General features: G+C 52.7%; 96 protein-coding genes and 3 pseudogenes. 42 read left to right on the plus strand and 57 right to left on the minus strand.

Going from position 1 to position 106,890, the window contains the following annotated elements:
* From BLQ17_RS11885 to BLQ17_RS11905, 6 genes and pseudogenes are all read right to left on the minus strand, one after another.
* Positions 1–1,040, minus strand: a 1,040-nt coding sequence (locus BLQ17_RS11885) for a sodium ion-translocating decarboxylase subunit beta (RefSeq protein WP_281180528.1), incomplete at its 3' end; no start/stop codon positions are given.
* A gap of 11 nt (positions 1,041–1,051) precedes the next feature.
* Positions 1,052–1,240: a hypothetical protein gene (locus BLQ17_RS11890; RefSeq protein ID WP_092223109.1), complete on the minus strand. Its 189-nt coding sequence runs from the start codon at positions 1,238–1,240 to the stop codon at positions 1,052–1,054.
* A gap of 57 nt (positions 1,241–1,297) precedes the next feature.
* On the minus strand, positions 1,298–2,455 hold the full coding sequence (locus tag BLQ17_RS11895; protein WP_092223110.1) for an acyl-CoA dehydrogenase family protein: 1,158 nt from the start codon (positions 2,453–2,455) through the stop codon (positions 1,298–1,300).
* A gap of 227 nt (positions 2,456–2,682) precedes the next feature.
* A pseudogene (locus BLQ17_RS22620) lies at positions 2,683–2,924 on the minus strand (enoyl-CoA hydratase); the annotation flags it as partial.
* A gap of 88 nt (positions 2,925–3,012) precedes the next feature.
* Positions 3,013–4,308 carry a thiamine pyrophosphate-dependent enzyme gene (locus tag BLQ17_RS11900; protein ID WP_092223112.1) on the minus strand — a complete coding sequence of 432 codons (1,296 nt, stop codon included), beginning with the start codon at positions 4,306–4,308 and terminating at the stop codon, positions 3,013–3,015.
* On the minus strand, positions 4,301–5,416 hold the full coding sequence (locus tag BLQ17_RS11905; RefSeq protein ID WP_092223114.1) for a transketolase C-terminal domain-containing protein: 1,116 nt from the start codon (positions 5,414–5,416) through the stop codon (positions 4,301–4,303). The genes BLQ17_RS11900 and BLQ17_RS11905 overlap by 8 nt, the downstream gene beginning before the upstream one ends.
* Before the next feature lie 213 nt (positions 5,417–5,629).
* Here BLQ17_RS11905 and BLQ17_RS11910 point away from each other — a divergent pair, with 213 nt between their 5' ends.
* Entirely contained in the window at positions 5,630–6,328 is a 699-nt protein-coding gene (locus tag BLQ17_RS11910) for a GntR family transcriptional regulator (RefSeq protein WP_092223116.1), read from the plus strand.
* Here BLQ17_RS11910 and BLQ17_RS11915 read toward each other — a convergent pair whose 3' ends face one another.
* The 14 genes from BLQ17_RS11915 to dctP all read right to left on the minus strand — a co-directional run bounded on the left by BLQ17_RS11915 (position 6,329) and on the right by dctP (position 21,471).
* Positions 6,329–7,756, minus strand: a complete 1,428-nt coding sequence (locus BLQ17_RS11915; RefSeq protein WP_092223118.1) for a trimethylamine methyltransferase family protein — start codon at positions 7,754–7,756, stop codon at positions 6,329–6,331. It abuts the gene before it with no gap.
* Between the two features lie 114 nt (positions 7,757–7,870).
* Positions 7,871–8,767 carry an FAD binding domain-containing protein gene (locus tag BLQ17_RS11920; protein ID WP_092223120.1) on the minus strand — a complete coding sequence of 299 codons (897 nt, stop codon included), beginning with the start codon at positions 8,765–8,767 and terminating at the stop codon, positions 7,871–7,873.
* A gap of 36 nt (positions 8,768–8,803) precedes the next feature.
* Positions 8,804–9,292: a (2Fe-2S)-binding protein gene (locus BLQ17_RS11925; protein ID WP_092223122.1), complete on the minus strand. Its 489-nt coding sequence runs from the start codon at positions 9,290–9,292 to the stop codon at positions 8,804–8,806.
* A gap of 1 nt (position 9,293) precedes the next feature.
* On the minus strand, positions 9,294–11,657 hold the full coding sequence (locus BLQ17_RS11930; RefSeq protein ID WP_092223124.1) for a xanthine dehydrogenase family protein molybdopterin-binding subunit: 2,364 nt from the start codon (positions 11,655–11,657) through the stop codon (positions 9,294–9,296).
* An 82-nt stretch (positions 11,658–11,739) separates the two neighbouring features.
* The gene (locus tag BLQ17_RS11935; RefSeq protein WP_092223126.1) at positions 11,740–13,317 is read right to left on the minus strand and encodes a BCCT family transporter; all 1,578 of its coding nucleotides are present in this window, start codon (positions 13,315–13,317) and stop codon (positions 11,740–11,742) included.
* A 115-nt stretch (positions 13,318–13,432) separates the two neighbouring features.
* Entirely contained in the window at positions 13,433–14,626 is a 1,194-nt protein-coding gene (locus tag BLQ17_RS11940; protein WP_092223128.1) for a 4Fe-4S dicluster-binding protein, read from the minus strand.
* 43 nt (positions 14,627–14,669) lie between these two features.
* Positions 14,670–15,458, minus strand: coding sequence for a carbon-nitrogen family hydrolase (locus BLQ17_RS11945; protein ID WP_092223130.1), 789 nt, complete (start codon positions 15,456–15,458; stop codon positions 14,670–14,672).
* A 38-nt stretch (positions 15,459–15,496) separates the two neighbouring features.
* Positions 15,497–16,192, minus strand: a complete 696-nt coding sequence (locus BLQ17_RS11950) for a DUF2848 family protein (RefSeq protein WP_092223132.1) — start codon at positions 16,190–16,192, stop codon at positions 15,497–15,499.
* A gap of 13 nt (positions 16,193–16,205) precedes the next feature.
* Positions 16,206–16,550 carry a cupin domain-containing protein gene (locus tag BLQ17_RS11955; RefSeq protein WP_092223134.1) on the minus strand — a complete coding sequence of 115 codons (345 nt, stop codon included), beginning with the start codon at positions 16,548–16,550 and terminating at the stop codon, positions 16,206–16,208.
* Positions 16,543–17,217: a GntR family transcriptional regulator gene (locus tag BLQ17_RS11960; RefSeq protein WP_092223136.1), complete on the minus strand. Its 675-nt coding sequence runs from the start codon at positions 17,215–17,217 to the stop codon at positions 16,543–16,545. Before BLQ17_RS11960 ends, BLQ17_RS11955 begins: the two co-directional genes overlap by 8 nt.
* A 312-nt stretch (positions 17,218–17,529) precedes the next feature.
* Positions 17,530–18,201, minus strand: a complete 672-nt coding sequence (locus BLQ17_RS11970) for a GntR family transcriptional regulator (protein WP_176761196.1) — start codon at positions 18,199–18,201, stop codon at positions 17,530–17,532.
* Positions 18,202–18,393: 192 nt separating this feature from the next.
* A complete protein-coding gene (locus BLQ17_RS11975) occupies positions 18,394–18,948 on the minus strand; it encodes a TRAP transporter small permease subunit (protein ID WP_092223141.1) in 555 nt (184 codons plus the stop codon).
* Between the two features lie 11 nt (positions 18,949–18,959).
* Positions 18,960–20,276 carry a TRAP transporter large permease gene (locus tag BLQ17_RS11980; RefSeq protein ID WP_092223143.1) on the minus strand — a complete coding sequence of 439 codons (1,317 nt, stop codon included), beginning with the start codon at positions 20,274–20,276 and terminating at the stop codon, positions 18,960–18,962.
* Between the two features lie 151 nt (positions 20,277–20,427).
* Positions 20,428–21,471: a TRAP transporter substrate-binding protein DctP gene (gene dctP / locus BLQ17_RS11985; protein ID WP_176761197.1), complete on the minus strand. Its 1,044-nt coding sequence runs from the start codon at positions 21,469–21,471 to the stop codon at positions 20,428–20,430.
* 387 nt (positions 21,472–21,858) lie between these two features.
* Here dctP and BLQ17_RS11990 point away from each other — a divergent pair, with 387 nt between their 5' ends.
* A complete protein-coding gene (locus BLQ17_RS11990; protein ID WP_092223147.1) occupies positions 21,859–22,317 on the plus strand; it encodes a molybdopterin-binding protein in 459 nt (152 codons plus the stop codon).
* A gap of 56 nt (positions 22,318–22,373) precedes the next feature.
* Here BLQ17_RS11990 and arsB read toward each other — a convergent pair whose 3' ends face one another.
* Entirely contained in the window at positions 22,374–23,558 is a 1,185-nt protein-coding gene (gene arsB / locus BLQ17_RS11995; protein ID WP_092223149.1) for an ACR3 family arsenite efflux transporter, read from the minus strand.
* Between the two features lie 395 nt (positions 23,559–23,953).
* Here arsB and BLQ17_RS12000 point away from each other — a divergent pair, with 395 nt between their 5' ends.
* Together BLQ17_RS12000 and BLQ17_RS12005 are read left to right on the plus strand one after the other, a co-directional pair.
* Positions 23,954–25,522: a BCCT family transporter gene (locus BLQ17_RS12000; RefSeq protein ID WP_092223151.1), complete on the plus strand. Its 1,569-nt coding sequence runs from the start codon at positions 23,954–23,956 to the stop codon at positions 25,520–25,522.
* 71 nt (positions 25,523–25,593) lie between these two features.
* Entirely contained in the window at positions 25,594–27,630 is a 2,037-nt protein-coding gene (locus BLQ17_RS12005; protein WP_092223152.1) for a CocE/NonD family hydrolase, read from the plus strand.
* Positions 27,631–27,734: 104 nt separating this feature from the next.
* Here BLQ17_RS12005 and BLQ17_RS12010 read toward each other — a convergent pair whose 3' ends face one another.
* Positions 27,735–28,637: a LysR substrate-binding domain-containing protein gene (locus tag BLQ17_RS12010; RefSeq protein ID WP_092223153.1), complete on the minus strand. Its 903-nt coding sequence runs from the start codon at positions 28,635–28,637 to the stop codon at positions 27,735–27,737.
* Positions 28,638–28,981: 344 nt separating this feature from the next.
* On the opposite strand from BLQ17_RS12010, the gene BLQ17_RS12015 reads away from it, so the two are divergent.
* Both BLQ17_RS12015 and BLQ17_RS12020 read left to right on the plus strand, forming a co-directional pair.
* Positions 28,982–29,305 carry a carboxymuconolactone decarboxylase family protein gene (locus BLQ17_RS12015; protein WP_092223155.1) on the plus strand — a complete coding sequence of 108 codons (324 nt, stop codon included), beginning with the start codon at positions 28,982–28,984 and terminating at the stop codon, positions 29,303–29,305.
* 75 nt (positions 29,306–29,380) lie between these two features.
* A complete protein-coding gene (locus BLQ17_RS12020; protein WP_092223157.1) occupies positions 29,381–29,788 on the plus strand; it encodes a hypothetical protein in 408 nt (135 codons plus the stop codon).
* 92 nt (positions 29,789–29,880) lie between these two features.
* Here the strand turns inward: BLQ17_RS12020 and BLQ17_RS12025 are convergent, their stop codons facing one another.
* Entirely contained in the window at positions 29,881–30,906 is a 1,026-nt protein-coding gene (locus tag BLQ17_RS12025) for a metallophosphoesterase family protein (protein WP_176761198.1), read from the minus strand.
* Between the two features lie 308 nt (positions 30,907–31,214).
* Here BLQ17_RS12025 and BLQ17_RS12030 point away from each other — a divergent pair, with 308 nt between their 5' ends.
* The 3 genes from BLQ17_RS12030 to BLQ17_RS12040 all read left to right on the plus strand — a co-directional run bounded on the left by BLQ17_RS12030 (position 31,215) and on the right by BLQ17_RS12040 (position 33,350).
* A complete protein-coding gene (locus BLQ17_RS12030) occupies positions 31,215–32,063 on the plus strand; it encodes a VanZ family protein (protein WP_092223161.1) in 849 nt (282 codons plus the stop codon).
* A complete protein-coding gene (locus BLQ17_RS12035; RefSeq protein ID WP_092223163.1) occupies positions 32,044–32,712 on the plus strand; it encodes a hypothetical protein in 669 nt (222 codons plus the stop codon). The genes BLQ17_RS12030 and BLQ17_RS12035 overlap by 20 nt, the downstream gene beginning before the upstream one ends.
* A gap of 62 nt (positions 32,713–32,774) precedes the next feature.
* Positions 32,775–33,350, plus strand: a complete 576-nt coding sequence (locus tag BLQ17_RS12040) for a hypothetical protein (protein ID WP_092223165.1) — start codon at positions 32,775–32,777, stop codon at positions 33,348–33,350.
* A gap of 104 nt (positions 33,351–33,454) precedes the next feature.
* Here BLQ17_RS12040 and BLQ17_RS12045 read toward each other — a convergent pair whose 3' ends face one another.
* The 3 genes from BLQ17_RS12045 to BLQ17_RS12055 all read right to left on the minus strand — a co-directional run bounded on the left by BLQ17_RS12045 (position 33,455) and on the right by BLQ17_RS12055 (position 36,918).
* Complete coding sequence (locus tag BLQ17_RS12045; RefSeq protein ID WP_092223167.1) at positions 33,455–34,030, minus strand: flavodoxin family protein; 576 nt, start codon at positions 34,028–34,030, stop codon at positions 33,455–33,457.
* 540 nt (positions 34,031–34,570) lie between these two features.
* Positions 34,571–35,767, minus strand: coding sequence for an amino acid aminotransferase (locus BLQ17_RS12050; protein ID WP_092223169.1), 1,197 nt, complete (start codon positions 35,765–35,767; stop codon positions 34,571–34,573).
* Between the two features lie 158 nt (positions 35,768–35,925).
* Positions 35,926–36,918 (minus strand): potassium channel family protein, encoded by a 993-nt coding sequence (locus BLQ17_RS12055; RefSeq protein ID WP_176761199.1) that lies wholly within the window; start codon positions 36,916–36,918, stop codon positions 35,926–35,928.
* Positions 36,919–37,408: 490 nt separating this feature from the next.
* On the opposite strand from BLQ17_RS12055, the gene BLQ17_RS12060 reads away from it, so the two are divergent.
* The gene (locus BLQ17_RS12060; protein ID WP_092223173.1) at positions 37,409–38,812 is read left to right on the plus strand and encodes an aspartate kinase; all 1,404 of its coding nucleotides are present in this window, start codon (positions 37,409–37,411) and stop codon (positions 38,810–38,812) included.
* A gap of 131 nt (positions 38,813–38,943) precedes the next feature.
* On the opposite strand, the gene BLQ17_RS12065 is transcribed toward BLQ17_RS12060, so the two are convergent.
* Entirely contained in the window at positions 38,944–39,447 is a 504-nt protein-coding gene (locus tag BLQ17_RS12065; RefSeq protein WP_092223174.1) for a glycine cleavage system transcriptional repressor, read from the minus strand.
* A 384-nt stretch (positions 39,448–39,831) separates the two neighbouring features.
* Here BLQ17_RS12065 and BLQ17_RS12070 point away from each other — a divergent pair, with 384 nt between their 5' ends.
* Genes BLQ17_RS12070 through BLQ17_RS12080 form a run of 3 tightly spaced genes read left to right on the plus strand, consistent with a single transcriptional unit; the run spans position 39,832 to position 41,722 of the window.
* Positions 39,832–40,599 carry a DUF1538 domain-containing protein gene (locus BLQ17_RS12070; RefSeq protein WP_092223177.1) on the plus strand — a complete coding sequence of 256 codons (768 nt, stop codon included), beginning with the start codon at positions 39,832–39,834 and terminating at the stop codon, positions 40,597–40,599.
* A gap of 12 nt (positions 40,600–40,611) precedes the next feature.
* On the plus strand, positions 40,612–41,409 hold the full coding sequence (locus tag BLQ17_RS12075) for a DUF1538 domain-containing protein (protein WP_092223179.1): 798 nt from the start codon (positions 40,612–40,614) through the stop codon (positions 41,407–41,409).
* Positions 41,399–41,722: a P-II family nitrogen regulator gene (locus tag BLQ17_RS12080; RefSeq protein ID WP_092223181.1), complete on the plus strand. Its 324-nt coding sequence runs from the start codon at positions 41,399–41,401 to the stop codon at positions 41,720–41,722. The genes BLQ17_RS12075 and BLQ17_RS12080 overlap by 11 nt, the downstream gene beginning before the upstream one ends.
* 7 nt (positions 41,723–41,729) lie before the next feature.
* Here the strand turns inward: BLQ17_RS12080 and BLQ17_RS12085 are convergent, their stop codons facing one another.
* Positions 41,730–42,695, minus strand: a complete 966-nt coding sequence (locus BLQ17_RS12085; RefSeq protein WP_092223183.1) for a thioredoxin domain-containing protein — start codon at positions 42,693–42,695, stop codon at positions 41,730–41,732.
* A 430-nt stretch (positions 42,696–43,125) separates the two neighbouring features.
* Here BLQ17_RS12085 and BLQ17_RS12090 point away from each other — a divergent pair, with 430 nt between their 5' ends.
* The 3 genes from BLQ17_RS12090 to BLQ17_RS12100 all read left to right on the plus strand — a co-directional run bounded on the left by BLQ17_RS12090 (position 43,126) and on the right by BLQ17_RS12100 (position 44,215).
* A complete protein-coding gene (locus BLQ17_RS12090) occupies positions 43,126–43,515 on the plus strand; it encodes a hypothetical protein (RefSeq protein ID WP_092223185.1) in 390 nt (129 codons plus the stop codon).
* Positions 43,516–43,665: 150 nt separating this feature from the next.
* Positions 43,666–43,824 (plus strand): rubredoxin, encoded by a 159-nt coding sequence (locus BLQ17_RS12095; protein ID WP_092223187.1) that lies wholly within the window; start codon positions 43,666–43,668, stop codon positions 43,822–43,824.
* Positions 43,825–43,885: 61 nt separating this feature from the next.
* Positions 43,886–44,215, plus strand: coding sequence for a hypothetical protein (locus BLQ17_RS12100; RefSeq protein WP_092223189.1), 330 nt, complete (start codon positions 43,886–43,888; stop codon positions 44,213–44,215).
* Between the two features lie 98 nt (positions 44,216–44,313).
* Here BLQ17_RS12100 and BLQ17_RS12105 read toward each other — a convergent pair whose 3' ends face one another.
* Both BLQ17_RS12105 and BLQ17_RS22255 read right to left on the minus strand, forming a co-directional pair.
* A complete protein-coding gene (locus tag BLQ17_RS12105; protein ID WP_092223191.1) occupies positions 44,314–44,715 on the minus strand; it encodes an acyl-CoA thioesterase in 402 nt (133 codons plus the stop codon).
* A gap of 75 nt (positions 44,716–44,790) precedes the next feature.
* On the minus strand, positions 44,791–45,129 hold the full coding sequence (locus tag BLQ17_RS22255) for a hypothetical protein (RefSeq protein WP_143005496.1): 339 nt from the start codon (positions 45,127–45,129) through the stop codon (positions 44,791–44,793).
* On the opposite strand from BLQ17_RS22255, the gene BLQ17_RS23420 reads away from it, so the two are divergent.
* Positions 45,080–45,469, plus strand: coding sequence for a rhodanese-related (seleno)protein (locus tag BLQ17_RS23420; RefSeq protein WP_263577268.1), 390 nt, complete (start codon positions 45,080–45,082; stop codon positions 45,467–45,469). The genes BLQ17_RS22255 and BLQ17_RS23420 overlap by 50 nt on opposite strands.
* A gap of 112 nt (positions 45,470–45,581) precedes the next feature.
* On the opposite strand, the gene BLQ17_RS12115 is transcribed toward BLQ17_RS23420, so the two are convergent.
* Together BLQ17_RS12115 and ilvC are read right to left on the minus strand one after the other, a co-directional pair.
* A complete protein-coding gene (locus tag BLQ17_RS12115; RefSeq protein WP_092223195.1) occupies positions 45,582–45,923 on the minus strand; it encodes a ComEA family DNA-binding protein in 342 nt (113 codons plus the stop codon).
* Between the two features lie 218 nt (positions 45,924–46,141).
* Entirely contained in the window at positions 46,142–47,617 is a 1,476-nt protein-coding gene (gene ilvC, locus BLQ17_RS12120; RefSeq protein WP_092223197.1) for a ketol-acid reductoisomerase, read from the minus strand.
* Between the two features lie 235 nt (positions 47,618–47,852).
* On the opposite strand from ilvC, the gene ilvY reads away from it, so the two are divergent.
* From ilvY to BLQ17_RS12135, 3 genes are read left to right on the plus strand one after another with little or no spacing between them, the layout of a single operon-like run.
* On the plus strand, positions 47,853–48,752 hold the full coding sequence (gene ilvY, locus BLQ17_RS12125) for an HTH-type transcriptional activator IlvY (RefSeq protein WP_092223283.1): 900 nt from the start codon (positions 47,853–47,855) through the stop codon (positions 48,750–48,752).
* Positions 48,749–49,498 carry a 5'/3'-nucleotidase SurE gene (gene surE, locus BLQ17_RS12130; RefSeq protein WP_092223199.1) on the plus strand — a complete coding sequence of 250 codons (750 nt, stop codon included), beginning with the start codon at positions 48,749–48,751 and terminating at the stop codon, positions 49,496–49,498. The genes ilvY and surE overlap by 4 nt, the downstream gene beginning before the upstream one ends.
* Before the next feature lie 4 nt (positions 49,499–49,502).
* Positions 49,503–50,453 carry a cation diffusion facilitator family transporter gene (locus BLQ17_RS12135; RefSeq protein ID WP_092223201.1) on the plus strand — a complete coding sequence of 317 codons (951 nt, stop codon included), beginning with the start codon at positions 49,503–49,505 and terminating at the stop codon, positions 50,451–50,453.
* A 91-nt stretch (positions 50,454–50,544) separates the two neighbouring features.
* Here the strand turns inward: BLQ17_RS12135 and BLQ17_RS12140 are convergent, their stop codons facing one another.
* The 15 genes from BLQ17_RS12140 to BLQ17_RS12210 form a co-directional block, all read right to left on the minus strand.
* Positions 50,545–51,084: a TSCPD domain-containing protein gene (locus BLQ17_RS12140; protein ID WP_092223203.1), complete on the minus strand. Its 540-nt coding sequence runs from the start codon at positions 51,082–51,084 to the stop codon at positions 50,545–50,547.
* A gap of 216 nt (positions 51,085–51,300) precedes the next feature.
* Positions 51,301–52,572, minus strand: a complete 1,272-nt coding sequence (eno, locus tag BLQ17_RS12145; RefSeq protein WP_092223205.1) for a phosphopyruvate hydratase — start codon at positions 52,570–52,572, stop codon at positions 51,301–51,303.
* Between the two features lie 202 nt (positions 52,573–52,774).
* Positions 52,775–53,956 carry an inorganic phosphate transporter gene (locus BLQ17_RS12150; RefSeq protein WP_176761200.1) on the minus strand — a complete coding sequence of 394 codons (1,182 nt, stop codon included), beginning with the start codon at positions 53,954–53,956 and terminating at the stop codon, positions 52,775–52,777.
* Between the two features lie 11 nt (positions 53,957–53,967).
* Positions 53,968–54,621 carry a DUF47 domain-containing protein gene (locus tag BLQ17_RS12155; RefSeq protein WP_092223209.1) on the minus strand — a complete coding sequence of 218 codons (654 nt, stop codon included), beginning with the start codon at positions 54,619–54,621 and terminating at the stop codon, positions 53,968–53,970.
* Positions 54,622–54,783: 162 nt separating this feature from the next.
* Positions 54,784–56,178: an MmgE/PrpD family protein gene (locus tag BLQ17_RS12160; protein WP_176761201.1), complete on the minus strand. Its 1,395-nt coding sequence runs from the start codon at positions 56,176–56,178 to the stop codon at positions 54,784–54,786.
* Positions 56,179–56,248: 70 nt separating this feature from the next.
* On the minus strand, positions 56,249–57,019 hold the full coding sequence (locus BLQ17_RS12165; RefSeq protein ID WP_092223213.1) for an ATP-binding cassette domain-containing protein: 771 nt from the start codon (positions 57,017–57,019) through the stop codon (positions 56,249–56,251).
* Positions 57,020–57,111: 92 nt separating this feature from the next.
* Positions 57,112–58,548: an amino acid ABC transporter permease gene (locus tag BLQ17_RS12170; protein WP_245695116.1), complete on the minus strand. Its 1,437-nt coding sequence runs from the start codon at positions 58,546–58,548 to the stop codon at positions 57,112–57,114.
* 9 nt (positions 58,549–58,557) lie between these two features.
* Positions 58,558–59,748, minus strand: a complete 1,191-nt coding sequence (locus tag BLQ17_RS12175; RefSeq protein ID WP_218121774.1) for an amino acid ABC transporter permease — start codon at positions 59,746–59,748, stop codon at positions 58,558–58,560.
* Between the two features lie 199 nt (positions 59,749–59,947).
* On the minus strand, positions 59,948–60,967 hold the full coding sequence (locus tag BLQ17_RS12180; RefSeq protein WP_092223215.1) for an amino acid ABC transporter substrate-binding protein: 1,020 nt from the start codon (positions 60,965–60,967) through the stop codon (positions 59,948–59,950).
* A gap of 146 nt (positions 60,968–61,113) precedes the next feature.
* The gene (locus BLQ17_RS12185) at positions 61,114–62,331 is read right to left on the minus strand and encodes an NAD(P)-dependent oxidoreductase (protein ID WP_092223217.1); all 1,218 of its coding nucleotides are present in this window, start codon (positions 62,329–62,331) and stop codon (positions 61,114–61,116) included.
* 538 nt (positions 62,332–62,869) lie between these two features.
* Entirely contained in the window at positions 62,870–63,613 is a 744-nt protein-coding gene (locus tag BLQ17_RS12190; protein WP_092223219.1) for an energy-coupling factor transporter transmembrane component T family protein, read from the minus strand.
* A complete protein-coding gene (locus tag BLQ17_RS12195; RefSeq protein ID WP_092223289.1) occupies positions 63,601–64,350 on the minus strand; it encodes an energy-coupling factor ABC transporter ATP-binding protein in 750 nt (249 codons plus the stop codon). Before BLQ17_RS12195 ends, BLQ17_RS12190 begins: the two co-directional genes overlap by 13 nt.
* Positions 64,351–64,354: 4 nt before the next feature.
* Positions 64,355–64,915, minus strand: coding sequence for a biotin transporter BioY (locus BLQ17_RS12200; protein WP_092223221.1), 561 nt, complete (start codon positions 64,913–64,915; stop codon positions 64,355–64,357).
* A gap of 18 nt (positions 64,916–64,933) precedes the next feature.
* A complete protein-coding gene (locus tag BLQ17_RS12205; protein ID WP_092223223.1) occupies positions 64,934–65,860 on the minus strand; it encodes a biotin--[acetyl-CoA-carboxylase] ligase in 927 nt (308 codons plus the stop codon).
* 145 nt (positions 65,861–66,005) lie between these two features.
* On the minus strand, positions 66,006–66,704 hold the full coding sequence (locus BLQ17_RS12210) for a cyclase family protein (protein WP_092223225.1): 699 nt from the start codon (positions 66,702–66,704) through the stop codon (positions 66,006–66,008).
* Between the two features lie 382 nt (positions 66,705–67,086).
* On the opposite strand from BLQ17_RS12210, the gene BLQ17_RS12215 reads away from it, so the two are divergent.
* The 9 genes from BLQ17_RS12215 (at position 67,087) to BLQ17_RS12260 (ending at position 77,365) form a co-directional block, all read left to right on the plus strand.
* The gene (locus BLQ17_RS12215) at positions 67,087–67,974 is read left to right on the plus strand and encodes an amino acid ABC transporter permease (protein ID WP_092223227.1); all 888 of its coding nucleotides are present in this window, start codon (positions 67,087–67,089) and stop codon (positions 67,972–67,974) included.
* Positions 67,971–68,744 (plus strand): amino acid ABC transporter ATP-binding protein, encoded by a 774-nt coding sequence (locus BLQ17_RS12220; RefSeq protein WP_342674185.1) that lies wholly within the window; start codon positions 67,971–67,973, stop codon positions 68,742–68,744. The genes BLQ17_RS12215 and BLQ17_RS12220 overlap by 4 nt, the downstream gene beginning before the upstream one ends.
* A 64-nt stretch (positions 68,745–68,808) precedes the next feature.
* Positions 68,809–69,675, plus strand: a complete 867-nt coding sequence (locus tag BLQ17_RS12225) for an ABC transporter substrate-binding protein (protein WP_092223293.1) — start codon at positions 68,809–68,811, stop codon at positions 69,673–69,675.
* A 57-nt stretch (positions 69,676–69,732) separates the two neighbouring features.
* The gene (locus tag BLQ17_RS12230) at positions 69,733–70,422 is read left to right on the plus strand and encodes an AroM family protein (RefSeq protein ID WP_092223229.1); all 690 of its coding nucleotides are present in this window, start codon (positions 69,733–69,735) and stop codon (positions 70,420–70,422) included.
* A complete protein-coding gene (gene hutI / locus BLQ17_RS12235; RefSeq protein ID WP_218121775.1) occupies positions 70,409–71,677 on the plus strand; it encodes an imidazolonepropionase in 1,269 nt (422 codons plus the stop codon). The genes BLQ17_RS12230 and hutI overlap by 14 nt, the downstream gene beginning before the upstream one ends.
* A 96-nt stretch (positions 71,678–71,773) precedes the next feature.
* Positions 71,774–72,433, plus strand: a complete 660-nt coding sequence (locus tag BLQ17_RS12240; protein WP_143005498.1) for a GntR family transcriptional regulator — start codon at positions 71,774–71,776, stop codon at positions 72,431–72,433.
* Between the two features lie 49 nt (positions 72,434–72,482).
* Positions 72,483–73,445: an EamA family transporter gene (locus BLQ17_RS12245; protein ID WP_143005499.1), complete on the plus strand. Its 963-nt coding sequence runs from the start codon at positions 72,483–72,485 to the stop codon at positions 73,443–73,445.
* A gap of 847 nt (positions 73,446–74,292) precedes the next feature.
* Complete coding sequence (locus BLQ17_RS12255) at positions 74,293–75,705, plus strand: sodium/glutamate symporter (RefSeq protein WP_092223238.1); 1,413 nt, start codon at positions 74,293–74,295, stop codon at positions 75,703–75,705.
* Between the two features lie 43 nt (positions 75,706–75,748).
* The gene (locus tag BLQ17_RS12260) at positions 75,749–77,365 is read left to right on the plus strand and encodes an amidohydrolase (protein ID WP_092223240.1); all 1,617 of its coding nucleotides are present in this window, start codon (positions 75,749–75,751) and stop codon (positions 77,363–77,365) included.
* Between the two features lie 163 nt (positions 77,366–77,528).
* Here BLQ17_RS12260 and BLQ17_RS12265 read toward each other — a convergent pair whose 3' ends face one another.
* A complete protein-coding gene (locus BLQ17_RS12265) occupies positions 77,529–79,079 on the minus strand; it encodes a sigma-54-dependent Fis family transcriptional regulator (RefSeq protein WP_092223242.1) in 1,551 nt (516 codons plus the stop codon).
* A gap of 322 nt (positions 79,080–79,401) precedes the next feature.
* On the opposite strand from BLQ17_RS12265, the gene BLQ17_RS12275 reads away from it, so the two are divergent.
* The 3 genes from BLQ17_RS12275 (at position 79,402) to BLQ17_RS12285 (ending at position 81,749) form a co-directional block, all read left to right on the plus strand.
* On the plus strand, positions 79,402–80,817 hold the full coding sequence (locus BLQ17_RS12275) for a reductive dehalogenase (protein ID WP_092223248.1): 1,416 nt from the start codon (positions 79,402–79,404) through the stop codon (positions 80,815–80,817).
* 68 nt (positions 80,818–80,885) lie between these two features.
* Entirely contained in the window at positions 80,886–81,125 is a 240-nt protein-coding gene (locus tag BLQ17_RS12280; RefSeq protein WP_143005500.1) for a hypothetical protein, read from the plus strand.
* A gap of 9 nt (positions 81,126–81,134) precedes the next feature.
* Positions 81,135–81,749: a 4Fe-4S dicluster domain-containing protein gene (locus BLQ17_RS12285; protein ID WP_092223250.1), complete on the plus strand. Its 615-nt coding sequence runs from the start codon at positions 81,135–81,137 to the stop codon at positions 81,747–81,749.
* Between the two features lie 10 nt (positions 81,750–81,759).
* Here the strand turns inward: BLQ17_RS12285 and BLQ17_RS22625 are convergent, their stop codons facing one another.
* A complete protein-coding gene (locus BLQ17_RS22625) occupies positions 81,760–81,912 on the minus strand; it encodes a hypothetical protein (protein WP_176761202.1) in 153 nt (50 codons plus the stop codon).
* Positions 81,913–81,982: 70 nt separating this feature from the next.
* Here BLQ17_RS22625 and BLQ17_RS12290 point away from each other — a divergent pair, with 70 nt between their 5' ends.
* On the plus strand, positions 81,983–82,669 hold the full coding sequence (locus tag BLQ17_RS12290) for a 4Fe-4S binding protein (RefSeq protein WP_176761203.1): 687 nt from the start codon (positions 81,983–81,985) through the stop codon (positions 82,667–82,669).
* 93 nt (positions 82,670–82,762) lie between these two features.
* Here the strand turns inward: BLQ17_RS12290 and BLQ17_RS12295 are convergent, their stop codons facing one another.
* The 6 genes and pseudogenes from BLQ17_RS12295 to BLQ17_RS12325 all read right to left on the minus strand — a co-directional run bounded on the left by BLQ17_RS12295 (position 82,763) and on the right by BLQ17_RS12325 (position 91,594).
* A complete protein-coding gene (locus tag BLQ17_RS12295; RefSeq protein ID WP_092223253.1) occupies positions 82,763–84,217 on the minus strand; it encodes a trimethylamine methyltransferase family protein in 1,455 nt (484 codons plus the stop codon).
* 4 nt (positions 84,218–84,221) lie between these two features.
* Positions 84,222–85,757 carry a BCCT family transporter gene (locus BLQ17_RS12300; protein ID WP_092223297.1) on the minus strand — a complete coding sequence of 512 codons (1,536 nt, stop codon included), beginning with the start codon at positions 85,755–85,757 and terminating at the stop codon, positions 84,222–84,224.
* Positions 85,758–85,849: 92 nt separating this feature from the next.
* A complete protein-coding gene (locus BLQ17_RS23205; RefSeq protein ID WP_245695117.1) occupies positions 85,850–86,800 on the minus strand; it encodes an electron transfer flavoprotein subunit alpha/FixB family protein in 951 nt (316 codons plus the stop codon).
* 9 nt (positions 86,801–86,809) lie between these two features.
* The gene (locus BLQ17_RS12310; protein ID WP_092223256.1) at positions 86,810–87,574 is read right to left on the minus strand and encodes an electron transfer flavoprotein subunit beta/FixA family protein; all 765 of its coding nucleotides are present in this window, start codon (positions 87,572–87,574) and stop codon (positions 86,810–86,812) included.
* A 36-nt stretch (positions 87,575–87,610) separates the two neighbouring features.
* A pseudogene (gene mttB / locus BLQ17_RS12320) lies at positions 87,611–89,104 on the minus strand ([trimethylamine--corrinoid protein] Co-methyltransferase).
* 39 nt (positions 89,105–89,143) lie between these two features.
* Entirely contained in the window at positions 89,144–91,594 is a 2,451-nt protein-coding gene (locus BLQ17_RS12325) for a GcvT family protein (RefSeq protein ID WP_092223262.1), read from the minus strand.
* A gap of 592 nt (positions 91,595–92,186) precedes the next feature.
* On the opposite strand from BLQ17_RS12325, the gene BLQ17_RS12330 reads away from it, so the two are divergent.
* The gene (locus BLQ17_RS12330) at positions 92,187–93,917 is read left to right on the plus strand and encodes a sigma-54 interaction domain-containing protein (protein ID WP_092223264.1); all 1,731 of its coding nucleotides are present in this window, start codon (positions 92,187–92,189) and stop codon (positions 93,915–93,917) included.
* Positions 93,918–93,963: 46 nt separating this feature from the next.
* Positions 93,964–95,160, plus strand: a complete 1,197-nt coding sequence (gene nhaA, locus BLQ17_RS12335; protein ID WP_092223266.1) for a Na+/H+ antiporter NhaA — start codon at positions 93,964–93,966, stop codon at positions 95,158–95,160.
* A gap of 30 nt (positions 95,161–95,190) precedes the next feature.
* Here nhaA and BLQ17_RS12340 read toward each other — a convergent pair whose 3' ends face one another.
* Positions 95,191–95,532 (minus strand): hypothetical protein, encoded by a 342-nt coding sequence (locus tag BLQ17_RS12340; RefSeq protein WP_143005501.1) that lies wholly within the window; start codon positions 95,530–95,532, stop codon positions 95,191–95,193.
* Positions 95,533–95,637: 105 nt separating this feature from the next.
* Positions 95,638–96,105: an AMP-binding enzyme gene (locus BLQ17_RS12345; protein ID WP_092223270.1), complete on the minus strand. Its 468-nt coding sequence runs from the start codon at positions 96,103–96,105 to the stop codon at positions 95,638–95,640.
* Between the two features lie 291 nt (positions 96,106–96,396).
* Here BLQ17_RS12345 and BLQ17_RS12350 point away from each other — a divergent pair, with 291 nt between their 5' ends.
* The 7 genes and pseudogenes from BLQ17_RS12350 to BLQ17_RS22875 form a co-directional block, all read left to right on the plus strand.
* Entirely contained in the window at positions 96,397–97,719 is a 1,323-nt protein-coding gene (locus BLQ17_RS12350; RefSeq protein ID WP_092223272.1) for an HD-GYP domain-containing protein, read from the plus strand.
* A gap of 306 nt (positions 97,720–98,025) precedes the next feature.
* Positions 98,026–100,173: an acetate--CoA ligase family protein gene (locus BLQ17_RS12355; protein WP_092223274.1), complete on the plus strand. Its 2,148-nt coding sequence runs from the start codon at positions 98,026–98,028 to the stop codon at positions 100,171–100,173.
* A 954-nt stretch (positions 100,174–101,127) separates the two neighbouring features.
* Positions 101,128–103,263, plus strand: coding sequence for a peptidase domain-containing ABC transporter (locus BLQ17_RS12360; protein ID WP_281180531.1), 2,136 nt, complete (start codon positions 101,128–101,130; stop codon positions 103,261–103,263).
* On the plus strand, positions 103,256–104,629 hold the full coding sequence (locus tag BLQ17_RS12365) for an HlyD family type I secretion periplasmic adaptor subunit (RefSeq protein WP_176761204.1): 1,374 nt from the start codon (positions 103,256–103,258) through the stop codon (positions 104,627–104,629). The genes BLQ17_RS12360 and BLQ17_RS12365 overlap by 8 nt, the downstream gene beginning before the upstream one ends.
* A gap of 2 nt (positions 104,630–104,631) precedes the next feature.
* A complete protein-coding gene (locus tag BLQ17_RS12370; protein ID WP_092223277.1) occupies positions 104,632–105,237 on the plus strand; it encodes a toxin-activating lysine-acyltransferase in 606 nt (201 codons plus the stop codon).
* A complete protein-coding gene (locus tag BLQ17_RS12375; RefSeq protein ID WP_176761205.1) occupies positions 105,191–106,567 on the plus strand; it encodes a TolC family protein in 1,377 nt (458 codons plus the stop codon). The genes BLQ17_RS12370 and BLQ17_RS12375 overlap by 47 nt, the downstream gene beginning before the upstream one ends.
* A gap of 101 nt (positions 106,568–106,668) precedes the next feature.
* Positions 106,669–106,890, plus strand: a pseudogene (locus BLQ17_RS22875) (IS21 family transposase); the annotation flags it as partial.

Below are 106,890 nucleotides of genomic sequence, written 5' to 3' on the forward strand. Positions count from 1 at the left end.
ATCAGCAGATAATTACGGCGGTTGGCCTCAGACCCTACCTTGTGCACGCAACGGGCCGCCATGGGAACGGCCGAAACGCCGGCTGCGCCTATCAGCGGATTTATCTTTTCCCGCAAAAACAGATTCATGATTTTGGCCATGACCAGCCCCGCCGCCGTACTGACGATAAAGGCAAACAGTCCCAGGAAGAATATGAACAGGACCTTGGGGTTTAAAAACGCCGCCGCATTCATGGTCGCTCCAACGGACAATCCAAGGAAGATGGTTACGATATTCATCAGCTCGTTTGACGACGCCTTGGTGAGACGTTCAACCACTCCCGATTCCTTGAAAAGATTGCCCAGCATGAGCATCGAGATCAGCGGTGCGGCTGACGGCACCACCAGCATGATGGTCATGGCGGTGGTCAGCGGAAAACAGATCCGCTGCAGCTTGCTCACCGGACGCAGCCTGCTCATGGTAATCTTGCGTTCCTTGTCCGTGGTCAGCATTTTCATCATCGGCGGCTGGATAATCGGCACCAGCGCCATGTATGCATAAGCGGACACCGCGGTGGCTCCCAGCAGATGGGGTGCCAGCTTGGATGTCAGGTAGATGGTGGTCGGCCCGTCGGCGCCTCCGATGATGGCGATTGATCCAGCCTCGGGGAGATCAAAGCCAAACAGAATCGCGACGAAAAAAGTTACATACAGCCCCGCCTGGGCTCCGGCACCCAGAAGAAGAGTCTTCGGGTTGGCGATCAGGGGACCGAAATCGATCATCGCTCCCAGCCCCAGGAACACCAGCGGCGGAATAATGTCAAGTTCGATCCCGTAACGATAGAAAAACCAGATCAGCCCATGTTCAGGCTCCATCAGGTACGTCAGGGGCAGGTTGACAACCAGGATGCCAAACGCAATCGGCAACAGCAACAGTGGTTCATACTGCTTTTTTATGGCAAGATAGAGCAGCACGAAAGCGATAAACCACATCACCACATTGCCGCCTGTCAGGCTTATTGCACCGCTGGAGAAAACGAGGTCATTCAATATCTGGTACACGACTCCCCCTTTCACCCTTTGGCAGGTGCAGATTGATTTTCAGGCTTTGGCTCTGCCGGTCCCGCTGCCCTGCGACGCTCGATTACATCGATCACCCAGGTCGACGCCTGGGTCAGAAGCTGCACAATGAGCATCACCACAAAAACCCCTACGATACCGCTGCCGAATACTTCCAGAACTTTTGACCAGTCGGTTGCCATCTTTCCCCCCTCAGATGGTTTTGCCGTAGCTTTTGACGGCTTGATCCTTTATTTCTCTTACCTGTTCGGCACATCGCCCAGGGAGATCCCGGCGACGATTGTCTTCTGGATGTTGCTCGTACCCTCGACCACCCGCAGGGAATGCGCGTCGCGGAGAAAACGCTCGGCCGGATACTCCGTTGAATAGCCGTAGCTGCCGAAGATCTTCATGGTCTCCGACGCGGCATGTACCGCCGCTTCCGACGCGAAAAGCTTGGCCATGGAAGTCTGGTGCTGATTGGGCAGCCCCTGGTCCTTGAGCCATGCCGCCCGGTAAACCAGCAGCCTCGCCGCTTCATGTTCCGCTACCATATCGGCGATCTGTCCCTGGACAAGCTGATACGATCCTATCTTTTTGCCGAACTGGGTCCGCTCGTTGGCGTAGTCGATCGCCGCGGCGATGGCTCCCCCGGCGATCCCCAGGGCGCCCGCCGAACAGCTGATACGGGTGTTATTGAGCTGGAACATGCACACCTGGAAACCTTGTCCCACTTCTCCGAGAACCGAGTCCTTGGGAATGACGGCATGGTCAAACGAGATCTCGCCGGTTGGCGCGCAGTGCAGCCCGAGCTTCGTTTCAATCGGCGCGGTGACGATCCCCTCGTTGTCCTTGAGGTTGACGATGAAACAGGTCATGCCCTTATATTTCTTCGCTTTATCGGTATAGGCGTAGACCAGGCCGTAATCGCCGATATGGGCGTTGGAGATCCACATTTTCTGGCCGGTAAGCTCCCAGTGGTCGCCGCAGTCGACGGCGACGGTTCCCATCCCTGCCACGTCGGAACCGGAATTGGGCTCGGTGATGGCAAAAAAACCGTAGGAATCGGCGTTGACCCAGTCCGGGATAAACCGCTTTTTCTGCTCCTCGGTTCCAAACTTGTTAACCGTTACCGCCGGACCGATGTTCTGCATGTTAAAAGGCAGCCGCCAGGAACCGCTCACCTTGGCAATCTGCTCGGCGCAAATTACCGATTCGAGAAAACCGAAGCCGTTGCCGCCGTACTCTTCAGGGATGGCGCAGCCGAAAAAACCCAGTTCAGCCATCTTCTTGACGATTTCAGGGCGAAACTTGTGCTCCGCCTCATCCTCCTTGAGGGTGGGAAGAATTTCCTTTTCCGCAAAGTCCTTGGCCATTTCCTGCATCATCCGCTGTTCATCTGTGAACATGAAGTCCATTGTAATTTCCTCTCAATCCTTGACTGTTTGAACTTGTTGTTTTTAAGTCGTACTTTTGTCTTCAACTCCAGCAATCGTCAGGGAGCATCGCCACATGACCCAAGGGGTATTTTGGTGACACGGGGTGCGATTTTATTCCGCTTATGCGGCTGTTGTCGCAGGGTCTGCTATTTTCCCTTGGAATCGGCTTTTCGGTTGGTAAAAAAATGCGCTCACCGCCTCCAGGTGAAAGCACCTGGCCGGTCGCGCATATCCGTTACGTTGCTACCCGAGGAAAAGGCCGATCCGGCCCCGGTTACGACCAGGACCGAGACCGCGGATGTTGTATTGTGATCCACCGGACGGTTTTTACAATATCGTCCACCAGCGCGGTCCCGGTCAGGGTATTGCGCACATCATCGCTGCGTAGGATCAGGGTTGCGACACGGTCTTCCACCGACAGGGTCGCAGTAGCTTGGCCATGGGCCATGTCCCTGGCCAGCCCCCTGAATTCGTGAAATCTAAAAACTGCCCGCTTTTTCCCGCCGCAATATCATATGCACCTTGGTCGCTGCTGCTCAATTGCCCATTAATTTTGCCACGGTTTCCAATGCCGAAGCTGACACCTTTTCGTTAAAACGCGACCTGATCGCAAATTGAAGCATCTCCGAGGTAAACAACTTTTCCTTGTCGGCCAGGAATCCAAGAGATGCGAGCGCCCAGTCAGGTTTGCTGATCTTGTAACTTTTAAAGTCAATTTCATGGACTTCAGCGCCGGTGTCCGGGATCTCCACACTCTTTTCCTTCAGAACAAAAGTAGACGGAGACAGTGTTTTGAAGATATTTTTTCGCCTCTGAACCCCCTCTTCGCTGAGTGCCAGCACCACGGTGGGCGCTTTAATGCCCGCATATCCTATTTTTTCAGGAGAAATCAGAATTTCACTGACCGACTGTCCGCGAAGAACCGTGATATTGTAATCATTTTTCATGGAGACGTTCATCCCCGCGGACAGTCCTGCATAGCAGACAATATCTCCCGCAGTGACGATTCTCATCCCGGCGCTGCCGAGAATAACCACCTCCTGGGGTTCGGGTTTTTCCAAAGAGAACCGTTTCTCAATGGTCACAGGTTCCGGGAAATGTGTTTTTTCTGCCGCAAATTTTCGGTATAGCTCGCCATACTCAGGTCTTGCGTTCTTTTCTACCAGGCCGTTTCTCACCGGAAGATCGGCAATCATCTGATCGAGGATTTTGGGAGTGAGCTTATTTCTCTTGGTGTAACGTCCGGTACATAACCCCAGGGTCTCAACGACGGAAAATCCCTTGTGTCTGACAGCTTTGACAATATGCTCCGCCAGATCACTATCTTGTCCGGAACAGCGGTCGATCCAGGTTGCCCCGGCACTTTCCGCCACCGCACAGATATCAAGGGGAATCTCAGCCCGGTTCAGAAACTCGGACCCCGTTATTGCGTCCGCCGGTGTAGTGACGGAGTATTGTCCCCCCGTCATCCCGAAATTGAAATTGTTAAGGACTATCAGAGTGATGTCGGGATTTTTTCTACAGGAAGCAAGAACATGGGCACCGCCGATGCCCAACCCGCCGTCGCCCATGGTCACGATGACGTTAAGCTCGGGGTTAGCCAGCTTTAAACCGAAAGCATAGGTCAGGGCCCGGCCATGCAGACCGTGGAGTGCATGGACATTGAAAAAAGTATCAAACAGACCGGAGCAGCCGATGTCGCTGACAATCACCGTTTTGTCGGGTCGCAGACCGAGTTGCACCAAGGCTTTGTCGAGCCCTTGGGTGATTTTTTCGTGGGTACAGCCCGGACAGAAAACAGGCGGCCGGTTTACATTTAAAAAGCTATTCATTGCCAATGACCTCCATTATCTTTGATGGGGTGATCAACACCCCGTCCATCTGACCGTAAAAATCTATATTCTTATCCCTCAGCACCCTCCTGATTTCACCCACATACTGGCCTTGATTCATTTCTATCACGACAATACGGTTGAAAGGTTCCGCCTTTTTCCTGAGCAATTTTTCCGGGACCGGCCACAGGGTTTTCAGGGTGAGGGTGGATACCGGCTTGCCTTCCCGTTCGAGTTTGATTGCGGCATCTTCAACCGCTCTTGAGGTAACGCCATAACTGATCACCAGGGTGTCGGTCCCTTCTTTCATGGTCTCCTCAAAGAGCGTGATCCTCTCCTCGGCCTGCTCAATTTTATCTGCGAGCCGCTGCTGGGTGTTGGCAATCACTTCCGGGTCAATGGTAATATACCCGTCCGGCCCGTGGGTGGACGAGGTCTGCCTGACAAGCGTTTTGCCGCCGATGGGCAAGAACGGCGGAGCCATATTGGAGTCGGCGCTAAAGGGCAAATAGTCGCCGCCACCAAACATTTTCCGTTCGACAACCTTTGGAAGCCTTGCGGCACCCAGGTCGACGCTTTCCTTGGTCATCCCTATCTCCTTGTTGGACGCAATGAAAACGGGGCATCGAAACTCTTCGGCATAATTGAATGCATGAACGGTGAGGACATAGCAGTCCTGGACATCTTTGGGAGCCAGGACAATGACGGGAATCCCCCCGGTATTGCCCCATCGTAAAAACTGAATATCGCTGTCCGCTCCGCGGGTTGCCGAGCCCGTGGAAGGTCCCAGTCTCTGGACATCGGCAATCACCAGAGGAATTTCCCCGCCGATGCCAAAAGAAATCTGCTCACTGTAGAGGCTTATTCCCGGCCCGGATGTCGCGGTCAGCACTTTTCTGCCCGCCATGGATGCCCCGATGCAATATCCGATGGAGGCGATCTCATCTTCCCCCTGGATGCAGATCCCCCCCCTGGGAGGCAACATTTTCAGCATACTGTTAAAAATCGTTGTAGCCGGGGTAATCGGATAGCCGGCAAAGAAGTCGCATCCGGCGGCAATTGCCCCCCTGGCAATCGCTTCGTTCCCTTCCATAAATGATAAAGCCATCTGTATCTCCTCAGGTTTTTAACCTTTTCTGCGATTTAATCATAAATCTGATCAGATTTTTAATTAGATATGTGATCTGATAACAGATTACGAACAACTCTGTCAAGAGCAAAACCCTATTGCTGTTTATTCATTATAATGATTTTCGAAGATTTGAAAAAACCGTCTGTTTTTAATTGATTTTCCCGGGGGTACGGGATAATTATCTTCGCCATGGAGCAAAAGAAAAAATATAAAAAAAAGAGCAAGGAAGACTTCACCCGGGAAGCCTATATGGGCATCCGGCGCATGTTTTTCCTCAACGAGATCACTCCCGGCCAGAAAATTTCATACGCTGATCTCGCAAAACGGCTCAACATGAGCACCACACCTGTCATCCAGGCCCTGAAAAGGCTTGAGTTCCAGGGACTTGTCCGCCATGAACCCAACAAGGGCTACTACACGGAAGACATAAGTCTCAAAGAAATCACCGAGATCTACGAATTCAGGGAACTCATCGAACTGTCGCTGCTGCCCAAAGCCGTGTCCCGGATGACCGAGAGCCGGCTGAAAAAATTAAAAGGAGCGCTTGATAATCATCTGCAGGCGGTACGGGACATTTATCTCAAGGAGCGGCTGGTAAAGGACATGGAGTTTCATCTTGTCCTTGCCGAACTTTCAGGATGCACCATCCAGGTCAATGCGCTCAAATCCCTATTTGATCTCCTCTATTTAAAATACCCCGGCAATATCCTTTTCGTAACCCCGATGGAAAGCGCCGATTCGGACCATATCAAGCTGTACAACTACATTGCCGACGCAGATACCGAAAAAGCCCATAACGTACTCAAGCAGCACATTGCCAATGTCAAAAAACATGCGGTCATCAGCATTGAGAAAATCAACCGCCAAAAACATCTCGACTCGATTTAATCAGGCTTCATAGTCGAGCCGGGCCTGCTCAACTATCCGGTCAATCTCGTCCCGCACTGGTGGCGGCGGATAATCGCGTGGTTCAAGCTCCATCAGCTCAAGACATTTTTCAAGAGATACCGTGCGAATATCTCTGCTTCCATCCGCCTCCCACCTTTCCCAGTTCCTGCGTTCCAGAAGTTCCGGGTGCCAGAGCTCGTCACGGAAGTTTTTCATGGTGTGTTCGTGGGCCAGATACGTTCCCCCTGGTCCCACCGACCTGATCACCTCCAGAGCGATGTGATCGTCACCCACGGTTACGCCTTTATTAAACCGGTTAAGCGCCGTCATGCACTCGTTGCAGAAAACCAGATCGGCATAATCGACGACTATATCCATATCCAGCTGCATACTGTCCATGATATCGGCACCGCAGGAGGCCAGGGACGCAACCATGCCTGTTTCAAAGCCCGCCTGGGCATCAAGCGTCTTGGCATCCCTGAGCATAGCGGGCATGCGGATGGGCAGTTCCAAGGAGCGGCCCATTTGCGCCATGGCTACCTTGAGGGCTGCAAATTCAGGGCCGGCCATGGACACGTTGCCGCTTCTCATATCCATGCCGCGGGCAAAACTCGTATAGACAAACGGTGCTCCGGGACTGGTCAGCTGGCTCACGACCAGGCATGCCAGAATTTCGGCATGGGCCTGGGCAATAGTGCCGGCCATGGTTACCGGTGAGGTGGCTCCCAGGATCGGCCCTGAACTTACAATTGCGGGAATGTTCAGGCTGGCCATCTCGACCAGCGCCTCCAGCGACCCTGGATCGATCCCCAAGGGAGGAAGGGTAAGCACCCATCCGGAAATAGACGGACGCCTTCTAAACTGCTCCTCACCGCCGCAAGCCAGGGCGGCCATCCGGGCACTGTCCCGCACGCAACGCCCATCGAGAACCCCGCCCGTTATATGCTTTACACTGTTTTTGATACAGCTGGCCCAGGTGTACCAGTCATTGACCTTGCCGGGAATTTCCTGGGGCGTTACCAGTCCGCCGTTGACGCGAACAAAATCGAGCCGGTCCGCAATCCGAACCAGCTTTACCAAGTCCGTAGTGACAGCCGGTCTCTTGACCCCGGTGTGGGGGTCGATGACGTTTGTGGCCATGGTCATGCAGGCCAGGGCTGGATCGTGAGCAGCAAAAGAGACGTCAAACCGCGGATCACGGGCGAACAACACCACCTGGTCCCGTTTCGGAGCGGTCTTGATGGCCTGGCCGACCACTGCAGGGGGAATCTTGACAACATCACCGTCTATGGTACAGCCTGCGTCTTTGAGGCTGCTCTGCACTTTTTCCAAAGGCAGACGCATGCCGATTTCATGCAAAATAGACAGTGAGGCCTCCTGTATCTTTGCAATTTCTGTAGTGGATAGGACTTGGACCGCTGGTTTCATTGTAACCTCTTGTAAGTTAATTACAGCAGATAAACGGTTAGTTAACAGTTGACAGTCAAGGTTTAACTCCCGCCGGGAAAAGAAAAAAATTACTTTTCACGTCAGAGTTTCAGTTTATACCAAACGCTTTCGGCATGCCATCACCGACCTTTTCACCAGGGTCCGGGCAACATCCTTGCGGTACTCACTGCTGGCCCTGAGATCGGAAATAGGTGTGATTTCCTCGGCAGCCAGAGCTGCGCACGCATCGATGTTTTCGTCATTGAACCGTTTCCCGTCGAGGAAAGATTCAGCCTGCCTGACCCGCACCGGGGTTGGAGCGACCGACCCCAGGGCGATTCTCGTGTCCCTGCAGACACCGTCCACGACCCTGATACGTACCGCCGCCGAGACCACCGAGATGATCACGGCAGTACGCGTGCCGATTTTCCTGAACTCAGCAGCCTCGTTCTCTTTTTTTACCGGAACACAAATTCGGGTCAGCACCTGGCCCGGTTTCATGACATTTCTACCCGGACCGGTGAAGAAATCACACAGCGCCACCTCCTGCTCGCCTTCACCATCTTTAAGAGTCACTGAAGCATCAAGGGCCAGAAGCGGAGGCGCAGCGTCAGCCGCCGGTGACGACATGCAGATATTGCCGCCGATGGTAGCGCTGTTTCTCACCTGTAACGACGCCATCTGGGCGGCCGCCTGGGCAAGTACAGGTGCATGGGCCAGTATCTCGGGCGATTCGACCAGTTGCGTGAGTCTGGTACAGGCGCCGATGCGGACCATTCCGCCCTCGACTGTTATGCCGCTCAGTTCATCGATTTTTTTTATATCAATAACGTTGACACCATTCGCAAAAGTCCACCGTCCGGTACGGAGCGCCGGAATGAAGTCGGTACACCCGGCCACGATTTTAACCGGACCGCTGCACCCGCTGATCAGCGCCAGCAGCTCATCCATTTTCCCGGGCGAATGGTATTTTATTTCAGGCAACGCCCTGGAGCCTATAAAATTTTTCATAACAGATCCCCTTGTTTTCCCATGTTAACATCTCCGTCACCACCACTGGCCGCCATTCTTTGCCTGCTGGGCCTTTTTGACCGCATTGACGATATTGACATAGCCGGTGCATCGGCAGAGGTTTCCTTCCAGGCTTTTCCTGATCTGCTGATCGGTAAGTTCGATGTCACCTGCACCACTAATCAGGGCGTAGGAGTTCATCAGCATGCCCGGCGTACAAAATCCGCACTGGATCCCCAGTTCGGCGGTAAAAGCCTGCATCAGCGGGTGCGGCTGCCCCTGTCTCACCAAGCCTTCAGAGGTGAGAACCGTGGCCCCTTCCACCGATGCCGCCAGGATAAGGCACGAGTTCACCGGTTCACCGTCCAGCAGTACCGTGCAGGCGCCGCACTCCCCTTCCTCGCAGCTCCGGTGAACGCTCTGATATTCAGGCTGGCTCCTAAGGAGCTCAAGCAGAGTCTGTTTGGCATCGATTTCAAATGTTCGCTGCTGACCATTAATAGTTATATTGAGAAGCATTGTCATGTTACAGGTCTCCCTTGTTGGCGCTCATGGCTTGGTTGATCCACCTTCTCACTTTTTCAGGGGTTGCCGGCGAATCGTTGACCCTGACGTTAAAGCTGGACAGGGCATCTTCTATGGCATCGAGAATCACAGCCTTGCTGCCGATGATAGGGGCTTCCCCCATTCCCTTGGCTCCGGTTTCGGAAAACGGTGACGGCGTCTCAAGGTGGGCAATCTCAATATCCGGCGCTTCTACTGCGGTGGGTATCAGGTATGTCGAAAATGAGGTGTTTTTCAGCTGGCCGTCCAAGTCATAGTCCAAACACTCATACAGCGCCTCGCCGATTCCCTGGACGATGCCGCCATGGATCTGCCCATCGATAACCTGCTTGTTAATGATGGTACCGGCATCATGGACGTGGACATATTTCTTGATTTCGGTGACACCGGTATCCACGTCCACCTCCACCACGGCCACATCCGCCGACACGCAAAATGAAGTGTAAGACGATCCGCTTTCAGGTGTTGTCGGGCTGTACCAGGTGGTGGTCACGTCAAGGAGATGTTCATGGCGCTTCAGGATCTCCGGGTCGAGTCCCCTGGGGCCCGGAAAAAAGAAAACCTTGTTGGCGAACTCCTGATAAGTGAGGCGAATGTCCGGTGCAGCTGAAGAATAGACAAATCCGTCTTCCAGTACCACGTCATCCTGATCGGCCTTGAGCACCGAGGCGGCGCATTGAACGACTTTTTCCTTCAACAGCCTCGCCGCCTTGGCCACGGCGCTGGCAGGATAAACGGCGCCCCTGCTCGATAGGGGGCCCTGGCCGATGAAATCGGAGGTTACCTTCTTCACATGCACGGTCTCTTTTTTCACGCCGAGAATATCAGCCACAATGGTGGCATGACTTATTTCGGAGCCCTGGCCGATTTCGGTACGGTCGCTGTGGACTTCGACGCTGCCGTCCGGGGTGATGAGCACCCGCGCCTGGGTGATGCCGCCCATCTGGCAGTTGGGTACCGCGACCCCAGCCGGTTCGATAAAGGTGACCAGACCGATACCGAGATAACGGCCCCGGCCCTCGAGCTCGGACTTCAATGTCCGGTATTGATCGATATTCGCCAGCTCCATGGCCTTTTGCAGTACCGCCGGATAATCGCCGCTATCCAGGACATAGTTGTTGATCTGGTGGTAGGGGAATTCATCGGGCTGAATAAAATTCTTGAACCGAATTTCCTCAGGAGTCATGCCAAGGTGCCTGGCCACCTGGTTGACGGCGGCCTCTATAAACTTGATTCCCTTGTCTTTACCGTATCCCCTGTATGCACAGTAAAAAGATTTATTGGTAACCACACCGATGCCTTCCACATGCATGCCCACCCACTTGTACATATTGGTGGGAGCCGAGCAGGCAGGAAAAATACTCAGCGCCGCGATTCCCTTGTTGGTACTCTCAACGCCCAAGTCATGAACGACTTCCGCCTTGAGACCGAGCAGGGTGCCGTCGTTATTAAAGGCTATTTCACCCTCCCAGTAGACATCCCGCTGATGGGGGCCAGTGGTTATGAAATCGCGGTGGGGCTCCATCCACTTCACTGGGCGGCCGGTAAGTTTTGACGCCAGCGCGACGATATTCTCTTTCCAGGCGTGAATCTTGAGCCCGAAGGCGCCGCCGATGTCGACAGCGTTGATTTTAACTTTCGCTTCAGCTATGCCGAGGGTTGCGGCAATATTGTGCCGGGACAGGAACGGAGTCTGGAACGACCCCCACATTTCCAGGGTATCGTTTTTCCGGTCGTAGAGTCCCACGCACCCCCTGGGCTCAATAGGTACCCCCGTGACCCGCCCTTCCCTGTTGGTGACCTTCAGCACCTGGTCCGCCATATCAAAGGCCCTGGCGGGGTCTCCGAAATCGAAAACCAGATGGACCTGCTTGTTGTCTTCCCAGTCGTCGTACAGTTTGACGGCTCCTGGCTCAAGGGCCTGGGTGACGCTTGCGGTTACCTCAAGGAGGTCATACTCCACCTCGACAAGATCCGCTGCGATGCGGGCCTTGTCTTCATCTTCAGCGATGACTGCGGCCACCGGTTCCCCGAACCAGCGGACCCGGTCGGCGTCCATGGCATGAACATTGGCAAGCCGCCAGATCCATCCGGGATTCTTGAAATCGGCCTGTACCGGGAGGGGATTAGAATGCTCCATAACATCCCGGCCGGTAATGATTCTTACAACCCCGGGTACCTGCAGCGCCTTTTCCACGTTAATGGACACGATTTTGGCGTGACCATGGGGACTGCCGACAAACACCAGGTGGGCCATATTGCTGAACTCAAGATCGTCCGCGTACTGTCCTTTTCCCATGATGAGGCGATCTTCTCTTTTTTTCATACGATACTCTCCTTATTGCCTGCACCAACAAGCCGGGAACTGGGCTGCAGGCGTCCCCGGCCTTGCAGGCCGGATTGTTTTCTCAATTCATGGTACCGACAGTATCCGCTGCGGCGGCCATTCGTTGTTCCTGTTCGTCGTACAGGGCCTTAGCCATCTTCGGCCCCCCCCACAGGGTCGGCAGCATGATGAATCCCACCGGCACCGCAGTGATGACGATAAAAGACTGCAGGGCCCCTATTCCGCCGGATCCCATCTTTATCAGGATAGCAGCGGCCACCCCCATGGAGACCGCCCAGAAAACCCTCATGCTCCTGGGGGGATCGTCCTGGCCGGTAACGCAGATGGCCATGGACAGCGACATGGAATCACCAGTTGTGGCCAGAAAGATAAAAATCAGGGCGAGAAAAACCGGAGTCAGCAGCGAGGACAAAGGAAGCTGGCCAACGACCGCCAAAAGAGCCGCCGGCAATCCGGCCTCCTTGAGAGGACCGGAAATCACACCGGCGTTGCCAAGCTCGAAGAAAATGCCCGTCCCGCCAAGGATGGTGAACCAGAAATGGGTTGCCAGAGGAGCGATCACCCCCACGGCGATCATGATCTCCCTGATTGTTCTGCCGCGAGAAATCCGCGCCACCAGAACCGCCATCAGCGGGCCGTACCCCAGGAACCAGCCCCAGAAAAACACCGTCCACCAGGAAAGCCATCCGGTATCGCCCCGGAACAGGCTCAGGAAGGTAAAATCCTTGACATAGCTGCCCATGGCCTGGGTAAAGGTGTCGATGATAAATCCCCCGGGACCGATTACCAGGATCAAGGCCACCAGAGCCACGGTCAAAAGCACATTGATACGGCTCAGCAGCTGGATACCTTTGTGAATACCGGTGATGGCTGAAATTGTGTAAAGAATGACCAGGGCAATGATGATGGCCAGCTGGGTGACATAAGCATCGGGAATTGAAAACAGCTGATTCAAGGCATAACTGACCTGAAGTCCGAGGAAACCGATAGGGCCGATGGTGCCGGCGGCAACGGCCAGGATGGAACACCCCTCGGCCAGCTGTCCCAGGGTACTTGTCATAATCTTTTCCCCGAAAACCGGGTAGAGAAGCGCCCTCGCCTGGAGCGGATGCCCCTTGTGGTAATGGACATACATAAGGACCACGGCGCCCAGTGTTCCCAGGATGGACCAGGCGAGGAAACCCCAGTGCAGAAATGCCTGCTCCATGGCCGGTATAACCGCTGCTGTGGTACCCGCTTCAATTGCGCCAAACGCCGGCGGTGGACTGGTAAAATAGTACATGGGCTCGGCTGCCGACCAAAACACGCCGCCCCCGGCAAGCAGCGTACACATGATAATCGCCACCCACCTGAACGTGGACATTTCCGGAACGTCAGTGCCGCCCAGCCTGACTGATCCATATTTGGAAACCGCAAGCGCCATGGCAATGAAAAAGTTCAACAGCAGCAGCCACTGCCAGTAGGCGCCGAAATACTTGCAGGACAAGCCAAAATATTTATTTACCTGGCCTGACACAAAATCCGCATCGACCAGGGAAAGAATTACAAACAGAAGGAGCCCCCCCCCGCTAACCAGAAACACAGGCCACTCAATAGTCGACCATCCAAAGGTTTTATTGTCGGCAGTCTTGTCATCCATATCCTCTCCTTCAATCTATTGTTACTTGTAACGGGTTACACGCTATTGATAATAACTTGCCGGATCACGGAGGAAGCTCGCACCATTTCCATTTTCCCCATCGGTGCACTGTGCTTTATGCCCGGACCATGGTTATGGTTTTCTTCACCGGGCACACCGAATAACATCCTCCACAACCCACACAGTTTTCTTCCCTGACATATACGGTTTCATCGCCCTGCTGCATTGCTTCGGAAAAACAGGCTTTCAGGCACATGCCGCAATTTTTGCACAGTTCGGAATCAACGGTGGCTTTCTCGTGAGGCATGTCGGCATACTCCATGCAAGAATCCGTTGCGATCCCAAGCATCTGATCAATGGTCTCATACCCTTTTCTATCCATGAACTCCTCAAGGCCCCTGACCTGTTTTTCCAGCCATTCATAGCCGTAGCACATGACCGCGGAACACATCTGGACGATATGGGCACCGCTCATGATGAACATAACGATATCCCGCCAGTCATAGGCACCGTTGGTTCCGGTAATATCCAATTTGTCGCCCAGGGCCGTCCTGACCTCGTTGATCCAGCGCAGGGTCAGGGGCTTGGTCCAGGGACCGCCCACACCGGCCTTGCCGTAGATCTGCGGTTTGCCGGTCTCGATATCGGGAACAAATCCAATGAAGCGGTTCGTCAGGGTTACAGCTTTGGCGCCGGCTTTATGGAGCATATCGGAAAACAGTACCAGATCGGTCACCTGGGGCGTTACCTTGACGATCACCGGGACGCTGAGGGCATCGGCCACCTTCTGGGTAATTTCACACCCGTAGTCAAAATCCTGACCCACATTCATACCGGTCCGTACCCCCGGCATCAGCTTCGGGTGAGGGCATCCAAAGTTGAGTTCGATCAGCGGAACACCGCCGTCTTCCATCTGTTTGCCCAGGGTCACCCACCCATCAATGTCGGTGGAGGCGACACTGCCGATCACCACGGCGTCGTTTTGGGCAGCATAATCGACCGTCTCCCTGATCTCCTTCATGAAGTCCTCAGGCTGCTCCAGGGCCAGGCCGCTCCGGCTGTAAAGGCTGAAAGAACGGGGCACCTTGCCGTGACAGACTTCGTGCCTGTCGTTGAGAAACCGCCACTTGGCGCGCTGGGTCAGCTCTCTCATTGCCGGTGAATCGGTCATGGTCTTGGCGATCACCGCGCCGGCACCGGCGTCAATGCATTTTTTCATGTTCGCTGCATTAAGAGTAGGCTCGGCCGATGCAGCAGCCAGGGGATTCTTGAAATCCACACCACAAAAAGTAACTCGCGTATTTGCCATAATAACCTTCCTTGTTTATTTCTTGTTCTGCCCTAATGCCAATTCAGCATGCGCATTTGTTTAAAAAGTCCCTTCTTCCCGCAAGCCCGGGAAAAGTATCTCTGGCCTCGGCAACAGCCTGCGTATCGATCTCCGTTCGCACAATCATCTCCTGGTCACCGGCCCCGGCCAGCACCGTCCCCCACGGGTCGACAACCATGCTGTGGCCGACGAACTGGCTGCCACCGTTCAACCCGGCGGAATTGGCCGAGATGAGATAGCACTGGTTCTCAAGAGCTCGCACCCGGTTGAGCATCGACCAGGCCTCGAGCCTGGGAAACGGCCAGGCGGAACAGACCAGGAACATGTCAGCGCCTTTGTCGACCATGGCTCTGAACAGTTCGGGGAATCTGAGGTCAAAACAGGTGGCCAGCCCCAGGTTGCCAAAAACCGTTTTGGCAACCGCCACCTCCGTTCCCGGGGTGAGAAGCTGCGTCTCCCTGGAGTTGTATCCGAAAAGATGAATTTTCCGGTACTCCGCCACGATGGCGCCCTCGGGTGACAGCAGCAGGCTGGTGTTGTAGTAGCGGCCGTTTCTGTTCTCGACAAAACTGCCGGTGTGAATATAGGCGCCTTTCTTTTTCGCAAGCCCGCTCATCAGGGTCACGGTCGGACCGTCCAACTCTTCAGCTTCACCGACGTACCGGTCAAAACTCATGAACCCGATGTTCCAGATTTCCGGCAATATTATCAGGTCGGCATCGGAGCATGACTCAACAGCTATGGCCGCTTTTTCAAGGGTCTTTTCCTTGTCGTTTTCCACAACCGCCAGCTGAATAGAGGCAACTTTCATAGCATCATCTCCTGTGTTATCGTTGGGCCCGCTCTGCGTTATCCGACCATGTAATCCATCGGCTTGATATCGTAGCTGAATTCGAGGCTCCGATTGAGCCTGGTGTCGGTGAGCCTGCCGGAGAATCGGTCAGCGTAGATAAAAGCTTCGGTTTCCATCTTGACGGTACCGGAAAAAATCACCGTGTTGTTCAACGATCCTTTGACCGTCGAGCCTACGAAATCCATCAACTCCCGGGGACTCATCAGTAATCCCAGCCCACCCTTCTGGTAGAGAATTTCCCGGTTGTCTTTTGTGACCGTGCACTCCATGACCAGATCGTCCCAGTGATCTTCCACATCTGCCAGGTCCCAGACGGTCGGAGCCATCAGGTTCGGACAAATCTGCTTGGCCCTGGGTATATCCGTCTGTTCAAGTGCCCGGCAGGTATGGTCGCTCCCTATCCCCACATAAACCCTGCCGGTATCGTCCACCAGCAGGACATATTCGATCTCCCCCGAAGTTTCCCCGCCATAGACCTCAATCTCCGCAGCACAGGACAGCGTGTTGGCGATCACCGGATAAACCAGCGGTGTCTTCTCCGGAACGTCGATCCCCTTTGATCGGAGCTCTTCCAGATGATGCCTGACCTCCTCCTGATCCCTTCCTGTAAATCCCGCGTTCACCATCCGGTCGACGGTGTAGGAAACGGTTGTCGAGGAATCGATTTTCTGTACGGTTAGCCCTATATCCACAATGTTCCCCCTTTTATTTTTTGTAATATCTGATTTCGAAGGTGACACAACCGTTTGGAATACGGTAAGGACCGTGGGTCATTCCGGGGGGACGGCAGGCGTAATACCCGGGAAGATAGGTCTCTTTTTTCGCGATATCATAAAGGCTGCCTTCAACAAGCAGCACCTCTTCCCAGAAATCGTGAACCAGCGTTTCCGAGGTCTCTATCCCCGGAGGGAACTTGAGCATCCTGGTATAATCACCGGTTTCCGGATCAAGGCTGAGAATCTTCTCCTTGATTCCCAGGGTGTCTCCCTCGATATTTCGCCACTGGTACTCGGTATCGTAATCTTTGAATTCAATCTCCGGTTTAGGCATGATAGTCTCCTTCCTGTTTGATGTTATGGACGGCTTCTCTGCTGATAATCAGATGATTGTCCATCAGGTCCATGGCAAGTTGTGCATCTCCGATTTCAACTGCCGCCAGTATCGATTGGTGCTCCTTGATTACCTGTTCCATGCGGCCGCTGTTGCGAAGAGCCCTGAACCCCATGACATGTATGATATCGCGGATATCCCGCATGGTTTCCATGAGGTAGTTATTGTTCGCAAGTTTTGAAAAACTCAGGTGAAAGTCTTTGTCGGCTTCCATAAAGGCCACGGCATCCGCCGCGGTGACCGCTGCCCGCTGAAGTTCGATGCATTTTCCTGCAACCAACAGGTCAACCTCTTGGGCAGTTAAGCATATCTTTTTTATGGCAAAAAACTCCAACTCGGTCCTGATCTCAAATACGTCTTCAATGTCCTGGGCGGAGAAAGTGTTGAGCATCACCCCTTTCTGGGGCAGGAACCGGATCAAGTTTTTTGCCGATAATTCAAGCAGGGCTTCCCGGACAGGCGTTCGTGAAATCCCAAGAGTCTCCGCCAGCTTCTTTTCGTTGTAGATGACGTTTGCCTTCAGTTCGTTGGAGAGAATGGAGTTGCGGAGGGCATTCAGCGCCATTTTAGCAAGCGGTTCTGGTTTTCTCAGTTTTCGAAGGTCCATGGTAGTGGTCGCCGACGGGTTGCTTATTAAATACTGAATTGTAAATGCTCCATGTAGTATGTAGTATATTACTGTAGGGGTTTCGTCAAGCAATTTTTTTGCAAATGCAGCTGCAGACACCAGTTCACCCGGCAAAACCAAGGGGAAAAAGGTGCAAAGGATTTTCAAAGGGGCAGGCCCGCAGGTTGCGTCCCTCTATCGGCGAAAAACTTTATAAGGGGGGGGGAAATCTAAAAAAAAACCTTTTCCAGCACTGTCCTGTCATTTGTGCTGGAAAAGGTCTGGTTGTCGCAGGAAAATTTTGATCGAAGATCAGGGAAGATCTATTTCGGGCATTGTCTTGAGCACCGCCTGTTTGGTTGTCTCAAGATGGTTTTCCATCTTCTCCATGGCTTGACCAAGATCTCCCGAGGCCAGAGCGTGGAAAATCTGTTCGTGCTCAACGACCACCTCCTCCATCCGCTGATCAAGACTCAGCGCACGGTACCCCATCAAGTGCATGACATCCCTGATATCCCGCATGGTGTTAAACAGGTATTCATTCTCGGTAAGCTCGGTAAACCCGAGGTGGAACAACCGGTCAGCCGCCATGAAGGCCATGCGGTCGCCTTTTTTGACGGCACGCTTCTGGGTGGCCAGATGCTCCTCCAGACTACTCATGTCCAGCGTTTTGTAATTCTTCCATATCTTTTTTATGGAGAACAGTTCCAGCGCGCACCTGATCTCAAAAACGTCGTCGATATCTTTCTCCGAAAAGGTATTGAGGACTACCCCTTTCTGGGGCAGAAACCTGACCAGCTTCTTGGTTGCGAGTTCCAGCAGCGCCTCCCTTACCGGGGTACGCGATATGCCCAGCGATTCGGCAAGGCTTTTTTCATTGTAAACGGTTCCGATTTCCAGCTCGTTGTTCAATATGGAACGGCGCAGGGCGTTAAATGCCATTTTTGCCAGAGGTTCTGGTTTGTTTAGCTTGTTCAATCTCATTTGGCGACCCTCCTGTTGGAATGCTAAATAACCATTACCATACCACATTTTTAAAAAATGCGGCATCTAATGTTCTACATGCAGTCTACATTTTCAGTGGCCCATGAAACCATACCCAACGGCGAAACGGTACCTCCCAGGAAAAAAGAACAACCTCTTACTCCCCCTGCCGGCTCACTACTACCCGGATCATCACAACCTGACGTTCCACACCGCCTTGACCAGATCCCTGAGGAATTTAGGGATCCCCGAAATCATCAGGACTCCCGCCCCGGCGACAAGCATAAGGCGCATCGGCCATATCGGAGGGTCCCAGATGGTCCCCGACGTCAACCCCTGACTCAACGCCTCCCAGAACCAGAGCGAACTGTGCCATAAAAGAACGCCGCTGAAGAAAAACAGCAACAAATCTGTCACCAGAAGATCGAACCAGGCCCTGGTCCTGGTCCGCCACCGGCAATAGAAGACATCTACCCGGATATGCAGACCATGCCGCTGGGCATAGGCCCCCGTCATCAGGTAAATCGATCCGCACAGATACACCGTCATCTCAAGGCCCCAGGTTGTGGGGGCATTAAAAAAATATCGCATTACAAGCTCGTAACAGATCTGCAGCGTTGCCGCCAAAGCCAGAAACGAGAATATTTTCCCCTGCAGATCGCTGAACCGGTCAATGCCCCGGATAACTGTTTCGATAAAACGAAAATATCCGGTTTGCTCGACTGTCGAGCCACCTTGATATACCATGATTTACTCCTTTATTTAATCATCAGGTTGGGAAGCCATAGAATAATCTGGGGAAATATCATGCACAGAATAATGCCTACCAGCTGAAGCCCCATGTACGGCATGACCGACCGGTAGAGATCGGACATGGTCACATCCGGCGGCGCCACAGCCTTGAGATAGAAGATTGAATAACCGAAAGGCGGCGACAGATAGGCCACTTGCAGATTCAGGTTGAACATGACCCCGAACCAGAGAGGATCAAATCCCAGCTGGGTTATCACCGGAACAAAAATCGGCGCCAGCAGCACCGTGATTCCGATTATATCGAGCACCATCCCGAGAAACAGGAGAATCAGCTGGATAAGGATCAGTACCAGCCACGGGTTCAACGGCATGGAGATAAGGGCGTTCTGCACGAATCCCGCCCCTCCCCCCAGGGTGTACGTTGCTATGAACACCATGGCCCCGAATACGATCCACAGAATAAGACCGACGGTTTTCCCGGTTTCAAAAAGGGATTCGGCCAGATTCTTCCAGTTGAGCCGTTTACGGACCCAGGCACAGACCACCGCCCCCAGTGCGCCAACTCCGGCAGCTTCGCCAGGGGTGGCAATACCTCCGAAAATCGATCCCATCACCCCGAGAATCAACAGCAGCGGCAGGGTAAGAGATCTGATCATTGCCACTTTCCGGCCAATGGGAACGCTCCGCTCCTCTTTGGGTGCGGCGGGTCCTGCGGTAGGATCAAAGTAGCATTTGGTGAGGATATAGGCGATATAGAGGCCCCCGAACAGGAGTCCGGGGCCGACGCCGCCCATGAACAGCTTGCCGATCGATTCACCCACGGTGACGCCGTACACGATAAACATGATACTGGGCGGAACCAGAACCCCCAGAGCACCGCCGGCGACAATGGAACCCAGCGCCATATGCCGGTTATAGCCCCGTTCAAACATAAACGGCAGGGCTATCAGGCCGGTGATTGTGACATCGGCCCCGACCGTACCGATCATCGCCGCCAGGATGGTACAGAGAATAATGGTGGCAGCTGCGATCCCCCCTCTGAGACTGCCCACCCAGACCTGGATCGCCCTGAACAGGTCATGGGCGATCCCTGATTTCTGAAGCATGTTCCCCATGAACACAAACAGCGGGATGGCGATCATGCTGAAACTCCCCATGACATCCCAGATTCGCAGGACCACTATGGACATGGCATCGGAACCCCACAACAGATAGGCGAATATCAGCCCTAGGCTCCCCGTTGTCCATGCCAGCGGGATTCCCAGCGCAAGCAGGATGAAAAACATGGAGAACATCAATACGGTTAAAACTTCAGGACCCATATCATCTCCTCTGCCCCCGATACCCGGCCCCAGTCAGTAGCCCTTGAAAGGTAAGAGGAACTGCCTGTTGTGTATCGGCTGGCAAGATTGTGTAAAAAGGTTATCAAAGTTCAAGGGGGGGGGAGCGCAGGCTTCCCCCCCCTGATGCCTGTTACTGGATGGAACCCTTGAGTCTGAGATAGTCAAGTATTGAATCTATAATCTTGCCCGACATGGGACTTTTGGTTTTCCAGGCCTTGGCAATTTCGAGGGAGTAAGCCCTTGCCTGCGCCATATCCGCCGGGGACAGGGTGGTGTGGACCAGCCCCTTATCGGTCATTGTTTTCAGCGCCTTGATGCTCTCGGCCGTCGACATGTGGTCAAACCTGGCATCAAGGTCATAGATCCATGTTTCAAGGGTTGCCTTGAGATCATCGGGCAACTTGTCCCAGGCCTTCTGGTTAACCGTGAAATCACAGGTGGCGGTGTTGCCGTGAAACGATGGATAGAGAACATACTCGGTCACCTCATCAAGACCGATGTCGTGGTTTTCGGCGAGACTGACAAACTCGGCGGCGTCGACAACCCCCGTATCCAGACCGGTGTACAGTTCTCCGCCGCCCATCTTCACCGGTGAAGCCCCCAGCTTCTGGAATAGTTCGGAGGTCAGTCCCCCTGCCGTGCGAATCTTGATGCCGTTGAAATCAGAGAGTTTTTTCAGGGGAACCTTGGACATGATGGGCTCTGCTCCCACCAACGCCGGGCCGACATAATGCACTTTATATTTGCCGTAAAGTTCCCGGGCCAACTCCAGCCCACCGAAATAATAGCTCCAGATCTTCACATCCTCGGTGCTTTCCCAGATATTCATCAGGCTGAAGAGGGCGGCAAACGCAGGGTCTTTTCCTGCATAGTAGGCCGGTGCATTGAACCCGCATTCAAAAATTCCCATGCCCATGGCATCAAGCTGCTCGAACGGGCCGACCAGGGAGCCGACACCGTACAGGGTGATGTCCAGCCGCCCGCTGGTCGCTTCCTTCAGATCCTTCAGCGCCGCCTCAAGGGCCTTGTACCCCACACTTCCCGGGACCGCATATGTCTGCGCTCTCCACTTGTACACGGATTCTCCGGCAACAACGGTTGTGGCCCCCAGGCTGCATATCCCGGCAAGAACCACAACAGAAATCAACCGGCTGACTGCTTTCAGAACTTTCATTGCACTCTCCTTGTGTTGGAATTTTACTGTAACATCGCTGCTCCCTGCCCATGTAACTATCTTCTGCCGCCACCTGTCCCGCATGATGGCACTACGATCCGCCTTACTTGCAGATGTCATGTACCGGCCACCATCCCGGCCGGACACCTTCAGCAAAACGGTGGCTAAGTAAATTTTAAATGCAGTATACTACATACAACATGATACATGTCAAGTTTTTTTCCACTACTCCGCCAGCCGCGACAAACGTAGTGATTATGCCACGCCGGCGGCAGGCCGGCCAGCAGAAAATCCGTTGCTGCATCAGCGGCCAAGGTATTATGATGGGATGTAGTGCAATATCTTTGGACAACGCTGAGGAATCAGGGACAAAATGGAGAACGACAGATGACTGGTCATGAAAAGAAGATGTTTTCGGTCACCGGCAGACTGCACAGGACACGGGATTATTCCTTGCAGGAACTGCTCGCCATGGACAAGGTGAAAACGGGGGATCTGCTTTTTGCCTGCGGCAGCGGCGATCCGAAAGGACGGATCGAAACAATAAAAGGCGTGTTACTCACCGATATTATCAACGGCGCCGAGGTCGTCACCGCAGATCATAACGACACCAAGAAGATGTATGTGGTGGTAACCGCGGCAGACGGATACCTGACGCTTTTTTCCTGGCAGGAACTTTTCAATACCGCGGTTGGTGAGGGGGTGATGATCATCCTGGAGAAAGAGGGGAAAAAAATCTATGCGGAGCATGGCACCGTGGACCTCTTTTCAGCCAATGATTTTCTCACCGGACCGCGCTATGTAAAACAGGTGAAAACCATCAGGATAATAATGGTCGAACCCTAGCCTCTATATATGAACAGACCGAAGTGAATGAACTCTGGCTGACATTCCCTGCCCGGTCAAGAAAACCAGCGAGCGGTCCGCTTGCAGAAGCCGACCAGCATCAGCATCACCGGGACCTCGATAAGCACCCCGACCACCGTTGCCAGGGCGGCCCCGGAAGAGAGACCGAAAAGCATCACCGCGGTGGCAATGGCAACCTCGAAGTGGTTGGAGGCACCGATCATTGCGGCCGGTGCGGCATCGTCGTACCTAAGCCCCAGTATTTTTGCCGCAACGTAGCCCAGTCCGAAAATACAAACAGTCTGCACAAACAGCGGAATGGAGATCCAGAGAATGGTCAGAGGGTTGGCCAGAATGGTTTCGCCCTTGAAGCTGAACAGCAGCACCAGCGTCAGCAGCAGTGCGCCGATGGTAACCGGAGTCAGCACCTGCAAAAATTTCTCTCTGAACCACTTTTCACCTTTGTGCGCGATAATCAATTTGCGCGAGAAATAACCGGCCACCAGCGGCAGCGCCACATAAATGGCGACGGACAGCAGCAGCGCCTGCCAGGGAACAGGAAGCTTGCCGACGCCAAGAAGAAATCCGCCCAGAACGCCGTAGAGAACCAGCATGGTCAGAGAGTTGATGGCAACCATGACCAGAGTAAGACCATCATTGCCCCGGGCCAGGTATCCCCAGACCAGGACCATGGCGGTACATGGAGCTATCCCCAACAGGATACATCCGGCAAAATAACTTCGCCAGAGGGGAATCTGCATCATTTTCACGCCGTCATGCAGCACCACGACTCCCGCGCCATGTTGCGCCCCTACCGGCAAGTCCAGACCAAAAGGCATTTTCACCAGGTCAACCGCTTCGGCACCGATCAGCCCCTTAAGGACAAAACCGAGAAAAAATATCGCTATGGCGTACATCGTGAACGGCTTGACGCACCAGTTAATAAAAAGCGTCAGGAACACTGGCTTACCGCTTTTTCCGGCCCGGACAACATTGGCAAAGTCGATCTTTACCATTATCGGGTACATCATGAAAAAGAGGCAGGCGGCAATGGGGAAGGAAACGACCGGTGCACCGTTGACATGGATAGCCAGGCCGTCCAGGGTCCTGGCGAGGCCCGGCGCAATTTTTCCCATCAGGATTCCTGCGACAATACACAAACCGACCCAGATGGTAAGATATCTCTCAAACAGGCTCGTCAATTTCCGTTCTTCTTGACCGGTAACCGTTTCACTTTTCATCTGCTGGCAACCTCCTGTCCTTTTCATGCGGTAATGAGGGGTGATCCGATAATGGTTTGAACAGGGTTGTCAAACGGTCCATGGGGATCCCCGGTTGTATATTTATTGAGTTGGCTAACTCTTTATATATCGAGTAAAGCAGGCCCGGTCAACATTCTCCCATGGCCCCCACCAAACCATATCTGGTCAACAGCGGGAAATCTTTCCTCTACAAGAAGTAGACAGGCAACACCAGGTAAGATCAATATTATCGAACAATTAGTCAGTTAGCATTACCACAGCGAATGCATTACACAATAAAAAATCGCTTTACGGCCCAAAGAGCAAAGTGCTAACACTTCTCCGCCGGCACGCAAATATCCCGCAAAATTAACCTTATCCCAAGGAGCATAGATATGTTTAAAAATGTAAGGTTGTTGGTGTTCCTCCCAACGTTTCTCGTCCTATCTGGTGGAATTGTCGCCAGTTTTATCGATCTTGACTCGTTTTTAAAAACGGTGACGGCCATCAACTCCTACCTGCTCGCCAACTGTGCCTGGTTCCTGTCGGGCATGAGCCTGATGATGGTGATCACGGCGCTGATAGTATACCTGTCTCCGTTGGGCAAAGTGCGGATCGGAGGCAATGACGCCGCTCCGCTGCTGTCTCTTCGTCAGCTGTTCAGCATCACTCTCTGCACCACCATAGCTGTAGGGGCACTCTTCTGGGCAACGGCGGAACCGCTCTATCATCTCCACAGTCCACCCGCCTCTCTCGGTATAGACGCAAACAGCTCCCAGGCAAAGCTGTTCGCCATGGGCAACATTTTTCTCGAATGGGGCATTACTCCTTACGCAATCTACGGCATTCCGTCCATCCTCTTCGCCATTCTTTTTTACAACTATAAAACTCCTTTTTCCGTCACCTCTCTTTTCTACCCCATTCTGGGAGATCGACTCGGCAATGGCAATTCCGCACTCAGGCAGTTAATCGACTCCTTGTGTCTGTTTGCCCTGGTGGCAGGGATGGCATCGTCGCTCGGTACCGGCTCGATCACCCTTGCCGGCGCGTTGAAACAGATTTTCCCCCCGCTCGAAGGCTACAGCACCATCACCCTGGGCGCGGTAATGTTCGCCATCGTCATCTCTTTCGCGCTCTCAGCGGTCAGCGGACTGAAAAAAGGAATCGCCAGACTCTCTTCCATCAATACCTGGATCATGCTGGGCACCATAATATTCGTGTTTGTGTTTGGCCCAACCGTCCTTATACTCAATTTCGGCATTGAGTCTTTTGGCTATTACGCCAATAATTTCTTCAAACTCAGCCTGTTTACCGGAGCTGCCGCCAACGACCCGTGGCCCGGCTGGTGGCCGGTGTTTTACTGGGCGGTATGGTTTGCATGGGCGCCCATAACCTGCCTCTTTCTCGGCCGGCTGCTCAAAGGATACACCGTCCGCACCTCAATGATCATGATCATCGTGCTGCCCGCCCTTTTCAGCATGACATGGATGACTATTCTCGGCACCACCGCAATGGAGGTTGATTCCGCCACCGGAAACTCCCTTAATGCGCTGCTCAATTCCAGCGGGATCGACGCGGTCCTTTATGAAACGTTCAAAAGCCTGCCGATCAGCGGCATAATGATCGTGGTCCTCTTTGTGGTCGGTTTTCTCAATTATGTAACTGCGGCGGATTCCAGCACCGATGCCATCAGCAATCTCTGCACCAGCGGTGTGTTCAGTGAAAACGTTGAGAGCGACATCAGCCTCCGTCAAAAAATAGTGTGGGCATGCATTATCGGCTTAACAGCCTTCATCATGGTTAACTACACCGGCCTCAAGGGCGTCAAGATGCTCGCAAATCTCGGCGGATTTCCCGCCGCCCTGATCTGCACAGTGGCCATGATCGCCCTGCTTAAACTGGTGTTTCTCGCCTCCCGTGCCGAAGCAGAACAGAAATCACCCATTGAACTGCCCAAACTGTAATCACAGACTCTTGAAACCTGTGATCTTGATTTGCCAGGTGAGTGGATAACCCCAAAAGGAACAGTGTAAAAATGGCTTTAGTAACTGCAATTGACCGAACGAAAGTGGTCGACGATTTTCCATGCGAAGTAAGGGAAATTGAAAATATGTTCATCCCGCTGCCCGACGGAACCCGGCTTGCTGCCCGTATCTGGATGCCGGTAGACGCTGAGATACGGCCCGTTCCGGCTATTCTCGAATACCTTCCCTACAGGAAAAGGGATGGCACCGCAGCCCGGGACGAATTGACCCACCCCTACCTTGCCGGTCACGGATATGCGTGTGTCCGGGTCGATATCAGGGGGTATGGAGAATCCGACGGGACCATGATGGAAGAGTATGATCGCCGGGAACAGGCCGACGCGATCGATGTGATCAACTGGATCGCCAGCCAGCCCTGGTGCGACGGCAACCTCGGCATGTGGGGTATTTCCTGGGGCGGCTTTAATGCCCTGCAGGTTGCGGCCCTGCGGCCCGAACAGCTGAAAGCAATCATATCGATCTGCTCAACCGACGATCGTTTTTTAGATGACATCCACTACCATAACGGGTGCCTCCTGAACGAGAATATCGGGTGGGCGGGGACCATGCTCAGTTACTCGGCCTTTGCCCCCGATCCCTTGCTGGTAGGCGACTCCTGGCGGAACATGTGGCTGTCAAGGCTTGAACACATGCCGCTGCACGCCACCACCTGGATGCAACATGACCGCAAAAACGAATACTGGAAGAACGGTTCCATCAGCGAGGACTACGGCGCTATACAGGCGGGCGTCTATCTGGTGGGTGGCTGGTGGGATGCCTACCACACGCCGCTGATGCGGATGATCGAACACCTCAAGGCCCCGAAAAAAGCGTTGATCGGTCCCTGGGCACATAAATACCCGCATTTTGCAACTCCGGATCCGGCCATCGGGTTTTTACAGGAGTCGCTGAGGTGGTGGGACTACTGGCTCAAGGGTATCGACACCAAAATCATGGACGAGCCCACCGTCACGATCTACATGCAGGAGTCGCTGCCGCCGGCTGCAAGCTACCCGGAAAGGCCGGGATTCTGGATTCGGGAAACCAGCTGGCCGACGGAAAATGTCGACAACAACCGTTTTTACCTGGGAATCGACAAGTTGCTTTCTGAGCCTGCGGCAGGACAGGTAACGGTAGATTCCCCGGAAACCGTCGGGGCGGCATCGGGAGAATATTGCGTCATCTGGCTCGGTCCCGAATATCCTACCGACCAGCGCCGCGACGATGCCTTTTCCACCATATTCACCTCTGAACCGCTGCGCGACGATTACCATATCCTGGGTGCACCGGTACTCGAATTTACGGTTGCTTCGGACAAGCCGGTGGCAAAAATGGCCTTTCGTCTCAACGATGTCTTTCCCGACGGCCGCACCGCCCGCATCACCTACAGTGTCTGCAACCTGTGCATGCGCGACAGCATGGAGGAACCCGAGTATCTGGTTCCGGGACAGACCTACAGGGTGCGGATAAAGATGGATGACATCGGGTACATTGTCCCGGCGGGACACCGGCTGCGCGTTTCCATGTCCGACAGCTACTGGCCGCTGATATGGCCGTCGCCGGAGTCGACCAGATTAACGATCGATCTGCAGAATGCATTCTTAGACCTTCCCTGCCATAACAATAAAACCAGGGTCGACAAGGACCCGTTCGACCAGCCGGTAAGTGCTCCGCCCATTGAACTGGAGGTTTTAAGGGAAGGGGTCAGTTCAAGAAAAACCGTTGAAGACGCGTACACCGGAACGGTCACCACCGAGATCTTCGACGACTTCGGCAAGCTGCGCTATGCGGATCACGGCCTGGAGGTTGACCAGGTTGCACAGGAACGCTACGCGATAGTTCCCGACGACCCGACTTCTGCTGAAGTCGAGACCTCGTGGACCCACACCGTCTCCAGGGATGACTGGCACTACCGTGTTAAAAGCAACCAGAAGTTGCGCTGCGACAAACATTTTTTCTATCTCGACGCCGAGCAGGTCGCGTGGGAAGGTGAAAACGAGGTCCACCGTAAATCATGGTCTGAAAAAATCGACAGGAGATTCCAGTAGCAGGTGTTATTGCGCTCTCAGCCATCTGTCCGCAGATATCCTTGACAAAATGATCTGTTGAGGAGATATGCGGCCCGGACTGCTCCGTGGAGCTTGCCGTGATGCTATGCGGCAAGCTCGTCATTCACCCAGCTAAAGAAAATCCTGGTCAAGCCGGAGTCGGCCATTTTCGATTCAGACAGATAGAAGCTGCCAAACCGCCGGCTCTTCGGCTGGTACAGCGCAACCAGCTTCTTCTCCCTGATCAGGTCCTGTACGTGCCAATCCCAGGCCAGGGCTATGCCGCAATCACGAACCGCCGCCTCTATTATGAGGGTCTGTTCCGTCAGATAGAGCACCGAGCGGGGTGCTCTGTACTCAATACCTTCACGCCTGGCCCAGGTTTCCCATGTTTCCCAGTTGTCCACCCAGTTTTCCATCATCAGCAGGGGATAGTCCCAGATCTGTTCGACCTCTAATATTTCTCCGTGCCGCCGTAGAAAGCCAGGACTGCATACCGGGAAAATTCTCTCCTTGAACAGCCGATGCCACCCCGAATGCCCTTCAGGCTCGGTACTGTAGAAAAAAGCCAGGTCATAGTCACTTGCGCTGCACTTCTCCGCATGATCGTCGATGGTAAGACTGAGTGCGATTTCCGGGTGCAGTTGCTGAAATCGATTGAGCCGAGGCATCAGCCAGAATGTGGAAAAACAGGGGCCGGCGACTATCCTGAGACGGTTTCGGCTAGCCTGCCGGGTGCAACCGGCGTCGACCGTTGCCAGAGAAATATCGATCAGGGCTTCCCGGATCCTGTCAGCATAGTCTGTACCTATCGCAGTCAACTCAAGTTTACGGTGGGTTCTTACAAACAGATCATTACCGAGAAAATCCTCCAGGTGACGGACCTGTCTGCTGACCGCGGCCTGGGTTACGCAAAGTTCTTCTGCCGCTATGGTGAAACTGCGAAACCGGGCGGCAGCTTCAAACATGACCAGGCTGTTGAGAGGAGGAAGCTTTTTGCTCAACATATTAAGATCTGCTCCTTTAATCGGTAGTTGCGGGTATCACTTCTTGCCGGGATAGTCAAATATGGAGAACCGGTCCTTTTTGCAGCAACCCCGACAACGTTTACGGTCCAAGGCAGCTGGCGCAACAGCGGCAGGCGCCGATTATTCCTGCCTGAGAAAAGGTATAATAGAATATTTTTAAACACCACAGAAAAAAAGGTGCCAAAATAGATCCTGTGAGTTAATGCATATTATTACAGTACCTTTGCGCCGTCAGCCGCTGCGTTTTTTTAAACCGCAGCCGTTTTTTTTAGAGGTGGTGCAGAGGGCGGCCACCAGGGAGTTAAACAAGAGGAGAATTGACGATGAGAATGTTAGCCGAGTTTTTTCCTGAATTCACTGAAATGCTTGATGAGATGGATGCCCTTTACGCCAGCCGGAAAAGCATCGACGAAAAAACCTACCAGTTTATCTGTTTTGCCCTCTCCATCAAGGGCCGGTCCAAGCCCTGTGTCCTGAAACATTTCCAGGGAGCCCTGGAAGCCGGGGCCACGGTCAAGGAGCTGGCCTACATTCTTGCCCTTACCATGCGCGAATCCGCGGGCGCCGACGATTGCTGGACCCACGACGTGCTGGGAGAATGGCAGCAGATCATTGCCGGTAATATAAAGTGTGACTGCCAAAAATAAATATAGCGACACCTGGCATATCCGGTATCAAGGCGATAGAGCGGGAGCCAGGCTATTACAGCCAAGGAGGATGACGTGGATGCATACAACGAAGCCCACCTCTTTACCGCCGCGGTAAGGGTTTTGACCCATACAACCAGGCAGGCCCCTTCCCTTGAGGATGTCTGCACGCTTCTGGAAATTTCTCTTGAGTCGGGGCATGCCCTCTACCGGTCGCTGCGGAAGCAGGCTATTATCGAGGGAATCGAAGACCCGTTCTCAATCAGGCTCTCGATTGGCGATCATCGCAGAATTGAAGATATCCCGAAACAGGAAGCACAGAAACAGACCCTGGCCGACGAACTGCGCAACTTTAAGAACAAAAAAAGTGATATAGATGAAAAATTTGCCGCCCTGCAACGAAGCAGCGAGAAAAAAAAGCTCGACCTGGCAGCCGACATTGAGGCCAGGTTCAAGCAAGAACTGAAAAAAAGGACCAGCTAAGGCAGTTCATCCGTGGGGTCATGGTGAGGCGGTTAAAGAGTCTGGCCGACTCAAATGGTTTTTAACTATTTTCGGCAAAAACGCCGCGGTGGTCACCAGGGATGGAATCCTGTCCGCTGCGCACTGTTTTCGTAGAACAGCAGCAGCTTTTTTTTCTGCTGTTCATCCAGCCCGGCAAAGGACGAACTGGCAAGCAGGCCAAGCCGTGCCTTTTCATGGCACCCTTCAGCGACCGAGACCGGAAAAGTCCGCCAGCCGATGCCTTCTGCATCCAGGGTCAACATGACATAACGCAGCGGATAGGTGTTAATCGAAGGCACCACAAAATACGGCACCCCGTTGCGACATTGAAAACGCAGGCCTATATGGCGATGCCCGGAGATCACCATCGCTACCTTGTGACGGTATTTTTCCAGTATCCGCCGTACATCGGCCGAATTGTCCAGGCTGTACCACCGGCCCTTCTGCGAATTGCCGTCATCCCCCCAATGCAACAGACTGTGGTGGACCATGACAATACACCTCCGGGTTGCCTGCTGCAGCTCGTGAGCGAGAAAAGCCAGCTGCTGCTGCGGCAGAACCCCTCCCCACCCGATCTTTTCCTCCCGCAGACAACCGTCGAGGCCTATCACCCGCAGCCCGGCGGCGGACATCTTTTGCGACCAGTACAATTTCCCGGTATCGTCATAGCCGTGACCGGTAAAGGCGCCGACGAACTCGGCACTTGAAAGGTAATTGAACCCCCTGCGCAAACGGCTCCGGTCGGCGGGAATGTAGTCATGATTTCCGGATACAACAAGATAAGGACAATGGAGCCGGTCAAGAACAGCTTTGGCCCGATCAAGGTTTTCCTGCTCACCGTCTGCAAGCAGATCCCCCGGAACCAGCACCAGGTCCGGTTCTTTTTCATTCAAAACAGCGACCGTTGTCGTTAGTCCGGAAACACTTGACGCGCCAAGCCGCCAGCCGTCTTCTCCCCTGATATCGACATGGGGATCGCCGATGACTCCGATTTTTATCCGCTTTGTTAGCGGTGCCAGCTCCTGTTCCACAGGATGCGGGCAGTTTGTGCAGCCTTGGGCAACCATTGACAGAAAACCTGTAATTCCTGTTTGCATCGCTACTCTTCTGGAGAATCGCAGAGTCATTTCGGTATTATGAGGATCGACCTCGGGTCATATTGACATTGCATCGTCACCGCCTGATACAACACAGGGTATCACAGATGTTGCCATGATTCAATGCAACAACCCGGTATCATATTACAATCACAAAGAAAACCACTTTTACACAAAAGGTCCGGGCGAAAATTAAAAACAGCAGCGAGCCCCAGGCAAGAAAGTGGTTTGCAAACGGACAAAGGGCAGGTAACATGAAGCCATAATTAAGCCAATCCTTCACGTCATCCTCCAACACACCAGGTTACATGGCAGGTTCGGTCCATCTCCCCGTTCGTCGACACACTCTTCGTCTTATTCTCCTGCACTGCGGCTGTGCCGCCAGCGTCGCAATTTTCGTCAACCTCTATTCGCTCTATTTTTTCTTAAGAACACATCTGGGCACGCATTTTATTTATGCATCTCCAATGCTGGCTCCCCTCGTCCTCCTCCTGCTGCTGCTCTACCTCTGGCTGCGGAACAGACGGGAAACACGCCGGGTCATCAGGTGGCGATGGATTGCGGCGGGACTGGGAGCAGCCGCTCTAGGCCTTGTCCTCCCTGATCCGGCGTTTGCGGCCAAGCGCATCCACGTGACCGAATACATGCTGCTGTCACTGCTTGTCCGCCTGACGCTGTCACATCGTCAATCCGGGACCATGCTGCTGCTCTGCTCCTGGCTTGTGACCAGCCTGCTCGGCATTCATGATGAGATCCTCCAGGGAATTCACCCGGCCAGGACCTGCGGTTTAATGGATATCCTGGTCAACACCCTTGGCGCTCTGGCCGGAAGTTTCATCTGGCACGGGATCGACCTGTCCTGTGCACAAGACAACGTCAAGGCCAAAACCGATGGAGTGACCTGTTACCTGCTGCTCTATTTTCTGTGGCTGGCCCTCGGCTCTGTATTGCTGGCGATACCGATAACAGCCTGTGAAAACATCGACATTCCGTTGTGGACCATGCTGCCGCTTGCGGCGGTTATGGTATTTTTCTTCTGTCTCAAGGCAATGTACGGGGGCCGGCCCGGTCATGGGACAGACAGTGTAAGCTACTACGGGTTTTGCCTGCTCCTCTATCCTCCGCTGATCAATGGGTTTGAAATATCTTTTTTTTAGTGCCGTCTGCTTTGCACTCTTTGCTCTTCTGGTATACCAGGTCCGCAATGACCTGGTCCGCAGCGGGCAACTGCGCGGTATTGTGATCATCGTCGATACCCACCAGTCCGGCCCCGGTCCGGGCGCAGTCCCCGCATCTCTTGCAGGACTTATCAACCGTCTCAAGACCAGGGGATATGTAATCGGCGCAACTCCCGGTACAGCAACATTTCCCGCCGCCGCTCCAATCGAGCCTGTTGCCGACACAGAGGTTGGACCTTTGCTCTTTATCGCCAAAAAACAAAAGGATAACACCCCGTTTCTGTTGTTCTGCAGCCCCCCTTCAAGCGGCGGTTCGGCCATGAAGGAGTTTGACAGGTGGTTTGACAGTTTGTGGAACCTGTACCGCAGCGGCGGGCTCTACCGCAACAGTTTTCTTGCCGTCATAAAGGACAGCCAAACCCCGTGGAGCGACCGGCTGCTCATAAACCGCCCAGTCACGGGACCGTTCCGTAAAGACGACCCGCCACAGGGCGACTGGCTGGTGTGGCTTCCACCCCATATATCACGTGACAACAGTTGGTCTGCAGAAAGAACCGTTTCCTGGCATGACATCACGGACACGCTGTTGGCACTTTTTGACGTGGAAACGGATGCGGCAGGCAACTGAACAGATCGTTTGCCTCTTACCCGGAGAGCAGCCATATTGACATCAAGGAGCATACAGCTTTCATGAAGAATCATTTCACCACCAAAAGCATGCTGTCCCCCGGAAACCGGCTGCTGGCCCTGACCGGATGTATGCTTTTTTGTGTAAGCATCTTCTATTATATAAGGGGAGTTACCCATAGCCCTCTGGCAGAGGAAAATTTCGCGGCGGAGCGGCTTTTCCTGCACCGCTATATCGAGCGAAACGATCCGGACCTGCACCGGGAAAGGCTGCTTGCCGAGAGTTACTGGCTGCGCTATCGGGAGGTGAAAAAGAGCAGTTACTGGGGCGAAAACGGAGTGCTGGGCATAAAAGGCCCGCGGGACCACTACCGCCGGATGGGGCAGAAGGAAGGCCGCATCTTCAAGCCGGTCCTTCGTCCTGCAGACCTCGAACTCGAAAAAGAACTGGCCCGCGCCTACTGGAACAGGTATCCCGATATCGCAGGCAGCCCTGTCTGGGGTAAAAACAGTCGATTGGGGTTCCTCGGTCCGCGGGACCATTACACCTATCTGGGGCGGATGCAGGGAAAACTTTGGGGACGCGACACAAGCTCACCCCCTCCTCCCAGGATGCAGGAAATCAATCGCCGGGACTAGCCAGCGCCTGCCACCCTGCCTGAATCTTGCCGCAATTGCCTGCCAATGGTTGCGGATTACGATGCGGTGTCAACGAAGACCTATGTACCGTTAACAAGCCGGGGTTACACGCGACCTTCCAGTATATCGGCGGCAAACTGGCGTGCCCTTTCCATTTCTTCAGGAGACTGCATAACAGCTTTTCTTTCATCCACACCCTTAACCAGGAACTCCCCTCCATACTCCAGATCCATGGCGTCAAAGATATATCTGGCGGTCAAAATGGAACAGTCGAAAATCTTCTTTCCCCTGGTCGCTGCGGTGGACAGCAAGTACCCCTTTCGCTGGTCATTCTGGCGGAATCTCTCCTTGAGCAGATACCTCCTGGCCCACCGTGCCTGCATCCGGTCGCCGAAAATCTTACACTGCGCGGAAAGGCTGTAGAAATATACGGGACTCACCATCATGACCCTGTCCGCCTCATCTACTTTTTCATAAATAGGGCCCATATCATCCTTGACCACACAAACGCCGGTTTTGTCGCAACCGCCGCACCCCTGACACGGTCTCAGCTTGAGACTGTTCAGGCGAACATAATCAACCGTCCACCCTCCCTTCTCAAGCACCTCCGCCATAATCCGGGCAATAACCTCGCCGTTGCCGTCTTTTCTCGGACTCCCCAGCACCATCAGCATTTTCATATTTCCGTCTCCTTTTCCTGTCAGGATGTTTTTCACGGATTGCACACAGTTAATCGCAAACCCGGCTGCACCAACTGTAACACTTTTCCAGAGTGCTTGTCAGCCTTCACGCCATTATTAATAGCAATAATTCTTACCACATATTTACCAGGCCGTAATTGACTTTATCCTATCCACCTTTTATGGTTCAGTATCGATTACCAAGAGTAAGGCAAGAACAGACACGGAGAAAATTTAAGCGCAAAACATTTAATCATCCCTGATAGTTGCACGACGGGTCTGCGCCACGGCCCGACCGGTCCTGAAACTGACAGATTTCCTCTTTGACACCTGAGTATATAGCTTCCACTTTATAGCCATCTGCAAGGTCCAAAGGGGTTGTTGCCGGCGGGGAGCCCCCTCCCTTCTGGTTCCCACAGCCGGCAACGTTTTTCAGAGGGGTTTCTGCTTCTCACCTGTCCCAAAAAAAATCCCCCGCCACCCGCGTAAAACGGATGCCAGGGGATTCTGTCACTAGTCCTGAACCGGCGGACCGTCCGATCAACCCTTCAGTGCCTCGGCGATTGAGTCGCACACATAATCGATATTGGCACGGGTCAGTCCGGCAAGATTTATCCTCCCGCCGCCTACCACATAGATAGACCTGTTGTCCCGCAGCCACTTGACGACATCGTCGGACAACCCGCTGAAGGAAAACATTCCTCTCTGGCTGGTGATGTAAGAGAAATCCCCCTCCACCCCCCTTGAAGCCAGACCGTCGACCAGTGCCGATCGCATCTCCTTAATACGGTCGCACATCCCGGACAGCTCTTGGAGCCACTGTTTTTTGAGCTCCGCGTCAGCCAGGATCGTGGCCACGACCAGTCCGCCGTGTGCTGGCGGGTTGGAGTAGATCACCCGGACAGAGGTTTTCAGGTGGCTCATGGCCACGGCACCATCTTCCGCATTCGGCGCGACAACGGTTATTGCCCCGGTCCGCTCATTGTAGAGACCGAAATTTTTTGAAAAAGAACTGGCCACGAAGAAATCAACACCGGTGGCTGCGAATGCAACCACGCCGCATCTGTCAGACTCGACACTCTCCCCGAATCCCTGATAGGCAAAATCCAGGAACGGAATCCATCCCCTTTCCTTGCCGATTTCGGCGATGTTTTTCCACTGGGCCTCATTGAGGTCGACACCGCTGGGATTATGACAGCAGGTATGCAGAAGAACAATGTCTCCGGCGGGAACTTTGTTCAGACTCTCGACCATTCCATCAAAATCGAGGCTTTTGGTGGCCGCATCGTAATAGCTGTATTCGGCCAGTTCAAAGCCGGCAGCGGAGAAGACCCCTTTGTGGTTGGCCCAGGTCGGACTGCTTATCCAGACCTTGGCATCGGGGTTGAATTTTTTCAAGAGTTCAGCACCGACCCGCAATGCCCCGGTTCCTCCGGGAGCATGGGCTGTCACCGCCCTGCCGGTCGAGACAACTTCGCTGTCTTCGCCGAACAGAAGCTTCTGTACCTCCGAAGCGTATAGCGGATCTCCGGTAATGGGCAGATAACTCTTGGTCTCTTCTTTTTCCAGAAGAATTTTTTCAGCTGCCTTGACACACTGCAACACGGGGGTCTTACCACCTTCGTCCTTATATACCCCGACACCGAGGTTGACTTTCTCGGGATTGGTGTCGTTCTTAAATGCCTCAGTCAATCCCAGAATCGAATCTGCCGGTGCGGTTTCAACATTTCGCCACATACTGCCTCCATTCTATGGTTATGGATATCTATAAATCATGATGGGAATAAGGGTATCAGAGTACAAAAATTTGATGATTGCTGTCAACATGAATACCAGCACCCCCTGCAGAATTTTATGTAACGGGAGCCAACGGGAACAGGCGGGAGCAAATCGGACTAGCGGATCTCTTTTTTCATGAGTTGCAGTTTTTGATTCTGACCGATAACGACGATCACGTCACCAGCCTTGAACTCAACCTCCGGCCCGGGATTGAACACCATCAACCCGGATATGCGTTTTATGGCAATAATCATCACCCCGTATTTCAGCCGGAGCTGACTCTCCATAACCGACTTGCCGATGATAGGTGAATTCTCCGTAAGCAGCGACTCTTCTATATGGAGATCAAGCTCCTTGTTGACCAGCGCGTGATCGAGAAAATCAACCACCGTCGGTTTATGAAGTATTTCGGCCATCCTCTGGGCGCCGATCTGGTAAGGACAGACTACCCTTGAGGCTCCGGCCCGAAGAAGTTTCGTCTCGTTTTTCACATCGGAGGCCCTGGCCAGGATGAAGATATCAGGGCGTATCTGTTTGGCAGACAACGAGATATAAACATTATCGGCATCGGAACTCACCGCCGTCACCAGGCCGACGGCTCTGGGCAGACCGGCTTCAATCAACGATTCATCGGACGTTGCATCGCGGTTCAGGTAAAGGACGTTTTCCGCCTCCAGCATCTGTATCTGCTCTTCGTGCTGCTCAATTACAATAAGCGGTATCCCCGCACTCCTCAGTTCCTTGACAATAATCGAACCGATACGGCCATATCCGCAAATAATGTAATGATCCTTTAACCCGGCTATCTGCTTTTCCAATTTTCTTCTCCCGAGAATTTTGCGCAATTCACCCTCGACAAAGATACGGGCGACCTGCCCCAGGGTATAGGTGAGCAGGCTTATTCCAAGAACAATGATGACAATGGTAATGGTCCGCCCGACATGGGTCAACGGTTTTATCTCCGAAAACCCCACCGTGCTGATGGTGATAAGAGTCATGTAGAATGCCTCAAATACAGGCATATCCTCAAATATCACATAGCCGAAGGTTCCAAATGCAATGGTGGAAAACAGCAGTATCAACGATATTTTCAGTTTAGGATAATCCATGGGCATGCGGAGCAGAGTTGTCGTTACGCTTTTTCCGAAGAGCTATGATTCTATCCGCCCGTTTTTTACCACGAAAACCGGATGGGCGCCATCTGTTATGCCTTTTTCCCACCCAATTCGCGTAATAACTATAACCCTCCCGGACAAACGACATATCCAGAGTCAACAACAAACTGCCGCAAAAAGTTGTCCCACCCCACCCTGAACAGCCAGAACCAGCCCCGGTTATGTTATAATTCCAGGACATTAAACAGTAACAACGGCAACATTTCGCGAATTTGGCCAGCATCTTGAAATAAACGTGGTAACCACGGACCGTTTTTATATACGGGGGCCGGCCCCTTAATCGAATTACTGTTGCGACTGTAAAAGTATTACGATAGGATATTGCGCCAGTATTTTCAGATAAAAAACGATGCTCTGCCCCCAGAGCAACAACGAATCTTCTGCACCATCCCCTGCGGTATGGTCTGAATCCGGTGAAACGATTATGAGCAACAACAAACTGCGAGTCGAAAAAATAGGCGGCACCACAATGTCTAGGTTTGGCGAAGTCCTGCAAAACGTCATCCTGAAAGACAAAAATGATATATACAACCGAATCTACGTTGTTTCGGCATACGCCGGCATCACCAACGAACTCCTCGAACACAAAAAAACAGGGCAGCCCGGAATTTACCAGACATTCGTCCAGAACAAGGCGTACGAACCCGCCATGCTCAACCTGCAGCACAAGCTGTGCAAGTTGAACCACAGTTTCCAGGATATCGGCCTCGATATCGACAAGGCTGACGAATTCATCTGTGACCGCATTGCGTTTTCCGTCAACATACTCAAGAGCATGGATAACGTTCTGGGCTCGGGCTACGTCAACAAGACCGAGGTACTGCTCGCGGCCAGGGAACTCCTTGCCTCCATAGGTGAAATGCACAGTGCCTTCAACAGCGCGAATATCCTGCAGAACCTCGGCTACAACGCAACCTTCGTCGACCTGAGCGGGTGGCAGGACCGGAAGGAAAGAACCATCGACGAGAGGATAAAATACACATTCGAGAATCTCGATCCGGCAAAAACCATCTGCGTTGCCACAGGCTACACCAAGGGTACCGAAGGTATTATGCGGGAGTTCGACCGCGGATATTCCGAGGTTACTTTTTCCAAAATAGCCGTACAGCTCAAAGCCGCCGAAGCGGTCATCCACAAGGAGTATCATCTCTGCTCCGGGGATCCGCTGATCATGGGCGAGGAGAATGTACACCCGGTCTGCAACACCAACTTCGATGTGGCAGACCAGCTGGCCGACGTGGGCATGGAGGCTATCCATCCAAAAGCGTCAAAGCCTCTTGAAATTGCCGGAATTGCGATCAGGGTAATGAACGCATTCGACCCCAGCCACAGCGGCACCCTGATGACCAAGGATTACATCTGCCCGATTTCCAAGACAGAAGTTATCACCGGATCGCAAAACGTCACCTGTGTCGAAATCCACGACACCAAGATGGTGGGCGAGGTCGGTTTCGACCTGAGAATCATGAAGGTGCTCGAAAAACACCGGGTAAGCTATATCAACAAGGCGACAAACGCCAATACCATAGATATAGTCATTTACGACAAGGACTGTTCCGACAGCCTTCTCGGCGACCTGAGACAGCAGTTTGAGCGGGTAACCGCCCAGGAGGTTGCAATTGTCTGCGCCATCGGCTCCAATATTGCGAAACCTGGAATTCTGGCAAAGGCGACCAAAGCGCTGGCGGATGCCAATATCAACATCCTGACCGTCTCCCAGACATCGAGGCAGACCAACATGCAGTTCACCGTGCATCGGGACCATTTTGTCCTGGCGCAAAGAGCGCTTCATGAAGCGCTGTGCTCAAACGACCCGGAAAGCTGCTAATCCTTTTGTCCGCTTCTCCCCGTATCGGAGGGGAAACAGGGGCTGTCCGTGGTTCTGGAACAGCCCCCTCGTTTTTTCCAAATAATAGCCATGGATGCAGCAGTGTCCGCGCTGGGCTCCACCACCAGGGATCAGAGCACATTCACCTTAACATCTTCTGACAGGGTCTCGATCTCACCGGCAATAATCTCGCTGTCAACGCCCTCGGGAACCGCCAGTGTAAGCTGGGCGGAAAATACCGTTTCCCCAATTCCGTCCATGACCATTCTTTTGCACTCCATGTTTTCAACGTCAAGGTCGAGATTGGCGAGAATATTGGAAAGATCGCCGGTAAGCCCCGGTCGATCAATACAGTCGACCACCAGATTTATCGTTTTCAACGGTTCCTGGCAGAGCACCTTGGCGGGTGTGTAGATAAAATTGATCGAGGGGAAGGCTTTTTCAAGGGCAGCTTTCAGCATCGACTCCTGGTCGTCGCTCACAATCACACTCATGATTGCGGCAAACTGACTGTCGAGCTTGATCACCTTGCTGGTCAACCACGACCCTTCGTAATCCCTGGTCATCCGTGCCAGTGACTTCAGGATACCGGGAATATCCGCACCGTAAACAGTCATTATGAAATTGCTTACCATACCAGTCCGTTCTTTGTTCGGGTAAAGATCTTAGGAAGACGTGCTGCACCCACCCTCCGACCTGCAAGCTCCGGGTACAGCTTCATCCATAGTCGAAGAAGGTCCGGTTTGCGAAAACACGGATCGCGCTCAGCATAGCATATTTAATGCGCCAACTCCAACCGGCTTTTAAAAAAATAATTCCTGTAAAATATAGCTGTAAATTCAGGTTTTCCAGCAGATCGCCTCTGGAATGAAAAAAATAAAAAAGCTTGATATTTGGTGCATAAACGGCTAGTTACACAATGACTACTTGCTGCACATGTTACGCTGCAGCTGGATCGACACTATTCGTTACCTGGTATACGCAGCAGACCGACCCGATAAATCAATTTGTCAACACCTATGAAACGGACCAACCCTCTTGCTCAATACCGCACGCTTCTGTTTATTTTTAACAAACTCAAAGAAGCTGCAACGGATCTGATGCCTATTGTCCTGGTTGTCAGTTTTTTCCAGCTGGTCATTATCCGGCAGCCTCTGCCCCAGCTGGCCGAGATCCTGATGGGCACGCTGATGGTGGTCGTAGGGTTGAGCATGTTTATCCAGGGGCTGGAAATGGCACTTTTCCCACTGGGGGAGAATATGGCCCAGGCCCTGTCCCGCAAAGGAAGTCTGTTCTGGCTGCTGGCCTTTAGTTTCGCTCTCGGATTTTCAACCACGGTGGCGGAGCCGGCGCTGATCGCGATCTGCGGCAAGTCCGCCCAAATTGCCGCCAATGGCGGTTTTCTGCAAAATGATCCGCAATCCCTCGCCTCATACGCTTATGGGCTGCGTATCACCGTTGCCTTTTCCGTGGGCTCTGCGATTCTGCTCGGGGTACTGCGCATTCTGCTCGGCTGGCCGATCCACTTTATGATCATCGGCGGCTACGCGCTGGTAATCCTCATAACAACCATAGCCCCCGAACCGATCATCGGTATTGCCTATGACGCCGGCGGGGTAACCACTTCCACCATTACCGTGCCCCTGGTGACAGCGCTTGGGGTAGGGCTGGCCACGGTCATCCGGGGCAGAAATCCTCTTCTCGACGGTTTTGGCCTTATCGCTTTCGCATCTCTGTTGCCGATGATCTTTGTCATGGGATACGGAATCGTAGTGTTCGGGATTTAAAAGGAGAATCATATGCAGATAATTACCGATTTTGCATCAACGCTGCTTGCCACCAGCAGAGACCTTTTTCCCATAGCCCTGATCTTTACCTTTTTTCAACTTGTTATCATCAAAGAACCGGTCGCCGGTCTTCCACGGATCCTTGGCGGCGCACTTTATGTGTTCCTCGGTCTCGCCCTGTTTCTGACTGGTCTTGAGGAGGCACTGTTTCCCGTTGGCGAGATAATGGCCGAACAGCTGACCAACCCGGATTTTCTGCAGATCAACGGCGAAATCGCCAGGCTGACGGACTGGAAAAGTTACGGCTGGCTCTACCTCTTTGCGGCAATGATCGGGTTCGCCACCACCGTTGCCGAACCTTCGCTTATCGCCGTTGCCTACAAGGCAAACGAAGTGTCGGGAGGAGGTATCAGCCAATGGGGGCTCCGGTTGACGGTGGGAATAGGAGTCGCCTTCGGCATCACCCTCGGAACATTCAGGATCATTACCGGAACACCGCTTCACATGTATATAATGGCAGGGTATATTGTAGTTACCCTGCAGACATTTTTTGCCCCAAAATCGCTTATCCCGCTTGCCTATGATTCCGGCGGGGTGACCACATCCACGGTTACGGTTCCGATAGTTGCAGCCCTCGGCCTGCAGCTATCTGCGTCGGTACCGGGCAGGAACCCTGCAGTTGACGGCTTTGGCCTCATCGCGTTCGCAAGCCTGTTCCCCATTATCAGTGTACTTGCCTATGCCCAGGCGGCAAATTGGTTTGCAACCAGAAAAATTCCCTCAAGAAAGGAGAAAGATCATGCAGTTTAAAGTTATCCTGGCATCGGTGAAAAATAACATCACTGACAAGATCGTAGATGCTGCAAAGAATGCGGGGGCAACCGGGGCGACAATAATCCAGGCCCGCGGAACAGGAATACGGGAAGCAAAAACATTTTTCGGTCTGAGCCTGGAGGCCCAGACCGACATAATCATGTTTCTGCTGGAGCAAAGTGTTGTCGACCAGGTGCTGGAAACAATCGGCAGGGTCGGCGAATTTGACAAACCGGGCACCGGTATCGCTTTCGTTCTTCCGGTGGACCAGGTGATCGGTCTCGAAAGCCAGATCGATCAATTCCGATAATCCGGCGCTACTGCTGCACAGGAAGCGGCGCCTCATCCTCTGGCGGACAGACCTCGGTTATCTGGCAGCTGTCATCGTCGGGCGTACCGCCGCTTAACAAAGTCTCGTACGATAGTGGCTCGGCAGAAGAAACACCCCCATACCCGGCTGACTGCTCAACCGCGGGTTGGAAACAATTTTCATTGAGAAACTGCACGATCCGGTCACCGCCGTTTATGAGCAGGCGCTGCTGACCGTCCTTGACCAGAAGAACCGGGATGGTACTCAGGTCCAGCTGATACATGAACTCAATATTGACCCCGGGATCGTACCTGTCGTTAAGTCGTGATCCGGCAAACTGGAAATCATCTATCTTCTCGATGGGATTAAAGGCGATGGAGCACCTGTTTTGCTGTTCCAGAGACGCAATCACTTTTTCACAGTATTTGCAGTTTTTGGCAAAAAACAGATACAGTTCCATATCTTGTTTCTGATTGCCCTCAACTGCTGCCAGCGTGCCCTCGCCAAGCGTTTTCTGCACCGTCGCTCCACCCATTCCAAGCGAAAAGCAGGCCAGCAGAACCGATGAAAAAAGAATAATTCCCCGAAAAACCTGACGGGGACCGCAGCACAGGTTCAGCAACACCACAAGAGCCAGGATTACGGTGCAGTAGCTGCAGAACAATCCGGCAACGGCATACTGGAAATAGACAAGAACCGCTTCCGCAACGAGCCCGGCAAGGAGCAACAGTCCTGCAAACCGCTGCCAGTAGGGCCTCCACGATGAACCGTTCCGCCCCATGGAGAATAAAAAAAACAGCAGAACAAAAAAAGCAAAGCCGGCGAGATTGAAGATCAGGGGCGAGACCAACGCCATGCTCTCCACAATCTCACAGCCGTTGTACAGACAGAATCCGCTTCCTTCAAGATAGATAAACAGTGCCTGGGCACCGGTTACCAAGGTTGCCAGTAATGCCAGAAAAATTGATAGCATATTCTACAGTCGTTAAAGTTGGAATTTATTGTAAATGAGCCATATCCGGTCCAAGGCGCACATTGTAAACAAAATCTCCGCCGATAATTCTCCGGGGTATTTTCCGAGCCACCCCCCTGGATATCTTCACCAAATTACTTTCCAGGGCCACAAAAACCCCGGTGTCCTGCCAACCTGCCATGCAACAATCTCAGCTGTCACATATTTCCACTTTTCTTTACTTTGTCCAGATGATCATACATACAACACCATGATTATTGTAGTCTTATTTCACTGCAGTCGCCATTTCCCCGCAAATTTACCAAGAGCAATCGCAGTTGGCAAAATAAATTGTAATGGTAATATGTTACGTATAATCATTTTCATGGCAGCTGTTCATGTATCATCACCTGCCTAACCAACAATCCCATGGCAAAACTGGAGCAACAATATGGTCACTTATCTTTACTGGGCGGGCATTCTGACCGGAGCCGCACTCGTGCTGGGTGTAGCTGCCAGACTCAACAGCTGGAAAACCGGGTTGATACTGGCCCTGGTTGTGCTGCTGCTTGGCTGGTCCACTTATTACTTCAGACTCCAACAGGTCTTCGTCAAACGATATGGGGGAGTAATGTCCATCCATGTACCGGCCAACTATCTGCACATCGGTGCCACCTGGAAAGATGACAATCTGTGGGTGGAAAATTACGACCCGGCAACCAACACCTGTATTTTCAGCGAATACTCAAAAGGCAACCTGCTGCAGGGTAAAGTTACCATAAAAAACTGTAATCCGGTAACGCTTCATCGTTTTCCGGATGGTACACAACCAAAGCCGTAGAAACAGACGGGTACAGGACTGCAGAAGGGCACGGGGGAGGCCTGGCCCCGGCTTACCTGAAAACATCGACTTCGAGTTGACAATAGATACTATTACTATTAATATAGTTTGAGCTTTAACAACACCATCCATTTATCAAGGAGAATTGTTATGCAGAAATGGGAATGCCCCTGCGGATACATCTACGACCCGGCAGAAGGTGACTATGAAAATGGCGTGGATCCCGGAACCCCGTGGGAAGAAGTGCCTGAAGACTGGGTCTGCCCCAAATGCGGTGCAGCCAAGGAAGATTTCTGGAAGGCCGACTGAAGTTAACCGTTGCCTGCCATGACACCTATCGCCATGGCCGATCACCAAACAGGAGCGAGAAATGAAAATCTCAATAGATCGAAATGTCGTTGAAATCAAACCGGAATCAGAACAGGAAACAGCATCGCTCAATGTTCTGTGGAAAATTATCATTGACTGCTACGGAGACAACAAGAAGCTTGCACCGATGGGTCAGTTCGTTCCCGGCATAGACAACGTAGCCAGGTTCAACATCGAGGGAGTGCGGGGCGGCACAACAGTGTACAACGAAGAAAAAACCGCTCCCGAAGACAATACCTATTATTGCCACACCTGCAACAAATATATGAATGTCAAGACGGGAACCGCGATCCCTCTCTGCTGCGGAAAAGAGATGGAAGTAATTGATTAACAGCAGGACCGCACCGGCCGTTCTTAACCTTGGAGAACGGCCGGTACCAATGGTTGTCACCGCCATACCCGGCAAAAAACATGGGTGGCAAAGCGATATCACACTCTTACATTCTGCAAGAAAGAAGACGGTATATCAGCGACCTTGCCTGCAGCTTTGTCGAATCCGAGCATTACAGTCCGGCCCTGGAAGGCTTCTTTTCCGGTCTTGCTGTTTACCGCCCGATAGGTGAAAACAATTTTCCTGCCCTCGACAGCTTCCAGTTCCACCACTACTTCCAGTTGATCATGAAGAACAACCTGCTGTCGGTAATGACAGCTGACCTCCACCACAAGTATCGACACCCCGTCGCCGATATCCATCTCGGAGAGCCCAAGTGACGCAAGAAACCGAATCCTGGCGTCGTGAAAAACCGTAAAAGCCCTCTCGTGTCCGAGATGTCCGCTGTAATTGATATCGCCCACGGTCACCGTATATAAAGATCGGTAGATCTCCGTCATTGTCAAATCCTCCCCTGTTGCAGATGGTATGCGCTCTGTATTTGCCGCCCCTCTTACCCGTCTGGTAAAAAGATGTCATCCAGCCACCCAGGATAACACGGCAATTACCTTTGTGTTATAAAATATTTCTTGCACAACAGCCGGCTTTTCAAATACAGGAGTAGCAGAGCGGCGACAACCAGGCCCCGATCTTGCCCGGTGAATAAAACAGCCAATATTTTTTGTTGTCGAGAAACGTTTTATCCTTAGTTTTATCAAGAGATGCAAGGCGCTTTGAATGTCTGCTTTCACCAGCATCCCAGACAAACCGTCACCGACAATAACCCGACACTGACCGGCAGATAGAAAACAGAGGGAGGCGACAATGAAACTTTTTTTTGCAAATCTTATCGCGTTAGTACTGTGTTTCGCCATACCGCATCCGGCTGAAGCATCCCCGAGAATGGATAAAGAACAACTCAGGTCACTGCTTGACTCCGAGGACCTCGTTCTCCTCGATGTCCGCGGCGAAAGAGCCTGGAACGCCAGCGACCTGAAGATCAGGGGAGCTGTCCGCATCGACGGCCACGATCTCAACGCTGTAAAGAATTATGATAAGAAAAAAATTTTCGTGTTCTACTGTTCCTGACCGAACGAACACACAAGTGCCAGGATGGCACAACAACTGATCGACAAGGGATATCTCAACGTCTACGCGTTGCAAGGGGGATGGACGGAGTGGCACCGCAGCAACTACCCCGTTGAAACACGGTAGATTCGGTTCCGGCTCGCCTTCGCAGTCCCGAAAAACAGAAAACGGGGCTGCGAAGAGGAGCTTCCAGGGGGGCTGGACCCGCTTTCGCCCCTCAGGCAAAACCGGACTGATCTCAAAGTTTAAGGTAGGGTTTCATTTTGGCCAGACTCTTTGCACCGATACCCTTGACCTTGAGCAGGTCATCGACTGTTTTGAATTTGCCATTGCTTTTGCGGTGCTTTATTATCGCCTGTGCCTTTTTAGGCCCTATCCCCGGAATCCGTGTCAACGCCTCTTGATCGGCGCTGTTGATCGAAATCGCGCTTGCTACGGCTTTTGTGGTTTTTTTACTTTTCTCCACAGCTGCCGTGCTGACCTGTTTGCCTTCGGTTTTGGCATACCCGTTGACCAGTCCGCCAAAAAGACCGAGCATTAGGACCACGAGAAGGGGTACCGCAAATCTCAATACTTTCATACCTGCTCTCCTTTTTTCCTTGCAACATCATACCCTGCATCGACGCACGCGCGGCAGGGGCTAAAACCGGCACGGTACCGGTTTACTCTGGTTCCAGACCCTACCCGCTCTTTCTTATTTTTTTCCTACACAGCCGGGCAACATCATTTTTCCAAACAAAAAAGGCCTGCGGGGACAGCATCCCCACAGGCCTTTTTTATTTGTTATTTCGATAAATTCTACATGATAGGCTTCATCGCGCTCATATGGGAGCGCAACTCCGCACCCACTTCTTCAATCAGGGTGTAACGGATGGCTTCGTTTACCTGGATAAGGTCGAGATTATCAACGCAGCAATCTTCCAGGTCGAGTCCTTTGCCGATTACATCGGTGGCAACACTCTTCATGAAATCCTCGAGCAGCGGAATGGCGGCATTGGCAAAAAGGTAATTGCCGTATTCCGCGGTATCGGAAATCACCACATTCATCTCATACAGCTTCTTTCTCGCGATGGTATTGGCGATAAGCGGGGTTTCATGGAGGGATTCATAATAGGCCGACTCTTCTTTGATGCCACAGCTGACCATGGTGTCGAAAGCCAGTTCAACCCCGGCCTTGATCATGGCCACCATCAGTATGCCGTGATCATAATATTCCTGCTCGCTGATCTCTATGTTTGAACCAGCAGCCGTTGTTTCAAACCCGGTCTCACCGGTTTCCCGGCGCCACTTCAGCAGGTTGGCATCGTCGTTGGCCCAGTCTTCCATCATGGTCTTGGAAAAATCGCCGGAGGCAATATCGTCCATGTGTTTTTCAAACAGCGGTGCCAGAATGGTTTTCAGCTCCTCGGCAAGCAGGAACGCCTTGATTTTTGCAGGGTTGGACAACCGGTCCATCATTGCGGTAATCCCGCCAAGCTTGAGCGACTCGGTGATAGTCTCCCAGCCATACTGCACCAGTTTTGCCGCATACCCAGCATCGATACCCTCCGAAACCATCTTGTCAAAACAGAGCAGAGACCCGGTCTGCAGCATTCCGCACAGGATTGTCTGCTCACCCATCAGGTCCGACTTTACCTCCGCGACAAAAGACGACTCGAGCACTCCCGCCTTGTCGCCGCCGGTACCGCAGCAATACGCTTTAGCAATATCCCAGCCATCGCCGTTGGGATCGTTTTCACTGTGCACGGCGATCAGGGTAGGTACCCCGAAACCACGCTTGTACTCCTGCCGCACCTCGGTTCCCGGAGCCTTCGGGGCAACCATCACAACCGTCAGGTCGTCGCGGATCTTCATCCCCTCTTCAACAATGTTGAAGCCGTGGGAATAGGAGAGGCAGGCACCCTTTTTCATGAGCGGCATTACGGTTGAGACAACTGCTGTATGCTGCTTGTCCGGTGTAAGGTTGATCACCAGATCGGCGATAGGGATGATCTCCTCAAAAGAACCTACCGTGAAATCATTTTCCGTAGCGTTTTTCCACGACTGACGCTTGTCGGCAATAGCCTCGGCACGCAGGGCATAGCAGACATCGAGTCCGGAATCACGCAGATTCAACCCCTGGTTCAACCCCTGGGCACCGCATCCGACAATCGCGATCTTTTTTCCCTTCAGGTACTCGACCCCATTAAACTCGGAACTGTCCATGAAACGGCATTTGCCGAGCTCTTCTATTTTTCTGCGCAGCGGCAACGTGTTAAAATAATTCTCACCCATTTTATTCTCCTTGTATCTGGTCTGTTTTCCAATATTATTTCCGATCGACCTCAGGTTTACCACTGATATATTTCGTAACTTCTATTGCGTCAAGTGATTTGTTCGCTACACTGCATTGCATATTAGGCAATAGTGGTCTATTATCCCGGCGAATATGCCGGGCAGTAAACAACTACACCTGGTTTTTGGCAATACAATTCATCCGGAAAACCTCAAGCCCATTTGCAGCCACACCGTGAATATCAGAGACCTCGAGCTGTTCAAACATCTTGCCGCAACCCTGCATTTCGGGAAAACGGCGCTTGAATGCAACATCACCCCGTCGGGCCTGACCAGGACAATCCAGAGGCTGGAAAACGAAATCGGTGAGACCCTTTTTTTTCGAACCAACCGCTCGGTAAACCTCACTCCGGCGGGGCTGCTCTTCAGGGAATACTGCGAAGAGACGCTCACCCGTTTCTACTTGTTCAAGTCGGGCCTGAAAAGTGATACCGCGCTTCACGGAGAATTGTCCGTCTACTGTTCCGTCACCGCGATTTTGTCGATTTTGCCGCAGATCTTCAAACAATTTCGCTCGACCTATCCAAAGGTCAATGTCCGCCTTCAGACCGGGGATGCGGCAAAGGCGCTGGTAAAACTGCAGAATCGCGAAGTCGATATAGCCATAGCCGCCCTGCCCGATCAGCGGCCGAAAGCTATTGAATTTATCAAACTCATTGAAACTCCACTTCTTTTTATTGCACCAAAATTTTTCCCGGATACAGTAGTGTGGAGGGAACAACAGATCGACTGGGAAAAAAGTCCGCTTATCCTACCGCTGACGGGACTGAGCAGGACCAGAGTCGAAGACTGGTTCGGGAAAAACAATATCCGACCGTTCATCTATTCACAGGTTGCGGGCAACGAGGCGATCATCGCCATGGTGAGCATGGGGTCCGGCATCGGTATCGTGCCGCAGCTGGTGCTGGAAAAAAGCAGCTTAAGAAACAAGGTCGACGTCCTCGACACTGGCCCCAGACTCAAGCCCTTTGTGGTCGGCGCCTGTACCCTGGCCGCCAATCTCAACAACAGGGTGGTCCAGTCCTTCTGGGATGTGACCGGAGAAGCGGTATCGACATCAAACAACTCGGTATGAAAACAATCCTGATAACAAATGATGACGGAATCCACAGCCCCGGGATAAAAGCGCTCAAGGAAGCGATGGAGAAGTTGGCCAGGACCATAGTCATCGCCCCCGACCGGGACAACTCGGCGGTTTCCCATTCCCTGACCATGAACAGGCCGTTGAAAGTGTCAAAACTCGAAGACAACATGTACACGGTCAACGGCACCCCCACCGACTGTGTGGCGCTGGGGATAAAAAAAATTCTCGCGTCCCCGCCGGACCTCCTTATTTCCGGCATTAACGGGGGAGCGAATCTCGGCGACGATATCAGCTATTCGGGCACCGTGTCTGCTGCAATTGAAGGAACCATGTACGGAATCCCGTCAATAGCGATATCGGTTGGCGGCGAGCCCCCTTTCGATTTTCGTGGTGCCACCCGGATCGCCGCCTTTATCGCCCAAAAAGCGCTGAACGACCGTCTGCCGGAAAACACCCTGCTCAACATAAACGTACCGTCCGGCCATGAGCGGTATAAGATACGGGTCACCCGGCAGGGCAGACGGCTCTGGGAAGATTCCATCCACGAGACCCACGATCCAAGAGGCATCCCCCACTACTGGATAGGCGGCGGCACCCCGCTTATGGACCCGTCCGAAGATACCGATGTCTACGTCTTTGGTGCCGGGTGCGTGTCAATAACCCCGATACAGCTCGACCTCACCAATCACTCCGGTATTTCTTACCTGAAGAATAACTGGAAACTGGAACACAACTGACCCCATGATCATCAAGAAAAGGCAACAACAGGGAATACTGGCGATCAACGTTGGTCTTGCCGCCAACGTTCTCCTGGCAGTCATGAAGACCGGCGTAGGCATCATCGGCAATAGTCCGGCGCTCCTTGCCGACGGCATCAACTCAACTTCTGATGTAGCGTACGGAATTGTCGTCAAGGTCTTCATGCACCTGTCGCACAAGCCGGCCGACGACGAGCACCCGTACGGACATGACCGGCTGGAGTCAATTGCCGCCGTGGTGGTAGGTGCCTTTGTTATTACCACCGGCATTTCCATCTTCTGGTCGTCCATCAGCAAAGTGTACGATCTGCTCAGCGGACAGAGCGATTTCGCCTCGGCGTCCAGGTTAGCCCTGTGGATTGCTCTTTTCACCGTGCTGCTCAAGATGTGGCTGACCTGCTGGACCTACAAGATAGGCAACAGGACCAGCAACAGCGTGATCCTGGCGCTTGCCGCCGATCACCGCAACGATATTTTCACCGCGCTGGCGGCAACAATCGGTATAATTTTCAGCCAGCACGGCCATATCTGGGTGGATCCCTTTGCCGGTGGGCTGGTGTCCGTAATCATCCTGATGACCGGAGTTGAAATAATCCGTGATTCCGCCGCAGACTTGATGACCACCCTGCCTGGCAAGGAGCTCACTGAAAAAATCCATCACCAGCTCGCCGACATCAAGGACGTCCTTGATATCGAGGAGATACACGGCCATCGGTTCGGCATGTATATGGTTGTCAATATCACCATCGGCGTATCACCCGAGCTCAAGGTGGAGGAAGGGGACCGGATCGCGACGGAGGTGGAAAACAGGCTGGTGGATGAAATAGCCTATATGCGGCGGGTGTTCGTCCACTACCACCCGGTCAGGCACAGCCCAAAGCCCTCCCTGTCCGGCCATCACGCTCGGCCCGCGCAGCAAGCCTCCGACAGCTGACGCCAGACCCGCCGCTGCTCCGGAGCTCCGGTGCGGCTTTTTGCGGGGTTGCAGATGATTTTGCGGTTTAGTTGCCCGGCAAAATGGCAGGTCAACTTGTTTTCTCGTCTTCCAGATAGTTATCATGGAGGACGTTTTTCACCAAGTCAGGCAGATCGTTTTTCTGTCGTGAGCTTCGCCCTAGCTGCGTTACGATCTTTTCAAGAGTTATCTGTTCGCCGATAAACAGATGGCGCAGCATCAATGAAACCAGCCTGGTTAACGCGGTGAGATTGGCAAGACTCGACTGGAGTCGATGGTCGTTTTCCCTCGGCGATGTGACAAAAAGCTCCACCGGCTTTTCATTGAAAACAGAGACAACCAGATACCATTTGTTGCTTTCCCGGTCAAAAGTCCGGAACCTTTTCGCCTCAAGTTCCTCTGCTATTTCCGTTCTCCAGGGAATCTTTATCCTTCGCACCTGGGGCAGGATCGCCCTGTCCTGCAGCAGGGGCCAGACCTGCTCGACGACATCGGGGGTGTTCAGCACGGCATAGACCGCAGGCCTGCATTTCTCGCACGCCGAAAAGCGTTTTTTGACTTTCGTTATTTTCTCGGTGGAACCGCAGAAACGGCAAGCCTTCTGTGCCAAAGCCCCCCTCCCAATGGTTAAAATTCAGCAGAAAACATCTTTTCGGCTCTCTCCGCGATATCTTAGAACCTGCCCTTTCCAGCAGGTGCCCTGAAGATTTTTCATCAGGAAAGAATATTGTCCGTATCTGTCGCCTTCCTGAGGGTCCGGGCAGGGTCAAATCCGGAAGCACCACACCGCTCGACCGGATTTGACCAATTGCAGCGAAAGATGCGGTCAGTTGCCGTAGCCTGCCGCTCCGTTCAGCTCTTCCTCGATGCGCAGAAGTTGATTGTACTTGGCAACGCGATCAGAACGGCAAAGCGATCCTGTCTTGATCTGTCCCGCAGCCGTGCCAACCGCGAGATCAGCGATGGTAACGTCTTCGGTTTCTCCGCTGCGGTGGGAGATTACAGCAGTGTAACCGGCTTCCTTGGCCATTCGAATCGCCCCCAGGGTCTCCGTTAACGATCCGATCTGGTTGAGCTTGATCAGGATGGAGTTTGCCACGCCGTTATCAATCCCCCTCTTGAGGATTTTGGTATTGGTAACGAACAGGTCGTCACCCACCAACTGAATGCGCGAACCGATTTTTTTGGTCAAAGTCGCCCAGCCGTCCCAATCGCTTTCGTCAAGTCCATCTTCAATGGAGACGATCGGATATTTTTCACTGAGTTCAGCCAGGTAATCGCAAAACCCGTCGGAGTCAAAACTCTTCCCTTCACCCTTGAGATTATAGCTGCCCTCCTCGTAAAACTCAGAAGCCGCACAATCAAGCGCCAGGGTGACATCTTCACCCATCCTGTAACCTGCGGCCTCCACCGCCTCGACGATAACAGCCAGCGCCTCCTCGTTGGAGGAGAGGTTCGGGGCAAAACCTCCCTCGTCCCCCACCGCGGTATTGAGCTTCCGGCCGCTCAGCACTTTTTTCAGGTTATGAAAAATTTCCGCGCCCATCCGCAGCGCCTCCCTGAAATTTTCCGCCCCCCTTGGCTGGATCATGAACTCCTGGATATCGACGTTGTTATCCGCATGCTCGCCGCCGTTGATGATGTTCATCATCGGCACCGGCATCAGATACTGGCCGGGGGTACCATTGAGTTCCGAGATATGCTGGTAAAACGGCACCTTTTTCTTCATCGCCGCCGCCTTGGCGTTGGCCAGAGAGACCGCAAGAATTGCATTGGCACCGAGTTTTTCTTTATTTTCGGTACCGTCGAGATCGATCATGACCCGGTCGACTCCTTCCTGGTCAAGTGCATCATGGCCGATAAGCGCCGGCCGGATAATCTCATTCACAGCACTGACAGCCTTCAAGACTCCCTTGCCGAGATACCGGCTCTTGTCCCCATCGCGCAGTTCGAGAGCCTCTCGTGAGCCGGTAGAGGCCCCTGATGGAACGCAGGCTCTTCCCCAGGCACCCGATTCCAGGTATACATCCGCTTCAACCGTTGGGTTTCCCCGTGAGTCAATTATCTCCCTGCAAACTATCTTGTTAATTTTCGACATAACTGTTTTCTCTCTTCTTTGTGCCGCATCCGCTGCGGCAATTAAAAAAGTTTACCCGAATCTTTTACTGCAACTGTTGTAGCAATCAGTGCAACCACCAGATACCTTTATTACTCATGTGCAGACTCTGTTCAAGTCTCTTGTTGAAAAAACCATGTTGTCAACCCGTCCACTGCCAGCCACAACCTGTTTTACCGCAACCTCAAAGACCATATACAATGGCAAAGGTGCTGTCACCCTGAAATCGGCCCCTGTTGCTATTTTCTGCAAACCATCTTGTGTCCGGTACAATATTCCGGGCAACATGTGGTGGCTGCGCAATCGAGGCTATCGGCAGATCACGGTGAAAGACAATCTGCTGAAACACATTCTGGGCAAAGAACAGGCAGATGAAACAGACGATACCGGCAATCACCGGGGTACAGACCCAGCCAACGGCAATACCGCTTACCTTCTTCCAGTTGATATTGCGTCCTCCCCTCATGAGGCCCATCCCCAGCACGGCTCCGACAATTGCCTGGGAGCTGGAAACGGGTACCAGCGGGATTGGCGGCAAACCGTGAGCCAGAAGAAAGCTCTCAATTCCCTGGGACGCGAAAAGAAACAGCACAATCGAATGGGACAACACTGCAACGAAAGCCATAATGGGGGAGAGCTTGAAGATGCCCCTTCCCACCGTCTCGATCACCCGGCGGGAATAGGTAAAGACGCCAACCGCTATGGCAATGCTCCCGATAAGAAAAAGCTGGTGCCTGGCGCTGAAAACCAGGGTATCGAAAACAACAAGGTCGTCGAAAAAGGAGCCTGGCAGAAATACCCCGACCACATTGGCGATATTGTTTGCCCCCAGCGAGTAGGACCCGAAAGCCCCGGCAAGCAGCAGTCCTGCCCTGGTGAACCGATCCAGCATAAATATATGAAACGAGAATGAGTTAACCAGAACCTGGACACATTTGTAGCAGATAACGGCGATAGCCGCGGAGAGAAGCGGACAGGCGACCCAGGTCAGCACGATCTTTGTCAGCGCGTTATAATCGGTGGCGAATCCGGAAAATAGATTCCAGCCGACAATGGAACCGACGATGGCCTGCGAGGTCGAAACCGGCCACTTCGCCAAAGTCATCAGGTAAACCGACACCGCGGCGGCAAAGGCAACGACAAAACTTCCGGCCATGGCATTCACCGCTCCCAGATCGCTCAGGGTCTCGGTGGCTCCCGCACCGCTTATCACTGCACCGAGAATAACAAAAATTGAGCAGGAAACGGCAGCGGTCCTGAAGCGGATCATTCTCGACCCTACCGCCGTACCGAAGACGTTGGAGGCATCATTGGCCCCCAGTGACCACCCGAGAAAAAGACCGCTTGAAAGAAAAAATGGAGTCATGGCGTAAAGCTCTATAAAGATCTTTTAATGACATAGATGGACAGACTGTCGGCAACATCCTCCGCCTGGTTGGAGATATCCTCGATGCGGCGGATTATATCGCGCAGCTGCATCTTCTGGCTCAACTCGAACTGTTCGTTGTTGAATATTTCGAGTTGCAGCTGCGTCGACACAACATCGGCCTCTTTTTCCCAGAACGACACCTTGTGCAGGTGGTCGGCGACTTTATTGATATCGGTAAAGTAGGCACGGACCGAGAGAGTCAGCGCCTCCACTGAGTTTACGACGTTGTCGGAAAGGCTTTTGACCCCCGCCGCCAGCGATTGCGGAATGGCAGGTTTCTCTATGTACAGCTGATACATGGCCCCTTTGAATTTACCGAGAAGCGAGTCCATGGTCTCTATCATTCGCAACACGTCTCCCCTGGATTCGGGAATAAGGGTTTTCCGGTAGAGATGGTCCTCTATGGAACGGCGAAGACGATCGGCGCGATGTTCGGTATCGATCATCTGCTGCAGCAGCCGTTCGAATTTATCCCCGTTGGACTCGAAAAATGTCGTTATCCCCTGATTGAAGATAAGTCCCGACTGGCTGACCTGATTGAGAAAATTTTCGATTTCCTTTTCTATCCCTGTCCGGGTTTTCAGGATGCGTCTAAGTGTCATGCAAAAGGCTCCATCAAACAGTTAAGGTAAAGATCCGACTCCAACAATATTATTGCACTGTAACACCACCTTGTGCAAGGTCATACCCCCCTGCGGTACAGAAATTAAAATCGATATACCAATGCACACAGAACGCCCAGGCGAGTTACGGGATACTCTTTCTCACCTGTGCCCTGGACGCAGGCAGGAGGTGATGCTGCGAACATCCTGGCATGTTTCGATACCCAGGATACTCTTTTCGAGGCGCTCAACCCTTGTCTGATCAAGGGTCCGTGCCGCAAGGGCTCTATACTTTTCAATGACTGTTTGGGGGGCGAGGGGATTCTGGGGGGCTCCTCCGGCATAGTCGACGTGGTCCTCGATGATGCGGCCGTCAACCGTTTCGACGCTGATATACGGTTCCGAATCGTAGGGCAGCTCCGGACTCTCGACAAGCTCTACCAGCGCGGCAAGTTTCAACACCCGGGGATCGGTAAGGTACGGGGCTTCAAACTCTTCGATAAAGGCCCTGCCGGTGGCCAGGAGCACCCCGACGGAATAGGGCAGACTCAGCTGCGCCTGGAGCCGCGACCGGGGAGAACTGGTGCCGCCTACCATCTGCATCATTTCCGGAATACACCGGACCTTGATAGTCGCAATATCTTCCGCCGCCAGCCGGTGATTGTCTTTTATCTGTAATATCACATCAAGTGTGGAGTGGATATCACGGCAGGCTGCATACGGCTTTATGCCACTTCGCATCAATCCGTATTCCGTGCCCAGGTTTGCCAGCAGCGCTTCAGGTTTTTGCGCGGTTCTGGCATAAGTTCCCCAGAAACCTCCCCACCGGGCTTCAAACACCTGCCTTGGACCGGTAAAGCCATTTTTTGCAAGACAGGCAGCAGTGACTCCCGACTCTGCCGCGCGGCCGACGTTATACCGTTTGGACATGGCGGCTTCGCCGGAAAAAGCCCACGTGCCGCCGGTAAATGTGCCGGCAAGCCCGATGGCCCAGGCGGTCTGTTGCACGTCGAGGTTCAAGGCTCTGGCAACGGCTGCTGCACCGCCGAAAGCGCCACAGGTGCCGGTGGAATGGAAGCCGTCTCCGTGATTATGCGGCCGATAGCCTCCGGCGCTGTCAAGCACCCTGCGGCACACCTCGTAACCGACTATCATTCCCTCAAGCAGTCTCTTGCCGCTGATCACGGGATACGCTTCTGCAACCGCCATGAGTGCTGGAATTACCACGGCGCCCGAATGATCTGCTCCACCGAAATCATCGAGTTCCCTGGCGTGGGAAACTATGCCGTTATACAGGGCGGCCCCCGGGGCGGACGAGGTTTGGGCCCCTCCCCACAGCGTACAGGGACCACCCCCGGGAAACAGGGTCGCCACCCCCTTTGCTGCAGCTTGAGCCTCGGGGGTATCGACACCAGCAAGAGCTGCGCCGAGAAGATCGAGAAGCAGGTGTTTGGCGTGACTTACGACGTTATCGGGAACCTCTTCAAGGCTGAGCCCTGCGGTGTAGCCGGCGAGTCGTTCTGCATAGCTTGCGGTTGGTGTTTCCAGTTCCTGCATCGATAGGTTCCCCTGAAAAAAAAATGTTACAGCCGACAGTTTTTTGCCTGAAGCCAAAACTTCCCGCCGGTCAATGGGCGATAACCTGACTGAGAAAGGTGACCGTCCTGTCATACTGCGGGTTGGTAAAAAAGTTCTCGGGGTCGTTTTCCTCAACAATCTCCCCGCCGTCCATGAAGACCACACGATCGGCGACCGTTCTGGCAAAACCCATTTCATGGGTCACGCAGATCATGGTCATGCCGGACTTGGCAAGATCGGTCATGACATCGAGCACTTCCTTGATCATCTCGGGGTCAAGGGCCGAGGTCGGTTCGTCAAACAGCATCACTTTCGGGTTCATGCACAGACAACGGGCAATGGCAATGCGCTGCTGCTGTCCTCCGGAACACTGGTTCGGATATTTATGGGCAAGATCCGGAATTTTCACCCGTTCAAGATATTGAAACGCCAGTTCCCGGGCTTGCGCCAGGGGCATTTTGCGGATCCACACCGGTGAAACCGTAAGGTTCTCAAGCACTGTCATATGGGGGAAAAGATTGAAGTTCTGAAACAGCATGCCAACTTCCCGGCGAACCTGATCGATCCTTTTTACATCATTGGTAAGTTCGATGCCGTTGACAAAGATTTTCCCCTCCTGATGGGTTTCCAGCCGGTTGATACAGCGGATGAGGGTCGACTTGCCGGAACCCGAGGGACCGCACACGACGACCTTTTCACCTTTAGCGACTGTCATGTTGATATCCTTTAAGACATGGAAATCGCCAAACCACTTGTTAAGATGAGAGATTGCGATAATTTCTTCCCTGTCCCGCGCTGATTTCTTGTCTGTATCGGCCATTTTCGATGATGTGTTCTGTTGTTGTCGTTGATCGTTACCTAAGTGCCGCCGTACTCCCCGGAACCACAACCCAGCTGCGGCCCGGATATGCATTACTGATAATTGGTGTGATATTTTTTCTCGAGGCGAACGGAATATCGGGAAATGCCAAAGCAGAAGATCCAGAACACCACGCCGGCGAAGACATAGGCTTCCTTGGTAAAGCCGAGCCACTCCGAATCGGCCATGGCGGCCTTGGCGATACCGAGCAGATCCAGCAGACCTATAACCGCCACCAGGGTTGTGTCTTTCAACAGCGACAGAAAGTTGTTGGCAAGTCCCGGTATAACCAGCCGCAGGGTCTGCGGCATGATAATCAGCCCCATCATTTTCCAGTAGGTCCATCCCAGAGCTTTGGCCGCCTCATACTGCCCTTTGGGGATGGCCTGCAGACCGCCGCGTATCACTTCAGCCATATAGGCGGCGTAAAAGAAGGCCACGCCGATCAAAGCGCGCAGCAACTTGTCAAAGGTAACGTTTTCCGGCAGGAAAAGAGGAAACATCACCGACGCCATGAACAGCACGCTTACCAGGGGGACACCGCGGACAAATTCAATAAAGCTGACACAAAGGGTCTTGACGACAGGCAGCTCGGAACGTCTGCCGAGCGCCAGCAGGATACTGACCGGCAGCGCCGTGCCCATCCCCGTTCCGGCGACAACCAGGGTGAGGAAAAGTCCGCCCCAGTAATGGGTCTCCACCTCCGGCAGGCCCAGGATACCGCCGACAAGCATGAAAAAAGCGAAGACCGAAAAAACACAGAACAGAAAAATCCAGCGCCAGACGAGCAGTCCGAGACGCCCGAAAAAAAGGAGGCACAGACTGAGCACCCCGGCTGAAAGACTTACCGGCAACGCCGCCGTCTCAACACCCGCCAGCCGGACAGACCAGTAAACCGCCGCAACAACCGCGAAAACGCCAATCGCTCCTGTTGCGGCGGCGCTACGCTTTCCGGCCTGGATCTGCTGCGGGGTATGCCACAGGGAAACGCGCTCAAAAAGGAAGGGGGCGAAAGTGTAGCCGATCATGAATACGGCCGGCAAGGCGCCAAACAGCAGAAAAACCACCGCCACACCGCAGCCGCCGACCAGCGCCTGGCTGCGGCCGGTCCGAAAAAAATCGGGTGCCAGCAGCGGGATCAGGGAGAATCCCAGCACCGTGAACATCAGGTCGATCCGCCACCGTTCGGGTTCCGGGTAGAACCCGTAGAGAAACATATCCAGCCGGACCTTGACAAAGACCCAGCAGGCACCGCCGTTACCGGCTGCGGCGCTGGAGTCGCAGACCGCCCGGGAATCACCGAGCCATACGGCATCAAAAACGCCCCAACGCACCATGGGGGGAATGATCGCCAGCAGCAGTCCCGCCCCGAGAATGGTCAGCAGGGTATTTGCTGGGGACGAGAACAGGTTAATCCTGAGCCAGCCGACAATGCCTGTCCATGTTTCCGGTGACGGCCTGGAGGGGGCCGGTTTCCATTGTTTGGCCATGATTTCTCCTCAAAATCCCCTCAGGGCGAATTTTTTATTGTACCAGTTCATGAAAAGTGAAATGGTGATGCTGAGCGTAAGGTAGACCGCCATGGTAATGGTGATAATCTCAACCGCCTGACCCGACTGGTTAAGCGCCGTTCCGGCAAAAACATGCACCAGGTCCGGATAACCAATAACGACCGCCAGCGACGAATTTTTAATCAGAGTCAGGTACTGGCTGATCAGCGGCGGGGTAACCACGCGCATCGCCTGGGGGATGATAACCAGGCGATAAGTCAGCCAGGGGCTGTAGCCGAGCGCAAAAGTCGCTTCCCGTTGCCCCTTGTCCACCGCCATTATTCCGGAGCGCACATATTCACCGATGAAGGTGGCGGAATAGAGGGTAAGCGACAGCCACAGCGCAATGAGCTCTGGCAATATCGTTATCCCCCCGCGAAAATTAAACCCGTGCAGCGCAGGCACATCCCAGTGAACCGGAACGCCGGCTGCGAGCAGAACCACGAGCGGCAGCATGACAACAACGCCAAACGATACCGGATATGCCGGGAAGCGGATGCCGGTCTTCTGTTGCCGCAGCCTGGCCCAGCGGACAAGAATTATCGAGAAAATCACGGCGATTGCAAAAGCTATCGGGACACCACCAAATCCCGCCTCGGTTACCGGCCTGGGAATCTGCATTCCCCGGTTGCATAGATATATCCAGTTATTGAAGTTCAGAGCCTGCCGGGGGCCAGGAAGCGGGGCCAGGATAGCCAGGTACCAGAACAGAATCTGCAGCAGGAGGGGAACATTCCTGACGATCTCCGTATAGGCTTCCGCCATCTTCGATACCAGCCAGTTCGGCGAAAGCCGGATCACTCCCAGGAAAAATCCCAGAATCGTTGCGAATATTATGCCGAGCACCGAAACCAGCATGGTATTGAGGAGCCCCACCAGCAGCGCCCGCGCGTAGGTGCTTTCACCCGAATAGGATACGAGCGTCTGGCTGATGTCAAACCCGGAAGGATCGTTGAGAAAACCGAACCCGGTGGTTATTCCAGCCTTGTGAAGGTTCTGCCCTACATTGTACACTGCATACCCGGCGACACATGCAATTACAGCCAGGACAAGTGCCTGGGCCACCCACCCTCGCACCCTGGTATCGTTGAGCATGCTGCGTTTTGTTTTGTCTGTTTCCCTGTCGTATCTATCCGCCATAGAGTCGGTCGCCGTGCAAAAATTAGTGGACTTGCGGTCGGTAATAACACCAAAGCCAAAGAACAGTGAACAGTACAGGCTCTGTTTCCGGTCAATCAGCCCCTGCACAGGTTGAAAGTGCGGACTGTTGTTTAGCCCCGCACCGACCAATCCGCACTTTCACCATCTGTTCATCCCTTTGCCAGAAAAGAATCGGGCATCAGCGGACCGGGGGAGCGTACATCAGGCCGCCATCCGTCCACAGGGCGTTGACACCACGCTCAAGACCAAGAGCGGTATTGGGGCCGACGTTGCGTTCGTACAGTTCGCCGTAGTTTCCGACATGCTTGATGATCCTGTAAGCCCAGTCGGCGCTCAGACCGAGATACTGGCCGAAATCCGCATCCACCCCGAGAAAGCGCTTTACCGCCGGATTGTTCGACTTGAGCTTTTCATCGACATTTTTCGAGGTGATTCCCATCTCTTCAGCATTTATGAGGGCAAACAGCGTCCAGCGCACGATGTCGCTCCACTGCTGGTCCCCCTGCCGTACAGCCGGCCCCAGCGGCTCCTTGGAGATAACCTCGGGAAGAATTATGTGATCCTTGGGGTTGCCAAGGGTGGTCCGTCTGGCGGCCAACCCTGAGGTATCGGTAGTGTAAACGTCACAGCGTCCGGTATCATAGATAACGGTTGCTTCGTCGGCGCTTTCGTAAACAACCGGTTTGTAAGTCATCCCTTTGGCGGTGAAGTAATCAGAGATATTGAGCTCGGTAGTAGTTCCGGACTGGGTGCAGACACTGGCACCGTCAAGCTCCAGCGCACTTTTTACGCCGAGCTCTTTTTTAACCATGAACCCCTGTCCGTCGTAAAAAAGGGTACCGACAAACTCGAGGCCAAGCTTGGTGTCACGCTGGAAGGTCCAGGTAGTGTTGCGTGTCAGAAGATCAATCTCTCCGGACTGCAACGCAGTAAACGCTTCCTTGAACGCTACCGGCGTAAAACGGGCCTTGGCCGGATCATCAAAAATAGCAGCGGCCACCGCGCGGGCAAAATCGACATCCATCCCGGTCCAGTTCCCTTTTGCATCAGGTGCCGAAAAACCGATAACCTTACCGGAAACTCCTGCATTTACATAACCTTTTTCCTTTACGGCATCAAGTGTTCCCGCCTGGACACTGTTTGCAAGAAAACCAGCCGTAATTGCAGACGCAACTACCAGTGACTTCATGAATTTCATTTTCTCTCTCCTTGTTTAAGATTATCCGCTGCCGCACCTCACATACCTCATGCAGGTTTTGCTGGCAACAGCGATACCATGCCGCAACACAGTGGCGGAAGAAAACCGCCGCTACGCCCGGGCGTAATCGCAGGTTTTACTTCCAGTCATGGGTTGGTGCCTACATAATCCTGCAGATAACGATATCTCTTTGTCAATTCGCCGTTTTCGGCAATTGTCGCCCGTTCAACGACACCATTTTCGTCATTGCCGAGCAGTTCCGGCAATACGTTATCCATAAGTTGTCTGCCGAAGCTGGCTGAGGCGTCTCTTGCCAGTTCACAGGGCAGATTATCCACTGCCATTACAGTAATATTTCCTTCATCGGACAGCGGATTCTCGACCGCGTCGTCACTCGGGTTGTAGTCGTAAATCGGCTGTTCAATGGTACTCGGCTGCCTGGTCGAGGGTATGGACCCGTCAATATCACAGGTAATATCGGCTATAACCGTTATCTTGAAATCGTTTTTTACGATGTCTTTTCTGGTGAAAAGCACCGGTGCCTTGGGATCCCAGTAAGCGGAGGCGATCAGGATATCGGCCTCTCTTGCATATTGAAGAAAACAGCCGTCATACAACTGAGGGGTGCGGTAGAACTCGTTTCTGCTGAATTCTTCTTTGTCCTTGCGTCCGTTATAATCCCTGGCGTTCAATAATGCAAACACCGGATAGTCAAAAGTTTTTTCCAGCAATTGCCGCGGGGTGACCTTACGGATACCGATCCCCATGAGAACCTCCATGGCCCCCTTTGCCACCCGTCCGCCCCCGGTCAGGACAATCTTGATCGGCGGCAGCTTGATTTTGGCGAATTCGGTTTTGAGATCTTCCAGGTCGAAACAGTCGTACGCCCTCCTGGTATGAAACAGGTTATAGCGCCTGCCATAGGTCCAGATTCCGTTATACGCTCCGACGATTCCGGCCCACCTGCCAAAAGCGATGATTCTTTTGCCGGTCTTGTCGGTGAGGGTTTCATAATCCACCAGCCTGATATTTCTACGCAGAACTTCCTGGAGCAGTTTCCTGTTGTACGGCTGTTTCTTGATGGTATGGCTAAAGAAAAAATAGGTTTTACCGGGGAGCAACTGATCGACCGGCACCTCTTTTACGCCAAAAATTATATCACAGTCTTCAAGGGAGTCGACAACTGGAATACCAGCGTTAACATAGGCGTCGTCGGGGTAACAGCGAATATCGCTCTTCTGCACGACCAGTTCTACTCCGGGATACAATTCCGCAACTTTACGCGCATGGGACGGCGGCAGTGCAACCCTCCGGTCCACGGGAACTTTTCCTTCACGTATCAATCCAATTTTGACCTGACTCATCCGTTATTATCCTCTATCTCCGAGCCTGAAATCATTTTCAGTTGTGCTTTTTCCCGTAACCTTGACAAAAAACCGTACCCTATCGCACGGTTGCCGGCACGGTGGCGCTCAGGCAGGCCAGGATTTCCACCCCGGCAGCGCATGGTGAAATATTGCAGAATACGGGAAGCTAAGCAACGCTAAACAACACAAAAACACGCCTCTGCCGCGCAAGGCGCGCATCCTATTCCGTTGTTGCAGCTAACGCAAGCTTTTTATAGGGAAAATAGGCAGGCAAAAGATATCGGATTGCACCCCAGCTTACCCAGAGAATTTTACCGATTCCGGTTTCAGGGGTTTCCCTGGCCGCTCTTCTTGGCAGATACAAAAGAATTTCTCTCAAGATTAAGATACAACCTACTGAGTATCAAACCGGTGAGATAGACACTACCTCTCTATCGACACTTTGAGTCAGGCAATTTATCCGGAGGCAGACAGATCAGAAACACATCATGGGCAGGGCTGGCAAATTTTCAACAAGCGAGTTGACGGAAACGGTTCAAGGGAAAAAAACCGTCAGACACATGACAAACACGCCACCGGCAGCGACAAGGTCAAGCTGGTGGAACCGCAGCCTGGGAGTAGTACGGTGCTCGCTGTAACACCTCGCCTGCATGGTATCCACCAGCTCGTCCGCACGCAGAAAAACACGGCGGAAAAGCGGAATGGTCAACCTTGTCAGACGCTTGACCGGATTTTTCTGTTTTTCTATTCCCCGAGCCTTGAGCGCTTCTCCCGTCTCACCGGCCTGGAGAAGAATCAGCGGCAGAAACCTGACGAGCAGCCCCACCATTGTGGCGGCCACGTTCTCGTTCACCAGCGGCAGGGGCCGCAAAATCCAGATCAGTGCCGCGCGCATGTCGGCAATACGGGTGGTAGCCATCAGCAGCAGACACATGAAAACAACAAGGAGCAGCCTCCAGCAGACAACAACAGCATCGCCAATCACAGCGGGGGAGGAAACGGCCACCATCCACTCACCGGTAAAGGTGATCGTACGCACCACAAATACCATCGCCAGGAAAAAAAGGAAGAACCGGATTTCATAGAGTATGCGTAACAGGCGTAACCCCGTCGCATATACCAGGAAGACAAGGACCAGGGTTGCCGCCCCGAGAAAAGATACGCTGCCGGTAAGACTGGCAAGGCTCAATACCACGATAAAAAACTGCTTGGTCCTGGGATCGAGTCTATGGAGCAGGGATTTTCCCGGCCTGAACCCGATGACGGTTATATTTCCCATGGCTGGAGTCCCCGCTCAAACAACACCGAGCAGGGCGGGCGGACCCCATATCTGCCGATATTTTCGATAACCGTTGCCGGCCTGCCGTCATCAACCACTTCCCCTTTATCCATGACAACCAGCCGCTCGGCGTGGAACAGAACCTTTTCAAGATCATGGGTGGTAATGATGATGGTATGCCCGTTTTGGTGCAGCTTCAGGACCTGTTTGAGAACCATCCGGGTTGCGGCGAAGTCGAGGTTGGAAAACGGTTCGTCCATGACCAGCACCCTGGGATTCATGGCCAGGACGCCGGCAATGGCCAGGCGGCGTTTTTCTCCGCCGGACAGGTTGTGCGGGCTTTTTTCTTCAAACCCCGAAAGGTCCACATCGCCAAGCGCCAGCCCCACCCGCCGGTCGATCTCAGACCGATCAAGCCTGAGATTTTCCGGCCCGAACGCGACATCGTCATAGACGGTCTCACCGACGATCTGACTGTCCGCATCCTGGAAAACCATCCCTACATTCTGCCTTGCCGACATCGGTTTTTCCGCGACCGATCTCCCGCAGACCAGGACCTTGCCGCTTGCCGGGAACAGAAGCCCGTTGAAATGTTTCAAGAGGGTGGTCTTACCCGAACCGTTGGCTCCGGTGATAACCGTAAATTCACCTTCCTTAAAGGTGAGGTTTACCTTTTTCAGGGCTTTTGTGCCGTCACCAAAGGTATGGATTAAATCGACCGTTTCAATTATCGTCACGATATTATCCCGCAGCCTGGACAACACAGGCCTTTTCTTTCATAATCGGCCTTAACGCTCTTGCGATCGGTACCGCGGCGGCGATCTTCACGCCGTCTCCGATGAGAAAGGGAAACATACCGACAGTGAGCGCCTTATACCATCCCATTCCGGTGACCACCGAAAGCCAGGAGACACCGACACCGTAAATCACCGCGGTGCCGACGATCATTGCCACGATGTCGACAATTACCCTGTTGCCGCCTTTTTCACTTATTGCCCCTATCACAAACGCCGCTGCGGCAAATCCGGCAAGATACCCTCCGGTCGGGCCAACAAATTTCCCGATCCCCCCCGTGCCGCCGGCAAAGACCGGCAGACCGACGGCACCGGCCACCAGATAAACCGCGACGCTGATCAGTCCCCAGCGTTTGCCGAGCAGGAGTCCGGCCAGCATCACAAAAAGGTTCTGTAAAACAATGGGCACCGGTCCGATGGGGATCGCTATATAGGCCCCCGCCGCGGTTAAGGCAGCCATTAGGGCGGCATACACCATTTTTCTCAACTGCTGAGCACTTGCATCCATGATTTTCTCCTTATCCTGTCACTTGTAAAAACAGTCGCCGTAAATGACGGTCTGACGCTTTCCGTCTTCTTTCTGCAGCACCAGACCGCCCTGGGAATCTATGGCGACTGCTTCTCCGCTGAAGGTGCTGTTGATCGTTACAATATGTACCGCTTTGCCGATTGTGGAGTTGACAGCCTTCCATTGGTCCAGCACCTCCCCGGGGTCGAACGCTGAAATTCGTTTTTCAAAACGATCGAGAAATGCGGTAAGAATTTCCTTTCTCGCCAAACTGCCGCCCGTCACAACTTTCAGGGACGTGGCGTTGGGTATCTCTTTTGCCGGGACGTTGTTGACATTTAAGCCGACGCCGATGGTTATGTAGTCGACGTAATCACCTTCGGTCTCCATCTGGGACAGAATGCCACAAATCTTCTTCCCGTCGACCAGGATGTCGTTTGGCCACTTCACCGTAGCCGCAACCCGGCAACGGGTCCTGAGAACGGCGGTCATATCAATTGCCACCGCAAGATTGACGATTCCTGCAAGATTTACCGGAATATCCGGCCTTACTACAACGCTGAAGTAGAGTCCCCCTTCGCCGGAGTTCCACGCCCGCCTCATCCGGCCGCGGCCCTCTTGCTGGCTCCCGGCAATCACCACCGTATTTGCACGACATCCGCCCCTGGCAAGTTCAATGGCCTTGTCCATGGTGGAAGGCAGTTCGGTAAAATAATGAACGCGATCCTGCCTTTTGCCGAATTCATAGGGAAGAAGGCTGTCAGAATCGCTGCGCAAAAGATACCCCTTAGGAGATGACTCGATTGAGATACCGGACTTGATCATCCCTTGAATATGCTTCCATACGGCAACCCGGCTGACCCCGAGCGCTGCACGTATATCTTCGCCCGACACAACGGTACGGGCTTCATGGAGGATTTTATATATTTTTTCTTTTGGACTCATCTGGTTAACCCCTGTAAAAATACCTGTTAACCAAAAAACGAGAAAAATGCAAAGAAATTCCTGGTTCCGGTCGGTCTGGACTGCTCACAATTTAAGACAAAATCAACCATCCCGGACAGTTCGAAAACATTTTTGTAAAAAAAGACTATGGTGAACGGAGTCGACCTTTTCGGGAGAGAAAAACCGCTCTTACCGGGGAGCCATCGGCGCTGTCGAGCTTAAGCGGCAGAAACAGGTAAAATCCTCGCCGCTCCGGCACAGCTCCCAGGTTACAGATATTTTCCACGATCAGGACATCGCCGCCAAGCAGAATCCGGTGAACAGAAAAGCTGTTGCCAACTGTGGAATCAACGCTTAAGGCATCGATCCCCACAAGGCTTACCTCAAGCTTCAGCAACAGCCGGGCCACCCCCGGCGTAAGATATGGGTGGGTGAAGTATCTGCTGCTGTTGAAAAAAACATCCCAGCCTGTCCTGAAGATGACGAAATCGCCGGGCTCGATAATTGACAGATAGTCGGACAAGTCATCTTCCACAACAGGTTCCTCCGGTTTCCTGCCCGAGACATCAACCAGCACCCCGCTGCCCAGAAATCGATCGACAGGATATTCGTCGATGGTCCTGCCGTCTTTCAGAAAATGAAAAGGGGCGTCAATGTGGGTCCCGGTATGGGACCCCATATGGATGGCATTGACATGGCACCCGTCCCTATCATGGACAAGGAACTTTTCTATCGACACCTCCGGATCTCCGGGATATGTCGACATAGTGGATGAAACGGCCTGCGTCAGGTCAATACCGCGCATGCCGGAGTGTGCAATCGTATCGATTCCCTCTTCCGTCAAAGATGACCTCTTTGGATAATTTTGCCAACTATTTTACATCGTGCATAAATATAGAACAGATAGGAGCGGTGGGCAATAGTCTTTCCCCGTCGCGCCCCTGGCGCTCTCTGGTCTTCGTTGCCAAGGCGTTGCGCCATATAAAAATGCCGTAAAACCCTTGACGGTTCACAGACAGACTATATCAGGTTCACAAAATATTGAGGTAATGATCGGAAAAAAATATTGCATTTCAGGAAGCACCAATGTAATTAAAATTGTCCGACAATCAAACATTGGGACAATTTACAATCCGAGTTCCCAGGATTAAAGGGAAGTTCTGACTTCTTTGGCTATCCAGGATGAAACAGTTTAACCACTCATTCAATGGTGGAGATAAGACGTGATGAATACTGAAAATTACGAAATTGTCCCGCTGCGGCACTATGGTCGCTGGGTCTCCGGGGCAGTGGTAATTTTCCTCCTGGTCCTGATCGTCAGGGCTTTTGTACAGGGACAGATCGACTGGCCGGTCATCGGTGAATTTTTCATGGCCCCGGTACTTATAAAAGGCCTTGGCAACACCATAATCATAACCCTGCTGGCGATGATCATGGGGATTGCCCTGGGAGTCATCTTTGCCGTGATGCGGCTCTCGGACAATCCGGTCACCAGATGGTTTGCCGGTTTTTATATCTGGATTTTCCGGGGCACTCCCATCTATCTGCAGCTGCTTATCTGGTTCAACCTCGCCCTGGTGTTCCCCACCGTCAACCTCGGATTCTGGGAAGGACGGATGGTGGATATCATGACCCCGTTTTTTGCCGCCCTCCTGGGGCTTGGAATCAACGAGGGTGCGTACATGACGGAGATCGTCAGGGGCGGGATTCTATCCGTTGACCAGGGCCAGCTCGACGCGGCCTCGAGCCTGGGGATGACCAGGCTGCAGGCGATGAAGCGTATCGTGCTGCCCCAGGCCATGCGGGTGATCATTCCGCCGATGGGCAACGAGTTTATCGGCCTGCTGAAAACATCTTCCATGGCCAGTGCCATCGCCTACACCGAGCTGCTTCACCGCGCCCAGATGATTTATTTCGTTAACGCCAAAGTGATGGAGCTGCTGATCGTGGCGACAGGATGGTATCTCATCGTCGTCACTATTCTCTCGAGTCTCCAGACGGTTATCGAGAATCGCTTTGCCAAGGGGCAAACCAGGAACTCGGCGCCTTCGTTGCTGCGAAATGTTGTCCGCATAATGAGCGCCCGAAGAGGAATGGCAGGAGGTGCAAGATGAACAATCGTCCGCCAATGCTGCAAGCGCAGAATGTCCATAAATCGTATGGGCGCAATGAAATCCTCAAGGGCATCGATCTCGAGGTCGCAACAGGGGAAGTGATGTGCCTTATCGGCCCGTCAGGGTCGGGGAAAAGCACATTTCTTCGCTGCATCAACCACCTGGAGCGAATAGACCAGGGCAGGATTTATGTTGACACCAAATTAATCGGCGGCCGGATACATAAAGGACGGATCTATGAACAGCGGGAAGCGGAAATCTGCCGGCAGAGGATGGATATCGGCATGGTCTTCCAGCATTTCAACCTGTTCCCCCATATGACAGTACTGCAGAACCTGATAGAAGGTCCCGTCAGGGTAAAAAAAGAGAACAGGGAATCGGCCGTTGAACGGGCAAGAAAGCTGCTGGACCGGGTGGGATTGAAACACCTCGAAGCCAGTTATCCCAAACAGTTGTCCGGCGGACAGCAACAGCGGGTGGCCATCGCCCGGTCACTTGCCATGGCCCCAAAGCTCATGCTGTTTGACGAACCGACCTCGGCCCTTGACCCCGAACTCGTCGGCGAGGTCCTGGCGGTGATGAAGGACCTTGCGGAATCGGGAATGACCATGGTGGTCGTGACCCATGAAATCGGTTTTGCGCGGGGAGTTGCGGATCAGGTCGTCTTCATGGATGAAGGAGTCGTCGTCGAGGCGGGCGCTCCGACAAAGATTTTTGCCAATCCGGAAAACGACAGAACAAAGGGTTTTCTTGTCAACGTGGGGAAGTGATATCCCTCTAATGCACCTCATATTCAAGCTGCCGGGAAAAGTCCCGGGAAAAGGAGAAAAAGTCATGAATCGTAAACTGTTCAGCAAGACGGCCAAGACCGTTGTTTTCATTCTCGCTACCTTTTTCATTATGAAATCCACCGCGATGGCTGCGGATTACAGCAGTACCCTTCCCGAGTCGGTAAAAGCCAAGGGCAAGATTATCATCGGCATAAACGGCATATTCCCGCCGATGGAATTCAAGGAACCGGGAAAAGACGAACTGATCGGTTTTGACGTTGACCTGGCCAAGGCGATCGGCCAGAAGCTTGGCATCGACATCGTTTTCGATGACCAGAAATTCGACCAGTTGATCAACTCGATCAATACCAAAAGAGTCGATATGGTGATCTCCGGCATATCCGACACCGAGGTTCGCCGAAAGACCCTCGATTTTATCGACTATTTCAATTCGGGAACCCAGTGCTTCACCATGAAAGCCCATGCGGAAACCATCAAGGATCTGGCGGATCTGAGCGGTAAAACCTTCGCCGTTTCGGCTGCCACCGATTACCTGACCACAATGCAGCAGTGGAGCCATGACAACCTGGAAACCAAGGGCCGGGAAGCGATCAAGATTCTTGCCGTGGATTCCGAAGCCACCGCCCGTCTGCAGATGATCCAGGGGCGGGCCCAGGCTTCCGCCATCAGCCCCGAGGTTCTTGGCTGGCTCAGCAAGGAGAATCCGGGCCAGTTCGTGCCGGTGGGTCCTGTCCTTCGCCCCGATCCCTACGGAATCTGCTTTGCAAAAGATAATTCCCAGCTCAGGGATGCGGTATATGCGGCCCTTAAGGAACTCTTTGCCAACGGCACATACCAGAACCTGCTTGCCAAGTGGGAAATCTCAACCGGCGCCCTCACAGAACCCCTGATCAACGGCCAGAGACCTTAATTGCTTTTTTCGACGCGTCTTTTATGACGCGTCGAATCTCTTTTCCAGTGCATGTAGATGAACAGTAACGCCAATGTGTTGGGAATCCTTACCCTAGGACAATCCCCCCGCGATGATGTCATTCCTTCATTTCAGGAGTTGCTCCCCCCCGGCACAACCATCAGGGAAGCGGGGGCCCTGGACGGACTGAGCCAGGAGCAGATCGACGCTCTCGCCCCTGATTCGGCCGATTCGGGAATCGAAACGAGACTGGCCGGCGGCAGCGGTGTCATGGTCGATAAAAAGCGGCTCACCCCCTTGCTTATTCACCAGGCGCTTAAGCTGCAGGACCAATGCAACCATATTATTTTATTATGTTCCGGCGAGTTTGACCAACTCCGCTCCGCCTGCAGCGCTATTATTGAACCGATAATTCTGCTGCGAGGTATTATTCATGGCCTGGCAGGAGCAAAAATCCTGGGTATAATCGGCCCGGCCTCGGATCTGGCACTGGCTCCGGCCCAATGGCAGCCGTACGCCAGAAGAGTTGTCTGCGGCGCCGCCTCACCCTATGGAGAGACCGGTGCCATTATACGGGCGGGCGAAAGCGTAACGAAGCAGGGTGCCGAGATAATCCTCCTCGACGACATGGGGTTTACGGAAAAACATCGCCTGGCGGTACAGAAAAACAATCAAGTTCCGGTAGTCTGCGCAACGACAATGTGCGCCAGGGTACTCACTGAGGTAATGTGTCATGCCAACGGTTAACGACAACAAAATGTCGGATCTCAACGTTATCTGCGCCGATTCACTGGTGCAAATCTGCGACTCCGGGACGCCCCGATCAGGCCGGCACCAGGGCGAACTCAACATCATCGAAGACGGAGCAGTGGCTATCCGTGAAGGCAAAATCGTCAGTGTCGGCACAACCGAAAAAGTGTTGGACGAAGCCGGAGAATGTTTCCGAACACTCAATGCGCAGGGCTGCTCAGTATTACCGGGCCTGGTCGAGGCCCACAGTCATCCGGTATTTGCCGGCAACCGCCACTGGGAATATGTCCGCAGGCTGCAGGGAAAGTCGGGCGAGAGCATCCGCAGCGAGGGCGGAGGTATCTGGTCCACCATTGTCAACACCAGGGCTGCAGACGACCCCGAACTCGAAGCCAACACCCTCCAGGCCTTTTCATCGATTTTGGCGGGCGGCGTGACAACCCTTGAGGTCAAATCCGGCTACGGGTTGACAACAGCAGAAGAGCTGCGTCTGTTGCGAATCCTCAAGCAGGCTTCACAAAAGACACCGATGGATATCGTCTTCACCTTCCTCGGCGCTCATATCGCCCCCCAGGACGGCCCGACTCCAGACCAGTTTGCCGACCTGGTCATGGAGGAAATGCTGCCCGAAGTTGCGCGCCAGGGGATCGCTGACTTTCACGACATCACCTGTGAAATCGGAGACTTTTCACCGGAAACCGCGGCCAGGCTGCTGGCCGCCAGCAGAAGGATAAACATGCCGACCAGGGTGCATGCGGACGCTTCCACCCACTCCTACGGCTGGCGCACCGCTGTGGAGGGCGGCGCGGTCGCCGCCGATCACCTGACCTATACTCCAGATACGGAGATTATCGATATCGGTGCAACCAGAACCATTGCGGTGCTGCTTCCCCTTGCCGAACAATTTTACCTCGATCAGGTGAAGGCAAACGGCAGACTTTTCATTGAAACCGGTGTCCCCGTTGCAATTGCCACAGACTACTGTTCCTCTTTTCAGGCAACATCCATAACCCTTACCATTGCCATGGCCTGCAGCTGGTTCGGCCTGACGCCGGCAGAAGCCATAGTCGGCGCTACTCTCAATTCCGCCTATGCACTTGGCCGGGGACAAGACCGGGGGTCTCTTGATGTCGGCAAACGGGGCGATCTCACAATCCTGCGATGCAGCCATCCCAACGAAATCGCCACCAGAATCGGAGCATCGATGGTCAGACAGGTTGTGTCCTGCGGGAAAGTCGTTTATCCTCGCTGAAAACATCCCCACAGATCATGGAATAGAACAGAGCCGACTACCTGCGACGCAGATGTCGGCTTCAACATTACTTACCTTTGCCAGTGAGGTCTTTTCTTGCAGTTAGATGATGTCAAAATAGAGCGGTCTACAACTGTCGACAGGATTGTTATCGCACTCAAGAAGGCTATGTTTGACGGGAAAATTCTTCCAGGCGAACAGTTGAAGGAATTAGTGCTGTCGCAAACCTTTTCCGTTTCGCGCAGTACTGTCCGTGAAGCCCTGCGGATAATGACATCGGAGGGGCTGGCGGTTCACTCACCCAACAAGGGGGTGACGGTCCGGCAGTTGACAGTTGAAGAGATCAAGGATATTTTCCTCACCAGATCGGTGCTGGAAATCTCGGCGGCCAGGGCTGTAAGAAAATGTTCTCCAGGTGCTTTGCAGGCGCTTGAGGCAGCCATGCAGCAGTATGCCGCTGCGGCTGCAACAGGAGACGCTCTTGCCGCGGCAGACAGTCATGTCGATTTTCATTCCGCCCTGGTCGGCCTCATAGGCAGCAAGCGGCTGATGGAGACCGAGCGTACACTCATGCTGGACCTCAAACTTGTCATCGCCTCCATCGACAAATCACGCGACGACCTCGGTCGCGAGGTAAAAAAACATGAGAACCTGACGCGACTGCTGATAACAAAAGATGAGACCGGCGCCATTGAATTTATAAAAAACGACCTTTGCGTAGCCAAAGGCTTTATCATAAAACACATAGACAACTGATCGCAGCGCAGCCGCCGGTCCCGCTCATTGACAGCGGATTCCGGAGCTCATGAATGGTGGGACAACGACCAGTTGCCTTCATAAGAGACAAGGACCGCAAGCCACCATGACCATTACCGCCGCAGTTCTTGTTATTGTTTCAGCGGTCATGCACGCCGGCTGGAACCTGTTTTCAAAATCGCAATCTCCCACCGTCGGCTTTTTCCAGCTGGCAACCCTGGGAACCATCTTCTGGTTTTCACCTGTATTTTTCATGACCGCAGGCCTCATAACCAAAATACCGTTCACCTTGTGGGGGATTTTATTCGTCTCAGGACTGTTTCAGGCCATCTATTACACCGGGCTCGCCAGCGCCTATGCACGGGGCGCACTCTCCATCGCATACCCGCTGGCCCGTTCGCTTCCGCTGCTGTTCGTTCTGGGGCTCACATTTGGCACAGGACGCGGCAGCGATCTTTCAGTTCCGGCAATCGCCGGCATGGCAGCCATCGTTGCAGGCGCCATTATCCTGCCCATGAACAGTTTCAATGACTTCAGGTTCGCCAATTATTTTAACGCGTCCTGCGCTTTCGCCTCGATGGCCGCCATCGGTACCGCCGGATATTCGTTTGCCGACGATATCGGCATGCACATGCTCAAACTCGTCACCGACGATGCCGCAGGATGGATGCGGGCGCTGCTCTATCTTCTGCTGGAATGCATATTCACCGCTTTCTGGCTCCTGATCCTCATGCTGGTTACCCCACGGTCAACAGCCAAATTTGGCAGCCAGTGGCGGCGACTGCTCAAGCCGGGACTGATGACCGGGCTTGCCATCGGCGCCACCTACGGCATAATCCTGCTGGCGATGACCCACGCCAGAAATGTTAGCTATGTTGTCGGCCTGCGCCAACTGTCCATCCCCCTCGGGACCATTATGGGGGTGGTCATTCTCAGGGAACGAGGCTCCCTTCCCCGCTTTGTCGGCGTTGCCGTTCTGTTCACGGGTCTTGTTCTTGTTGCCCTCGGATAGAGCTGGAATCAGGCTCGGACCTGATGTTGCCAAAGTTTCGCTCCACCGCCTCCTTTGCCAGCCAAAGGGACAGATGGTAGAAAAATACGGCCATAATCTCTGTATAAACTTCACTCAATTCATCAATCTGCTCCGGCTGGACCTTGTCCTTGGTATCGTACACAAAACCCTTGCCACCCTGACCATGATCTCATGGAGAATATCCCGTACTTCTTTTAGACCAGCACGCCGAAACCCGCGCTCACAGGAAATGCCAAGCCTTCTTATCTCCCTGATAACCCGGCCGATAGTCAGATCGTGATGTGAATACGCCTTTTGATCGCCGACGACTTCCGCAGTGATAAGCTCCCAATGCTCACTTGCACGGTGATTTCTATCAGCTCTTTTATTCTCACGTCCGTCCCTGTTCTGATCTCCTGAGTACGCGGCTGTCCCTCCGGTTGCCTGAAACTGCCGGCGTTAATTAGTGTTTTTGAACCCTACAGGAGAGAATGTACAGATATTATAAATTATGTTTCACTGGAAAAAATACTTGACCAATGACATAATACATAGTAGCAATATGCATACTGCAAGTCTGCAATACATGAAAAAGATTATTTCCGGAGTCAGCAACATCCGACTCATCCAGCAGATTTTCTGTAAGGAGATTCTTTGGCAATGACTTCTCGCATACAGCCCGTATCCGGATTCCTGTTTTACACTTCTCCCTTTCCCTAAGCCTGAGATATATCGGCGCGGCCACGCACGCCGGCCTTTAAACCGACGATAACCGCTGTACCGCACAACCGTTTCGGCAGGAATTCTACCCCTGTCATAAGATGAAAACCATCAACGGGAGACAAACATGGCATACATTGACACTTTTACTGGATTCAACATTCTGGCTGTCGTCGGCCTGATGTTGGTTATCGGGGTGGTCCTTAGGGCAAAAATCAAGGTATTGCAGAATTTTCTGATACCGGCAGCCATTATCGGCGGCGCCATCGGTTTCATCCTGGTCAACACCGGTGTCATCCCCTTTGAACCCAAGCAGTTTGTTAATTTCAGCATGCACGCCTTCATCATCAGCTTCATGTCCCTCTGTCTGACCAACAAGGCTGCTGACGAACCGGAAACAGACAAGAAAGAGTATCTGCGGGGCAGCCTGTGGATGTCGTTTATATGGGCGGGAAGTTGCGGGCTGCAGGCCGTTGTCGGCGGTCTGCTCTTAGTCGCCTACAACAAGGTAACCGGCTCGAGCTTTTCCGAGATGTTCGGCTACATCGCAACCCACGGGTTCACCCAGGGTCCCGGACAGGGCCTGGCCTACGGCAAGATGTGGGCCAACCTCGGAGGGTCAGCCGATCTACCCATCGTCGGACTGATCTATGCCAACGTCGGTTTCATATTTGCCTTTATAATAGGGGTGCCACTAGCCAGATTTTTCATAAAACAGGGTAAAAACGCCAACCAAAAAGCCAATATCGAGCAGGAGTACCTCGTCGGCATTTTACAGGACAAGAGTGGCAGCTCGATGGGACACGAAAAAACCCACCCTGCCAACATCGACACCCTGGCGTTTCAGCTATCGATCCTCTTTATCTGTTACGGCATCACCTTCTTGTATATGAAATATGCCCTGGTTCACCTTAAAGGTCTTCCGGTTGTCGGGGTTTTGAGCTCGTGGGGACTGTTCTTCTTTCATGGTCTTGTCGTTGCGACCCTCGTCAGGCTGTTCATCAACAAGATCGGGCTTGGCCATATGCTGAGCGTCAGGCTGCAGAAACATATCACCGGCGCCGCCGTTGACGTATTGCTCGTCGCCTCTTTCATGAGTGTCAGTTTTCAGGTACTGGTCAGCTACCTGGGACCGATAATCGTCATTTCCATAGGGATCCTTGCGGCAACATTTTTCTATATCTGGTTTTTCGGCAGGAAACTCTCTCATCTCGGCCCGGAGAGAATGATCGCTCAGCTGGGATGCTGTACCGGCGCAACCGGCAACGGACTGTTGCTCTTGCGAATCCTGGACCCTGACTATTCAACCGGAGTCTCCCTGGAGCTTGCTTTTTTCAATATCGCAATTCTTTTTACCGCCGCTGTTCCCATGTTTGTCATCGCACCCAATGTGCCGAACATGGGTTTTTTGAGCATCATCGGCTATTACGCCCTGTACACCCTGTTCTGTTTCGGGGTCGTATGGTACTTCGGCAGCCAGAAAGATACCGCAATATCGACCGGTAAAACCTCCGCACCATCCATACCGGCCGAGCAATAATATGTAAATAGAGAAAATTCCTTCTACACCCGGAGAAGACACAATGAGTAAAAAAACACTATACAGCGGCGGCACCGTCTATACCATGGACAGTTCATCGGTGCGGGCGGAAGCGGTTCTGGTGGAAGACGGCGTGATCAAAGCGGTCGGCAGCAAGTCCGAGCTCAGCGATCTGGCGGACGTCCACACCCGCAAAGTTGATCTTGACGGCGGCTTTCTGGTGCCCGGCTTCATCGAGAGCCATAACCACCTTTCACTTTACGCGTTTTTTCTCGATCACTGCAACCTGGGCGGCGGCGCCTGTGAAACCATCGACGACGTAGTGCAGCTGCTGCGCGCCCACGGTGCTGCGACCAGGGATTCGGCCTTTATCATCGGCTACGGCTACGACGACACCTACACCCCGTCGGTGCACCATCTCACCAAAGATGACCTGGACAGGGTCTCCACCACACGGCCGGTTGCAGTATACCATATGTCAGGGCACGTGGGTTACGTGAACAGCAAGGCGATGGAGTTGCTTGGCATTACTGGAGAAACCAAAGCCCCGGAAGGCGGCTGGATCGAACGAGACGAGAGCGGCAACCCCACCGGCAAACTCGAGGAAATGGCCTGGTTTCATCTGGTAACGGACAAGCTGGACACGCCTACCGACCCGGCAAAGATCCAGGCGCTTATCAAAAAAAGCGTAAAGGAATTCAACCGGTACGGGGTCGTAGGTGTTCATGACGCCGCAATCGGTGTCGCCGGAACCGGGGCGAGTGTCCTTGCCGCCTATAACAGGCTAGAACAGATGGGGGAATTGGATATCAGGGCGTTTTTGTCCACCATGGTTCAATCCTCGGCTGACTTTGTACCGGAACAGGTCGACGGGGTGGGAATGGGCAGGAAGAGAGTCGTGGTTGGCGGAATAAAACTGTTTGTCGACGGTTCTATCCAGGCCAATACCGCCGCGATGCTCGCCCCATACAGGAACAGGCCCGGTTTCAGCGGAGAGCTGGTCGTGGACAAAAGTGAACTGGAACAAGCGGTTCTCAAGTATCATGCCAACGGCGACCACATCTCGATTCACGCCAACGGGGATGCGGCCATCGAGCTGGTCGTCTCCGCCTTCGAAAAGGCCCAGAGACAACATTACCGGCCAGACCCGCGGCACATGGTGATTCACTGCCAGACCGCCCACAGATCCCACATTGACAGAATGAAGGATGCCGGTGTGATTCCAAGTTTTTTCGGTATGCATGTCCACTACTACGGCGACCGGCACGTGGATACGTTTCTTGGGGAGGAGCGGGCGTCGAGGATCAACCCCTGTGGCGACGCGGCCAGGGCCGGACTGGACTTCACCCTGCACACCGATACGCCGGTGATGCCGCCATGGACCATGGAGTCAATCGCCACTGCGGTAGCAAGAAAAACCAGCAGCGGCAGAGTCCTGGGTGAGGAGCAGAAAATCAGCCCGCATATGGCTCTGGCGGCCTATACGACCATGGCGGCCAAATGCTCCTACTCCGAGAACGACAGGGGATCCATTACCCCCGGCAAGCTGGCCGACTTCACCCTTCTCTCTGCTGACATTACCCGGTGTGAACCGGAAGCGATAAAGGATACCGCCATTTTCAAAACCATCATTGAGGATAAAACGGTTTACGAAGCGTAACGCGCTGTAATTAACCGGTGCGCCTAGCACCATATCGCCGCACCACGTTCATGGCTTTTGCCATCATATGTATTGCTGCCGCCTGCATCAGGGAAAGAGCGTTGCCCCTCTCTGATGCAGGCGGCAGCAATGTTTGCAGCTGTCTGCGGTACGAACTGCTTACTCATGAAGAGATGGCGCGGGTGAGACTGATACCGAGCTTTTTCATTTTACTCCTCAGGGTGCTGGGGTTGATATTGAGCAGCCTGGCGGCACCGCGCTTACCGTAGATACGGTTATCAGAGCGGTGCAACGCCTCCAGGATATGCTGACGGACATGTTCGTCAAACTCCAGGAACTCAGCTTTCTTCTGCTCCGGTTCAGGCGGAGTTGTCCCCGGACCGGTCTCCCTTTTTAGCCCTTCAAACTCCAGGAACCCTTCCTGCCGTCTGCCCAGATAGCGGATCAGGGCCTGTTCCACTTTATTCTCCAGCTCCCGGACATTTCCCGGCCATCTGTACTGTTTCAGAAGCGCCATGCTTCCTGCAGCCAGTTCCGGTATGGCGTGAATTCCCAACTCCTTCGATTTGCGGTCCAGAAAGTATGTAACGAGGGCGGGAATGTCCTCTCTGCGCTGACGAAGAGGGGGGATGGTTATAGGAAAGACATTGAGACGAAACAGAAGATCCTCGCGAAAGTCGCCTTTACGCACCATTTCCTCCAGATTCCTGTTGGTAGCTGCAATAACCCTGGCGTCGACGGTAAGAGTGCTGGTTCCGCCGACCCTTTCGAACTCACGGTTCTGCAGGACCCGTAACAGTCTTACCTGGGCCTGCTGGGGTAATTCGCCTATTTCATCAAGCAGGATGGTGCCTTTATCTGCACGCTCGAACCGTCCGCGCTTCATGTTGATTGCCCCGGTGAAGGCACCCTTTTCGTGGCCGAAGAGCTCACTGTCGATGAGCTGGTCGGGAATAGCCCCGCAGTTGACCTTTATAAAAGGGCCCTGGCTGCGGGGCGAAGAAAAATGGATGGCGTTGGCGATCACTTCCTTGCCCGCCCCAGTTTCACCAAGCAGGAGTACCGGTCTGTCAAGTGAGGCAATCTGATTGACCGACTCGACCACCGCCTTTAACCCGAAACCCGCACCGATGATCTGATCTCCGGATAGCCGCAGCATCTCCCGGTGAAGAAATCGGTTGTCGTCTGCCAGCAGTTCGTTGAGCTTAACCACCTCCCGGTGTTCCATGGCATTGGACATGGCGATTGCGAACGGATGATGGAGAAGGTTGTAGAAATGGGCGTCAGTCTCGGTATAAGCGTTTGTTTTTAGGGTGTAGAGATTGAGAATGCCGATTTGTCTTTCATCTATTATCAGCGGCATTACCAGAAAAGACATGTCAATCGAGCCGAGACTGTCAGCAATGATGCGGGCTATGGGATGCTCTTTCGGTTCATTTCTGATGAGAACCTTTTCCTGCTGGAGTTCCTCTATCTCGCTTGTGCACTCTTCTCCAATGATGGGAATGAGTGTATCGATTGACCGCGACCCGGCCAGGGAAGAATGAATAAGAGGCTGTACGATCTCTTTGTTCATGTCCAGGCGGGCAAAAAACATCCCGTCTGCCGGCATAACGTTTCGTAAAAATTTCAAACAGTTCCTGATACCATTTTCCAGATCCAGAGTCCCGCAGATGCGGAGTGTTATTTCCCTGAAAAAATCATTCTCTTCCATCTCTTTGGCGTCCTCCTTTTTTACCCGTCGCCTACGGCAACTACCATTATGCGCTTAATATAGTGATATCGCGAAATAGAGTGATAAGTCACGTGATATTTCGTGATACTGGCAAAATGCTCGGCACCAATACCTGAAAACCATGCAAATACATCATGGTAAAACATGGCATCTTTTTTGCTGATCCAGAATAAGAGTCCCTTACCTATGCTCTTGAACAGACAGCATGGATAAATTTGTAAAAGACCGGATGGGAAAACAGTCATCCGGGAAACATATGGAAATATTTACGGGAAGGTTTCCGTAAAACCAGGAGGTAGGCATGAAGCAGGAAGAAAAAGATACAATGAGATTTGACCGGCGTCAATTCGGTAAGATTATAGGTGGCCTCGGGGTTGCCGCCGCAGGAATGGCACTGGGCTCCGCTCAACTGGGCCATGCAGAAGAAAAAAACCCGGTAACCGGCCGCATGGTGCAGCCGGTTCCGGACGGCCCCCACCAGGTGGATACGGCACGCTACCAACGGTTCAACGGCAAGAACATGGCGTTTAACATCAATTCCCGTGAACTTGGGGAAAACTGGCTGACGGTGATGAAGAAAAATGCTGTCGCAAATATAAAAAAAGGCTACGGCGCAAAAGAGATCCAGCTGGGCTCTCCCGCAAAAGCGCGCTCCGAGGCGGCTTTCTTCCTGGCCCTGGACCGGATGAACGAAATCACCGGCACCCATGGCGAGAACATGGAAAACAAAGAGGCCCTCAGCTGGAACAGCGACCATGACTTCCCCCTCCCCCCCACCCAGCGTGATCCGGAAATACTCACCCAACAGGTGAAACTTATGGCCAGACTGGCCGGTGCCGACCTGGTGGGAATCTGCAGGCTTGATCGTCGCTGGATCTACTCTGAAGTGCAGCGTAACGGACTCTCGTCCGGTCCGGCCATAACCAAGGAAATTGTCTTCAAGGGCCGTAAACCAAAAGAGACGGAACGGCAGCTGATTATCCCGGAGGACTGCCGGTATGCGATAGTCATGGCCTTTGCCCAGAATCGCCGGATGGTGCAGACATCCCCCTCCATGTTGTCCATGGCTGCGACCTTTCAGGGCTATTCAAGGATGGGGTTTGCCACCATAACCCTTGCCGAGTATATCCGCATGGAAGGTTATACCGCTCTGCCGTGTAAAAACGATACAGGCCTTAGCGTGCCGATGGCAGTTGACGCAGGTCTCGGTGAGGTGGGCAGGCATTCCATCCTGATAACTCCGGAATTCGGTCCCAACGTGCGCCTCGCCAAAGTCATAACCAACATGCCGCTTATTCCCGACAACCCCATTGAATTCGGGGTTCAGGAGTTTTGCAAGAGTTGCAAGAAATGCGCCCGGGAATGTCCGTCAAAATCGATCACCGAGGGAGACAAGGGCTGGGAAGGCAAAAGCGAATGCAACAATGCAGGAGTCTTCAAATATCACAATGATCTGAAGAAATGCCATCTCTACTGGGTGGAAAACGGCAGCAGCTGCATGAATTGTGTCGCCGTCTGTCCCTTTACCAAGGGTGCTATGGTAACCCACGATATCACACGAAACCTGATCAACCACGCACCATGGATGAACTCCATCTGGCTCAATCTCGACGACACGTTCGGCTACGGTGAACCGAGATCGCACCGGGAGATCATGGAAATGCAGACGGGGAGTTATGGACTTGATCCTCGCCATTTTGAACGCACGGTCGGTTAACCCGAACAGATCGATCTTTTTCTGTAAAAATGTTCACAAAATTATTCGGGATTAAGAGAGGCAGATTCATGGAAATCAGATTTACCATAACAAAACAAACGATTACAGACAATATGCTAACCATTTTCTGCTGGCTCAACACCATTGCAGGACTCTACTTCGTCGTCGAAAGCTTCAGGGAGTTTGAGTCCACGGCGGCCTACATCTTTCTTGGCTGGGCAGTGATGTTTTTTCTTTTCTGGCTATTCTTGTTCTTCAGAAAGACGATGAAAAGATCGGCTGGCGGCGTCTTGAACAATCAACGGTAACCCCAAGCCATGAACAGCATCGGATTGAGCAGGCGCTCATTTTTAAGATATGGCATGCAGGCGGGGGCTGCCATAGGACTCTGTTCTGGGCTGAGCCTTGTCTCTGTCGCCTCTACTCCTCTGAGGCCTCCCGGGGTTGCCGCCGGAGCCGACATGGCCGCCAGCTGCATCAGATGCGGGAACTGTGTCGAGGTCTGCCCGGCCAGGGCCCTTGAGCAAAAGGATATCAGTCTTGATATCAGGAATACCGGCACCCCGGTCCTCAATCCGAACCGGGGCGGCTGCACCGCCTGGAAAGAGCCTTGCGGCAAATGTGCCGAGGTTTGTCCGACCGGAGCTCTTGACAAAAAACTCCCGCTTGAAAGCCAGGTACTTGGCACGGCGTCCATCCGGGAAGAGGGGTGTGTGAACTGTATGCTCTGCTTCGAAAAATGTCCGGTCCAGGGGGCGGTGCTTTTCCCCAATCCGGATGGTCCGCCGTATACACGCGCCTATGACATTCCGAGCGGGATGAAGATGAAATACGCGAAAACCAAACCGTATATCAAGGATGACCGCTGCGTGGGGTGCGGCCTCTGCGCCCATTATTGTCCGGTGAAGGTGATTGACGTCAAACCCGTCTGACCTCGATGTTTCACCAGTCCGATGCCCCCATGGTCGAGGCATAAAGAACCAGGATAATGAACCTATACATTAAAAAAACCAGACTGTCGATCCGGGCTGCGGTGTTGGCGGGATTTGTTATGGCCGCCCTCTGGGGTCTTCCCGTCTCCAACTGCAGCATCAAAATCGGCCACCTACGGCTGGTATTTCCGACAGGCTTTGTGGAAAACAGTCTACTCAGTCACGGAGTCAGAATGGAACTGGTACCAGGAATGATGATCATCGGGTTGCTGCTGCTTCTCTTCGGCCGCTTTTACTGCTCCTGGATCTGTTCGGCCTCCTCCGTGCACCAACTTGCCGAACCTGTTTTATATAGGCCGATTGTTGGAAGACGGGTTCCGTGGCTGAAACGATTCTTTCTTACTCCTTGCGAAGGTGTCAGCAAAAAACTGAATCTTGGCTATGGTGACGGGCTTGCCATCTTTTTGGGATTGGTTGCGGGAGTCGCTCTCTTTGATTTTCCGTTTTTTACCATCTTCAGCCCCATGGGTCTTGTCTCGCGCAATGTCATCGAACTTGCGGTTCACAAAAGGCTGCGATACGACCTGCTGTTACTGGCAGGGCCGCTTCTGGTCGGCCTCTTTTTTAGACACGGCTGGAAAACCTGCTGCCCGGACGGGCTGATGCAGCGCTTTGTCGCGAGCTGGAACAAAACTCTTTTGCCAGAGGTGGACCCAACGGCCTGTAACGGCTGTGCAAAATGCCGAAGAACCTGCCCCGCAGGTCTTTTAGCCGAAGACACAGTCAGACTGGCCGGCGATTGCCTCAAATGTCTGCAGTGTATCGAAATCTGCCCGAACCATGCGGTGCACCTCAGGCTGTTTCCCAGAAAAACCAGAACACCAATCCCGTCTAAATTATCGCCAGGACGGCGTGTATAACCACCGTCCTGGCTTTTGTACCCACACACCGTCATATTCTGCGAATACTGCGGGACTGCCGGGGATGTGGGTAAAGAATTAGGAAGTAAGGGGTTACAGGCCTCTTGACTTTTCCAAGTAAGCCTTAAGGTCTCTGTCCAAGTCACCCGGAATCATCATTTCCGGACGACCGGCCAGGATTTCCTTGTACTTTTTGTTGGCCCTTGAAAGAATACTGTTTTTGCCGTCCCTGTCCCAGTTATCATAGGAACGCCAGTCCGACACCGAGGGAAGCCACTGGCTCCTGAACCGCTTGAAGGTATCAGCATGAGACAGGTAAGAACCCCCGGGCCCCACCTCTTTCATGACCTCAAGGGAAATTTCGCTATCGGACGTATCCACTCCTTCGCAGATACGAATGACCCGGCTCATCATCTCTTCATCGATGATGAACTTCTCGTAGGATATGGTCATGATAGCATCCAGGACACCGAAAACCTGCTCGACCATATGACCGCCGGTCATCATTCCCATCAGCATATTCTGCATGGTTTCATAGCCGGCCTGAATATCTACCTCCTTGGAGTTCGTCATGCCGGCCATTATCCTGGTCGGAACCTTGTAAAAATCGATAGCCATCTGCAGGCAGGCAGAATTGATGAGAAACTGCTCGGGCGGCGCGTAGGTGCAGATAGCCGTCCGCATATCCGCCATCGTCGACGCAGGGCAATATACCGTAGGATTGCCTGGGCTTATCAACTGTATCAGCGCAGTGCCGGCCAACACTTCCGTATTCTGCTGGACGATACTGCCAAACAGGCTCATGGGAGAAGTTACCCCGGCCATGGCACAAGGCAGCAGATAAACAGGCTGTTTTTTGGTGGCATAGGCGAGTATGGTGTCCAGGGTCTCCGTCGCGTATTTAAGCGGACTGAGCGGATTGGTACTCACCCCGATACAGTAGTTGTCGCGGAGATAATCTTCACCAAAAACCATCTCCATCATGTGCAGCGACTGTTCTGCTTTCCTGGTTACGGTACAGCTGCCTATCACCGGCTTATCGGTATGTTTGATGGTTTCGTAAAGCATAAAGAGGGCACGCTCGGAGGCCGCCACGTCATCCGGGGCCACCGGTGTTGCCCCGGTCAGCTTCACGATATCACTTGCCTGGGAGAGTTTCTGAAAATTAGCAAAATCCTCTAGCAACCCGCGGCGTTTGCCTCTATCCATATCCTCACAGAAGACGCAGCCCACATTGGGGTGAGGGGCAATGCCGTCTCCAATTGTAACGGACTGCTGGTCGTTTCTTGCCACATGACGATACACCGCCGGCGCCAGGTTCATGGCCGTTTCCGCCATGGAACCCGATATGTACACGGTGTTTCCTTCTACCCTGGCCCCGTGTTTTTTAAAGATCTCCAGGACCTCTTCATGTTCAAAGATTATGCCGGTGGTCTCAAGAAGCTCAATGCTTGCCTCATGAATTCGAGGAAGGTCAGCGTCTCCGACGATCTTGGTCCGGGGCAGCCTGCGTGTAGCGGAGCTGCAAAATGTATTCGAAGTAAACATAGTATTATTGGTTCGTTTGTTTTTTATTTTCTTTCTTAAGCAGGACGTAGACTGAAATCATCATGAAAATCATGACAAACATAAAAGGCAAAGCGGCGACGATGGATGCGGTCTGCAACGCTTTCAAGCCTCCGGTTATCAGCAGCACCGCGGTGATGGACCCAATGAGACCGCCAAAAATCAGTTTAATGGGGGTGCTCGGTTCAAGTTCCCCGCCGGATATGATCATCCCGACGAAAAACGCTGCGGAATCCGCCGAAGTGATCAAAAAGATGATCAGGTTGAAAAAGACCACCACGCTTACCAGGCTGCCCAATGGGTACTGGGTAAGCAGTGTGAAAATACCGGAGCCGGCATCGGCGGAGATAGCTTTATACATCTCGAGGGTACCGGTGATCTCAGCATTCAGGGCAGTACCGCCCACCACGTTGAACCAGATAATGGTAATGACGAGGGGCACGAAGACGACCCCGAAAATAAATTCACGAATAGTCCTGCCCCTGGATATTCTGGCTACGAATCCCCCCACGAAAGGTCCCCAGGCGATCCACCAGCACCAGTAAAAAACTGTCCACCAGCCAAGCCATTTGCCTTCACTGACCTGGGCCATGGGATCGGTCCAGAACGACATAAAGATAAAATTCTGGAAATATTCGCCAACGGAATCGACCATGAGATTCAACAAGAATACCGTCGGTCCGGCAAGGAGAAAGAACATCAATACCAGAAAAGCCAGGACCATATTTATATTGCTGAGTATCTTAATACCCCTGTTGAGACCAGACACCGCCGAAATCGTATACCCGCAAACAAGAATCAAGGTAACAACCACAAGGCCAGTGGTACCCAGTTCTACATGAAAAACGTGCTTGATGCCGAACCGTATTGACATCAACCCCATTCCCAGCGAGGTGGCAATACCGGCAATAGTGGCAAACGCTGCGAGAAAATCGACCAGTTTACCCCAGAACCCCTGAGCTTTGTCGCCAAGCACCCCATACAGTGAATTGGCAATGGACAGAGGGAGTTTGAGACGATATGTGGTGTAGGCAATCGCGAGTCCGGCAACGGCATAACAGGCCCAACCATGAATTCCCCAGTGCAACAGGCTCACCTGAAGCGCGACAGGTGCCGCACCGGGTGTCGCCTTCGCCGCCAGATACGGAGGGGACATGTAATGGTAAAGAGGTTCGGCAACGCCCCAGAAAATAAAACCGATGCCGATACCGCAGCTAAACAGCATGGCTATCCAGGAACTGTACGAAAATTCCGGCAGCTCTCCGTCCTGCCCAAGGGGAATATCACCGTATTTACTGAACGCCATATACCCCAGGAAAAGGATAAACAGCGACACCGAAAGCATGAAAGACCATCCGAACTTGACCGAGATCCAACTTTGCGCAGAGCTCATCGCCTTGGAAAAACTCTCCTCCCCGTAAATACCCCAGAGGGTAATTCCGGCAACAAGGACGAGGGTACTCCAGAACAACTGGGGATCGTACTTGCCAATGAAACCAAGGGGTTTCGTTTTGGATCTCATTGTATTCTCAATTACGTTTTCCATCCTTACTCCTTGATTAGTTGTTGGTGTTTATTTTACTGGGTGGATATTTAGGTCACCGTCTTCTACGACTATCTCCTTTTCTGCAGCTGTCTTGTCAAAAGCGGCACCACCTCAAAAAGATCGCCTATGATGCCATAATCAGATTTCGAAAAAATGGGTGCGTCCTTATCGGTATTTATACCGACGATCAATTTTGAGGATTTCATACCGGCGAAGTGTTGTACCGAACCGGAGAGCCCGCAGCCGATATACAGTTTGGGGCTGACTATCTTGCCGGTAAGCCCCACCTGCATGGAATGAGGCGCATAACCCGCGTCCACCGCAGCCCTGGAAGCACCAATGGCAGCATCTATCGTATCTGCACACTCCTCAAGGATTTTAAAATTTTCACTTGAGCCAATGGGGCGTCCGCCGGTGATGATAATGTCCGCCTCGGCCAGGTCCTTTCTACCCGAACCACTCTTTTCAACGCCGGTCACGGTAATGGCATCGTCTATCGGACCGGCATACTCAAATTTTGTAATCGTGCAGGCTACCTTCTCCGGCACCGGGTCGAAACTGTTCGGACGAATCCCGCAGACAAAAGGCGCCGCCGTCAACTGCAGGGTTGCTGTGGCCTTGCCGGAAAAATGTGACTTTCTGACACAGTTCGTATTAAAATCGATCCCGGTACAGTCCAGAACCAGGGGCGCTTGCAATGACAACGCGGCCCTGGTTAACAGATCATTGCCGGTGGAACTGCTTACCCCCAGCAACGCCTTGACCCCGGAAGCCTTTACCGCATCGGCGAGAGCGAGTCCGGCGGAAACCGGAAGTTCTGACAGGGCAACTTCCCGGCCTCCGACAACGACAACTTCAGTGACCCCGTATTCTTCCAGCAGTTCCCTGTCCTTGTCGGCAAGATCATCGAGAACAAAACCCACGACATCGCCTCCCCGGCAAGCTGCGCCAACCACTCCCGGAACACTTTTTCCCAGCGCTTGATCCACAATTTCTATAAAGACACCTATCTTTGACATCGCTTCTCCTTAAATGATTCTTTGTTCCGCCAGGATATCCACCAGGGAGGATACCGCTTCCTCAGCGGTGCCTTCAAGAATCCTGGCCTCAGAACGATCTTCCGCAGGGTGCAGGCCTTTGAGCTGCACGCCTGAATTGTCCTGAATTGTCAGTTCTGCAATATCAAGCACCTTGATCTCTTTTTTCTTAGCCTTGAGAATGGCATGCATTTTTGGATACCTGGGCTCGTTCAGACCTTTGTTCGCACCAATAATGCAAGGAGTTTTCACGGTAAGAGACTCCCGCAGACCGCCGCCCATTTCCCGCTGGACCAGTGCCGTCGTTTTCTCAAGGGAAAAATTCACTACATTGCTGACCACCGGAAGACCGATCTGGGCACCCAACCGGTACGGCGTCTGCATTCCTTCACTATCCATCGACTGTTTTCCGGCGAAGATGATATCAGCCGGACCTTCCTGCTCTATTACCCAGGCCAAAGCCTGTGCCGTTAAATCGCTTCCGACAAACTGTTCCCCGGTTTTCACCAGCACGCTGCGGTCAACACCCATGGCCATGACCGTTCTCAAGGCACTGACCGCCCCCTCGCCGCCCACACAAACTGCTATGACTTCGCCATCGCCGTTGTTCTCTTTTAAGCGGACAGCCTCCTCCACCCCATATTCGTCATACGGGTTGACCACATAGACAACCTCCCTGTTATATTCCGTATCACCTACAATCTTTATTATCGCCTCGGAATCGGGAACCTGCTTGATACAGACATAAATACGCATTGCCGTAACCCTTGTTTTTTTATTTGGCAGCGGACCTTAGCCCGAAATTTCACTCTCTGTCTCCACTATTCCCAGTTCAGCTTCAGCGCCCCTGACAATATCACGAACTTTTTGCAGCACCTCGTCCGACAGCCTGGGCGGCTCATAATTCTCGAGGATACGCAGCACCTCCTCGCATGCACGCTGATAGGCGTCCTTGGAACCTGCCGCCTCCCACCTTGGCCGCATCCTGCGGTCCATCAGTTTCGGGCTGGTGGTCAGCCGCATGTGCCTATATGTGGTCTCGTGGGCGAGATAATCCTTGAAAGGTCCGATCTCCTTGATCGTATCCAGGGAAAGGGTCTCGTCGTTGACCTCGATACCGTTGACCGTTCTCTTGATCAGTCCGGCGACCTCATTATCCAATACCAGTTGCGCCAGATCGAAAGTAATTCCCATCTCCAGCATCCCCAGGCCGTAAATGACGTTGCACCCTGACAACGCCGGCAGGATACCGGTGATGGTTTTTTCATGGCCGGACTGGTAATCGGTTACTTTGCTGTCACCCTATCCGCCGGCGGCAAAGGAAGGCAGGTTGTAGTAATTGGCTATCTGGGCAACACCGGCATTGATGATGCCGGTTTCCGGGGAACCAACTGAAGCCGTTGCATTCTTCATATCGAGAGGACAGGTGGAACTGGCATATATAAAGGAAGCTCCTTCCTGCACAAGCTGGCCCAGGACAAGACTTGCCAGCAGTTCGGCATTCTGCTGCACCAGTGTCCCGGCGATATGAATGGGGGAGGAACCGCCCGACATGGCCATTGCGATACAGTTGACCCCCATACCGTTTCTGGCCGCTTCAATGATGATTTCACAATGATGCGAAGAGAGCCGCAGCGGACTGATGGGACAGGTGACAAAAGTGAGAAAAGGACGCTCCCGGAATTTTTCCTCACCTCCGGCAATGGCCCAGCATATTTCGATTATCTTACGGCACTGGTAACGGTCCACCGGTCCCAGCCAATGATGCTTGGTGGTGTTGGTCAACGAGGCCTCGGCGTTATGCAGGGCCTGAACGGAGTGGTGCCTGTCGTGTGAGAGCATGCATCGCTCATAGGTCTCCACATGGTCAAGATAGTCGATGACCCGGGCGGCCATCTCTATATCCTTTTTTGTGGTTTTGCGATGCTCGCCGGTATAGGGGTCGACGAACATGATCCCTTCGCCGAAATTGGTAAACGTTACCCGCTTGCCCTCCAGCACCACGTCACTTTCCGGAATACGCCCGTAAGCGTGGAAGGTTTCCGGCGCCGAACGAATGCATTTCTCCACCAGGTATGGGGGGAAGGTAACAACCCTGTTTTCCTCATTTATCCTTGCCCCGCCGTCTTTAAAAATCTGCCTTGCCTCCTCACTCTCAACGAACACCCCCGTGTCTTTCAATATCTCAAGGGTTCCCAGGTGAATCTCATGCAGTTCGTCTTCACTAAACACGTTGAGACTGAATCCGCCGCTCGAGACTTTTCCCGCCTTACAGGGTCTTTTCATTGTATACTCCTCGTTCCAGGTTTTATTGATCTTCGTGGCCTATGCCTTTATCGACTTTCCCTCGGGATCATAGGGGGCCTTTAAGTGGATTGTGATCGGGTACCGCTTGTTTTCCACTTCGATCTCATAACTTCCCTCCATGATCCAGTCGTCGGTGATTCCGTCCTCTTTGCCGAGATAGACCATTCCGATACTGTGACCGGAGACATGGGCATAGGAGCCATGGGTGTTCTCGCCGACGATTTCGCCGTTGCGGTACACAGGTTCATCGTGATAAATCAGCGGATCGGGGTCATCTATGGTAAAAATCACAAGCTTTTTCCTTATGCCCTCTTCCTTTTGCCTGACAAGGGCCGATTTGCCGATAAACTCCTCCGCCTTGTCCAGTTTTACGGCAAACCCCAGCCCCGCTTCAAACGGGGTGTCGTCAGGCGTTATGTCGCTGCCCCAGTGGCGGTAACCTTTCTCCAGCCGAAGCGAATCCACCGCATGGAGCCCGCAGAGCTTCACCCCGAACTCCTCTCCCGCCGCCATAAGTTCATCAAAAACTCCCTGGGCGAAAGGCGTGGGAATATACAGCTCCCACCCCAGTTCCCCGACAAAGCTCATCCGAATGGCAAAGGCGGTCGCGTATCCTGCATAAATTTCCCTGGCGGTGGCAAACGGAAAGGCTTCATTGGAAAGATCAGCGTCGGTAATTTTGTTTAACAGATCCCTGGCCCTGGGCCCCATGACCCCCAGCATCACATACGACCAGGTAACATCGGTCAGAACCGCATGGGCGTCTTCGGGAATATGTTTTTTAATCCAGTCAAAATCGCGGGTGGTGGTGGCTCCGGCGGTGACGATAAAGAATTTTTCCTCATCCATCCTGGTCACTGTCAGGTCCGCTTCAATACCGCCACGCTCATTGAGCAGCTGGGTATAAACGACCCTGCCGGCAGGGACCGCCACGTTATTGGCGCAGATCATCTGGAGAACCTTCTCGGCGTCCTTTCCCTGCATGAGAAACTTACCCATGGAGGTAAGATCGTAAACCCCTACATTTTCACGAATATTCATATGCTCCTGGGCGGAATATCCAAACCAGTTCTGACGGCCCCAGCTGTATTCGTATTTCGGTTCGACGCCTTCAGGGGCGAACCAGTTGGCGCGCTCCCATCCCGACACCACGCCAAAACAGGCGCCCATCTTCTTCAACCGGTCGTGAATGGGCGTCTTCAGAACATTCCTGGAAGAGCTGGGCTGCTTATAGGGAAAGTGATCGCTGTAGAGGTTTCCCACCGACTCCACATGAACCCGCTCTTCAATGTATTTGAGGTTGTTTTGCCAGGGATGGTATCTCCTCACATCCACCGGCCACAGATCTTCTTCCGGGTAGCCGTTTACCATCCAGGTGGCCAGCGCCATGCCTGCACCGCCGGCACTGGTGATTCCGACCGAGTTCATCCCGCATGCAACAAAGAAATTCCGGACTCCCGGCGCTTCCCCGAGAAGATACGACGTATCCGGAGTAAAGCTCTCGGGTACCGTGGTCAAACTGGTAACGCCTGCCTCGGCGAAGGCGGGAACCCTGATAATGGTGTTCTCGATAAACAGCTCCATCTGGTCCCAATCCTCTTCGAGCCTGGTATATTCAAAGTCATCGGGAATATTCCTGACCCCCCAGGTTTTTGCCATCGGCTCAAACCCGCCCATGAGAAGCCCTCCCATCTCCTCCTTGATATAGATGTAGCCGTCCATATCACGAAGATAAGGCATCTCCTTGTAGACACCTTCCATCGGTTCGGTTGTCATGTGCATATGTTCCGCCGCAACAAGGGGGATCGGCACCCCGACCATTTTACCAATCTTTCTCGACCACATGCCGGCGCAGTTGACCACGTATTCGCATCGGATTTCGCCTCGATCGGTTTTTACTCCGGTAACCGCTCCGTTTCTGACATCAATATCAAGCACCTTGACGTTCTCAATGATTGTGCCCCCCCCCATGCGTGCACCCTTGGCAAGTGCCTGGGTGGTATCTTCGGGATTGGTCACGCCGTCGTCGGGCTGAAACCATGCGCCGGTAAGATCCTTGGTTTCCATCACCGGGAAAAGGCGCCTGGCTTCTTCAAGGCTGATCTCCTCCATTCTGATTCCAAACGCCCGAGCCATGCCAAGAGCCCTCATATATTCGCTCCTTCTCGCCTGAGTGCGGGCAACACGTATGGAGCCATGCCGCTTATACCCGGTCGGCTGGCCGGTCTTGGCTTCAAGCCCTGCGTACAGATCCGCTCCGTACTTTGCCAGCCTGGTAAGGGGGCTGGTCGACCAGAGCTGGCCCAGAAGCCCCGCCGCCGCCCAGGATGTTCCGGATGAAATTCTCTTGCGTTCCAGCAGCACCACATCTTTCCAGCCAAGCTCCACCAGATGATATGCGGTACTGCAACCGACAATCCCTCCGCCAATGATGACCACCTGCGCGTGTGAGGGTAATTCTCCTCTCATACTGTGACCTCCTGATTTTTATTTTTTGCTGCACTCAATCCACACCATATGTTCACGCCCCTCTGCCGTTGCGAGACCATCTGTCTGGCTCTCGAAATAGCAATATATGTGCCGTTTCGACTCTAAAAACATAACGATTCGATTTAACACCATGTTTCAGGGCTGGGTCATTGCCGGGCATCGGATACCAACCCTGCATTGCCGATCCAAAAACGACATCCCAGCAAACAGATAACCTATTAAAATAAATAGAAATAAAGAGAAACAGCCACAAACCAATAACGGTTCAGCAAAAACACGCCATAATATCAACAATATAAACGGCTCTCACGAGCCTAAGGACGCAAAAACGACTCAAAGCCTGCGCAGTTCAGCAAACCAGCAGTAACAAACGTGGACAGCGCCCGATCCCGTCCGGAATAGATTTGACCGTATCAGAAAAAATTGATAAGAACCTAATGATCCAAGCGATATTTTGTGATTTTTCCGAGGATATTTTTTAAACAAAACCGGCAATCGGCACAATGCCCCTTCTTTTACAGGCAGGAAACTGGCCTGGTCGAAGAATCAAACAAGAAAAGAAAAATCAAAAATGATACGGAACGAGTCAAATCCAGAAGAATCTTTTATCGGTTTTCTCCAGGTGGATCGGCTGGGGATTATCCAGTATGCCAGTCCCCAGGCCGAATACCTTCTGGACTGCCGGGTCGACAAAGCCGACGTCTCCCTGATGACCGTGGCACCGAACATCGGTCGACAGGTGCTTTTATGCATGGAGCAGGAACTACACTCCAATGCGTTTGTCGCCAGAGAAAAAGAGAGAGATATCGAGGTCTTGGTGTCAACGATGATGCATGACAGCCTCCCTCAGGGAGCCCTATGTTTTCTGCGCGACATCAAAAATGCCGCAGAAGCTGCCCGCAACCTGCCGCCCATAAAAGAGATGCATCTTCAGTTTCAGGCCCTTCTGGAGCACAGCGGTTACGGCATATACATCCTTGACGGCAGGGGGATCATCCTGAAGGTAAATGACGTTGCCGCCGATCTTATAAGACTTGATAAAGACCAGGTAATAGGCAAGAGCATATTCAAACTCGTCGATCTCGGTATTATGGAAGAAGTTCTGACCCCTGCCATATTAAAAACAAAAAAACCGTTAACCCGTCCCCTCTGGGCAATCAAAAGCAATAAGTACATCATGGCTTCGGGCATTCCCATACTCGATGAACAGGGAGAGATCATGTTCGTTGTCGTCATCGAACATGACATGACCATTGTCAAGGAGTTGCGGGCACAGCTGAACCAGGCAAAACAGGTGGCGGAAACCATCAGGGGAGAGCTGTCGGATCGAAACCTGCTGGAGCTTGAGAACAGTGAGATCATCGCCATCTCACCGGCAATGAAGCAGGTGTTGACGGTATTGCTGAAACTGACCAGGATGGACGTCTCCAACATTCTCATCACGGGCGAGTCAGGCGCGGGCAAAGGATATCTTGCCAAATTCGTACATCAACACGGCCTCAGAAAAGAGCAGCCCTTTATATCAATCAACTGCGCCACCCTGCCGGAGATGCTTCTTGAGGCGGAACTGTTCGGCTACGAGAAAGGGGCCTTCACCGGCGCCTCGGAAACCGGCAAGGCCGGGCTGTTCGAACTGGCCAACAACGGCACCATCTTTCTCGATGAGATCGGCGACCTGCCCTTCTCCGTCCAGGCAAAACTCCTCAAGGTCCTCGACGACGGGGAGATCAGAAGGCTCGGCGGAACCAAAAGTATCAAGGTGAACTGCATCGTCATTGCCGCAACCAATCTCAACCTAGAAGACCTGGTCCAGAAAAAGACTTTTCGAAAAGACCTGTATTTTCGCCTGAATACTTTTCCTGTCAGAATACCGGCCCTGAGGGACAGACAGGAGGATATCCTGGCAATGGCAAAATTTTTCCTGAAAAAATTCAATGAAACATACAGGCAGAAAAAGAGATTCTCGGAACGATGTATAGAGGAGTTCCTGGCATATGACTTCCCCGGCAACATCCGCGAATTAGAAAATCTGATCAAAAATGCAGTGGTAATAAAGGAAAAAGATCTTTTGACGGGAATTCTTCCGGCAAACAGGATCCAGTCGGCCGTATCCATGGAAGCGCCGCCACAAAAACAGGCCCATGTTTTCAGGGGGCTTCAGGAAGACTTGCTGGAGTTTGAGCGAAAAAGGATCGAGCATGCCATGGAACAATTTGACAATACAAGAGATTTAGCACGATATTTCAGGATAAGCCAGTCCTCTGTTGTGCGAAAATTAAAAAAACACGGCCTGTCCTTTTAGCCGCCTCACACCTTACCAGGCAACCGCAGCCACCATGGAGAGCCAGATGAACACTGCCCCAAGCCGGACGTCTTTTATCACCCGTTTCTTGCAGCTGGAGGCGGCAGGCGGCATTTTACTCATGGTTTCCACCGCCGTGGCAATGGTGATCGCCAACACGCCGCTGGCAGTTTACTATGACCTGCTTCTGCAGACCAAGGTTGCCGTTACGATAGGAACATTTGAGATAGCCAAACCACTGCTGCTTTGGATTAATGACGGCCTTATGGCAATATTTTTCTTCATGGTCGGCCTCGAGCTGAAAAGAGAACTGCTCACAGGAGAGCTTGCGGAAAGAAAGAACATCGTACTTCCGGGCATCGGAGCCATCGGCGGCATCACAGTGCCGGCGCTGATCTATGTCCTGTTCAATGCCAATGATCCTTCGGCAATGAAGGGCTGGGCCATCCCCGCCGCAACGGACATCGCTTTCGCCCTCGGGGTATTGGCGCTTCTGGGCACAAGAGTGCCTGTCACCCTGAAGATATTTCTCACCTCCCTGGCTATTTTTGACGATGTCGGGGCAATTATCATCATCGCCCTTTTCTACACTTCAAAAATCTCGGTTACGGCGCTCGGAGCAGTCATTTGCTGCCTGCCGCTGTTGTATGCCATGAACAGGATCAATATAGTGTCGAAGACCTCCTATATCGGCGTGGGCGTCATCATGTGGGCGGCGATGATCAAATCGGGTATCCATGCAACACTGGCAGGCGTCATCCTTGCCATGTTCATTCCGATGCACGATCGGGACAGGCCTGATTTTTCCCCGCTGCAGGACCTTGAGCACGATCTTCACGCCGCCGTCGCATTTTTCATCCTGCCTCTGTTTGCATTTGCCAATTCAGGAATCGCATTATCCGGAACCGGCATCGACCACATCCTGCACGGGGTTCCGCTCGGCATCGGCCTCGGCCTCTTTATCGGGAAACAGATCGGAATTTTCGGATTCTGCTGGATAGCGATAAAATTCAAATTGACCTCCCTGCCGAGAGGAGTGGACATGAAAAGCTTGTATGGCGCGGCAGTGCTTTGCGGGATCGGCTTTACCATGAGCCTTTTTATCGGCTCATTGACATTTGAGGAAACTTCTTCCGGGAATCTGTTTGATGAGAGAACAGGGATCATTCTCGGGAGCCTGGCCTCGGGGATCATGGGATATTTTATCCTGCACCGAGTCCTGCAGAACAGGCAGAAAGAGTAACCGCTGTTCAACTAAGCACCGCCCCGCCACTTACTCCTCCTCCCAGCGATGCGGAGTACCCAGGGATCTTCGTACGGCAGTAATGATTCTGTCAATGAGATAATCATCCTGGAAAGCTCTATCTCCCAGGTAAATCTTCATCTCCTCCCTGTAGTAAACCGTCGAGTAAGAGAGCAGCAGCTTGGTTATAAACCCATCGAGCCAAAAAGCTGCGAAGGGGGCGTCGACGTTGGGAGAAATCTCGCCCCTTTCTTTAGCCTGGATAATCATGGATTTAAATTTTTCCGACACCACACTCTCAATTTCCACCGCCAAAGTCGACGAGACATCAGTATAGGAAGCAGTTGAAATATTACAAATATATCTGCACATTTTTCGATTCGGCGCGGGCATATTCGACGACCCGGCGAAAGATTTTTTCCTCAGATATTTTTTCAAATCTTTTTTTGTGATATTTTTTTCCACACCGGGATCCTTCTAGACTAAGATAAACTCAAGATCATACCTGATGGAATAAGGCCCTAGCAGGTCGGTAACCTGTCGACGGATAACGGTATCGTCGGACTCTGGAGCCAATTCAAGTGCAATAGTGGCCAAACTCCCGTAGCTGGGATCATCGCAGACACGGATATCCAGCGAAACACCCTGAGCGCCAAGGCCCGAGAGCACTCGCCGATAGACGGTTTCTATGGCAAGCCACCGCAGCTTCGACTTGAACACCTTGCCAATTGCAGTCAATAGTATCAGATCAAGGATAAAAACCTCTTTGGGAACTGCCGCCCGCTCGCTGATCAGCTGCTTCAGCGGGTCAATAATTTCGGAGGGTGACAGATCAACTCCTTCCTCCAACCGCACGAATAGAAACGGAATTTCCCCGGCATGTGAGTCTGGCAGCCCAACAGCTGCCGCCGACTGTATTTCATTATCATCTGTATATTTCTTTATTTCTTAATGATTCCAGGCAAAATAAACGCTGTTTTTCGCGGTGACACGATGGTAGCCGTTGTTCCCATAACTCCTTAACAATAAATCACTTATGGTATCTGTCTGCTGTTATCTTGCAATTGTTTTTGTACCAGGACCTGACCACCTTATCTTCACATACAGGTGATATCTGAAAACACGATAATCCGAGCTGTTTTTTTTCTTTGTCCTTGGCGGGGGCACCCATTACAGATTAAAATTTAACTACCCAATCTCGTTTATAAAACGATTGCTGAATCTCAGGGTGGACAAATGGTTCTTTCATTTATGGGCTTAACCAATAAACGTACTCTTGCCGGGGATCTCACCTTAGGTCTCACTGTTACTGTCGTCCTGGTCACCGCCACAGTCAGTCTCCTCTATTATTTTTCTTCGACATCAAGCGCTGAAAAACGTCTGGAATCCCAAGCCATTGAACACATCAACAGATTAACCAAGCTTTTGGCCACACCGCTTTTGATGGAAGATGAGCAATCGGTGGTTATCACTTCGGTGAAATACATGCGATCACACGGTGTGGTTGTGGTACGTGTATTCGACGCCAACGGCCAGGGGGTATACGATCCCATCGGTCCCAAGAATTTATCCCTCCTCACCGTAAAAAAACCCATCTACTGGTATGATGTCCGTTTCGTAGGAACTGTTGAAGTTTCTCTTTCAAGAAAAGGAATTATCGAGGCTCAGCGGACTACCCTCTATCTGACATTGATAATAATGTTCTCGGTCATCCTCTCTGTTATCACAGCAAGCAGGATATTACTGAAACTGTTTCTGACGAAACCGCTCTCTGTGCTGACCCGCGGGATCGAGATTATTGCCGGAGGTTCATATGATTACGTTTTAGAACCTGTAAATCGAACAGACATCGATGCAATAATAGACAAAATCAACGTTATGGCCAGCCTGATTGCGGCAAGAGACAAGCGGCTCCTGGATTTGATAGAAAAGCTGCGGATAAGCAGGGATGAATTGAGCAAAAGCCTTGAGGAAACCGTCATATCACTGGCCTCCACCACCGAAAAAAGGGACCCCTACACATCCGGGCACCAGGAACGGGTAAATCGCCTGGCACTTGCAATTGCAAAAGAGCTGGCGCTTCCCGATCAGCAGATCGAAGGCCTCCACATCGCATCCCTCCTGCACGATATCGGCAAGATCGCCCTGCCGGCCGAATACCTGGCTAAACCATCTTTACTTTCCCGTATTGAAAGGGCCGCGATCGAACACCACGCAGAGGTTGGGTTTGACATACTTAAAAACATTCATTTCCCCTGGCCGGTGGCTGATATTGTCTATCAGCACCATGAACATCTCGATGGCTCTGGCTATCCCAGGAGTTTGACCGATGAAGAGATACTCCTGGAAGCGAAGATACTTGCTGTAGCCGACGTGGTGGAAGCAATGTCGGCCCACCGTCCCTACCGTCCTTCACTGGGTATACAAGCGGCCCTGAACGAAATCCGCTCAGGACGCGGGACCCGTTATCACGCCCCGAGCGTCGACGCCTGCATCAGGATCGTCGAACATAAGAAAGCTGAGTTTTACTCCAAGGATTGGTGTCCCCTTTTGCTCTAGTCATTACAAAAAACTGTTAAAATCCAAAAAACATAAGCAATTTCCTGACCGGCAATTATAATTGACGTTCAATAATTATCGCGCCAGGCCATACCAGAGAATAGACACTTCAGGAATCGCCCCCCTGTTCCCCCTCTTTCTGCTGCGCCTCAGGTCGCATGCATTTTTATGGTATGCGATGATCTTCAACAACAGTGGCACGGGGAAGGTGGCGGGGTGCGCACCTTTGACACTACAATGGTGTTGCTCCTTTCCGAACCGGGAGAGTGGAGCGGCGTGATTCGTTTTATATAAAAAGGATCAGTAATGAGCAATCTCAATGAAGCAGAATCAAAAAAACTCCTTGCCGGCTATGGCATTCCGACGGTGCAAGAGAAAATTGCCGCAGATGTATTTCACGCCGTGCAGATCGCAGAGAAAATGGGTTTCCCTGTCGTGCTCAAAGCGCTTGGCTCTAAACTCACCCACAAGAGTGACCGCGGATTAGTGCGTTTGGGACTTGCCGATGCCGACCAGACCAGGAACGCTGCGGAAAAAATTGCCAGAGCCGCAGGCGCCGACCTGGAAGGCTTCCTGCTGCAGCCCATGCTGAGTGGTAAACGTGAATTTGTTGCCGGTCTCATACGGGATCCGATGCTTGGCCCGATCGTAATGTTCGGCCTTGGCGGGGTATTTACTGAAGCATTGAACGATGTTGTTTTCAGAGCTGTTCCAATCGACACAACCGAGGCCGAATCGATGCTGGCTGAAATCAGGTCTTCGGCTCTGCTTGACCGGTTTCGTGGCGAGCAACCGGCCGACACCAGAGTTCTTGTCGACTGTCTCGTGGGTCTTTCGCGCCTTGCGGCTGAACACCCGGAAGTATCTGAGGTGGATATAAATCCTCTTCTGGTTGACCCTGACGGTAAAGTCCACGCCGTAGATGCACTCGTAATTACAGAGGATAGCGGACAACCTCCAAAACCTCGACAGGTCGTGTCTCCCGAGGTTCTGGGCAAGATCTTCAATCCCCGGTCGATTGCGTTCATAGGCGCATCCACCGGGTTCGGCAAGTGGGGCCAGTCGCTGCCTGCCAATCTTTTAGCCCACGGCTACCCGGGTCCTGTCTATCTGGTAAACCCCAGGGGGGGGCAACAGTGGGGCAGACCCGTTTACACATCCATCCATGACGTGCCCGGCCCGATCGACCTGGCGGTCGTCACCATCCCTGCGGCCATGGTTCGCGGACTTATAAACGACTTCAAGGAAAAAGGGGTCCCGGCAGCCCTGCTTATCTCGTCAGGATTTTCCGAAATGGGAGAAGAAGGCAGAATTCTCGAAAATGAGATTCTGGAGGACGCCCGAAGAGCCGGGATTGTTTTTCTCGGCCCCAATACGATGGGTATCCAGAATCCTCACGAAAAACTGTTCCTCACCGGGGTCCACACCACGCCGAAGGCGGGAGGAACCGCGCTTATTTCACAATCGGGTAATATGGGCGTGCAGTTGCTGAGTTTTGCAGAAGAACAGGGGTTGGGAATCAGGGCCTTCGGCGGGAGCGGCAATGAAGCCATGGTGGCCATCGAAGATTTCATGGAAGCTTTCGAGGTGGACAACAAGACCCGTACTGTCCTGCTTTACCTGGAAAGTGTCAAGGACGGCAGACGTTTTTTTAAATCGGCACGCAGGGTCGGCAAGAAAAAACCGGTCATCATCCTTAAAGGCGGTCGATCCGAGGCAGGTGATCGTGCGGCAGCAAGCCATACAGGAGCTCTGGGTACTGATTTTAAAATCTTCGAAGCACTCTGCCGCCAGTCAGGAGTGGTCAGTGTGCATCAGCCCCTGGAAATGCTCGACGCAGCCGCAGCCTTCTCCTCCCTGCCTTTGCCGCAAGGTCGGCGGGTAGCGATTATGACCCTGGGCGGAGGCTGGGGAGTGATAACAAGTGATCTTTGCAGTGAGCATAAACTGGTCGTTGAACCTCTGGACAAAGAGATGATCGAGCTCTTGAACGGCATGCTTCCGCAATACTGGAGCCACGCCAATCCCGTCGATCTTGTCGGCGAAAACGACCTGACACTGCCGCTGAAGGCCATTGAAGCCCTTGCTGCCTGGGATGGTTGTGATGCAGTGATCCACCTCGGCGTATCCGGGCGGGAATTTCTCCTGGAGGCCTCGGTCAAATCTGCAACTATCGTAGACCCAGAGGTCGAACTCTCCGACTATCAACACCTCCTGACCGGAATGAATCGCTGGGAACAGCAATATGCCAAACATACCGTCGCGCTGATGGAAAAATATGAAAAACCGATCCTCGGGGTAACACTGACATCCAACTCCAAAATAGGCGCAATTTATGAAGTTGAAGATGCAAAATACGACGGGGTCTTTTTTTCAAGTCCCGAGCGTGCGGTGAAGGCGCTTGGCTATATGTGTGAGCATGTTGATTTTTTAAGGCGGGAATCTTCCCGGTAATTTTCATTGCGGGGTTCCCGCCAAGACGTCGGAGCGATATCATGACTCGTATAATCAATACGTTGCAATACTTGACACGCCATCCTCCCCCTGCTGTCTGCAGCTTGTAACGCCGGCATCTTCGTCAGCTGCCCCAGCTCCCCCGGACAATGGGGGAACGCCCACTCCCGCTGAACCAGTACAACGTCAGCCATGCCACTATCGTCGTTTGTTAATTACCCATGCGAGCTGATGGGGGTACAGTCGCGTCCTAATCCTGCTGCTTTTCTCTTTTCTCAAACCTCCATTGGCTCCGGACAGACTGACAACAGTACTACTATTCCCAACAGCCGCACCCAGTAAACAATAAGTTGCATTAAGTGTTAGGGTATTGTATCATAAATATATGTTAATTCATTATTTTAAGACAAGAAACACGCTATTAATGCAGCTACAACACCACCCCAAAATATCCCTGTGATTTTGCATATGCGGTAAAATCATAACCGTCTCTTGACAGTGGGAAAATCCGGACTGTGTGAAATCCGTGAGTCGGCCATCGCCTCCATATCAGACCGATGATTCAGATGAGAACAGAGCCCGCCCTGCCGACATGACAAGTGCTTTGTGCCGACAGCATGATGCGTAGGGTACATGACCCTTCTGACATTGCAGGTCATGGCGGTGATCCGGAATGGAAATCTGGTTGTCGGCTTTATCATTAATTTCACTGGTAGTTTTCCTACCGTCGATTTTGCGTTACGGCTGCAACAACACTGGTCAAGGTTCCTGAATAATACCGTCCGTAACCGTATTCAGGGAAATTGTAAACAGCTTCTGTCTACACTGCACTTTAGCACCACATAATTCGAGGATTCGGTTCAAGCTCAAACCGCTGTTTAAATTGCAATCAGGGACGCCTTCTTCAGAGCCCTGTTGCGGGACGCTTTCTTATCACTTTTGGGAAATAATATTTTGACGGTAGAAAAGCAGAGCAGTTTATTTTGTATAGCACTTCTTCTGAAACGAAATGGCATGCCGGTGGATTTGGAGCATCTTCGGCATAATTTTTCAGCATCTTCGTGCAGCGATGTTCACCTGCAACTCAAGAGAAACCTTGTTGAGCTCGGCTTTACAGTGTCTTCGGTGCGCAAATCGCCCCAGGAACTGAAGGGAAAAGATTACCCGGTCATAGCACAATTTCAAAAGAGCGGGGATTTTGCCCTTCTCCTGCAAGACAACAGGGAAGAAAGGAAAATCCTGGTCCAGAGAAGTTCCGGAGAACGCGCATCCTGGATAGCTGTAGACGAACTGAAAGGGCAACTGCAACCGGATCTCTTTATCGCTAAAATTAAAAAAGAGACGGCTGAGGAGTCTTCTTCACGATTCAGCCTTTCGTGGTTTATAGAGGCCGCATTGAGATATAAATCCATCCTGCGGGACTGCATCCTCGCCTCCCTTTTCGTGCAGATCTTCGGCCTGCTTGCCCCCCTTTTCTTCATGATTGTCATCGACAAGGTCCTGAGCAATAACAGCTTGTCAACCCTTGATGTGCTGGTATTCGCCCTGGTGGTCGTTTCAGCTTTCGAAATACTTCTCGGCGGGTTGAGAAGCTACCTTATGTCACATACCGCCAATCGGATCGACCTCAAGTTAGGCATAACCCTGTTCAGACACCTCATCTCCCTTCCGATGAGTTATTTCGAGAGTCGCCAGGTTGGTGATACCATCGCCAGGATGCGCGAACTGGAAACCGTCAGGCAGTTTATTACCGGCTCCGGGATAATGTTGTTTCTCGATCTGTTTTTTCTCGTCATCTTTCTGGTGGTGATGTACCTGTTCAGCCCTTTTCTGGCAACTATTGTAGTGGCCGCCCTGCCGTTTCTCTTCTGTGCATCCTTTTTTATCACGCCTTTTCTGCGAAACAGCCTTGAGGACAGATACGGAAGCAATGCCGCCAATCAATCCTTTCTTGTCGAGACCATCAGTGGCATGGAAACGATCAAGTCCTCTGCCGCAGAACCAAAAATCCGTGCAAAATGGGAGGAAAAGCTCGCCGCCCATGTACAAAACGGTTTCCATAGCGGCAACCTGTCAAACCTGATCCAGCAATCCACGACAATTGTCAGCAAGATCCTTTCCGTATTATTGCTCTGGCTGGGTGCGAAAGAGGTGTTGCACGGCAACCTTACCATTGGCCAACTAATCGCATTCAACATGCTCTCCTCAAGGGCAGTGGCGCCTATTCTTCGTCTATCACAGGTCTGGAAAGAATTTCAGCAGGCAAAGGTTTCCGTAGCGAGGATCGGGGATATCTTCAACTGCCCGCCTGAACCGGGTTTTGATCCGGCAAGGGTCTCGCTGCCTCCTCTTCGCGGGAAAGTAGAATTTGACCGTGTCTCATTTCGCTACCGTCCGGATAGTCCTCTGGTGCTTGAAGAAGTTAATTTTTCCGTCAATTCTGGCGAGGTAACCGGAATTGTCGGCAGTACCGGATCTGGGAAGACAACACTTGCCAAGCTTCTGCTCAGGCTCTACGTACCGGAGCGGGGAAAGGTGCTGGTCGATGGGATTAACCTGGCCATGGCCGACACGTCCTGGTTGCGCAGGCAGATAGGTGTGGTGGTGCAGGACGGGGTACTGTTCAACAGTTCGATAAGGGACAATATCGCTCTTAATTCTCCCGAACTGGATATCGAAGATGTAATGAAGGTGGCGGAACTTGCCGGTGCCCATGAATTTATCCTGCAGCTGCCAGACGGCTACGACACCCTGGTGGGAGAGCGCGGCTTGCAGCTCTCAACCGGACAGCGCCAGCGACTTGCCATTGCCCGGGCCCTGGCAACCGATCCGAAAATGCTGGTCCTGGATGAGGCAACCAGTGCTTTGGATTACGAATCGGAGCGGATAATTCAAAACAATATGCAAGAGATATGCAAGGGCCGTACTGTTTTCATCGTTGCCCACAGGCTCTCTACAGTACGGCAGGCCGATCGTATTATCACCCTGGAAAAGGGCAGGATTGTTGAAAACGATTCCCCACAAGCATTGCTGGCGGCAGGTGGGCGCTATGCGACACTGCACGCAATTCAGGAAGGAACCCATGGCTGAAAAAACGACTCGTCTAAAAAAAATGGTGGAGACACGCAGACAGCGGCGTGAGAAGCGGCGGAGCATGGACTTCATGCCGACAGCCCTTGAGGCTCTTGAGAGCCCACCCGCACCCTTATACAGGGCCATTATAAACATTATCCTTCTATTCATTTCCATCGCCATTGCCTGGGCCATATTTTCCCATATGGATATCGTGGTAAGTGGTACCGGTGTAGTGATCCCGAAGGGCAAGGTAAAAGTAATCCAGCCACTTGAGCCTGGTATCGTCACCGCAATCCATGTCCGCGACGGACAGCGGGTGAGTGAAGGTGAATTGCTCATCTCCATGGACGACTCGGAAAGCCTGGCAGACATCGCAAGTTTTACCAAGGAGCTTGAGACTTCCGACCTGACAATCCTGCGGCTGGAAGCCGAGTTGACAGGTGAACCCTCGCATTTTATTGCTCCACCAAACGCCGATGTAAATATCGTTGCGTTGCAACGACGTCTTCTCGGTGAGTCGATGGCAACCCAGGAAGAGCGGCTTGTAGCGTTGAACAGGGAAATCCAACGGACCGATGTTGAGTGCACCCTTCTTAACGGGAATATCTCCAGATTGGCTGAATCTCTGCCGTTGTCACAGCAACTTTTCAAGAAAAAGAAAACTCTTGCAGAAAAAAAACTGATCTCCGAAGCAGAACTTCTCCAGGCAGAAATAGAGATAAATAATGTCAGGCATGACCTGTCAACGGCAAGAGAACGTCTGCATGAGGCTGAAGCTCGTCTCGAACGGGCAAGAGATGAGATACGACTTGCCGAGGCCGAGTACAGCAGGGACTTGCTCAGCCAGCTTACAGAAGCAAAAAACAGAAAATCGCAACTTGAGCACCAACTGGAAAAAGCGCAAAACCGCAAGAACCACCGCGAACTTCGCTCCCCCACTGAAGGCATAGTGCAACAACTTGCCGTCAACACTGTTGGTGGCGTCGTCACCTCTGCCCAACCTCTTCTAGTCATCGTTCCGACCGGTGCCGGGGTGGAGATAGAAGCGAAGATTCTCAACAAGGATATCGGATTTATCAAGGAACAGCTGCCGGTCTCGGTCAAGGTTTCGGCATATCCGTATACCCGGTATGGCGATCTTGACGGCACCATTGAGTGGGTTGCCAAAGATGCCGTTGTCGATGAGCAGTTAGGGCCTATCTACCCCATCAAGGTAAAGATTAACAGCCTGAAACTCCCTAATCTGGTCAATGGCAGGCAGGGCATACTCAGCCCGGGCATGACGGTGACGACAGATGTGAAGGTGGGGCAACGGCGGGTTATAGAATATTTTCTTGGCCCGGTTATGCGTTACAAGGATGAAAGTTTACGGGAGATCTGACAATGTCAAAACAGGTTGAAAAACAAAAAGACAGGCAAACCATGAATCAACAACAGACTGAAGCGGACGACGCCCTGCGCGAACACATCACCGCCCAGTCCCTTAAAATTGTCAAACGACTGCCGGCCATTGGACCGGTCGTCATGCTCTACCTGCAATCGTCACACCGCAGATTCCAGTTTATCTCGGATCTGGAGTGGCTTCTTTTGCCTCCCCTCGTTTCAGGTCAATGCAAGCTCTATATGAAGAAAGAATACCCCGTCTCCTACATTTCCTGGGCATTTCTCAATGAAGAGGCGGAAAACCACCTGTTGAAAAACGGTGGAAAACTACGACCTGAAGACTGGAAATCAGGGAACCGGCTGTGGATCGTCGATATGGTAGCACCTTTTGGCGGTATAGAGAACATGCTCAACGATATTCGCAGAAACGAATTCCCGGAAAGCGAAATCCGGCTTGTAGCGCCAGATCCGGAAACCGGGGGCATAACTGCTCGTAAACTCCGAGCCTACAACAGTGAAAAGCACACAGAAAATAGCACTCCAGATGACACCCTCACAGATGCGCACAGCAAATCACCAGGAAAAAGGGACAGGGACGCCAAGTAGCATGACCGGATTCTGTAAAACCGTCGTTTTGTTGAGGATGAAGCAGATCACCGCTTCTCTTTTTACGTTCCCCCTCCTTGTCTTTTTGCTGTGCGCCGCACCGGTAAGGGGGGATGAGACTGGAGAAGAGACAGGAATGACTCTTGAAGAAGCATTCGCCCTGGCCCTGGAGAAAGATGCGCAATACGAGGCAGACATGCATGGCGCCGGAGCACGGCAGGCTGACGGATGGCGGAAGATTGCCGGATACGGGCCGACCCTGTCACTTTCAGGCAGTTACAGTAAAGGCCACGATGAACTGAGTCCGGATGCTGAGAGCGAAATGAATAAGAGCGAGGCACGTTTTTACGAAAAGGAGCTGACCTTGAGTTTTGAGCAACCACTCTTTGATGCGGTAAAAGCAGCATCGTTTAGACAGGGGAGAAACCAACTGAACATAGCAGAACTCAAGCAGAAAACCAGTCACGACGATCTCCGCCTGCGGGTATCAACAGCTTTTTATGAGGTCCTTTCTACAAGGGAGAGTCTGCGAATTGCAACCAAACAGACTAAAGCTATCAATAAGCAACTGCAAAACGCGACAGACAGGCTCAAACTCGGATTTGGAACAATTACCGACCAGTATGAGGCGGAAGCGCGTTATCGACAATCTGCGGCAGCGGAGATATCACGGAAATTGGAGTGGAAAAGGGCAACAACCGAGCTTGCAACCCTGCTCGGGGGCATAACCCCACCCCTGGCAGATCCTGCTCCAGAATATGAGTTTGTGCCTCTAACCAACGACTTGGAGTATTGGCTGGATGTTGCCGATACCAACTCCACCGCTCTCATAAATAAGCGCCTCGAGCTGAAAGCGGCGCAACACACCTACTCTTCCAACCAGTCTCGTTTTCTCCCCTCGCTCGCGTTTTATGCGGATTACTCAAGAAACGAGCCCGATGACTCCCTTGCCGGCTATGGAGAAGACCGGACTGAATTTGATGTGGGACTGGTACTCAGAGTAAATCTGCTTGATGGCGGAGGCGATGTAGCTGCAACAATAGCCGCGCAACGCAGGATGAAGGAGGCGGACGCCCTGTTACGCACCTCCCTGCAAAAGATAAAGAGTTCGGTCGAATCACTCTACGACAGCATCAACGATACCACCCGTCTCATATCCGCCTACGCCAGCGCATCCGAAGCGAGCAGACTGGCTTTGGAATCAGTAGAGGCGGCATATCTTGAAGGGGTAAAAGCTCTGCCGGAAGTGCTGGATCGCCAGCAGGATTATTACGGGATACTTGGCCAATACCACACTGCCCAATATTCCTATATGACCCTTATTTGTTAATCAGCGTGCAATAATGACCCCTTAGAGAAGAAAACAGCGTCGAAAATTGACCCCTCTATGTTATCCCGTCCGTGATGAAATTATCACGGAGGAAATGGAGGATGTTAATAGTGGAGACCATAGCAAAAATACGTCGTTTACACTTTTCAGAAGGGCTTGGGATAAAAACGATTAGTCGTAAGCTTGGACTGTCTAGAAATACAGTCCGTAAAGTTATTCGTAGCGGTGCAACGGAACATACTTACGAGCGCAAGCTTCAACCCCAGCCTCAACTTGGCGAGTATGTTTCCCAGTTGGAGGAGTTGCTTGAAGCGGATTGGGAG

It is taken from the genome of Desulforhopalus singaporensis, from assembly GCF_900104445.1.
GTDB lineage: Bacteria > Desulfobacterota > Desulfobulbia > Desulfobulbales > Desulfocapsaceae > Desulforhopalus_A > Desulforhopalus_A singaporensis.

Coding starts and splice junctions, on each gene's coding strand:
- BLQ17_RS11890 (WP_092223109.1), bottom strand. CDS start 1,240: ATGGCAACCGACTGGTCAAAAGTTCTGGAAGTATTCGGCAGCGGTATC.
- BLQ17_RS11895 (WP_092223110.1), bottom strand. CDS start 2,455: ATGGACTTCATGTTCACAGATGAACAGCGGATGATGCAGGAAATGGCC.
- BLQ17_RS11900 (WP_092223112.1), bottom strand. CDS start 4,308: ATGAATAGCTTTTTAAATGTAAACCGGCCGCCTGTTTTCTGTCCGGGC.
- BLQ17_RS11905 (WP_092223114.1), bottom strand. CDS start 5,416: ATGGCTTTATCATTTATGGAAGGGAACGAAGCGATTGCCAGGGGGGCA.
- BLQ17_RS11910 (WP_092223116.1), top strand. CDS start 5,630: ATGGAGCAAAAGAAAAAATATAAAAAAAAGAGCAAGGAAGACTTCACC.
- BLQ17_RS11915 (WP_092223118.1), bottom strand. CDS start 7,756: ATGAAACCAGCGGTCCAAGTCCTATCCACTACAGAAATTGCAAAGATA.
- BLQ17_RS11920 (WP_092223120.1), bottom strand. CDS start 8,767: ATGAAAAATTTTATAGGCTCCAGGGCGTTGCCTGAAATAAAATACCAT.
- BLQ17_RS11925 (WP_092223122.1), bottom strand. CDS start 9,292: ATGACAATGCTTCTCAATATAACTATTAATGGTCAGCAGCGAACATTT.
- BLQ17_RS11930 (WP_092223124.1), bottom strand. CDS start 11,657: ATGAAAAAAAGAGAAGATCGCCTCATCATGGGAAAAGGACAGTACGCG.
- BLQ17_RS11935 (WP_092223126.1), bottom strand. CDS start 13,317: ATGGATGACAAGACTGCCGACAATAAAACCTTTGGATGGTCGACTATT.
- BLQ17_RS11940 (WP_092223128.1), bottom strand. CDS start 14,626: ATGGCAAATACGCGAGTTACTTTTTGTGGTGTGGATTTCAAGAATCCC.
- BLQ17_RS11945 (WP_092223130.1), bottom strand. CDS start 15,458: ATGAAAGTTGCCTCTATTCAGCTGGCGGTTGTGGAAAACGACAAGGAA.
- BLQ17_RS11955 (WP_092223134.1), bottom strand. CDS start 16,550: ATGCCTAAACCGGAGATTGAATTCAAAGATTACGATACCGAGTACCAG.
- BLQ17_RS11960 (WP_092223136.1), bottom strand. CDS start 17,217: ATGGACCTTCGAAAACTGAGAAAACCAGAACCGCTTGCTAAAATGGCG.
- BLQ17_RS11970 (WP_176761196.1), bottom strand. CDS start 18,201: ATGAGATTGAACAAGCTAAACAAACCAGAACCTCTGGCAAAAATGGCA.
- BLQ17_RS11975 (WP_092223141.1), bottom strand. CDS start 18,948: ATGGTATATCAAGGTGGCTCGACAGTCGAGCAAACCGGATATTTTCGT.
- BLQ17_RS11980 (WP_092223143.1), bottom strand. CDS start 20,276: ATGGGTCCTGAAGTTTTAACCGTATTGATGTTCTCCATGTTTTTCATC.
- dctP (WP_176761197.1), bottom strand. CDS start 21,471: ATGAAAGTTCTGAAAGCAGTCAGCCGGTTGATTTCTGTTGTGGTTCTT.
- BLQ17_RS11990 (WP_092223147.1), top strand. CDS start 21,859: ATGACTGGTCATGAAAAGAAGATGTTTTCGGTCACCGGCAGACTGCAC.
- arsB (WP_092223149.1), bottom strand. CDS start 23,558: ATGAAAAGTGAAACGGTTACCGGTCAAGAAGAACGGAAATTGACGAGC.
- BLQ17_RS12000 (WP_092223151.1), top strand. CDS start 23,954: ATGTTTAAAAATGTAAGGTTGTTGGTGTTCCTCCCAACGTTTCTCGTC.
- BLQ17_RS12005 (WP_092223152.1), top strand. CDS start 25,594: ATGGCTTTAGTAACTGCAATTGACCGAACGAAAGTGGTCGACGATTTT.
- BLQ17_RS12010 (WP_092223153.1), bottom strand. CDS start 28,637: ATGTTGAGCAAAAAGCTTCCTCCTCTCAACAGCCTGGTCATGTTTGAA.
- BLQ17_RS12015 (WP_092223155.1), top strand. CDS start 28,982: ATGAGAATGTTAGCCGAGTTTTTTCCTGAATTCACTGAAATGCTTGAT.
- BLQ17_RS12025 (WP_176761198.1), bottom strand. CDS start 30,906: ATGCAAACAGGAATTACAGGTTTTCTGTCAATGGTTGCCCAAGGCTGC.
- BLQ17_RS12030 (WP_092223161.1), top strand. CDS start 31,215: ATGGCAGGTTCGGTCCATCTCCCCGTTCGTCGACACACTCTTCGTCTT.
- BLQ17_RS12040 (WP_092223165.1), top strand. CDS start 32,775: ATGAAGAATCATTTCACCACCAAAAGCATGCTGTCCCCCGGAAACCGG.
- BLQ17_RS12045 (WP_092223167.1), bottom strand. CDS start 34,030: ATGAAAATGCTGATGGTGCTGGGGAGTCCGAGAAAAGACGGCAACGGC.
- BLQ17_RS12050 (WP_092223169.1), bottom strand. CDS start 35,767: ATGTGGCGAAATGTTGAAACCGCACCGGCAGATTCGATTCTGGGATTG.
- BLQ17_RS12055 (WP_176761199.1), bottom strand. CDS start 36,918: ATGGATTATCCTAAACTGAAAATATCGTTGATACTGCTGTTTTCCACC.
- BLQ17_RS12060 (WP_092223173.1), top strand. CDS start 37,409: ATGAGCAACAACAAACTGCGAGTCGAAAAAATAGGCGGCACCACAATG.
- BLQ17_RS12065 (WP_092223174.1), bottom strand. CDS start 39,447: ATGGTAAGCAATTTCATAATGACTGTTTACGGTGCGGATATTCCCGGT.
- BLQ17_RS12070 (WP_092223177.1), top strand. CDS start 39,832: ATGAAACGGACCAACCCTCTTGCTCAATACCGCACGCTTCTGTTTATT.
- BLQ17_RS12075 (WP_092223179.1), top strand. CDS start 40,612: ATGCAGATAATTACCGATTTTGCATCAACGCTGCTTGCCACCAGCAGA.
- BLQ17_RS12080 (WP_092223181.1), top strand. CDS start 41,399: ATGCAGTTTAAAGTTATCCTGGCATCGGTGAAAAATAACATCACTGAC.
- BLQ17_RS12085 (WP_092223183.1), bottom strand. CDS start 42,695: ATGCTATCAATTTTTCTGGCATTACTGGCAACCTTGGTAACCGGTGCC.
- BLQ17_RS12090 (WP_092223185.1), top strand. CDS start 43,126: ATGGTCACTTATCTTTACTGGGCGGGCATTCTGACCGGAGCCGCACTC.
- BLQ17_RS12095 (WP_092223187.1), top strand. CDS start 43,666: ATGCAGAAATGGGAATGCCCCTGCGGATACATCTACGACCCGGCAGAA.
- BLQ17_RS12100 (WP_092223189.1), top strand. CDS start 43,886: ATGAAAATCTCAATAGATCGAAATGTCGTTGAAATCAAACCGGAATCA.
- BLQ17_RS12105 (WP_092223191.1), bottom strand. CDS start 44,715: ATGACGGAGATCTACCGATCTTTATATACGGTGACCGTGGGCGATATC.
- BLQ17_RS22255 (WP_143005496.1), bottom strand. CDS start 45,129: ATGGCGAAACACAGTACTAACGCGATAAGATTTGCAAAAAAAAGTTTC.
- BLQ17_RS12115 (WP_092223195.1), bottom strand. CDS start 45,923: ATGAAAGTATTGAGATTTGCGGTACCCCTTCTCGTGGTCCTAATGCTC.
- ilvC (WP_092223197.1), bottom strand. CDS start 47,617: ATGGGTGAGAATTATTTTAACACGTTGCCGCTGCGCAGAAAAATAGAA.
- surE (WP_092223199.1), top strand. CDS start 48,749: ATGAAAACAATCCTGATAACAAATGATGACGGAATCCACAGCCCCGGG.
- BLQ17_RS12135 (WP_092223201.1), top strand. CDS start 49,503: ATGATCATCAAGAAAAGGCAACAACAGGGAATACTGGCGATCAACGTT.
- eno (WP_092223205.1), bottom strand. CDS start 52,572: ATGTCGAAAATTAACAAGATAGTTTGCAGGGAGATAATTGACTCACGG.
- BLQ17_RS12150 (WP_176761200.1), bottom strand. CDS start 53,956: ATGACTCCATTTTTTCTTTCAAGCGGTCTTTTTCTCGGGTGGTCACTG.
- BLQ17_RS12155 (WP_092223209.1), bottom strand. CDS start 54,621: ATGACACTTAGACGCATCCTGAAAACCCGGACAGGGATAGAAAAGGAA.
- BLQ17_RS12160 (WP_176761201.1), bottom strand. CDS start 56,178: ATGCAGGAACTGGAAACACCAACCGCAAGCTATGCAGAACGACTCGCC.
- BLQ17_RS12165 (WP_092223213.1), bottom strand. CDS start 57,019: ATGGCCGATACAGACAAGAAATCAGCGCGGGACAGGGAAGAAATTATC.
- BLQ17_RS12170 (WP_245695116.1), bottom strand. CDS start 58,548: ATGGCCAAACAATGGAAACCGGCCCCCTCCAGGCCGTCACCGGAAACA.
- BLQ17_RS12175 (WP_218121774.1), bottom strand. CDS start 59,748: ATGGCGGATAGATACGACAGGGAAACAGACAAAACAAAACGCAGCATG.
- BLQ17_RS12180 (WP_092223215.1), bottom strand. CDS start 60,967: ATGAAATTCATGAAGTCACTGGTAGTTGCGTCTGCAATTACGGCTGGT.
- BLQ17_RS12185 (WP_092223217.1), bottom strand. CDS start 62,331: ATGAGTCAGGTCAAAATTGGATTGATACGTGAAGGAAAAGTTCCCGTG.
- BLQ17_RS12190 (WP_092223219.1), bottom strand. CDS start 63,613: ATGGGAAATATAACCGTCATCGGGTTCAGGCCGGGAAAATCCCTGCTC.
- BLQ17_RS12200 (WP_092223221.1), bottom strand. CDS start 64,915: ATGGATGCAAGTGCTCAGCAGTTGAGAAAAATGGTGTATGCCGCCCTA.
- BLQ17_RS12205 (WP_092223223.1), bottom strand. CDS start 65,860: ATGAGTCCAAAAGAAAAAATATATAAAATCCTCCATGAAGCCCGTACC.
- BLQ17_RS12215 (WP_092223227.1), top strand. CDS start 67,087: ATGAATACTGAAAATTACGAAATTGTCCCGCTGCGGCACTATGGTCGC.
- BLQ17_RS12220 (WP_342674185.1), top strand. CDS start 67,971: ATGAACAATCGTCCGCCAATGCTGCAAGCGCAGAATGTCCATAAATCG.
- BLQ17_RS12225 (WP_092223293.1), top strand. CDS start 68,809: ATGAATCGTAAACTGTTCAGCAAGACGGCCAAGACCGTTGTTTTCATT.
- BLQ17_RS12230 (WP_092223229.1), top strand. CDS start 69,733: ATGAACAGTAACGCCAATGTGTTGGGAATCCTTACCCTAGGACAATCC.
- hutI (WP_218121775.1), top strand. CDS start 70,409: ATGCCAACGGTTAACGACAACAAAATGTCGGATCTCAACGTTATCTGC.
- BLQ17_RS12245 (WP_143005499.1), top strand. CDS start 72,483: ATGAATGGTGGGACAACGACCAGTTGCCTTCATAAGAGACAAGGACCG.
- BLQ17_RS12255 (WP_092223238.1), top strand. CDS start 74,293: ATGGCATACATTGACACTTTTACTGGATTCAACATTCTGGCTGTCGTC.
- BLQ17_RS12260 (WP_092223240.1), top strand. CDS start 75,749: ATGAGTAAAAAAACACTATACAGCGGCGGCACCGTCTATACCATGGAC.
- BLQ17_RS12265 (WP_092223242.1), bottom strand. CDS start 79,079: ATGGAAGAGAATGATTTTTTCAGGGAAATAACACTCCGCATCTGCGGG.
- BLQ17_RS12275 (WP_092223248.1), top strand. CDS start 79,402: ATGAAGCAGGAAGAAAAAGATACAATGAGATTTGACCGGCGTCAATTC.
- BLQ17_RS12280 (WP_143005500.1), top strand. CDS start 80,886: ATGGAAATCAGATTTACCATAACAAAACAAACGATTACAGACAATATG.
- BLQ17_RS12285 (WP_092223250.1), top strand. CDS start 81,135: ATGAACAGCATCGGATTGAGCAGGCGCTCATTTTTAAGATATGGCATG.
- BLQ17_RS12290 (WP_176761203.1), top strand. CDS start 81,983: ATGGAACTGGTACCAGGAATGATGATCATCGGGTTGCTGCTGCTTCTC.
- BLQ17_RS12295 (WP_092223253.1), bottom strand. CDS start 84,217: ATGTTTACTTCGAATACATTTTGCAGCTCCGCTACACGCAGGCTGCCC.
- BLQ17_RS12300 (WP_092223297.1), bottom strand. CDS start 85,757: ATGAGATCCAAAACGAAACCCCTTGGTTTCATTGGCAAGTACGATCCC.
- BLQ17_RS23205 (WP_245695117.1), bottom strand. CDS start 86,800: ATGTCAAAGATAGGTGTCTTTATAGAAATTGTGGATCAAGCGCTGGGA.
- BLQ17_RS12310 (WP_092223256.1), bottom strand. CDS start 87,574: ATGCGTATTTATGTCTGTATCAAGCAGGTTCCCGATTCCGAGGCGATA.
- BLQ17_RS12325 (WP_092223262.1), bottom strand. CDS start 91,594: ATGAGAGGAGAATTACCCTCACACGCGCAGGTGGTCATCATTGGCGGA.
- BLQ17_RS12330 (WP_092223264.1), top strand. CDS start 92,187: ATGATACGGAACGAGTCAAATCCAGAAGAATCTTTTATCGGTTTTCTC.
- nhaA (WP_092223266.1), top strand. CDS start 93,964: ATGAACACTGCCCCAAGCCGGACGTCTTTTATCACCCGTTTCTTGCAG.
- BLQ17_RS12340 (WP_143005501.1), bottom strand. CDS start 95,532: ATGTGCAGATATATTTGTAATATTTCAACTGCTTCCTATACTGATGTC.
- BLQ17_RS12350 (WP_092223272.1), top strand. CDS start 96,397: ATGGTTCTTTCATTTATGGGCTTAACCAATAAACGTACTCTTGCCGGG.
- BLQ17_RS12355 (WP_092223274.1), top strand. CDS start 98,026: ATGAGCAATCTCAATGAAGCAGAATCAAAAAAACTCCTTGCCGGCTAT.
- BLQ17_RS12365 (WP_176761204.1), top strand. CDS start 103,256: ATGGCTGAAAAAACGACTCGTCTAAAAAAAATGGTGGAGACACGCAGA.
- BLQ17_RS12370 (WP_092223277.1), top strand. CDS start 104,632: ATGTCAAAACAGGTTGAAAAACAAAAAGACAGGCAAACCATGAATCAA.
- BLQ17_RS12375 (WP_176761205.1), top strand. CDS start 105,191: ATGCGCACAGCAAATCACCAGGAAAAAGGGACAGGGACGCCAAGTAGC.